At 43.3% G+C, this 115,343-nt stretch carries 96 protein-coding genes, 1 tRNA gene and 1 riboswitch (1 of these 98 cut by a window edge); of the genes, 31 read left to right on the forward strand and 66 right to left on the reverse strand.

The window, feature by feature from the left end; genetic code table 11:
* Positions 1-9 precede the first annotated feature (9 nt).
* Positions 10-168 carry a hypothetical protein gene (locus EXA13_RS05795; RefSeq protein ID WP_238132335.1) on the reverse strand — a complete coding sequence of 53 codons (159 nt, stop codon included), beginning with the start codon at positions 166-168 and terminating at the stop codon, positions 10-12.
* A 518-nt stretch (positions 169-686) separates the two neighbouring features.
* Positions 687-792, forward strand: a riboswitch (glycine riboswitch).
* Positions 793-889: 97 nt separating this feature from the next.
* Between EXA13_RS05795 and EXA13_RS05800 the strand changes: the two genes are divergently transcribed.
* The gene (locus EXA13_RS05800; RefSeq protein WP_238132336.1) at positions 890-2,263 is read left to right on the forward strand and encodes an alanine/glycine:cation symporter family protein; all 1,374 of its coding nucleotides are present in this window, start codon (positions 890-892) and stop codon (positions 2,261-2,263) included.
* A gap of 44 nt (positions 2,264-2,307) precedes the next feature.
* Here the strand turns inward: EXA13_RS05800 and EXA13_RS05805 are convergent, their stop codons facing one another.
* The 4 genes from EXA13_RS05805 to EXA13_RS05820 all read right to left on the reverse strand — a co-directional run bounded on the left by EXA13_RS05805 (position 2,308) and on the right by EXA13_RS05820 (position 6,113).
* On the reverse strand, positions 2,308-2,943 hold the full coding sequence (locus EXA13_RS05805; RefSeq protein WP_238132337.1) for a LysE family translocator: 636 nt from the start codon (positions 2,941-2,943) through the stop codon (positions 2,308-2,310).
* A gap of 178 nt (positions 2,944-3,121) precedes the next feature.
* Positions 3,122-4,132 carry an ArsA family ATPase gene (locus tag EXA13_RS05810; RefSeq protein ID WP_238132338.1) on the reverse strand — a complete coding sequence of 337 codons (1,011 nt, stop codon included), beginning with the start codon at positions 4,130-4,132 and terminating at the stop codon, positions 3,122-3,124.
* Between the two features lie 36 nt (positions 4,133-4,168).
* Positions 4,169-4,441 carry a cory-CC-star protein gene (locus EXA13_RS05815; protein WP_078925141.1) on the reverse strand — a complete coding sequence of 91 codons (273 nt, stop codon included), beginning with the start codon at positions 4,439-4,441 and terminating at the stop codon, positions 4,169-4,171.
* Entirely contained in the window at positions 4,428-6,113 is a 1,686-nt protein-coding gene (locus tag EXA13_RS05820) for a carbon starvation CstA family protein (protein WP_238132339.1), read from the reverse strand. The genes EXA13_RS05815 and EXA13_RS05820 overlap by 14 nt, the downstream gene beginning before the upstream one ends.
* Positions 6,114-6,439: 326 nt before the next feature.
* Between EXA13_RS05820 and EXA13_RS05825 the strand changes: the two genes are divergently transcribed.
* The gene (locus tag EXA13_RS05825; protein ID WP_238132340.1) at positions 6,440-7,654 is read left to right on the forward strand and encodes a GGDEF domain-containing response regulator; all 1,215 of its coding nucleotides are present in this window, start codon (positions 6,440-6,442) and stop codon (positions 7,652-7,654) included.
* Between the two features lie 129 nt (positions 7,655-7,783).
* On the opposite strand, the gene EXA13_RS16890 is transcribed toward EXA13_RS05825, so the two are convergent.
* Positions 7,784-9,100, reverse strand: coding sequence for a methyl-accepting chemotaxis protein (locus EXA13_RS16890; protein WP_275949660.1), 1,317 nt, complete (start codon positions 9,098-9,100; stop codon positions 7,784-7,786).
* Between the two features lie 141 nt (positions 9,101-9,241).
* Between EXA13_RS16890 and EXA13_RS05840 the strand changes: the two genes are divergently transcribed.
* Positions 9,242-9,631 carry a hypothetical protein gene (locus tag EXA13_RS05840; RefSeq protein ID WP_238132341.1) on the forward strand — a complete coding sequence of 130 codons (390 nt, stop codon included), beginning with the start codon at positions 9,242-9,244 and terminating at the stop codon, positions 9,629-9,631.
* Between the two features lie 55 nt (positions 9,632-9,686).
* The gene (locus tag EXA13_RS05845; RefSeq protein ID WP_238132342.1) at positions 9,687-10,370 is read left to right on the forward strand and encodes a DedA family protein; all 684 of its coding nucleotides are present in this window, start codon (positions 9,687-9,689) and stop codon (positions 10,368-10,370) included.
* Positions 10,371-10,445: 75 nt separating this feature from the next.
* Here EXA13_RS05845 and EXA13_RS05850 read toward each other — a convergent pair whose 3' ends face one another.
* The 6 genes from EXA13_RS05850 to EXA13_RS05875 all read right to left on the reverse strand — a co-directional run bounded on the left by EXA13_RS05850 (position 10,446) and on the right by EXA13_RS05875 (position 19,059).
* Positions 10,446-12,323 carry a propionyl-CoA synthetase gene (locus tag EXA13_RS05850; RefSeq protein WP_238132343.1) on the reverse strand — a complete coding sequence of 626 codons (1,878 nt, stop codon included), beginning with the start codon at positions 12,321-12,323 and terminating at the stop codon, positions 10,446-10,448.
* A gap of 11 nt (positions 12,324-12,334) precedes the next feature.
* The gene (gene prpF, locus EXA13_RS05855) at positions 12,335-13,531 is read right to left on the reverse strand and encodes a 2-methylaconitate cis-trans isomerase PrpF (RefSeq protein WP_238132344.1); all 1,197 of its coding nucleotides are present in this window, start codon (positions 13,529-13,531) and stop codon (positions 12,335-12,337) included.
* A gap of 11 nt (positions 13,532-13,542) precedes the next feature.
* Entirely contained in the window at positions 13,543-16,125 is a 2,583-nt protein-coding gene (acnD, locus tag EXA13_RS05860) for a Fe/S-dependent 2-methylisocitrate dehydratase AcnD (protein ID WP_238132448.1), read from the reverse strand.
* A gap of 59 nt (positions 16,126-16,184) precedes the next feature.
* Positions 16,185-17,315 (reverse strand): bifunctional 2-methylcitrate synthase/citrate synthase, encoded by a 1,131-nt coding sequence (gene prpC, locus EXA13_RS05865; RefSeq protein ID WP_238132345.1) that lies wholly within the window; start codon positions 17,313-17,315, stop codon positions 16,185-16,187.
* 138 nt (positions 17,316-17,453) lie between these two features.
* Complete coding sequence (gene prpB / locus EXA13_RS05870; protein WP_238132346.1) at positions 17,454-18,353, reverse strand: methylisocitrate lyase; 900 nt, start codon at positions 18,351-18,353, stop codon at positions 17,454-17,456.
* A gap of 16 nt (positions 18,354-18,369) precedes the next feature.
* Positions 18,370-19,059, reverse strand: a complete 690-nt coding sequence (locus tag EXA13_RS05875) for a GntR family transcriptional regulator (RefSeq protein ID WP_238132347.1) — start codon at positions 19,057-19,059, stop codon at positions 18,370-18,372.
* 392 nt (positions 19,060-19,451) lie between these two features.
* Here EXA13_RS05875 and EXA13_RS05880 point away from each other — a divergent pair, with 392 nt between their 5' ends.
* Entirely contained in the window at positions 19,452-19,919 is a 468-nt protein-coding gene (locus EXA13_RS05880; protein ID WP_238132348.1) for a NifB/NifX family molybdenum-iron cluster-binding protein, read from the forward strand.
* A 14-nt stretch (positions 19,920-19,933) separates the two neighbouring features.
* The gene (gene nqrM / locus EXA13_RS05885) at positions 19,934-20,146 is read left to right on the forward strand and encodes a (Na+)-NQR maturation NqrM (protein WP_238132349.1); all 213 of its coding nucleotides are present in this window, start codon (positions 19,934-19,936) and stop codon (positions 20,144-20,146) included.
* 50 nt (positions 20,147-20,196) lie between these two features.
* On the opposite strand, the gene EXA13_RS05890 is transcribed toward nqrM, so the two are convergent.
* Genes EXA13_RS05890 through EXA13_RS05900 form a run of 3 tightly spaced genes read right to left on the reverse strand, consistent with a single transcriptional unit; the run spans position 20,197 to position 23,434 of the window.
* Complete coding sequence (locus EXA13_RS05890; protein WP_238132350.1) at positions 20,197-20,670, reverse strand: response regulator; 474 nt, start codon at positions 20,668-20,670, stop codon at positions 20,197-20,199.
* Positions 20,657-21,991 (reverse strand): ATP-binding protein, encoded by a 1,335-nt coding sequence (locus EXA13_RS05895; protein ID WP_238132351.1) that lies wholly within the window; start codon positions 21,989-21,991, stop codon positions 20,657-20,659. The genes EXA13_RS05890 and EXA13_RS05895 overlap by 14 nt, the downstream gene beginning before the upstream one ends.
* Before the next feature lie 24 nt (positions 21,992-22,015).
* Positions 22,016-23,434 carry an SLC13 family permease gene (locus EXA13_RS05900; protein ID WP_238132449.1) on the reverse strand — a complete coding sequence of 473 codons (1,419 nt, stop codon included), beginning with the start codon at positions 23,432-23,434 and terminating at the stop codon, positions 22,016-22,018.
* A 548-nt stretch (positions 23,435-23,982) separates the two neighbouring features.
* On the opposite strand from EXA13_RS05900, the gene EXA13_RS05905 reads away from it, so the two are divergent.
* A complete protein-coding gene (locus tag EXA13_RS05905) occupies positions 23,983-24,855 on the forward strand; it encodes an EamA family transporter (RefSeq protein ID WP_238132352.1) in 873 nt (290 codons plus the stop codon).
* 61 nt (positions 24,856-24,916) lie between these two features.
* Here the strand turns inward: EXA13_RS05905 and EXA13_RS05910 are convergent, their stop codons facing one another.
* From EXA13_RS05910 to EXA13_RS05940, 7 genes are all read right to left on the reverse strand, one after another.
* Positions 24,917-25,390 carry a DUF2947 domain-containing protein gene (locus tag EXA13_RS05910; RefSeq protein ID WP_238132353.1) on the reverse strand — a complete coding sequence of 158 codons (474 nt, stop codon included), beginning with the start codon at positions 25,388-25,390 and terminating at the stop codon, positions 24,917-24,919.
* Positions 25,391-25,447: 57 nt separating this feature from the next.
* Positions 25,448-26,029 (reverse strand): ribosomal protein S5-alanine N-acetyltransferase, encoded by a 582-nt coding sequence (gene rimJ, locus EXA13_RS05915; protein ID WP_238132354.1) that lies wholly within the window; start codon positions 26,027-26,029, stop codon positions 25,448-25,450.
* Positions 26,029-27,573, reverse strand: coding sequence for a transcriptional regulator TyrR (gene tyrR, locus EXA13_RS05920; protein ID WP_238132355.1), 1,545 nt, complete (start codon positions 27,571-27,573; stop codon positions 26,029-26,031). Before tyrR ends, rimJ begins: the two co-directional genes overlap by 1 nt.
* Positions 27,574-27,695: 122 nt before the next feature.
* A complete protein-coding gene (locus tag EXA13_RS05925; RefSeq protein WP_238132356.1) occupies positions 27,696-28,721 on the reverse strand; it encodes a YcjF family protein in 1,026 nt (341 codons plus the stop codon).
* The gene (locus tag EXA13_RS05930; protein WP_238132357.1) at positions 28,718-30,097 is read right to left on the reverse strand and encodes a YcjX family protein; all 1,380 of its coding nucleotides are present in this window, start codon (positions 30,095-30,097) and stop codon (positions 28,718-28,720) included. The genes EXA13_RS05925 and EXA13_RS05930 overlap by 4 nt, the downstream gene beginning before the upstream one ends.
* A 262-nt stretch (positions 30,098-30,359) precedes the next feature.
* Positions 30,360-30,545: a hypothetical protein gene (locus tag EXA13_RS05935; protein ID WP_238132358.1), complete on the reverse strand. Its 186-nt coding sequence runs from the start codon at positions 30,543-30,545 to the stop codon at positions 30,360-30,362.
* 121 nt (positions 30,546-30,666) lie between these two features.
* Positions 30,667-32,184, reverse strand: a complete 1,518-nt coding sequence (locus tag EXA13_RS05940; RefSeq protein WP_238132359.1) for a fumarate hydratase — start codon at positions 32,182-32,184, stop codon at positions 30,667-30,669.
* Positions 32,185-32,441: 257 nt separating this feature from the next.
* On the opposite strand from EXA13_RS05940, the gene pabB reads away from it, so the two are divergent.
* From pabB to EXA13_RS05975, 7 genes are all read left to right on the forward strand, one after another.
* Positions 32,442-33,809 carry an aminodeoxychorismate synthase component 1 gene (gene pabB, locus EXA13_RS05945; protein WP_238132360.1) on the forward strand — a complete coding sequence of 456 codons (1,368 nt, stop codon included), beginning with the start codon at positions 32,442-32,444 and terminating at the stop codon, positions 33,807-33,809.
* Between the two features lie 28 nt (positions 33,810-33,837).
* Complete coding sequence (locus EXA13_RS05950) at positions 33,838-34,443, forward strand: CoA pyrophosphatase (protein ID WP_238132450.1); 606 nt, start codon at positions 33,838-33,840, stop codon at positions 34,441-34,443.
* Between the two features lie 294 nt (positions 34,444-34,737).
* Positions 34,738-35,991, forward strand: coding sequence for an aromatic amino acid transport family protein (locus EXA13_RS05955; protein WP_238132361.1), 1,254 nt, complete (start codon positions 34,738-34,740; stop codon positions 35,989-35,991).
* A gap of 93 nt (positions 35,992-36,084) precedes the next feature.
* A complete protein-coding gene (locus EXA13_RS05960; RefSeq protein ID WP_238132362.1) occupies positions 36,085-37,446 on the forward strand; it encodes an L-serine ammonia-lyase in 1,362 nt (453 codons plus the stop codon).
* A 170-nt stretch (positions 37,447-37,616) separates the two neighbouring features.
* Entirely contained in the window at positions 37,617-38,804 is a 1,188-nt protein-coding gene (locus EXA13_RS05965; RefSeq protein ID WP_238132363.1) for an efflux RND transporter periplasmic adaptor subunit, read from the forward strand.
* Entirely contained in the window at positions 38,804-40,771 is a 1,968-nt protein-coding gene (locus tag EXA13_RS05970) for a MacB family efflux pump subunit (RefSeq protein WP_238132364.1), read from the forward strand. Before EXA13_RS05965 ends, EXA13_RS05970 begins: the two co-directional genes overlap by 1 nt.
* Before the next feature lie 3 nt (positions 40,772-40,774).
* The gene (locus EXA13_RS05975; protein WP_238132365.1) at positions 40,775-42,157 is read left to right on the forward strand and encodes an efflux transporter outer membrane subunit; all 1,383 of its coding nucleotides are present in this window, start codon (positions 40,775-40,777) and stop codon (positions 42,155-42,157) included.
* Positions 42,158-42,197: 40 nt separating this feature from the next.
* Here the strand turns inward: EXA13_RS05975 and queD are convergent, their stop codons facing one another.
* Positions 42,198-42,557, reverse strand: coding sequence for a 6-carboxytetrahydropterin synthase QueD (queD, locus tag EXA13_RS05980; protein WP_238132366.1), 360 nt, complete (start codon positions 42,555-42,557; stop codon positions 42,198-42,200).
* A gap of 340 nt (positions 42,558-42,897) precedes the next feature.
* Between queD and asnS the strand changes: the two genes are divergently transcribed.
* The 4 genes from asnS to EXA13_RS06000 all read left to right on the forward strand — a co-directional run bounded on the left by asnS (position 42,898) and on the right by EXA13_RS06000 (position 48,483).
* A complete protein-coding gene (gene asnS, locus EXA13_RS05985; RefSeq protein WP_238132367.1) occupies positions 42,898-44,298 on the forward strand; it encodes an asparagine--tRNA ligase in 1,401 nt (466 codons plus the stop codon).
* Between the two features lie 138 nt (positions 44,299-44,436).
* The gene (locus EXA13_RS05990) at positions 44,437-45,627 is read left to right on the forward strand and encodes an amino acid aminotransferase (protein WP_238132368.1); all 1,191 of its coding nucleotides are present in this window, start codon (positions 44,437-44,439) and stop codon (positions 45,625-45,627) included.
* A 241-nt stretch (positions 45,628-45,868) separates the two neighbouring features.
* The gene (locus tag EXA13_RS05995; RefSeq protein ID WP_238132369.1) at positions 45,869-47,758 is read left to right on the forward strand and encodes a DUF294 nucleotidyltransferase-like domain-containing protein; all 1,890 of its coding nucleotides are present in this window, start codon (positions 45,869-45,871) and stop codon (positions 47,756-47,758) included.
* 8 nt (positions 47,759-47,766) lie between these two features.
* Entirely contained in the window at positions 47,767-48,483 is a 717-nt protein-coding gene (locus EXA13_RS06000) for a 3'-5' exonuclease (RefSeq protein WP_238132370.1), read from the forward strand.
* 42 nt (positions 48,484-48,525) lie between these two features.
* Here the strand turns inward: EXA13_RS06000 and EXA13_RS06005 are convergent, their stop codons facing one another.
* Positions 48,526-50,409 (reverse strand): methyl-accepting chemotaxis protein, encoded by a 1,884-nt coding sequence (locus EXA13_RS06005; protein WP_238132371.1) that lies wholly within the window; start codon positions 50,407-50,409, stop codon positions 48,526-48,528.
* 214 nt (positions 50,410-50,623) lie between these two features.
* Positions 50,624-52,204: a BCCT family transporter gene (locus EXA13_RS06010; protein ID WP_238132372.1), complete on the reverse strand. Its 1,581-nt coding sequence runs from the start codon at positions 52,202-52,204 to the stop codon at positions 50,624-50,626.
* A gap of 388 nt (positions 52,205-52,592) precedes the next feature.
* Between EXA13_RS06010 and EXA13_RS06015 the strand changes: the two genes are divergently transcribed.
* Complete coding sequence (locus EXA13_RS06015; protein ID WP_238132373.1) at positions 52,593-53,069, forward strand: MarR family winged helix-turn-helix transcriptional regulator; 477 nt, start codon at positions 52,593-52,595, stop codon at positions 53,067-53,069.
* Positions 53,070-53,149: 80 nt separating this feature from the next.
* Here the strand turns inward: EXA13_RS06015 and EXA13_RS06020 are convergent, their stop codons facing one another.
* Positions 53,150-53,539, reverse strand: coding sequence for a MarR family transcriptional regulator (locus EXA13_RS06020; RefSeq protein WP_238132374.1), 390 nt, complete (start codon positions 53,537-53,539; stop codon positions 53,150-53,152).
* Between the two features lie 214 nt (positions 53,540-53,753).
* On the opposite strand from EXA13_RS06020, the gene EXA13_RS06025 reads away from it, so the two are divergent.
* Positions 53,754-54,425, forward strand: a complete 672-nt coding sequence (locus tag EXA13_RS06025; protein ID WP_238132375.1) for a DUF2982 domain-containing protein — start codon at positions 53,754-53,756, stop codon at positions 54,423-54,425.
* Positions 54,426-54,432: 7 nt separating this feature from the next.
* Here the strand turns inward: EXA13_RS06025 and EXA13_RS06030 are convergent, their stop codons facing one another.
* From EXA13_RS06030 to gyrA, 6 genes are all read right to left on the reverse strand, one after another.
* Positions 54,433-55,089, reverse strand: a complete 657-nt coding sequence (locus EXA13_RS06030) for an MBL fold metallo-hydrolase (protein WP_238132376.1) — start codon at positions 55,087-55,089, stop codon at positions 54,433-54,435.
* A 67-nt stretch (positions 55,090-55,156) separates the two neighbouring features.
* Complete coding sequence (locus EXA13_RS06035) at positions 55,157-55,711, reverse strand: YcbK family protein (RefSeq protein WP_238132377.1); 555 nt, start codon at positions 55,709-55,711, stop codon at positions 55,157-55,159.
* A gap of 164 nt (positions 55,712-55,875) precedes the next feature.
* The gene (locus tag EXA13_RS06040) at positions 55,876-57,423 is read right to left on the reverse strand and encodes a L,D-transpeptidase family protein (RefSeq protein WP_238132378.1); all 1,548 of its coding nucleotides are present in this window, start codon (positions 57,421-57,423) and stop codon (positions 55,876-55,878) included.
* 122 nt (positions 57,424-57,545) lie between these two features.
* Positions 57,546-58,142, reverse strand: coding sequence for a GTP cyclohydrolase II (locus EXA13_RS06045; protein ID WP_238132379.1), 597 nt, complete (start codon positions 58,140-58,142; stop codon positions 57,546-57,548).
* Positions 58,143-58,373: 231 nt separating this feature from the next.
* The gene (locus tag EXA13_RS06050) at positions 58,374-58,553 is read right to left on the reverse strand and encodes a hypothetical protein (protein ID WP_238132380.1); all 180 of its coding nucleotides are present in this window, start codon (positions 58,551-58,553) and stop codon (positions 58,374-58,376) included.
* Positions 58,554-59,001: 448 nt separating this feature from the next.
* A complete protein-coding gene (gene gyrA / locus EXA13_RS06055; protein WP_238132381.1) occupies positions 59,002-61,698 on the reverse strand; it encodes a DNA topoisomerase (ATP-hydrolyzing) subunit A in 2,697 nt (898 codons plus the stop codon).
* A 354-nt stretch (positions 61,699-62,052) separates the two neighbouring features.
* On the opposite strand from gyrA, the gene ubiG reads away from it, so the two are divergent.
* From ubiG to yfaE, 4 genes are all read left to right on the forward strand, one after another.
* Entirely contained in the window at positions 62,053-62,763 is a 711-nt protein-coding gene (ubiG, locus tag EXA13_RS06060; protein ID WP_238132451.1) for a bifunctional 2-polyprenyl-6-hydroxyphenol methylase/3-demethylubiquinol 3-O-methyltransferase UbiG, read from the forward strand.
* A 407-nt stretch (positions 62,764-63,170) separates the two neighbouring features.
* Positions 63,171-65,453 (forward strand): class 1a ribonucleoside-diphosphate reductase subunit alpha, encoded by a 2,283-nt coding sequence (nrdA, locus tag EXA13_RS06065; protein ID WP_238132382.1) that lies wholly within the window; start codon positions 63,171-63,173, stop codon positions 65,451-65,453.
* Positions 65,454-65,570: 117 nt separating this feature from the next.
* Positions 65,571-66,704 carry a class Ia ribonucleoside-diphosphate reductase subunit beta gene (nrdB, locus tag EXA13_RS06070; RefSeq protein WP_238132383.1) on the forward strand — a complete coding sequence of 378 codons (1,134 nt, stop codon included), beginning with the start codon at positions 65,571-65,573 and terminating at the stop codon, positions 66,702-66,704.
* Positions 66,704-66,982, forward strand: a complete 279-nt coding sequence (gene yfaE / locus EXA13_RS06075; protein ID WP_238132384.1) for a class I ribonucleotide reductase maintenance protein YfaE — start codon at positions 66,704-66,706, stop codon at positions 66,980-66,982. Before nrdB ends, yfaE begins: the two co-directional genes overlap by 1 nt.
* A 22-nt stretch (positions 66,983-67,004) precedes the next feature.
* Here yfaE and EXA13_RS06080 read toward each other — a convergent pair whose 3' ends face one another.
* Together EXA13_RS06080 and EXA13_RS06085 are read right to left on the reverse strand one after the other, a co-directional pair.
* On the reverse strand, positions 67,005-67,259 hold the full coding sequence (locus EXA13_RS06080; RefSeq protein ID WP_238132385.1) for a hypothetical protein: 255 nt from the start codon (positions 67,257-67,259) through the stop codon (positions 67,005-67,007).
* A gap of 224 nt (positions 67,260-67,483) precedes the next feature.
* Positions 67,484-68,731, reverse strand: a complete 1,248-nt coding sequence (locus EXA13_RS06085; RefSeq protein WP_238132386.1) for a CinA family nicotinamide mononucleotide deamidase-related protein — start codon at positions 68,729-68,731, stop codon at positions 67,484-67,486.
* Between the two features lie 362 nt (positions 68,732-69,093).
* Here EXA13_RS06085 and EXA13_RS06090 point away from each other — a divergent pair, with 362 nt between their 5' ends.
* Positions 69,094-69,606: a glycine cleavage system protein R gene (locus EXA13_RS06090; protein ID WP_238132387.1), complete on the forward strand. Its 513-nt coding sequence runs from the start codon at positions 69,094-69,096 to the stop codon at positions 69,604-69,606.
* A 51-nt stretch (positions 69,607-69,657) separates the two neighbouring features.
* On the opposite strand, the gene nspC is transcribed toward EXA13_RS06090, so the two are convergent.
* The 15 genes from nspC to EXA13_RS06165 form a co-directional block, all read right to left on the reverse strand.
* Positions 69,658-70,794 carry a carboxynorspermidine decarboxylase gene (gene nspC / locus EXA13_RS06095; RefSeq protein ID WP_238132452.1) on the reverse strand — a complete coding sequence of 379 codons (1,137 nt, stop codon included), beginning with the start codon at positions 70,792-70,794 and terminating at the stop codon, positions 69,658-69,660.
* Between the two features lie 105 nt (positions 70,795-70,899).
* Positions 70,900-72,144, reverse strand: coding sequence for a carboxynorspermidine synthase (locus EXA13_RS06100; RefSeq protein WP_238132388.1), 1,245 nt, complete (start codon positions 72,142-72,144; stop codon positions 70,900-70,902).
* A gap of 15 nt (positions 72,145-72,159) precedes the next feature.
* Positions 72,160-75,045 (reverse strand): pyridoxal phosphate-dependent class III aminotransferase, encoded by a 2,886-nt coding sequence (locus EXA13_RS06105; protein ID WP_238132389.1) that lies wholly within the window; start codon positions 75,043-75,045, stop codon positions 72,160-72,162.
* A gap of 607 nt (positions 75,046-75,652) precedes the next feature.
* Entirely contained in the window at positions 75,653-76,054 is a 402-nt protein-coding gene (gene mnhG / locus EXA13_RS06110; protein WP_238132390.1) for a monovalent cation/H(+) antiporter subunit G, read from the reverse strand.
* Positions 76,044-76,319: a monovalent cation/H+ antiporter complex subunit F gene (locus tag EXA13_RS06115; RefSeq protein ID WP_238132391.1), complete on the reverse strand. Its 276-nt coding sequence runs from the start codon at positions 76,317-76,319 to the stop codon at positions 76,044-76,046. The genes mnhG and EXA13_RS06115 overlap by 11 nt, the downstream gene beginning before the upstream one ends.
* Positions 76,320-76,325: 6 nt before the next feature.
* On the reverse strand, positions 76,326-76,799 hold the full coding sequence (locus tag EXA13_RS06120; protein ID WP_238132392.1) for a Na+/H+ antiporter subunit E: 474 nt from the start codon (positions 76,797-76,799) through the stop codon (positions 76,326-76,328).
* Positions 76,796-78,292 carry a Na+/H+ antiporter subunit D gene (locus tag EXA13_RS06125; protein WP_430794469.1) on the reverse strand — a complete coding sequence of 499 codons (1,497 nt, stop codon included), beginning with the start codon at positions 78,290-78,292 and terminating at the stop codon, positions 76,796-76,798. Before EXA13_RS06125 ends, EXA13_RS06120 begins: the two co-directional genes overlap by 4 nt.
* A 2-nt stretch (positions 78,293-78,294) precedes the next feature.
* Positions 78,295-78,642 carry a Na+/H+ antiporter subunit C gene (locus EXA13_RS06130; RefSeq protein WP_238132394.1) on the reverse strand — a complete coding sequence of 116 codons (348 nt, stop codon included), beginning with the start codon at positions 78,640-78,642 and terminating at the stop codon, positions 78,295-78,297.
* A gap of 2 nt (positions 78,643-78,644) precedes the next feature.
* Complete coding sequence (locus tag EXA13_RS06135) at positions 78,645-79,076, reverse strand: Na+/H+ antiporter subunit B (protein ID WP_238132395.1); 432 nt, start codon at positions 79,074-79,076, stop codon at positions 78,645-78,647.
* Entirely contained in the window at positions 79,073-81,364 is a 2,292-nt protein-coding gene (locus EXA13_RS06140) for a putative monovalent cation/H+ antiporter subunit A (RefSeq protein ID WP_238132396.1), read from the reverse strand. The genes EXA13_RS06135 and EXA13_RS06140 overlap by 4 nt, the downstream gene beginning before the upstream one ends.
* Before the next feature lie 303 nt (positions 81,365-81,667).
* Positions 81,668-82,852 (reverse strand): Na+/H+ antiporter NhaA, encoded by a 1,185-nt coding sequence (gene nhaA / locus EXA13_RS06145; protein WP_238132397.1) that lies wholly within the window; start codon positions 82,850-82,852, stop codon positions 81,668-81,670.
* A gap of 393 nt (positions 82,853-83,245) precedes the next feature.
* Positions 83,246-84,373, reverse strand: a complete 1,128-nt coding sequence (locus tag EXA13_RS06150; RefSeq protein ID WP_238132398.1) for a lipocalin-like domain-containing protein — start codon at positions 84,371-84,373, stop codon at positions 83,246-83,248.
* Positions 84,370-86,826 carry an ABC transporter permease gene (locus EXA13_RS06155; protein ID WP_238132399.1) on the reverse strand — a complete coding sequence of 819 codons (2,457 nt, stop codon included), beginning with the start codon at positions 86,824-86,826 and terminating at the stop codon, positions 84,370-84,372. The genes EXA13_RS06150 and EXA13_RS06155 overlap by 4 nt, the downstream gene beginning before the upstream one ends.
* Complete coding sequence (locus tag EXA13_RS06160) at positions 86,807-87,478, reverse strand: ABC transporter ATP-binding protein (protein ID WP_238132400.1); 672 nt, start codon at positions 87,476-87,478, stop codon at positions 86,807-86,809. Before EXA13_RS06160 ends, EXA13_RS06155 begins: the two co-directional genes overlap by 20 nt.
* Positions 87,479-87,602: 124 nt before the next feature.
* Positions 87,603-88,979, reverse strand: a complete 1,377-nt coding sequence (locus EXA13_RS06165) for an MATE family efflux transporter (protein WP_238132401.1) — start codon at positions 88,977-88,979, stop codon at positions 87,603-87,605.
* A 175-nt stretch (positions 88,980-89,154) separates the two neighbouring features.
* On the opposite strand from EXA13_RS06165, the gene EXA13_RS06170 reads away from it, so the two are divergent.
* Positions 89,155-90,594: a DUF2867 domain-containing protein gene (locus tag EXA13_RS06170; protein WP_238132402.1), complete on the forward strand. Its 1,440-nt coding sequence runs from the start codon at positions 89,155-89,157 to the stop codon at positions 90,592-90,594.
* Between the two features lie 31 nt (positions 90,595-90,625).
* On the opposite strand, the gene EXA13_RS06175 is transcribed toward EXA13_RS06170, so the two are convergent.
* The 3 genes from EXA13_RS06175 to rsuA all read right to left on the reverse strand — a co-directional run bounded on the left by EXA13_RS06175 (position 90,626) and on the right by rsuA (position 93,295).
* Positions 90,626-91,288: a DUF2913 family protein gene (locus tag EXA13_RS06175; RefSeq protein WP_238132403.1), complete on the reverse strand. Its 663-nt coding sequence runs from the start codon at positions 91,286-91,288 to the stop codon at positions 90,626-90,628.
* Positions 91,288-92,496 carry a Bcr/CflA family multidrug efflux MFS transporter gene (locus EXA13_RS06180; RefSeq protein ID WP_238132404.1) on the reverse strand — a complete coding sequence of 403 codons (1,209 nt, stop codon included), beginning with the start codon at positions 92,494-92,496 and terminating at the stop codon, positions 91,288-91,290. The genes EXA13_RS06175 and EXA13_RS06180 overlap by 1 nt, the downstream gene beginning before the upstream one ends.
* Before the next feature lie 103 nt (positions 92,497-92,599).
* Positions 92,600-93,295, reverse strand: coding sequence for a 16S rRNA pseudouridine(516) synthase RsuA (rsuA, locus tag EXA13_RS06185; RefSeq protein WP_238132405.1), 696 nt, complete (start codon positions 93,293-93,295; stop codon positions 92,600-92,602).
* An 86-nt stretch (positions 93,296-93,381) separates the two neighbouring features.
* Between rsuA and EXA13_RS06190 the strand changes: the two genes are divergently transcribed.
* On the forward strand, positions 93,382-95,121 hold the full coding sequence (locus EXA13_RS06190) for a DEAD/DEAH box helicase (RefSeq protein WP_238132406.1): 1,740 nt from the start codon (positions 93,382-93,384) through the stop codon (positions 95,119-95,121).
* Between the two features lie 215 nt (positions 95,122-95,336).
* Positions 95,337-95,615, forward strand: a complete 279-nt coding sequence (rplY, locus tag EXA13_RS06195) for a 50S ribosomal protein L25 (RefSeq protein WP_078925213.1) — start codon at positions 95,337-95,339, stop codon at positions 95,613-95,615.
* A gap of 159 nt (positions 95,616-95,774) precedes the next feature.
* On the opposite strand, the gene EXA13_RS06200 is transcribed toward rplY, so the two are convergent.
* The 5 genes from EXA13_RS06200 to EXA13_RS06220 all read right to left on the reverse strand — a co-directional run bounded on the left by EXA13_RS06200 (position 95,775) and on the right by EXA13_RS06220 (position 101,514).
* The gene (locus EXA13_RS06200) at positions 95,775-97,157 is read right to left on the reverse strand and encodes a class II fumarate hydratase (RefSeq protein WP_238132407.1); all 1,383 of its coding nucleotides are present in this window, start codon (positions 97,155-97,157) and stop codon (positions 95,775-95,777) included.
* A gap of 275 nt (positions 97,158-97,432) precedes the next feature.
* Positions 97,433-99,373 (reverse strand): HAMP domain-containing methyl-accepting chemotaxis protein, encoded by a 1,941-nt coding sequence (locus tag EXA13_RS06205; protein WP_238132408.1) that lies wholly within the window; start codon positions 99,371-99,373, stop codon positions 97,433-97,435.
* Between the two features lie 533 nt (positions 99,374-99,906).
* Positions 99,907-100,413 (reverse strand): AAA family ATPase, encoded by a 507-nt coding sequence (locus tag EXA13_RS06210; protein WP_238132409.1) that lies wholly within the window; start codon positions 100,411-100,413, stop codon positions 99,907-99,909.
* Positions 100,414-100,708: 295 nt separating this feature from the next.
* Positions 100,709-100,783 (reverse strand) — tRNA-Gly (locus tag EXA13_RS06215).
* A gap of 188 nt (positions 100,784-100,971) precedes the next feature.
* Positions 100,972-101,514, reverse strand: coding sequence for a DUF3332 domain-containing protein (locus tag EXA13_RS06220; protein WP_238132410.1), 543 nt, complete (start codon positions 101,512-101,514; stop codon positions 100,972-100,974).
* A 319-nt stretch (positions 101,515-101,833) separates the two neighbouring features.
* Here EXA13_RS06220 and EXA13_RS06225 point away from each other — a divergent pair, with 319 nt between their 5' ends.
* Complete coding sequence (locus EXA13_RS06225) at positions 101,834-104,185, forward strand: fatty acid cis/trans isomerase (protein WP_238132411.1); 2,352 nt, start codon at positions 101,834-101,836, stop codon at positions 104,183-104,185.
* Positions 104,186-104,332: 147 nt separating this feature from the next.
* Entirely contained in the window at positions 104,333-104,521 is a 189-nt protein-coding gene (locus EXA13_RS06230) for a hypothetical protein (RefSeq protein ID WP_238132412.1), read from the forward strand.
* Between the two features lie 39 nt (positions 104,522-104,560).
* On the opposite strand, the gene EXA13_RS06235 is transcribed toward EXA13_RS06230, so the two are convergent.
* From EXA13_RS06235 to EXA13_RS06260, 6 genes are all read right to left on the reverse strand, one after another.
* Complete coding sequence (locus tag EXA13_RS06235) at positions 104,561-105,046, reverse strand: RNA-binding S4 domain-containing protein (RefSeq protein WP_238132413.1); 486 nt, start codon at positions 105,044-105,046, stop codon at positions 104,561-104,563.
* A 75-nt stretch (positions 105,047-105,121) separates the two neighbouring features.
* On the reverse strand, positions 105,122-106,714 hold the full coding sequence (locus EXA13_RS06240) for an ABC transporter ATP-binding protein (protein WP_238132414.1): 1,593 nt from the start codon (positions 106,712-106,714) through the stop codon (positions 105,122-105,124).
* Positions 106,714-107,754 (reverse strand): ABC transporter permease, encoded by a 1,041-nt coding sequence (locus EXA13_RS06245; RefSeq protein WP_238132415.1) that lies wholly within the window; start codon positions 107,752-107,754, stop codon positions 106,714-106,716. Before EXA13_RS06245 ends, EXA13_RS06240 begins: the two co-directional genes overlap by 1 nt.
* A gap of 2 nt (positions 107,755-107,756) precedes the next feature.
* Positions 107,757-108,839 carry a microcin C ABC transporter permease YejB gene (locus EXA13_RS06250; RefSeq protein ID WP_238132416.1) on the reverse strand — a complete coding sequence of 361 codons (1,083 nt, stop codon included), beginning with the start codon at positions 108,837-108,839 and terminating at the stop codon, positions 107,757-107,759.
* Between the two features lie 9 nt (positions 108,840-108,848).
* A complete protein-coding gene (locus tag EXA13_RS06255) occupies positions 108,849-110,666 on the reverse strand; it encodes an extracellular solute-binding protein (protein ID WP_238132417.1) in 1,818 nt (605 codons plus the stop codon).
* A 138-nt stretch (positions 110,667-110,804) separates the two neighbouring features.
* Positions 110,805-111,323: an NUDIX hydrolase gene (locus EXA13_RS06260; protein WP_238132418.1), complete on the reverse strand. Its 519-nt coding sequence runs from the start codon at positions 111,321-111,323 to the stop codon at positions 110,805-110,807.
* Between the two features lie 168 nt (positions 111,324-111,491).
* On the opposite strand from EXA13_RS06260, the gene EXA13_RS06265 reads away from it, so the two are divergent.
* The gene (locus EXA13_RS06265) at positions 111,492-112,280 is read left to right on the forward strand and encodes a siderophore-interacting protein (RefSeq protein ID WP_238132419.1); all 789 of its coding nucleotides are present in this window, start codon (positions 111,492-111,494) and stop codon (positions 112,278-112,280) included.
* Positions 112,281-112,366: 86 nt separating this feature from the next.
* Here EXA13_RS06265 and phnR read toward each other — a convergent pair whose 3' ends face one another.
* The 3 genes in view from phnR to EXA13_RS06280 are tightly spaced (at most 60 nt apart) and all read right to left on the reverse strand, a layout consistent with a single transcriptional unit that may run on beyond the window.
* The gene (gene phnR, locus EXA13_RS06270; RefSeq protein WP_238132420.1) at positions 112,367-113,104 is read right to left on the reverse strand and encodes a phosphonate utilization transcriptional regulator PhnR; all 738 of its coding nucleotides are present in this window, start codon (positions 113,102-113,104) and stop codon (positions 112,367-112,369) included.
* 60 nt (positions 113,105-113,164) lie between these two features.
* Positions 113,165-114,874, reverse strand: coding sequence for a putative 2-aminoethylphosphonate ABC transporter permease subunit (locus EXA13_RS06275; protein ID WP_238132453.1), 1,710 nt, complete (start codon positions 114,872-114,874; stop codon positions 113,165-113,167).
* Between the two features lie 15 nt (positions 114,875-114,889).
* Positions 114,890-115,343: the final stretch of a putative 2-aminoethylphosphonate ABC transporter ATP-binding protein gene (locus tag EXA13_RS06280; protein WP_238132421.1), read on the reverse strand. It continues 644 nt past the right edge of the window; 454 of the gene's 1,098 nt are visible here — the last part of the coding sequence; the start codon falls outside the window, past its right edge — the gene reads right to left on this strand; its stop codon occupies positions 114,890-114,892.

Genomic DNA, 115,343 nt, shown 5'->3' on the forward strand with positions numbered 1-115,343 from the left:
AGCTGCACATCAGCGGATTAATTCAGTTACAACAAGTGAAACAGTATAGAGAGCAAAAGCGCTTAACAAGACAATGACAATCCACTTTTGGAATTTGGCATTCGTGCCATAACGAATCAGTAAAAATGCTAAAACAATCAAAATTCCAATTGCGATCAGCCTACCCATAACTCACTCCCTTGTTTCTTTGTATACCAGTTATCTAAGCTTAGGTATAAAATACCCTTTTCACGTCAAGCGGTGTTAATGATATTCGCTCCCCATCACATCGTTAGCTATTTTTATGATGATTCACTTTTATACTACCTAACGACAGCTTCAAGTTGTTTGGTATAACCTTTGCTATTTTATACCATTTATTGTCCCTCAATAGTCAGAGAAAAGTTGATTATCTTTATTCAGGATCAAGAAGTTACCCTCTTCTAACCTGAAAATTGTTCAATAAATGAGTCCTACGCTCTGTGAATGGATAAATTATCTTTTCCTTTATATTTGTAGATGACATCACAATTTTTTTTCGTTAGTATCGCAAAGCAAATTATCACAACATTAGATAATTGTTCCGATGAAGACTGCAGGAGAGAGGTTGTTAACCTATTTACAACATATAGGTCAAATAAACCCGCCGAAGAAGTAAATCTTTCAGGTGCTTTATTCTTCTTAGAAGAATTGCGAGGACTGTAGTTGGAGGAACCTCTGGAGAGAACCGTTGAATCGGTCGCCGAAGGAGCAAGTTCTGCTGATCAAATTTAGCAGAGTGAAACTCTCAGGCAAAAGGACAGAGGAGTGAAAGGTCACTTTATGAACAAGCCACTTAGGTTTGTTTTTTGGAGCACTATGCTTTGCCCCTTTCCTCTTCTCCTTAGATATCATTTATTAAGGGGAATACATGATTAACCTACAATCACTGCTACAAACTATTGATCACTTTATCTGGGGGCCACCCCTTCTTATCTTACTCGTCGGTACGGGTATCTATTTCACTTTTCGTTTAGGCCTTCTCCAGTTTCGCCACTTACCTTCTGCAATAAAGATGGTTTTCAGCAAAGAACCAGGAGACAAGCAAGGCGATGTTTCCAGTTTCGCTGCTTTATGCACTGCACTTTCTGCCACCATCGGTACCGGAAACATTGTGGGCGTTGCGACTGCCATCAAACTCGGTGGCCCAGGGGCTTTATTTTGGATGTGGCTAGCCGCGTTATTTGGTATGGCAACCAAATATGCTGAATGTTTACTTGCAGTTAAGTATCGCAAGGTTGATGACAAAGGGCAAATGGTCGGTGGACCGATGTACTACTTACGCGATGGTGTAGGCTCAAAAACGCTGGCTGTTTTATTTGCCGTGTTTGCGCTTGGCGTTGCTTGCTTTGGTATCGGTACTTTTCCACAAGTGAATGCCATTCTCGATGCCAGTGAGATCTCTTTTGGTTTATCTCGAGAACTTTCTGCTGTCGTGCTCACGCTTTTAGTTGCTTTTGTCACCATAGGCGGTATTCAGTCTATCGCTAAAGTTGCTGGGAAAGTGGTTCCTGTGATGGCTGTTTTTTATATTGTAGCTTGTCTTAGCGTCATCATTAGCCATGCTGATCAACTAGTTAACGCCCTACAATTGGTGCTTGTGTCTGCCTTTACTCCGACAGCAGCCAGTGGCGGTTTCTTAGGCGCAAGTATTATGCTAGCCATTCAGTCAGGGATCGCTCGTGGTGTTTTCTCTAATGAATCAGGCCTTGGTAGCGCCCCGATGGCCGCCGCCGCTGCAAAAACAGACTCTTGTGTCAGACAAGGGCTCATTTCCATGACGGGAACCTTTTTCGATACCATCATTATTTGTACCATGACGGGGTTTGCCTTAATTTTAACGGGAGCATGGCAAAGTGATTTAGCCGGTGCGGCGATGACGACTCATGCTTTTGCCACAGGCCTTCAAGCGCAAACACTTGGACCCATGTTGGTATCGATTGGGTTGATCTTTTTTGCTTTTACTACAATTTTAGGTTGGAACTATTACGGTGAACGTTGTGTTGTCTTCTTGTGGGGAACCAAAGCTATCTTACCGTATAAGGTGATTTTTATTGGTTTGATCGCTTCAGGGGCTTTCTTGCATTTGGACTTAATCTGGATCATTGCTGATATAGTGAATGGACTTATGGCCATTCCCAACCTCATTGGTTTAATCGCTCTACGACAGATTGTCATCCAAGAAACCAAGCTTTATTTTGATGCACAGCTTCCATCGATGAAAAGAGTTAAAGCGAAAGCATAATACTTAAAACCGCAGATCATTCTGCGGTTTTTTTATCGCCTTTTTTATACGGAATCGTCCGTCATCAACTTAATACCAAGTCCGACTAATACCACCCCCGTTGCTCCTTCCATCCAACGCATAAAGGTATTATTTTTCAGTAAGTTTTTAGCTGAACTTAATGCCCCAGCTAACCCACACTGCCAAACCATAGCGATCATAAAATGAAGTCCAGCCATGAATAGAGATTGCAGTAAAGGAGAGTGCTCGGGATTAATGAACTGAGGAAGGAAAGCAAGATAAAACACCGCAGTTTTAGGATTTAATACATTAGACAAAAAACCTTCACGCAATGAACGCCTGATCTTTAATTGAGTATGTAACAAGCTGGTTACCTGCATCCCTTGGCCAGCTTTAGATAAAGAACGTAGGCTAGAAAAACCCAACCAAATTAAATACCCTGCTCCGACCATTTTAATGATGTGAAACAGCTCTGCCGACTGAGTTAAGATAGCCGAAATACCAATAGCGGAAAAGGTGGCATGAACAAACAAACCAACACAAATGCCTAAGCTGGTTACGCAACCATCTGCCATGCCTGCACGAGAGGTATTGCGGATCACTAAGGCGGTATCCAGTCCTGGGGTTAACGTTAAAATAGTAATAGCAATCAGAAAAGCTTCAAAATTTTGAATATACATAATGACTCACCCAATAGATCAAAATAGGACGAGCAAGTTTTCACTCTAAAACGAGCAATACGTTGACGTCCCTATCAACCCATATTTTTGTTACTTCACTTCGACACCAGCATTCACAACCAGTAAACCGAATTTTCTTTTGTTATACCTGAGTTGATGAATCTTGTCTGTATTATTTTTATAGCCCTGCTTGCTCAAGCCACTGAGTCATCAATGTTAATTGATCAATACCTTGAATATCGGTTGCCTGCAAAGGAATCGGATAACGCGCTAATTGTGCAAACTGTTTATTAATCTCTTGCAAATGCTGCTGCTCTTGCTGACGGCGTAACGCTAAAAACTTACCATCAGCATGGGCAGGCAAAACCCGATTAATGACAATACCCGCAACAGGAAGTTTTTCAGCCTGTAATGATTGTACCGCTCGCGCCGTTTCTAAGATGGGCAGCTTTTCTGGTGTGAGTACAAATAAAATAGCCGTTTTCGAAACATCGAGAAATGTTTCTCGAGTCCGTTGCAATAAACGTTGCCGATTAAGCAAAATATCAGCAATCGCTTTATGCCTTTCATCTAAACCACTTGTAACATGCTCTTGCGGGCTAATTAATGGGTTATCAATATCTTTACCCGCTTTTGGAGTTAGATGATCAAGAACCTTGCTGAATTTATCCGACTGTTCGTTACTTTTAAGTAGGCCTTGCGTCCACGCTGCCATCGCTTCGGGTAAAGCTAATAGTCGTAATGTATGCCCTGTAGGTGCAGTGTCGAAAATAACAAGATCATAGCGTTCTAGCCCCTCTTCTAATGTACGAGCGATACATTCCAGCAAAGCCGCTTCTTGAGCCCCCGGAGACTGTCCCGTTAGGCGGATCTGCCGCTCAACGGCACCATAAAGCTCAGGGCGAGTAAAGCGTTTTAACTGCGTAGTTACTTGAGAGAGATGACGAATCACTTCTTGATCGGGATCGATTTCTAACCCATCTAAATTCGGTGCTAAACACGTTATTTTATCACCGATGGGTCGATCAAAAGCATCCGCTAGGCTGTGTGCAGGATCGGTCGAGACAATTAAAACACGTTTATTTCTCGAAGCCGCTAATAATGCAAGCGTTGAAGAGGTGGTGGTTTTCCCCACCCCTCCCTTACCACCTACCAAAATTACTCGTTTATCTGTCAGTTGTGATGACACTCGTCTTCTCCTCTCCCCAACATAAGCAATGGGAAATCAACAGCACTTAAATTGATCGAGTGGTGAATGAGGCATCCCCATACGGAGATGCCAATCATGAAAACGTTCAATTAGGATCGGCTGTAACTCCAACGTGTAATAACTCGCAGGGTTGGGGACTCCCATCATTTCAGAAAATATCAATAACATGAACAAGTCATCTTGCTCACGCTTAGCGCGAGCAATAGCGGCACGATAAGGTGCGTTATAAATCTCTTCTGCATAATGATTAGCAAGTTTAAAACATGCTCGAATCTTACTCAGCTTCATCGACAGGTTGTACCCTCTTGGCTTTCAATAATGTATTTAAGCTTGAACTGCACTCTAAAGTAATTAGGATCGCAGCAATCAGCACAATAATGTCTAAGCTAAACAGGAACCAATCTTGCTTATCATAAAAACTTTTTAACTGAATCAATAAACCTAGCGTGGTCATGATCAGTAAGAAAACTAATGGGATCAAGGTGTAGTACATCGGACGACCTAGCCGAACTAACATAACGGTAATTACCAATAGTGTTAAGCCCGCCAGTAATTGGTTCGTCGTACCAAAAAGAGGCCAAATCAGCAAGCCACCGGAACCATCGCCACCAGCACCAAAAGCAAGCAGAACACAAGAACCTACGGCTAATAGCGTAGCCGGAAAGGCTTTTTGCATCCAACCAATATTATAAATAGAGCCCCATTCTTGGAAAATATAACGTTGTAATCGCAGCCCAGTATCCATCGTCGTTCCCGCAAATAGAACAACCATCACCGTCAGTAAAGTTTGTGATAGCGTCGTATCAAGCCCTAAGCCTTGTTGCAAGATATTGGCACCACCATTAATAAAAGCACCAACCCCACCTTGGCCAAAACCACTATAAATACTTTGCCAATCTGCAAAAGTTGCAAACCCTGCCGTTGCAGCGATAATCGCGGCTAACGCTAACGATCCCTCTCCGATCGCACCAAAATACCCGACAAATCGGACATCCGGTTCTTTATCGAGTTGCTTCGATGTCGTACCACTTGAAACTAGGCCATGAAAACCTGAAATAGCTCCACAGGCAATAGTCACGAATAGTAATGGTATTAATGATGGAGTTCCAGCGGGCAAATCGGTATTAAAAGCAGGTGCTACCACTTCTGGACCAGAAATCACTACCGCTAAGTATAATAAGAACAGGCCAATAAAGAGTTGAATACCATTGATATAATCTCGAGGTTGCAAAAGCATCCATACGGGTAGCAGTGAAGCAATCGCGGCATAAACAAAAAGAATGATAATCCAGCTTTTTGTTGGGTTTAATCCCATAATGGAATCAGGCAAAGAAAGCGGCAACATTGGACCAACATAGATCATTGCATATAAGGCAATCACCCCTAAGAGAGACACCATAGCTAAGCCAATATAACGGCGATAAATTAATTGCCCAATAACAAGAGCCACCAAAATAGCCCCCCATACAGGAATGGTTGCACTAGGAAAACTGATCAACTGACGAGCAATGACTACAGCAAAGACAGCATTTACCATCAAAAGCACTAAGAAAATAACAATCATGAAAAGGCTACGTGCTCTTGGCCCGATAATATCCCCCGTCAATGCACCAACTGATTTTGCTTTATTACGGTTACTAGCCCAAATAGCACCGGCATCGTGTACGCCCGCAAAGAAAATCGTACCAAATACAACCCATAAAAAAGCGGGGACCCATCCCCAGATCACGGCAATCGCAGGGCCAATAATCGGAGCGGCTCCAGCCACTGAGGTAAAATGGTGCCCCCATAATACATATTTATTCGTGGGCACATAATCGATCCCATCATTCAGTTCATGGGCGGGGGTCCGAAAATGAGGATCCACTTTAAAGATTTTTTCGCAAATAAATTTTGAATAAAAGATATAGCCCAGAGCCATGGCCCCTAGGCCCATCAGCATCAGGAATAAAGCGTTCATGCCTACCTCCACTGTATACATAGTTGCAACGCACAAGTAACATACTAATCTTATTAAAAAAATTATAACCTTATCCCACACATAAGTTTGACAATGATCGCTTATTCGTTACATTGTTAGTGACCCCATTCTCATAAAAATGAAACGAAAGCGTTAACAGCATTGCTTGAAGTCGACCAACATCAAATATCAATACAGAAATAACATCAGAAATTTTCTCATCACTGAGCATTAATGATGAAAAGGAGAAATCTCCTACACGCTTACCTCTTACAGACAAATGTATAATTATACACGGTAGCCATTTTTTAATTAAGGATTCCCATTTGAATCACAGGATATTAGTTGTTGATGATAGTATCGTTTTTCGCAATTATCTCGTTCACCGACTTTCAGCATTAAACTTTGAAATTATAGTTGCATCAACTTATGAAGAAACGCAGCGGATAATGGAAGATAATCCAAACTTCTTCTTTGCTATTATGGACTATTGCCTACCTGATGCTCAAGATGGAGAAGCCATTAAATTATTAATTAAAAATAAACAAAAAACGATTGTTCTAACCGGAAAGTTTGATGAAGAAACAAGAAAAAGTTTCTTAAAGATGGGCGTTCTTGACTATATTTTAAAAGAAAACCACGCATCAATATCTTATATATTAGAATTATCACAACGTTTAAAGAACAATACGAAACATCATGCACTTGTTGTAGATGATTCTCTTGTTGCTCGCAAACAAATTTCTCACCTTTTAGAGAATCACTATATAAAAACCACATTAGCAAAAGATGGATGTGAAGCGATAGAAATATTAAAGTCGAATAAAGATATTACTTTTCTTATTACGGATAATTATATGCCTAAAAAAGATGGTATTTCTATGGTGCGTGAGTTACGTAAGTCATACAGCAACACAGCTCTTCCTATTCTTGGTCTATCTTCTGAAAGCGAAAAAAATATCACTCCCATTTTTTTGAAATCAGGAGCGAATGACTTTCTCCACAAGCCATTTCACCAAGAAGAGTTTTACTGCCGTGTACATCAGCTATTAAATATTAAAGAATCCAATGACAACCTATTTAAACTCGCTAATGAAGATGCCTTAACTGGATTATGGAACAGACGATATCTTTTTGGTGAAATATGTAAAGGTATGGGGCATAGAAATGTCGCCATGATCGATATCGATTTTTTCAAGAAAGTCAATGACCGTTATGGGCATGATGGTGGTGACGAAGTAATAAAAATGGTTGCTCGGTTATTTAAAAAGCATTTCTCAACTGACATTATTTCAAGATTAGGTGGAGAGGAATTTTTTATATATTCTAAACTGTCAATTGAAGAGTTCTTATCTAAATTAGAAACATTACGGCTGCATATTGCAACCACCCCTGTCATTCATCAAGATCAAGTCATTGAAATAACCATTAGCATTGGTGTTTCAAGTTTAAATGGTACACTAGATGAACAAATAAAACAGGCAGATATACGATTATATTTATCAAAAGAAAATGGAAGAAATAGAATTACTTATCAATAAATAGATCCCTATTGATGATCATGCATCTTCCAAAGATTATACTGGTTAACGATACCCATTCCTCTCAGTATTCCCGTATACTTACAACTTACGGGAATACTGGTGATACGGAACACTATTCACTATTTATTACAGTTTTTGGCTAAATTGGCTAATAGCATCAACGACTTTCTGAGCCCCTCTCTGTACATCTTCCATCAATTGGCCTGCTTGAGTGGATAACTCTAACGTCTCTCCCGCTTGTGACTGACATACCGCAATCAGTTCCACCGCTTTAGCTGTTCTTTGTAAATTTTCGGCAACAACTGTCACAATTTCTTCCGTTGTATTGTTTGTGCGCGAAGCCAGTTGCCGGACTTCATCTGCAACCACGGCAAAACCACGCCCTTGTTCACCCGCTCTTGCCGCTTCAATGGCGGCATTAAGGGCCAACAAATTTGTTTGATCCGCGATACCACTGATACTTTCAACCAACTTACTGATTTCTTGAGAATGTTTGTTAAGCGATTCAATATCTATCGTAGCCTGTTTCATTTGCTTAACCAAATTATCCATCCGATCAATAATGGCAGTCACCACTTGCTGCCCTTCCAGTGTTTGCTGTCCAGTTTTTTCTGAAACAGCATAAGCAATATTTGCCGCTTCTGAGACAGCCTGTTCTTGATTCACTTGATCGGTGATCACCGTAGCAAACTTCACCACTTTATAAAGCTCACCTAAATCGTTATGAATGGGGTTATAAGAGGCTTCTAACCACACAATCTGACCAGCGCTATCAACTCGTTTAAAACGCTCAGAAACATATTGCCCGCTGGCTAACTTTTTCCAAAATGCCGCGTAAGCGGGTGAGTTTGCTTCTTCCTCTTCACAAAAAATACGGTGATGTTTTCCCGCAATCTGCTCATTACTGCGGTATCCCATAGTACGAAGAAAATTATCATTGGCGCGTATAATTTTTCCATCTAAGGTGAATTCAATCACAGCCGTAGAACGGTTTAGTGCTTTGAGCATATCTTCATGTTCGCGTGATGCTGTAATGGTACGAGTCAGCTCCGTCGCAAAAACAAAAAAGCGTAATAGCTGTCCTTGACTATTAATAATGGGTTGTAAAATGATGCGTAGCCAAGCTTCCTTTCCATTGGTTTTTGCTATTTGAAATGCACCATTCCAATGTTTTTTCTGCTCTAAGGCGGTTTTCATCCGATTAAAGTGTGCCGTTTTTCTAGCTTTAGCTGGCACTAAGTCGGTTAAATGGACACCTTCAATTCGATTAAACACAATACCGAGCTCTTGCTCAAAATTTTCGTTAATGGATACAATTTTACCTTTGGGATCCAACGTTATTCTTAACATATCGCCATCAAGGCTTTCTCGTACCTGTTCCAATGAATACAAGTACTCTTTTAATTGCTGATTTTCTTTTTGAAGTGATTGATTGAAAAACATATGAACCTGCTGTTTTTATTCATTGCTCTTATGGATATTAGCATAAAAGAATAGAATCCCTGCTGGGTATCATTCATATTGATTAATCACTTTACAGATTAAAAAGGACACCGCATACTCACGCCATTACGACTTCGATTAATGATGAGCATGATTCAGCCACTGCTTTTTACCTTATTCATGGCAATTTTGGGTTCGGCATCTTTACTGAATGGATCGCCGACGTTGCTCATCACTTCTGTCAACACTGAATCAGAAAGTCGTGCAACACTATTGTCTCAACAGCGTATCCATCATCCAAGTACAGCTGCGTTAGTGAGCTCTCGTCTTGAATCACCTCGTTTACCCCAAACTCAATCAATGTTAGATGAAAATGAACAAACATTGACTGAAACAGGCGCTTACCTCGAACTTATTCACCACAGCCTAATTTTATTGCTCTATGCAGGGATAGTCGTGTTGGCTGCCCCACATTTTCTCCGCAAAGCACTTCAATTCTTAAATCTTTACTCGCGTTTTGCTCATGCATAATGACGCAATCAATACACTGAAGTTATTTTGATATTGACTGATTGAGGAAAGCAATGTGAGTGCTTTACTGTCCATTTTTTCAGCCTTATGGCATCAAGATCTGCTGGCTTTGCAACAGGTTGATCTTTCTTTACTCTACCTTTGTGTCGGGTTACTTATTTTTGTTGAGAGTGCGTTCATTCCCGCTGCGCCATTACCATGCGATAGTGTGATTGTGCTTTGTGGCAGCCTTGCGGCGTTAGGAATATTAAATCTGTACATTATGATTGGCGTTCTTGTGCTCGCTGGTTGGTTAGGAAGTGCTGCCGCCTTTTCTCAGGGACACCAGCTTAAAGAGTGGCGAGTTGTGTCTGTTTGGCTCGATAAAGTATCTGATAAGCAGTGGCAAACGACCGATCGTCTTATCCAGAAATATGGCTTACTGGCGATGTTTTTTGCGCGCTTTATTCCGGTTGTTCGTTCTTTATTACCGATGGTAATGGGGCTAAGAAATGCGGTTCTTCCTTTTCGCTTCTTACTGATCTCACCATGGAGTGCTCTGACATGGATTTTATTTCTAATTTTTTCGGGATATGGTATTTCACTGTTACCAGATAACCTGTCTAAAATCGCCAATCAACTGTTAATGCTAGCCCCCATGGTAACTCTGTTTATTGCTCTGTCTAGCCTTGCTATCGGTGCTTGGATGCGGCGGCGTGCCAATCATAAAGCGCCGAGAATAAAACAGGTTAAAGAGTAAATATGATAAAAAGTCAGCCATTAAGAATAAGCCTTAATGGCTGACTTTTTATTGAAAACACTCCACAGATAGCGGTTAATGCTGAAGTATTTTTTCTAATTCACTCAAGCTTGTGGGATCATCAATGGTAGATGGCACCGTATAACTTTCCCCATCGGCAATTTGCCGGATAATACGCCGTAAAATTTTACCGGAACGGGTTTTCGGTAAACGTTCAACGACTAAGGCGTGTTTAAAGCAAGCCACTGCACCAATTTGACTACGAACCTGACTGATTAACTCTTCCTCTAGGGTCTGCGCATCAATTTTGACACCATCTTTTAATACAACGAAACCAAGTGGAAGCTGGCCTTTTAATTCATCATGCACACCCACGACAGCACATTCCGCAATGGCGGGATGTGCGCCGAGAATTTCTTCCATCTCCCCCGTGGAAAGACGGTGCCCCGCCACATTAATCACGTCATCAATGCGTCCCATAATAAATAGGTAGCCTTCATCATCCAGATACCCCCCATCCCCTGAAACATAGTAGCCAGGAAATTGAGCTAAATAGCCAGATTCAAACCTGTCATGATTTCGCCAAACCGTCGTTAAACAACTCGGGGGCAATGGACGTTTAAGGGCAACAAAGCCTTGTTGATTAGCTGGTAAAGGTTCTCCCAATTCATTTAGTATTTCCACTTGATAACCGGGAATCGCTTTCGTCGCAGATCCCGCTTTTACTGGTATGAATTCAAGCCCTAAGGTATTCCCCGCAATGGCCCACCCCGTTTCCGTTTGCCACCAATGATCAATCACAGGTTTATGGGTATGGTTTTCAACCCATTCAAGAGTCGGAGGATCTAAGCGCTCTCCAGCCATAAAAATCGTACTTAGGTGTGATAAATCATATTGCTTGAGAAGCGCTCCATTTGGATCTTCTTTTTTGATCGCCCGAAAGGCGGTTGGCGCTGAGAATAAGGTGTCGACTTTATATTCTTGGCACACACGCCAGAATGCTCCTGGGTCTGGTGTTCGTACGGGTTTCCCTTCATACAAAATCGTCGTACAACCGTGAATAAGTGGTGCATAAATAATGTAAGAATGTCCAACCACCCATCCCACATCAGAGGCAGCCCAAAACACGCCCTCTTGAGGTTGACGATAAATCGTATGCATCGAATATTTCAATGCAACGGCATGTCCCCCATTATCCCGAACCACACCTTTCGGTTTTCCCGTCGTTCCAGAAGTATAAAGAATGTAAAGCGGGTCGGTAGCCAACACTGGCACACACGCCCTAGGAATGGCATGTTGTAGCAAACTGCTCCAATCAACATCCCGCTCATGGCTAAGATCAGCAAGGCACTCTGGCCGTTGATAAACCACGACTTTTTCAGGTTTCCAACGACTATCCATGATGGCTTTATCCACCATAGGCTTATAGGGAATCACTTTATTGACTTCGATGCCACAAGAAGCGGTCATGATCACTTTCGGTTCGGCATCTTCAATTCGAACGGCAAGCTCATTCGGCGCAAAACCGCCAAAAACGACAGAGTGGATAGCCCCTAGCCGAGCACAAGCCAACATAGCCATGGCGGCTTGAGGAATCATCGGCATATAGATGATGACTCGGTCTCCTTTAGTTACCCCTTGATCTGCCAACATGCCAGCCACACGTGCGACACTGTCACGTAGTGCATTATAGCTATAACGTTGCTTTTTCCCGGTAACGGGAGAGTCATAAATTAATGCCGTATGATCACCGCGTCCTTGCTCACAATGATAATCTAATGCAAGCCAACACGTGTTCATCACCCCATCAGAAAACCAACGTTCAATCCCGTTGTCATCGGTTGAGAGAATGGTGTTAGGGAACTCGAACCAATCAATCTGCTGAGCTTGAGCTTTCCAGAACGCTTCCGGCTGCGCCTTTGCCCATGAATATTCCTTTAAATATGCCGACATCGTGCCTCTCCTTATTCGTTCTTTAGGCTTTCAGCTGGAACTCGAACCCAACCTTCCATCAAAATACGTGCACTGCGGCTCATGACCGCTTTTTCAACTCGCCATCCTTGCTCTGAATGGTAAGCTTTCGCCCCTACTTTTAATGTGCCCGATGGGTGACCAAAAACCACTTGCGTTTTTTCTCCGCCGCCTGCGGCTTCATTCACGATGGTTCCAGGTACACAAGCAGCGGCAGCAATCGCAACCGCCGCCGTTCCCATCATGGCATGATGTAATTTTCCCATCGACAAGGCACGTACAAGCAAGTCAACCTGCTGCTGAGTGACTTTTTTACCACTGGAGGTGAGATAGTTTTTCGGTGGAGAAACAAAGGCAATTTTGGGAGTATGTTGTCGAACCTTTGCTTCCTCTAAGTCGGTGATTAATCCCATTTTCAGCGCGCCGTAAGCTCGTAGCGTTTCAAATCGAGCCAATGCGTGCGGATCGTTATTAATTTCATCTTGTAACTCACAACCACCATAGCCGATAGCGTGCGCATCAATAAAGATGGTTGGAATACCCGCATTAATTAGCGTCACTTGTAAAGGCTCAAATCCCGGAATCTCTAACGTATCGCGCAAGTTCCCCGTTGGAAACATCGACCCTTCACCTTCTGCGGGGTCGAGAAAATCGACTTGGATTTCTGCCGCAGGAAATGTTACACCATCGAGTTCAAACAGACCCACTTCCTGCACTTCGCCATTGATGATGGGAACGTGAACAACGATGCTCTTTTGAATATTGACTTGCCAGACTTTGACGTCAACAACCCCATGCTCGGGAATACGTTGTGGATCTATCAATCCGGCGTGAATGGCAAAGGGGCCAACCGCAGCAGAAAGGTTGCCACAGTTACCACTCCAATCAACAAAAGGTTTGTCTATCGATACCTGACCAAAGAGGTAATCAACATCATGCCCTTCTTTTTCACTTTTGGAGACAATCACCGTTTTACTGGTACTGGATGTCGCCCCTCCCATTCCATCAATCTGTTTACCATAGGCATCTGGGCTGCCGATGATTCTTAATAACAACTTGTCGCGTGCCTCTCCGGGTACTTGTGCCGCAAGTGGGAGATCAGACAACTTAAAAAACACCCCTTTACTGGTTCCCCCCCGTAAGTAAGTGGCGGGAATTTTTAGCTGTGGCGCGATATTGACATGACTCATAACTGCACTCCTTACTGGGCCAGAAAATCTTGCGCAAAACGCTGTAAAACCCCACCGGCGTTATACACATGCACTTCATCAGCCGTGTCAAGGCGGCAGATGACCGGAACCAAGAACTGCTCACCATTTTTACGAGTCACACGCAGCGTGAGATCTACGCCGGGTTGAATATCCCCTTCAACATCAAAAAGTTCACTACCCTCAATGCCCAAGGTTAAACGGTTGGTTCCCTGCTTGAATTGCAAAGGTAACACACCCATACCCACCAAATTGGTTCGATGAATTCGCTCAAAACCTTCGGCAACAATGGCTTCAACCCCCGCCAGACGTACCCCTTTTGCCGCCCAATCACGAGAAGAACCTTGCCCATAATCCGCTCCGGCAATGATGATCAAAGGCTGTTTACGCTGCATATAAGTTTCAATGGCTTCCCACATTCGCATCACTTGACCTTCTGGCTCAAGCCGAGTGAGCGAACCTTGTACCACTTGTTCATTTTCCTTCACCATTTCATTCAATAGTTTTGGGTTGGCAAACGTCGCTCGCTGAGCGGTTAAGTGGTCGCCACGATGGGTCGCATAAGAGTTAAAATCTTCTTCAGGGACTCCCATTTGAGTGAGATATTCCCCCGCAGCACTGGTGGCGAGAATGGCATTAGAAGGGGAAAGATGATCAGTAGTAATGTTGTCACCTAAAACCGCCAGTGGCCGCATGGTTTTGAGAGATCGTTCTCCCGCGAGAGCGCCTTCCCAATAAGGAGGTCGGCGAATGTACGTACTCATTGGCCGCCAGTCATACAGTGGGCTTATGTGATGTTCCGTGTCATCCAATTTAAACATCTGGATATACACTTGGTTAAATTGCTCAGGCTTAACACAACTTTCCACAACCGTATCGATTTCTTCATCACTTGGCCAAATATCTTGCAAATAGATGGGATTGCCCTTGTTATCGAAACCCAATGCATCACGCTCAATATCAAACCGAATGGATCCTGCCAGCGCATAAGCAACCACCAGCGGAGGTGAAGCAAGAAACGCCTGTTTCGCATAAGGATGAATACGACCATCAAAATTGCGATTGCCTGACAACACCGCAGTAGCATAAAGATCGCGCTCTATAATTTCTTGTTGAATGTTGGGATCAAGCGCGCCACTCATGCCATTACAAGTGGTACACGCATAAGCAACGATGCCAAACCCCAGCTTTTCCAGCTCCGGCAATAAATTAGCTTCTTCTAAATAAAGCTTGGCCACTTTTGAACCGGGGGCAAACGAACTTTTTACCCAAGGCTTACGCACCAGCCCCAGTTGGTTGGCTTTTTTTGCCAGAAGACCAGCGGCAACCACATTGCGAGGGTTACTGGTATTCGTACAAGAGGTGATCGCAGCAATAATGACGGCACCGTCTGGCAGCTTCCCCTCCTCTTGCGGTAAGCCATGCTCAGCGATACCACGTTCGACCAACTGTGAGGTCGGTAAACGACGATGTGGGTTAGAAGGGCCAGCCATATTACGCTCAACATGAGAAAGGTTAAATTCTAGAACTCGCTCATACTTCGCACTAGCCAGATCGTCCGCCCATAATCCGGTCTGCTTCGCGTATTGTTCTACCAATGCAACCTGTTCAGTCTCACGCCCCGTTAATTGCAAATAGCGGATTGTTTGCTCATCAATATAGAACATGCCCGCACTGGCACCATATTCCGGCGTCATATTGGAAATTGTGGCGCGATCACCGACAGTTAACTCTCTGGCCCCTTCCCCAAAAAACTCGAGGTAACTCGAAACGACTTGCTCATGGCGCAAAAATTCAGTGAGTGCCAACACAATATCCGTCGCCGTGATTCCCGCAGGGCGTTTACCGGTTAACTTCACACCAATAATCTCGGGCAAGCGCATCATAGAAGGGCGACCGAGCATGACGGTTTCAGCCTCTAGCCCACCGACACCAATAGCAATCACTCCTAAGGCATCCACATGCGGTGTATGGCTATCGGTACCCACACAAGTATCTGGATAAGCAACGCCCTTTTTGAGTTGAATCACTGGCGACATTTTTTCTAGATTAATCTGGTGCATAATGCCATTACCAGCGGGAATGACGTTGACATTCTTAAAGGCCGTTTTACACCATTCTATAAAGTGGAAACGGTCTTCATTACGACGCTCTTCAATGGCTCGGTTTTTCTCAAAAGCGTCGACCTCAAATCCAGCATGTTCGACCGCAAGCGAATGATCTACGATCAGTTGCGTTTCCACTACAGGATTCACTTTGGCAGGATCGCCGCCTTGCTCTGCAATCGCGTCCCGTAGTCCGGCTAAATCCACCAGAGCGGTTTGTCCCAAAATATCATGGCACACCACCCTAGCCGGATACCATGGAAAATCAAGGTCACGCTTACGCTCGATCAATTGCTTGAGTGAATCAATCAAGGTTTGTGGGTTACAACAACGCACCAAGTTTTCAGCAAGAACACGAGATGTATAAGGGAGCGTTTCATAAGCACCGGGAGTAATGGCATTAACGGCTTCACGGGCATCAAAATATTCAATTTGAGTGTCGGGCAGTGTTTTTCTATATTGATTGTTCATCATCGTTCTTCCCCAAAATTATCAAAGACGGGTTAGCAATAACCCGTCACTCCCGTAAACTAACCACGTTGTTCAATGGGCACCCATTGCTGGTGTTCGGGCCCGATATAATCGGCGCTCGGGCGAATAATGCGGTTGTTATTACGTTGTTCATAGAGGTGTGCCGCCCATCCGGTTAAACGGCTCATAACAAAAATAGGCGTAAATAATTTGGTTGGGATCCCCATAAAATGGTAAGCCGAAGCATGGAAAAAATCGGCATTACAGAACAGACCCTTCTCCCGCTGCATCACCGCTTCCACCCGTTCCGACACCGCATAAAGATGCGTATCGCCAACGTGTTCAGATAATGCTTTCGACCAGCGTTTAATCAACGCATTACGCGGGTCACTTTCTCGGTAAATCGCATGGCCAAAGCCCATGATCTTCTCTTTGTTTTCCAACATTTGTAGGATCTCTTGCTCCGCTTCATCTGGCGTTGACCACGGCTCAATCATCGCCATAGCAGCTTCATTCGCCCCACCGTGGAGTGGGCCTCGTAAGGTCCCAATCGCTCCAGTAATACAAGAGTGCAAATCCGATAACGTTGAGGCGCAAACACGAGCTGAAAAAGTCGAAGCATTAAACTCATGCTCAGCGTATAAGATCAGTGAGCAGTGCATGACTTGTTTGAATAAGTCACAGGGGGCCTCATCGGTCAGCATCTTTAAGAAATAACCACCGAGGGAATCTTCGCTCGTATCTTCAGTATCAATACGCACCCCATCATGACTGAATCGATACCAATAGCAGATAATGGCAGGGAACAGCGCCAGTAGTCGCTCTGTTGCTGACAATTGCTGAGAGAAATCTTGCTCAGTCTCTAAATTGCCTAACATAGAGCATCCAGTGCGCATCACATCCATGGGATGTGCTTGAGGCGGAATTTTTTCCAAAACGTCTTTTAACGCTTGGGGTAAACCTCGTAGACTGATCAGTCGTGTTTTATATTGATCCAGCTCTGTTTGCGTGGGTAAGTGTCCCACCAGCAGCAAATGGGCAACTTCTTCGAATTGAGCATAATTGGCTAGATCTGTGATGTCATAACCACGATAAGTTAAGCCTGTTCCAGTCTTTCCAACCGTACATAGTGCGGTGCTTCCAGCGCTTTGGCCACGCAGGCCCGCGCCACCTAATGAAGTAGAAGGCATGTTGAACTCCTTTTCTTGCTGCACTTCGGATTCTTTGATGAATCAGCTTCTTCGGGCTTAGCGTTTTGCTCGATAGTGCAGCGGTTTCACGTTATTGGATTAAGTAATTGAATAGTGAATTTTTTTAGATATTCCCACTTAGCGATTATTTTCTGAAAACAGTTGATCGAGTTTGTCTTCATAACAGTGATAATTGAGGTACTCATACAACTCACTACGAGTTTGCATCATCTCAAGTAAGGCTTCTTGATTGCCATGTTCTAACACATGACGATAGACCATCTCGGCCGCTTTGTTCATGGCTCGAAACGCACTAAGTGGGTACAACACCATGTCCACATTCACCTTGGCAAGTTGCTCAGTGCTGTAAAGCGGTGTCTGACCAAACTCGGTAATATTGGCTAAAATGGGGACACGCTTCCCAGTTGCAGCGTGAAGTGTAATGGAGAACTGTTCGTACTGTTTTAATTCCGTCATCGCTTCAGGGAAAATCATATCTGCTCCAGCTTGTACATACGCTATCGCCCGCTCAATGGCACTGTCCATCCCTTCCACTGCCAGAGCATCCGTACGTGCCATAATGACAAACTCTGGGTTATCACGCGCATCAACGGCAGCTTTGATTCGATCCACCATTTCTTGGATACTCACAATGGCTTTATTAGGACGATGACCACAGCGTTTTTGAGCCACCTGATCTTCCATATGAACGGCAGCAGCCCCAGCTTTTTCTATCGTTTTAATGGTTCGAGCAATGTTGAAAGCTCCGCCAAAGCCAGTATCAATGTCTACCAGCAACGGTAAATCGCAGGCATTGGTAATTCTCTCAACATCAATCAGCACATCATTAAGAGTGGTAATACCAAGATCGGGTAAACCATAAGATGCATTAGCAATTCCCCCACCCGAGAGATAAATCGCTTGGTGACCCAATTTTTTTGCCATCATGGCGCAGTATGGATTGACCGTGCCAACAATTTGCAAAGGGTGATGGGACTGAATAGCGAGCCTGAATTTAGCTCCTGGACTTAAACTCATAGGATTCTCCTTAATTTTAGGCTTCATGATCTATCTGTTGTTCAATCAAACGACGACTGTAGGCAATGTGTCTACGCATCAGCATTTCGGCTAACTCTTCATCACGATTACGAATCGCCTGCAAGATAAATTTGTGTTCTTCTAATGCTTCCACCGGGCGAGAATGTGAGCGAGGCGATTGATATCGATACATTCGTAACAAATGGTAAAGCTCATCACATAGCAGCGCGATCAACTGATTATTGCGACTGGCTTTAATAATCCGATAATGAAAATCAAAATCGCCTTGTTGATGAAAATAAGAAGCACCATCCACCTGATTAATATGTTCAGAATGTGTCGACAATAGAGTGTCTAAACTCGCTAACTCAATTTCAGTAATATGCCGAGCCGCTAAACGAGCCGCCATGCCCTCCAATGCTTCGCGAACCGCATAAAGGTCAAGCAGCTTCTCTCGAGAAAGTTGAATAACTCGAGCGCCAACATGAGGAATCCGTTCAATAAGCCCCAACCCTTCTAGCCGCATCAGAGCTTCACGTAATGGGCCTCGGCTAACCTGAAAATGCTTTGCTAACTCGGGCTCAGAGATTTTACTGCCCGGCACCATCTCGCCCGCCACAATCGCTTCAATCAGAAATTCAGTAAGGCTTTCTGACTTGGTGTACTCTTTGTCACAAGTTTGACGTTTCGTTAATTCACGATTCATTTTTACTTATCTTCTTTTGGATGGGTAATCGTTCCAACAATATTCATTACCGACTACCAACATAGCACTAACATAATCGATCAAATTGTCGACAATCAAGCTAATTGTCGACAATTTAGACTAAGGTCGTATGAGTGCCTTTTCATTTCATGAAATGAGATAATATGCATCATAAGAAAAACTTTATATTTCAATTACAGTGACTCATTCTCTTTCGTTATCAATATCTCTACAGACGAACCACATCAACATATTGTCAACAATCTTATTTATTTCAGCATTTTCATGGCGCAATTCTCCTTCTATGTATGACAAACCCTCAAAAAATTATTGGCATATGCCAATAATTAGCGCACAATGCTGACTATATTATTGGATGAAGGAAGTGAACCATGATTTATGCAATTCCCTGTCGAGATAATCAACTGAGTAATCATTTTTCTAAAGCACCCGCATTTTTACTGATCGATTCAGACAATCAGCAGCGTCAACTCATTCATATTCCAGAAACTTTAGATGAGGGGGAAAAACATTGCGGGAAAAAGTCAGTGCGCCTTAACCTGTTGCAGCAACACCAAGTTCACGCCATTGTGGTCAAAAATATTGGTCAAGCTATGTTGTCAACGCTCTTTAAAAAAGGGATTAAGGTATTTTCTTATCCGCCACGCTGCCCATTGGATGCCTTAGATCTGAGCCAGCTTCAAGAAGTCACCGATATGAGTTATGCGCGCCCATCCCCGAATAAAGCATCGCATTCTTGCTGCTATGAAAAACCCGCCTGTACCTCGCCCGTTTCAACAACTAAACTGAATCCAAGAACGTTAGATAAATTACAGCGTATTTTTAATATTCATCGATAGATGAGAGCGAAGTTATGATTTACTTAATCACTGTGGGATTTTTTTTATTAATGATAGTTTTGATGAGCCTTGGCGTCATGGCTCGTCGTAAACCGATTCAAGGAAGTTGTGGTGGGCTGTCTAACGTTGGGGTTGATAAAGTGTGTAACTGCAAAACAACGTGTGCGGGACACCAAACCACCCTATACCAGATTCAAGAACCACAAGAAAAATCGAAAGAGGAATAACCAGCGACTCAGCGTGAAGAATCAGACCTCACGCTGAAGTCTCAGGGGAATTAGCGTAATCGATTTAAGACAACGTTTTGATCCAACTCATGATGCCATTCGGTATAGTCAAGCCCTTTATCAAAAATAAACTCAGTCACCAGTTGTTTAACGCAAGCGGTCAGCTCTTCGGCTCGCCAAGGCTTATCAAAATAACGATTAATACCCGCCGTATTAATGGCATTGATGGTATCGCTATGCGTAGCTTGCCCTGTTAGCAATACTTTCTTAGTACCAATAAAACGAGGATCTTGGTTAATTTCACTGAGCAACTCTACTCCCGTTTTCCCGGGCATCACATGGTCAGAAACCACTAAAGCAATATATTCTCCTTGTGCATCTAGCTCATCCATCAATTCCAGCACTTCATCGGCTGATTCACAATCTTCAATTTGTAACCAATGGGCCAATGGCTGTAAATCTTGCAATACTGCACTTAGCACTTCCCTTTGGTCATCAACACAAATGATATTAAGCTTCTCCATATCCATCCTCGACTGGTAATTTGATCCTAAAAATCGTTTTCTCATCATTGCTCTTAACGGCAATGCTTCCCCCATAACTGGTCGCTATCCGTTTAACAATGGCTAACCCTAAGCCAAGGCCAAACGACAACCCATCTTTTTTGGTGGTAAAACTCGGTTGGAAAATTTTCCGCCTAGTGGCTTCATTGATCTCCGGACCGTTGTTGGCAATCGTGATAAGAATCCGTTGTTTGTTGTAACGTGTATGAATATCAATTTCAGGGTGTTGGGTCTGAGCCATTGCATCACACGCATTTTTAATGATGTTGACCCAAACCTGTACCCATTCTGTCTGTGAACCTTTCAAAATAGGTAGAGCACCAGGGCGCATCCGAACCGACACTCGACGTAGATCACTTTGCAGTAAAGCCAATGCCCGATTTAACGTTTCATTAAGATCCAATTCTTCATCTAAATGAATGTCACTGCGTCCTAGTTGTTTTACGGATTTGACAATGCCAACCACATGCTTGGATGCAAGACGCAAATCATGGAGATCTCGTCCCATTTGCCAGTAGCGAATCGCCAAATGAGGGTTATTAAGCCAGTGCTTAGAGAGTGTTTCTTCTGGTACCGCTCGAGCAAGTTCTCTTGCAACATTAGAAGCCAGCTGATAACGACGAGCAAATTGAGCCCCTCTTGTTCGGGCCTCACTCGATGATACTTTTTGACCGTACAGTAAGCCAAAATCAAAAAACTGGCTGGCCTCTGGATGAACTTCTTGTAGTAAATCAATAAACAAAGACTCTAAACGCTCCGTCTTACTGCTCACTACCCCAATGGCATTATTCAGTTCATGAGAAATACCTGCAGCTAATTGGCCTAATGTGGACATTTGTTCAGCCATATGTAACCGTTCTAATGCTTTTTCTTTGGCAACGGCTTCTTGCATCGCTCGCCGCTGACGACGAGAAAGCTCTGCAACAATGACCGGCATAAACTGAGAGCTCAACGATCCAAATAGGGCTTCATCAACCGCAGGAGTCTGCCTATCGATCCACCCCAATTCAACATCAGTCTGAGCAACCACCGTTGAAGAGGCGATCCAGTGTCCCGAAAAGAAACTGTGTACACCAATAAAAGCCCCCGCTGAGGCTGAAAAAACCGTGATAGGTTTGCCATCCTTCTCACAAAATTGTCCAAGTAGCTCTCCCGCCTTTACATAATAAAGGCGGTCATTATAGCCATTTTGTTGAAGTACAATCGAACCACTTGGCAACGTCACTCTACGCTGTTCGCTGTCAAAATATCGTTCAACTAAAGCTTGCACTTGTGGATTCATACACCCTACCTATTGCGCCTACATTTAGCCAATATGGCCGACCACATGCAGTAACCAAATCATGACAAAGCTCATCAGCACACCAATGACACCTAGGATAACGCCGACACGTGCCATTTGATTACTTTGCACATTGCCCGTGGCATGAGCCAACGCGTTCGGTGGCGTACTGATCGGCAGTGACATCCCAAGTGAAGCAGCAAAAGTGACCACAAGGATCAACGTGACTTCGCCCCCTAATGGAGCTAATGACGTCATTGATGCCCCCAACGCAGCCATAATTGGCATCAATAAGTTGGCAGTTGCTGTGTGCGACATAAAGTTCGCCATAAGCAAGCATAAGAATGCCGCCCCCAAAAGAACAATATAAGGAGAATATTGATCAAATGGGATGCTGTGTACCATTAGGTGAGCAAGCCCGGTTTTATCCAATGCAAGACCTAATGCGATACCACCAGAGACCAACCACAGCACATCCCATGAAATTTTCTTCAAATCTTCTTTATTGATAATGCCCGTAACGGAAAAAACAGCAACGGGAATTAAAGCAACCGTGTAAGAGTTCATACCATGGACGGACCCCATTAACCACAACAGTATGGTCGCCGCAAAGGTAATATAAACCACAATGGCTTTTGGCGTTTTCAGAAACTTCCCTTTAATGCTGAGTTCAATCGTTTTTTGCTCAGCACGATATAAAAAGCCAATTAATAGCCAAGCTAACGCCATCAAGATAATGACGAATGGAACCCCAAAAGCCATCCACTCACCAAAGGTGATCAAGTTATCACCGACCAGATACTTCAATGCAATCGCATTGGGAGGTGTTCCGATGGGCGTTCCAATACCACCAATATTGGCAGCAACAGGGATACACAGTGCAAATGCGACTCGGCCGGGATCTTTTGGACCAAAAACAGCAATCACCGGGGTCAGTATTGAAAGCATCATTGCCGTTGTAGCGGTATTGGACATGAACATTGAAAACACGCCTGTTATCAACATGAGGCCCAACATTACAAATTTAGGATCTTGCCCAAAAGGCTTTAGTAACACACGCGCTAAGTTAACATCTAAGCGATACTTCGTTGCAGCCATGGCAAGGAAGAAGCCCCCTAAAAAGAGCATAATAATCGGGCTGGCAAAGGTTGCCATAATGTCACTATGACGGAGTAAACCTCCAAATTCTGGGAGTTCTTGCTGTGTTCTAAATAGCCATAGCCCTTTATCCGACAACATGAGTATCTCTAACACAATAATCACGACTGATGTAGCGTAAATAGGAATAGGTTCAAACACCCATAACAGTGCAGCTAATAAGAAAATAGCGATCACCCGTTGCTGAATAATGGTTAATCCTTCAAAGGGAAAAGCAGACAAAGGTAACCATAATATAAGTAACGGAATGGCTATAGGGATAATAAATTTGAGATAAGGACGTATCATATTCACTCTTCCTGAGAACATTTATGCAAAGATCCGCTCATGATGGCCTGAATTATTTTCCAACTGCCTCATCATTCTTGGATATGCCCTAGACCTAAAAATCATTTATGTTTTTAGGGCATACGTCTGATTATGCCGAAGGAAAAAAGAAATACTTAGGCTTAGATCAACGAATATCTATAACTTTCAATAAGTAGTAAAAACCTGAGCAAAAAACACGGTGATCTCTCATATTACTTCGAAAGGTATTGACTCCCCTCTAGTGAGAAAATCAATTCATGATTTCTATTGATACGACGAAACCCTTGCCCCCCAATCTTGTTGCCATTTTTTCAGCGAATCATCAACAAATTGTGATCACCATTGCCATTTATTTAAATTCAGGCAGAATGAATTTTTAGCTATGTTTGACTCAGCTTTTAGACTCAACTCTATGGAGAAAGCATAAAAAGCAGAGAGTCAGTTCGAATTCCAGCAGAAAACAGAGATAACCTGATTCTGTTTCCCCTCGCTGATAACCTAATGACTTCAAATCAAAGAGTACTATGACCCAAAAATCGCCGATACTCATTGCGGTCGGTTGCCTTCTGGTCGCCATGATGGCTATCCAGTCTGGCTCTTCGCTCGCTAAACAGCTTTTTCCCATTGTTGGCCCGGGAGGAACGGTCGCACTTCGAATTAGCCTCGCAGCACTGATTCTACTGATCGTATTTCGTCCTTGGCGAATCTCGCTCAGTCTCTCACAGTGGCGTTCCATGATTATCTATGGCACAAGCTTAGGTGGAATGCAGATCCTGTTTTATTTTGCGATTGAACGTATCCCATTAGGGATCGGGGTTGCGCTTGAATTCTCAGGCCCATTACTTCTTGCGCTCTTTTCTTCAAAACGGAAACTCGATATCGTTTGGGTTGCTTTTGCGATTTGCGGCATGTTGCTACTGTTACCAGATATGACGGGTGTGGATGCTCTAGATCCTGTCGGTGTATTACTGGCACTCAGTGCTGGCTGTTGCTGGGCTGGATATATATGGTTTGGTCAACGGGCTGGCAGTGTTGGTTCAGGTGGAATGACGGTCGCCATTGGAATGTCGGTGGCGGCAATCATTATTTTTCCTATTGGTGCAATGACTGCAGAATCAAGTATTTTTACATGGTCCGTTTTGCCCATGGCATTGACGATTGCACTGCTCTCCAGTGCACTTCCATACAGCCTAGAAATGTTGGCCTTAAACCGCCTTTCCACTCAACATTTTAGTGTCATGATGAGTTTAGAGCCCGCCATCGCGGCGATCGCAGGTTTTTTGATTCTAGAAGAACAGCTGGCTTTTTCACAATGGCTAGCCATTTGTATGATCATCAGCGCTTCAATGGGCAGCACCTTAAGTGCGCAGCGGAAAAAAGACGTCACGGTAGAGTAAAGGGTTACACATGTCTATTCACACAAAGCCGGATTTTATTTCCGGCTTTGTGCAAGCAACCCTATACTCTTACCCCCAGTTTCACAGATCCCTCTGTTTGAAACCAAAGCGCTTCGCTCCGACGGCGCCCCAATAAAATCGGCCCATCATCGTAAAACAAAAAGTTTTTCCAGTGCCGTTTAAACACAGCCCATTTTGTTTCAATAACATTGTATTTTTCATAGCAAAAATAGACTGTGACATCATCTTGCCAATCAATATGCGTTAAAATCGCTTGTGGTAGTTCAGCTTCATCACTTTCCCATTCTGCCATCCAATCCACCAGTTCTGTCCAACTGCCTGCTTTACTTGGCCAATCTTGAGAACTAAATCGATCCGCATCTGGGCTTTGAGCACTGATATTTTCTTTCCAAAACTGCGCAGAACGCATGGGCGTCATAGGCTTAATCTGTGCCAGTTCTAGCTCTGGTATCGGCATTGACTGATGAGTAAAAATCCATTTTCTTGGGTATTGTTCCAAAGGCAAATACGACATGAAATGTCCTTCGACGTTAATCCACCCTACATTGGGTTGGAGAGAGTAAATAAAGCGTTATTTTGGTAAATTGGCTTGCCAATTTGGGTTTATTAATGAGGTGAGTATATGGTCTTGCCACTGCCCATCAATCAGTAAGTAATCTTTTGCCAGTCCTTCGAGCACAAAGCCTAACCGCTCTAATACCGCAGCACTACGGGTATTATGAGGCATGTAAGCCGCCATAATGCGGTGCATATTTTGCTGTTCAAATAAGTACTGACATGCCAAGCTCAACGCTCTTGTCATAATATAACGACCTTGTGCATTTTCGGCTAATGAGTAACCAACATGACACGCATGAAAAGGAAATCTCGTCAAGTTACTAAATGAAATTGTCCCCAACATAGCTTGGCTTTTTGCATCAATAATGAGCAGGTAGTAGCCTAGAGCCAGCTTATGCAGCTCATCAAGCTTAAGCAATTTTTGCTGCCATCCCGTCACTTGAAAAAAGCCCGCTTCTCGTTTGGGCTCCCAAGGCTTAAGATAGTCACGATTAGCGGTAAAGTATTGGACAATCATCAACGCATCCTCTCGCTTTGCCGTTCGGACAATGATTTCGCCATCGGTTTGGTAAACAGAGTACAATGATGTGTCCATCAACGTTTCCTTATCCCATAATCACGCAATTTATTGGCAATTGACGTATGTGACACATTCAGTCTTTTAGCCAACTTACGGCTGGAAGGAAAAGATTGGTATAATTTGTCAAGAATTTGCGATTCATACTCTTTCATAATTTCATCTAGAGAACCATCAAGGTTTACACTTGTCAGGCTGGATGCTCCCGCTTCCAGTGGCGGCAGATGGAAATACTCGACACGTAAAAGTTTATCTGGCATTTCAGTTAAAGCACGTAAAACCATATTATCCAACTGGCGCATATTACCCGGCCAAGGATAATGCATGAGTTGTTCAAGCAAATCTTCCGCTAATTGGGGCTTAGCCATGGCTAATTTGTGTGTGTGTTTCGCAATAAACAGTTCCAACAATGGCTGAATATCACTTGGACGTTCTCGCAAGGGAGGAATACGAACGGTAAGTACATTCAAACGATAAAATAAGTCTTCACGAAAGCGGCCCGATTCTGCGAGATCTGCGAGATGATGCCGTGTTGATGCGATGACTCGAACATCCACATGCATTTCATGCTCTTCACCCACTCGGCGGAAAGTACCATCTTGTAAAAAACGCAGCAGTTTGATTTGCAGATGAGGACTCATTTCACCGATTTCATCAAGAAAAACGGTTCCCCCATTTGCCTGCTCAAAAATGCCTTTGTGTCCTTGCTGATGATTAAACGAACCGGGTGCATGACCAAATAACTCGGTTTCAGCGACATCATCCGGCATAGAAGCACAACTCAGCACTAAAAAAGGCGAATTAGAACGATGGGAACGATGATGACAAGCCCGCGCTAACATCTCTTTTCCTGTCCCCGTTTCTCCCTCTAACAAGAGCGGTTGATCTAACATGGCCAGTTTTTTAGCATGATTCATTAATGATTTATGACGGTTAGATACCCCAACAAAGTGCTCAAAACCTAAGTTGTTATGAACGGGAATGTAAGTCTCTTGCTGAAAAGATGCCAATTGTGCACGTAAAATCATCATGCAACTGGCAAGCGTAGATTGCAGAGATTCGTCACGAATGTAAACGGGCATTAGTTCCATTCGATAGTCCAGACCTTCAATCACAACCTCTTCTCGAATCCGAGCTTTACTGCCTTCTACCCAACGTGAAAAATTAAACGACGGTAATAACTGAGTGATTTGCCGACCAATGACTTCATCACTATTTTTGTTAAATAGGGCCAGTGCACTGTGATTCGCCATATCAACCGCCCCTTTTAAATCAATAGCCAGTACAGCATCCGGAAGGTTGTTAAGCAGTGAGATAAGCTCCGTATTATGCCTTTCCATTGGCATAAACTGGATTTTACGGACATCTTTTACCCCAGAAATACGGCGAATTTCTGCCATAAGTTCACTGAAAGTATCAAAATCAATATCGGGGCAGTTGAGGTAAATAATCCCTACGACATCAATTTCGATGCCTCGAAGATCGATGTTTTTCGAGGCGAGAATATCAAGCAGCTCTCGGGTTAACCCAAGTCTGTCTTCACAAAAGACTTCAAGGCGCACTGAATTGTATCCTAGTCAGAAAGTGTCACGAAAAGTTGACACTAGTGTCTATCATGGCATAAAACGCGTCAAGCGATTCTCCGCAAAATTCCCCAAGAATCATACGCAAAACCCATTCCCGGTTACTTCGACACCAAAGCTGTTATTTTGGCGACGATCTGCTTACGTATTTCACGTAACTTCACGGCGCGTTCCGGCTGCCAAGGTAAAGGTCGAAGTAAAGCCATCGCCTTTAATCCTAGCCGTGCAGTAAGTAACCCCACCCCCAGCCCTTGCCCAGCCCGAGCGGAAATTTTTTTAGTTAAATCCATTGAAAGTAGGTCCATACTTGCATCAATAGCGACTTCGGTGGCTCCGGCTAAAGCCATATTGACCAATACCGCTTTAAACAGCTGTAAACGTGACCAATACCCCAATTCAACCCCATACATTTTTGCTAATTGATCAATCATTTTAAAGTTACGCCACGCAACAAACAGCATATCGACCAATGCCAATGGGCTGACGGCAACCAAAACCGCGGCTTCTGTCGCATGACGCGAGACAATTTGAGTTGCCTTTTTATCTTGCTCGCTGACCACCATCGCATCATACAATTCTATGATATCAGCATCACTATGGCTGTCATTGACACTATTTAGCCAGCGCTGATAAACCTCACTCTGCTGATTAATAAGTGCGCGTTGAGCTAAACTTTCACAAAATGTGATGCCTTGGCCCACCGCATCCTGCACAATCAAGTTTTCAGCCTGCTCTTGTACTGAGAAATGCTGGCGAAGCTTACGTAATTTCCACAATTCTCGACTCATACTGCCAATTCCCAGCCCCGCTACCCCAGCAAGAAAACTACTCCAAGCCAGAGCAAGCCAGTCGCCAGCTTGAACCGCCGACAGAATAGAATCAATGGCTTGCCAGCCAATCAACCCTGAAAACAGAACTAACAGCGCAACCATTCCCCTTTTTTTTCTTTTAGTAGGACGGATAATTTGCTCAAGTTTAGCTTCAGCCTCTCCTTCGTCTTCTACTGCGGTGGCTTCTGGTACAAACCGTGCTTGCTCCGTAAAGGCAATTTTTCTCGTCAGGGTTTCCGTCACTTCAGCCTGTTTTAACGGCTGGTCAAAGATTTGCTTACTTTTTAGATCACTCATTTCAGCTTATCTCCTAATAACGTTTCTAACGCTTTATCCATTCGAATATGCTGGCAAGGCTGATCAACACTGCTAGGCATAGGGCGAAATGCCACAAAATCAAATGGATGTTGTGACCAATAATCTGGATTGGGCAATTTTTTAGGAACGTCTCCTGGAAAAAGGGTAATACTTTCTCCCGTCAAACTGGTTCCCTGAATCGCTGATATAGGGTTCTGTGCCGTGTCAATGTATCCAGACTGAGTCGCTCTGACCGAAGCTAAGCTCATGCAACTCATTGCAATATTTTCATAAGCTGCGTGCTGCCATGCTGGATGAATCATCTGCTGTAATAACGAAACCATATTGGGATGTTGATCTGGCGTGACGTGATCCGCCTTGGTTGCAGCAAACACAATTTTATCTATTTTGGGGGCAAACAAACGGTTGAGTAAGCCATTTCGTCCATAACGAAAACTGTGCATAATTTGTTCAATCGCGCCTCTCATATCCATAAAAGCATCATAGCCCAAATTCAAAGGCGATAAGCAGTCTACCAAGACAATTTGCCGATCAAAGGTAGAGAAATGATGCTTATAAAATGCCTTCACCACTTTATGTTGATACTCTTGATAGCGAGTATTGAGCAACTCTAACATCGAACGTTTCGCCATTTTTCCATCTTTCTCTATCCCTAAGCATGGAAAAAATTGTAACACCGGAGCCCCCGCTAACTCTCCCGGTAAAACAAAACGCCCAGGCTGTACCCAATGTAACCCTTGTTGCTTACATTGATGAAGATAATCGGTATATAACGAAGCAATATGCGCTAAGGTTTTTTCATCCGCTTCTTGATTCAGATCTAAGGTGCTGAGTTCACGTAACCAGGGTTTCGCTAACTCAGCCCGAATGCCGTGTAAGGCGTTCATCTGCAACTGAGACCAAGTAGCAAAATCCATATTTAAGAGAGGCAAATCTAATAACCATTCACCGGGATAGTCAACAATATCAAGGTATAGCGTGGCTGTACTTCCGAGCAGCCGTTTGCTACGTTTTTCAGGGCGGTACTTAATGGCTAAGCGTATTTCACTGACATCTCTCGTTGGTATTGGCCACATGGGGGGAGATTGATGCAATTGCTCCATTGCTTCATCGTAACTAAAGCGAGGAACCATTAGATTGCTTTGTGGAACACGTTTCGCACCAATAATACGTTTATCTCTCGCAGCAGAAAATAGAGGCAGTTGATCATGAGTGGAGGTATGTAACAGTTGGTTAACTAAAGAGCTAATAAATGCGGTTTTACCCGCTCGAGATAACCCCGTCACTGCCAGACGCACATGAGAGTCTAATCCTCGATGGATGAGATCACTGACTTCTTGACCAATGCGTTTCATGAATAACGCCACCTTTTAATGATGTTTGAATGAGAGAGAATAAAGACAAGTTAACTTAGAACAATGATCAAGCCCTCTAAGCCAACCATTGAGATGACGTAAAAGATAATACGTCAATGATGCTAAATCAAAGTAGATGAAGCCTCTGAATACAGTCAAAAGCTTCATCATTATACTCTTTGACTATCATGCTCAGAGTATACGCAGATCTATGCTTCAACCGCTCGAAGATGGAATCACACAGAACATAAGTCAGACTGCCTCAATCATCTTCAATTAATTTATAAATAACAAACAAACTAATCTGTAACAGAACGAATAATACACTCGAAATGATCACGTATTTGTTATCAAACAGACTGACTCCGTGAAGGATTAGGTCATACATTAGAAAGATGCCAATGATAATGGCAATCGCCATTTGCAAAATTCGTATAAAGCGTGGCATTTTCTTCTCCTGAGAATTCAATTAGTTGTTCTAGTATATACGCAATGCTGTTCAATACAAAAGGTGCAGCAAGCGCTGCACCTTTTACTTTTTTCAACCTGTAGACTAAATTGCTGAGGAATTACTCCGCCGCTTCAGCAATTTTTACTCGCCAAGTATCTGGACCAGTTTGATGTGCATTTGCACCCGTTGAGTCAACGGCCACGGTCACGGGCATATCTTCAACTTCAAATTCGTAAATCGCTTCCATTCCTAAATCTTCAAAAGCCACTACACGTGCTTTCTTAATCGCTTTCGCCACTAAGTAAGCCGCTCCACCGACAGCCATCAGATAAACGGCTTTATTTTTCTTGATTGACTCTACAGTTGCAGGGCCACGCTCAGCTTTCCCGATCATGCCCATCACCCCAACTTCTTCCAGCATCATATCGGTAAATTTATCCATGCGGGTAGAGGTTGTTGGACCAGCAGGCCCCACCACTTCATCACCCACCGCGTCAACAGGGCCAACGTAGTAGATAAATTTCCCTTTCAAATCGACCCCTTCTGGCAAGCTTTCACCATTTTGTAGCATCGTTTGAATACGTTTATGTGCCGCATCTCGACCCGTCAAAATTTTACCAGAAAGCAGTACTGTTTCTCCGGTTCGCCATGTTTCTATCTCTTGTTGCGTAACGGTATCAAGGTTTACTCGACGGGTATTCTCCCCCGCTTCCCATGTAATTTGTGGCCAATCTTCCAACTTCGGTGGCGTTAACTCTGCTGGGCCAGAGCCATCTAGCGTAAAATGCACATGACGAGTCGCCGCGCAGTTAGGGATCAAACACACCGGCTTCGATGCTGCATGCGTCGGCGCAGTTTTGATTTTCACATCAACAACCGTTGTTAGGCCGCCCAACCCTTGTGCACCAATGCCAAGCTTATTCACTCGGTTAAAGATGTCTAACCGAAGCTCTTCTTCAGCATTTTGTGGGCCACGCTCAATTAGCTCTTGAATATCGATATGCTCCATCAAAGATTCTTTGGCTAAAACGGCCGCTTTTTCTGCCGTCCCACCTATCCCAATACCGAGCATTCCCGGTGGACACCAACCCGCGCCCATGGCTGGTAATGTTTTTTCTACCCATTCAGCAATATCATCTGATGGGTTGAGCATTGCCATTTTCGTTTTATTTTCACTACCGCCGCCTTTCGCTGCGATTTGAATATCAACCTTGTTACCCGGCACCATATTAATGTGCACAACGGCTGGTGTATTATCTTTGGTATTGATTCGCTTGCCCGCAGGATCCATCAATACAGATGCGCGCAATGGGTTATCTGGATTCGTATAAGCCTGACGAACCCCTTCATCGACCATTTGTTGTACAGTCATATCGGTCGCGTCCCATTGAACGTCCATACCAATATTAACAAAACAAGTCACAATCCCAGTATCTTGACAAATTGGACGGTGTCCTTCTGCGGACATGCGTGAGTTAATCAAAATTTGCGCAATCGCATCTTTTGCCGCTTGGCTTTCTTCACGGTGGTAGGCTTGTTCCAGTGCTTGAATAAAATCAAGGGGGTGGTAATAAGAAATGTACTGAAGAGCATCAGCAACACTGCTGATCACATCTTGCTTGCGTATAACCGTCATTGCATGCCTCGTTATCATTATGCTTCCATGGGCTGACGCTTAAATGATGGGTTCGAGCGCCAGTAATGCCTGAAGGCGAAAAACGACTGAATTGAACACATTCATCAAGTAGCAGCTTTATTTTGGAGTTTTATACTCTCACAACCTCAAGAGATGAGCTTACTCTGCCAACTGCTTGAGGTTACTCCTTTATATGATACTCTTGCTTTCCTCAACACGCTATGCAGTGAAGCGTCCCTTTGTCACAAATTACACAAATGAATAGCAACGAAAAAAAAACCGTACAAATTCAGTCACTCAGCTATCAAAAGGACCTTGCTCATCAAATCTTTTCTAAGATAGAGCATCTCCCTTGGGCCATGTTATTACGCTCTCCATCAGAACAACACCCCGATAGCCGATTTGATATCTTGGTCGCCAACCCGATTGTGACCTTAACCACCCTCGCCGATAAAACAGAAATTTGCACCCCACAATCAGTGACAGTGTCACAAAAAGATCCTTTTGAGTTACTGGCACAATTACAAGCGACCTACCTGCCCAATTTGACAACTCAAGACGATCTCCCTTTCATTGGTGGAGCGGTGGGTTATTTTAGTTACGATCTTGGACGACGTGTTGAACAATTGCCCACTATCGCAGAACATGACTTACCCATGCCTGAGATGGCTATCGGCCTTTATGAATGGGCGATTGTGCTTGATCATCACCAACAAATGGCTTACTGGGTGGGAGACAACCTACCCCAAGCTCAAGCTTGGTTACATGCCCAAACCCAGCCAGAAATCCACCCCTTTAAGCTTACGGCGCCTTGGCAATCCAATATGTCTGCCCAGCAATACCAACAAAAGTTTAGTCAAGTACAAACCTATTTACTGTCCGGTGATTGCTACCAAATCAATCTTGCACAGCGTTTTCAAGCCAGTTACCAAGGCAGTGAGTGGCTGGCTTACCAAAAATTAGAGCAAGTCAATCAGGCTCCATTTTCTGCGTTTATACGCCTTAAGCAAGGCACGATTCTCAGCGTTTCACCTGAACGATTTTTATTGGTCGACCAAGGCGAGATTGAAACAAAACCCATTAAGGGAACACGACCTCGTAGTGATGACCCACAACAAGATACGAGTAATGCGAGAGAACTAGCTAGTGCAGAGAAAGATCAAGCAGAAAATTTAATGATTGTCGATCTACTGCGAAATGATATTGGTCGGGTCGCACAACCAGGCAGTGTTCATGTACCCACGTTATTCGCTATTGAGAGCTTTCCTGCCGTCCATCACTTGGTAAGTACGATTCGAGCCAAATTGGATACACACTATCAAAATACCGATTTACTGCGAGCAAGCTTTCCCGGTGGCTCCATTACAGGGGCCCCTAAAGTACGAGCAATGGAAATCATTGAAGAATTAGAGCCGCACCGTCGAAGCGCTTATTGTGGCTCGATTGGCTATATCAGCCGCCATGGACGTATGGATACCAGTATTACTATCCGCACCTTGATAGCCCACCAGCAGCAGTTGTATGCTTGGGCGGGAGGTGGCATCGTTGCAGACAGTCAATGTGAGGCTGAATATCAGGAAACATTAGATAAACTCAGCCGCATCCTCCCGATCCTTGAGCAATAAGACCGGAATAATAGAGAACCCCATGGAAATCATTACGCTTAATAAAAACCAACTAATGCAAAGTTTTCTTTTGACAATGCCGCCGGAGTATCATGCTCAGTCACTCCATCGAGTCTCTCATTTATCACCAGATGCATTGCGAAAAGCTTCTGTCTTAGTTGGATTTGTTGAGCGTGAAAATGGACTTAATATTATCTTAACGAAACGAGCCGCTCACCTAAAACATCACCCAGGGCAGATCAGCTTTCCCGGAGGAAAATATGAAGAAAGTGATGGCTCGCTTTATCAAACAGCAAAACGTGAAGCACAAGAAGAAATTGGTGTTTCAGATAGTGAGATAGAGATTTTAGGCCAATTACCAGAGCTGCTCACTGTCAGTCATTTTGCGGTAACCCCTGTTGTTGCATTTATTGATGCCAATTATAAAACCTGCATCGATCGCAATGAAGTAGAGGAAGTTTTTGAGATCCCAGCAAATTATTTACTGGATCAGCGCAAACTCTACAGCAGCACTTTTCAGATACAAAATCGCCCACATAGAGTGTTTGCAATACCATATAAACATCATTTTATATGGGGTATGACCGCTCAAATTCTCCAAGCCCTTCAAAAACACATAAATCTGTCTCTCTAGCCAAGTTTATCGCTCATCACTCACCGACTTTGAGATGATCACGATGTCATTTCAACCAAAAAGCAAACGTTTGCCATGAGAAATTCTCACCCAAACCGCCATTCAAATAACTTTATCTAATCCGTACGTTAACATTTTTTACATGTGGCACAGTTTTTCCGTGATCAGGGGTCGGTTTTTGACATATCATCCAAGCACACAGGTAATACATGACTTAGATCTATTTTTTATTGTAAGAAAAACTGCAAAATTGCACTCGATTTATTTCCTGTTCCCAAAATGAGTAAATTAAACATGAATACAACCACAAAGGTTTTATCGACCACACAATCTGCTGGTAAATGGACCTATAAAGATTTCGTATGGTCACTGTCACTCTTTGGTACAGCCGTCGGTGCGGGTGTCCTATTTTTACCGATTAAGGCAGGGGCAGGTGGTTTTTGGCCATTAGTTATTTTAGCCCTATTGGCAGCACCAATGACTTGGTTTGCCCATAAAGGACTGGCTCGTTTCGTTCTGTCAGCGAGCAAACCAGATTCGGATATTACCGATACAGTTGAAGAACACTTTGGTAAGACTGGCGCGAACCTTATCACTTTTGCTTACTTTTTTGCCATTTACCCTATTGTTCTCATCTATGGTGTCGGTATTACAAATACCGTTGATTCTTTCTTAGTTCACCAAATAGGTATGGCGTCGATTCCTCGCTGGTTGCTCTCTGGCGCACTCATTGCAACGATGACTGCGGGCGTTGTTTTTGGTAAAGAATTGATGTTAAAAGCCACTTCGGCCATGGTTTACCCTTTGGTGTTTATTCTACTGGCACTCTCCGTTTTTCTTATTCCAGAATGGAATACTTCAATGATGGAAACCTCACCGGATTGGTCGGCGATGCCCGTGGTAGTATGGCTTGCAATTCCTATCATTGTTTTCTCTTTTAACCATAGCCCAATTATCAGCCAATTCACAAAAGTACAGCGTCTTGAGCACGGTGACAAAGCGGTAGCAAAAACCGACATGATCACAGCAGGTTCAGCGATGATGCTGATGGGTTTCGTGATGTTTTTTGTCTTCTCTGTTGTGCTTTCGCTCACTCCAGAGCAGCTACATATGGCACAAGAACAAAACATTAGTGTTTTGTCTTACCTCGCTAACGTACATGAGTCGCCACTGATTTCCTATTTAGGTCCTATTGTGGCTTTCGCCGCTATTACTTCTAGCTACTTTGGCCACTTCTTAGGAGCACATGAAGGTTTGGTCGGGTTAGTCAAATCTCGTAGTCAATTATCCATCACAAAAATTGAAAAGATCTCGTTAGTCTTTATCGTTCTCACCACTTGGTTAATTGCAATTATTAACCCAAGTATTCTAGGAATGATTGAAACCATGGGTGCGCCAATGATTGCGGCCATCTTATTCATACTGCCTGTTTTTGCCATGCAAAATGTGCCAGCAATGGCAAAATATAAGACCTCTGTACCAGTACAAATTTTTACAGTTATTTGTGGTTTTGCCGCCATTAGTTCTGTAATCTACGGCGCTCTTTAATCTCTGCGTCAATGTATGAGCTTAAAACATATAAAATATAATGATAAATGGGCCTCCCTTTATTAAGGGGGGCCTGATTTTGAGGTAATCAATATGATTAGTGTATTTGATATCTATAAAATTGGTGTCGGTCCGTCCAGCTCACACACGGTCGGCCCAATGAAAGCGGGAAAACAATTTATTGATGACCTGCGCGCAATGGGAAAATTGCGTGACATCACTAAAATTACCGTGGATGTTTATGGATCATTATCACTGACAGGGAAAGGTCACCACACAGATATTGCTATTATTATGGGCTTAGCAGGAAATACCCCTGAAAAAGTCGATATTGATGCAATTCCAAGTTTCATGGCTCGTGTTGAAGAAACCGAGCGACTTCCAGTCGGCATGCACTGTCATACTGTTGCCTTCCCTCGTGAAGGTGGCATGAATTTTCACAAAACCAATTTATCGCTTCATGAAAATGGTATGCAAATTCATGCTTGGATCGATGATGAGGTCGCTTATGCTAAAACTTACTACTCTATCGGTGGTGGTTTTATCGTGGATGAAGAAAGTTTTGGTCAAACGATTGAATCTCCTATTCAAGTCCCCTACCCATTCAGTAGTGCTGAACAATTAGTGAATCAATGTAAAGATCATGGTTTATCAATCAGTACCTTAGTCATGGCCAATGAGAAGGCTCTTCATTCAGACGAAGAAGTTCGAAGCTATTTTGCCAATATTTGGCGTACGATGCGTGAATGTATGGAACGAGGAATGAGCACAGAGGGAATTCTGCCCGGACCTTTACGTGTACCTCGCCGTGCTGCCGCGTTACGCCAACAATTATTAACCTCAGAAAAAATTACCAACGATCCTATGGCAGTGGTGGACTGGGTAAATATGTACGCCTTTGCTGTCAATGAAGAAAATGCGGCGGGAGGCCGTGTTGTTACCGCTCCAACCAATGGAGCATGTGGCATTATTCCCGCGGTACTGGCCTATTACGACAAATTTATCCAGACCGTAACAGAAAAAGATTATATTCGTTATTTCACCGCCTCTGGTGCCATTGGTGGCCTTTATAAACAAAATGCGTCAATTTCTGGTGCAGAAGTGGGTTGCCAAGGTGAAGTGGGTGTGGCCTGCTCAATGGCTGCAGCAGGTTTAGCCGAACTATTAGGCGGTAGCCCTGAACAAGTGTGTATGGCCGCAGAAATTGCCATGGAACATAACTTAGGGTTAACGTGCGATCCCGTTGCCGGTCAAGTCCAAGTTCCTTGTATTGAACGTAACGGAATTGCTGCAGTGAAAGCCATAAACTCCACTCGCATGGCAATGCGCCGCTCTTCTGAACCACGTGTCTCCTTGGATAAAGTCATTGAAACCATGCTTGAGACAGGGAAAGACATGAATGCAAAATACCGAGAAACCTCTCAAGGAGGATTAGCGGTTAAAGTAATCTGCTAATTTCAGTATAGCCCATTGTGCTTATAAAGCCTGATACTCTACCATCAGGCTTTTTTGTTTCTTTACGCATCTTTACTTAGCTTTACCTAACAACCGCTTGTTTTCTCTTAAGATAACGTTATAAATGGTGATAATCATTCTCTTTTATGTGCTGGTTCACTTTTATTACCATGTCATTACTTATTACAAAGAAAACCACTCTCACGCTATTCATCGTGATTTTTATCCTAATCGTACTGGGTTATACTTTGTATCCCAAGCAGAAAGCGCTGACCTACGTCACCGATACCGTTCAACGCGGTAATATCGAAGAAACCGTGCTTGCTACCGGTATGCTTCAAGCTTCAAAATTGGTTGCAATTGGAGCCCAGGTTTCCGGTCAAATTGAGGCTCTTGCGGTTAATTTAGGGGATAATATTCAGCAAGGCGATTTAGTGGCTCAAATCGACAACCTAACTCAGCAAAATAAACTCAAAGAAGCCCAAGCCTCATTAAACAGCTTAAATGCCCAATACCAAGCCAAACAGGCATTAATTCGTCAAGCTCAAGCTGAATTCAATCGCCAAAAAGCCATGTTGGCAGATAACGCCAGTTCACTGGCAGATTATGAAGCCGCTCAAGCTTCTCTTGCCGTGTATATTGCCGAACTTGAACAGTTAAAGGCACAACAGGAACAAGCCAAAATTAGCGTTGATAGCGCAAAGCTCGATCTCAATTATACGACCATTCGAGCCCCCATGAATGGAACGGTCGTTTACAATGCGGTAGAGGAAGGCCAAACCGTCAATGCTAATCAAACCACCCCTACCATTATTGAGCTAGCGGTACTCGACACCATGACCGTAAAAGCTCAAATATCAGAAGCCGACATCATTAAAGTCACTCCGGGGTTACCTATCTATTTCACCATTCTAGGCCAACCCAATAAACGCTATTCCAGTACATTACGTGCTATTGAGCCCGGCCCAACGTTAATGACAGGCAATGACAGCAACCTTTCAATCAGTAATGACGAGGCGATTTACTATCATGGTCTGTTTGATATTGATAACCCTGATGGTCTATTGCGTATCGGGATGACCGCTCAAGTCACCATTGTTTTACGACGCTCAGAAAACGCGCTATTGATCCCCGCTCAAGTGCTCATCAGACAACCGGGACCAAAACCTCGCTACCAAGTTCCTGTACTAGAAAATGGTCAACAGGTATTTCGTGACGTTAAAATTGGTATTAACAATAAAGTGAATGTAGAAATTGTTGAGGGGCTCAATGAAGGTGATACGCTTATTTTAGGTATGCCAAACACGCTTAATGACAGTACGAGCCGTCGTATGGGACCACCGGGGATGCGTTTCTGATGTCGGATGCTTTATTAAAAATTGTCAATGTTTCTCGCCATTTTACTTCTGGTGATGAAACACTCACCGTCTTAAAAGAGGTCGATCTTACTATTGCTCGAGGTGAAATGGTTGCCATCGTTGGCGCTTCAGGCTCGGGCAAATCCACCTTAATGAATATCTTAGGTTGCTTAGATACTCCAAGTTGTGGTGAGTATTGGATCAACGGACAAAACACCTCACAACTGAATGCTGATCAACTGGCTCAGCTCCGCCGTGAATATTTTGGTTTTATTTTTCAACGCTACCACCTGTTAGGGGATTTAGATGCATTAGGGAATGTCGAAGTCCCTGCTATTTATGCAGGTTACGATAAGCATTCTCGCCATGAAAGAGCACGCAAACTGCTTGATCGATTAGGGCTAGCTGACAGGCTTGATCACAAGCCGAATCAATTAAGTGGCGGACAGCAGCAACGTGTCTCGGTTGCCAGAGCCCTCGTTAATGGTGGAGATGTTATTCTTGCCGATGAACCAACAGGTGCACTTGACAGTAAAAGTGGTTCAGAAATGATGCAACTGCTACAAGAGCTACATAGCCTCGGGCATACCATCATTATTGTTACTCACGATATGCACGTGGCTCAATATGCCGATCGCATCATTGAGATCAAAGATGGTGAGATTCTCAGTGATCGTATCAAACCATCAGCCAATGATGCACCACTCTCGCCTGTTCTTCCCGATAGCCCCCCTCCATTCAAGACGTCAACTCTTGGTCGTAGCCAAAAGTGGATCGACAATTTTTGGGAAGCATTAAAAATGGCGCTGTTAGCCATGTCAAACCATCGGTTAAGAACCTTCTTAACCATGCTCGGGATCATTATTGGTATCGCCTCGGTAGTTTCTGTCGTAGCACTCGGAAATGGTTCACAAAAATCAATTTTAGACAGCATCGCCTCCATGGGCACCAACACGATTGATATTATGCCCGGAAGCGGCTTTGGCGATCGGCGCTCAGGACGCATTCGAACCTTAACCGCAGAAGATGCACAAGCGCTGCAATCTCTGCCGTTTATTGACAGTGTCACCCCTACCGTCAATAGTTCAGCCACCATCAAATTTAGTAATCAATCCGTCACTGCTTCCATACAAGGGGTTGGGCCAGATTTTTTCCGGGTCCGTGGCTATGAACTCGCCAAAGGACAATATTGGGACCAATCCAGTGTTGATAACTTAGCCCAAGAAGCCGTTATAGATAACAATACATTAACGGCCCTTTTTGCTAATGAGAACCCGATTGGTAAAGTCATTTTTGCAGGTAAACTCCCTATCCGAATTATTGGCGTGACCTCGGCCAAAGAGAGTGCATTTGGAAATAATGATGCCCTCAATATATGGGTTCCTTACAGTACGATTAACGCGCGGATGATGCGGCAAAATCACCTTAATCGAATTTCTGTGCGTGTCGATGACAATATTCCAAGTGATGCGGCTGAGCAGGCCATTATCTCTTTATTAACCATGCGCCACGGTATTCAAGATTTTTTCACCATTAACACGGATACTATTCAGCAAAATATACAAAAAACAACGGCCACCATGACCTTACTCATTTCCGCCATCGCCGTCATTTCATTAATTGTTGGTGGAATTGGCGTAATGAATATTATGCTAGTTTCGGTTACTGAACGAACCCGAGAAATAGGGGTTCGTATGGCTGTCGGCGCAAGACAGCACGACATTTTACGTCAATTCCTCATCGAAGCTGTGCTTGTTTGTCTTTGCGGTGGCATTATCGGAATTGCCCTCGCCTATTTAATCGGAATCGGTTTTTCCTCTTTCGGCAGTAGTTTTACCATGATCTATTCTAGCTCCTCGATCATCTCCGCATTTTTGTGCTCAACATTAATTGGCGTTTTATTTGGCTATCTTCCTGCAAAAAATGCCGCTCAGTTAAACCCTATTGATGCACTTGCACGGGAGTAAAATATGTTACCTTCGAGTCAATATTCCAGCTTAGCTTTGTCCATGTTGTTACTGTTTGGCTGTTCAACTCAATATGAAGCAGTAGAGCCTTCTGTTTTTATTGCTGCAGACTGGCATACGCCTCAACAAGAGACGAGTAAGCTGTGGGAAAGCCAATGGTGGAAGAGCTTTCAAGATCCTAAGCTTAACCAGTTAGTTGAACGTGTTTTGTCCAGCAACCATGACCTTGCACAGGCCACACTCACCTTAAAACAAGCTCGCTTAAACGCTGATTTAGACATGGATCAGCGGATTCCCGATCTCTCCGCGGGCGCATCAGGCAGTCGTTCAAAAGATCTCAACCATGGAGAAACATCTAAAAACTATCAGGCTAAAATCAGCATCAGTTATGAACTTGACTTATGGGGTAAGCTTTCAGCTACGATCGATGAAAGTCAGTGGAGTGCCCTAGCTACGCAACAAGAACGAGAAGCCACAGCACAAAGTTTAGTGGCGACTACCGCTCAACTCTATTGGCAGATTGGCTATTTAAAACAACGAATAAGCCTAAGTCAGCAAGATATTGACAACGCAGTGCAAACTCTCAGTCTTGCTCAAAGCCAATATGCCCATGGTGCAACCTCACGCTTGACCGTATTAGAAGCCAAACGCTCACTGGCTGGATTGGAAGCGGCACACCGTGATTACCAACAACAATATCGACAAGCCAGTAATGCCTTAGCTATTTTGTTTGAGCAGACCCCAGACCAAACCGATATTGAGATCGATCAACTGCCAGACCAAGACTTACCCTCGATTTCAGCAGGGATACCCGCTGAGGTTTTGGGTCGAAGACCTGATGTCAAACAAGCGTTGTATCAACTCCAAGCTTCTCTTGCAGCCAAGGAAAGTACTCGCCGCAGTTATTTCCCCGCACTCACACTGACAGGAGCTTTGGGTGGATCATCCACTGAGCTAAAAAAACTTCTGAGCGATCCCATAGGAACTTTAGGGGCCGATCTAACTCTGCCGTTTTTAAATTGGAATGAAATGCAGCTAAAGCGTGATATTGCACAAGTACAGTATGAATCGGCCGTTATCACTTATAGAAAAACCTTGTATGCCGCCTTTCAGGATGTGGATAACGCCTTATCTGCCCGAGAGAATTACCAATATCAAGCAGAAAAATTAGCACAGCAGTGGCAAAGTGCCGCTGAAGCGACTCGAATATATCAAAGCCAATATCAACATGGGGCAATAGAAATTAAAACGCTACTGGATGCCCAAGAAAACGAACGTAATGCTCGCGCGGCTTTATTGGAAAATCATTATCAACAACTGGTGACCCTAAGTACCCTTTATCGGAGCCTAGGAGGTGAGGTGATCCTCAGCGAAGCAGGAAGTTAACCATCTTTGCCCAAGCCAATATCATGGCTTGGGCGCAGTATTACCCAGTATAGACACACCCTGCTGTACAGGTCTCTTTAATTTCTACTTTACTTAATAAAGGCAGGTTGGGTTTCAATTGTTGCCAAATCCACTTTGCTAGCACTTCACTGGTTGGGTTTTCTAACCCTTCAATATCATTTAAATAATAGTGATCCAGACGTTCATAAATCGGCTTAAATGTCGCTTTAATTTCTGCAAAATCGACTAACCACCCAGTATGAGGATCCACCTCACCTTCGACATAGAGTCGAACTAAGAAAGAGTGCCCATGCAAACGACCACATTTATGCCCTTCTGGTACATGTGGTAGACGGTGGGCGGCCTCAAACATAAACTCTTTATAAATTTCGGTTTTCATCTCACTACTCGGGCTTTGAAAAGAGAGGCAATACTACGGAATCTACTCAACGGAGACAAGAGCCATAATCCAGCCCAATCTGTACGCTAAACTCAGATATTCGCGCCAATTTCACCCAATGGTTCCAACAATTGGCGTCATTACTCAACCAATTTACGCTTTCGGACAAGAATTGAGCGGTGAAATGATATTAAAGGTTGATGCGGAAAAATTGACAGGTAATATGTGCCATTGAATCTGTAAAATTTAATCCAACCCAATGTTTAGCCTATTTTTAAACAAAAAATACCGTGAATGAACATTGGGTTGAATTTTTACCTCAATGGAGACTATAACAAACATGACTTACGCGCCTGTAAAAGACGTATTAAGCGGTAAGCTTGCAGTAGACAGTGAAGTCACTGTTCGCGGCTGGATCCGTACACGTCGTGATTCCAAAGCTGGAATCTCTTTCCTTGCCATATATGACGGCTCTTGTTTCGACCCGATTCAGGCCGTGGTCCCGAATAATCTCAATAATTATCAAGATGAAGTCTTAAAACTGACCACTGGATGCTCTGTTGAAATTACCGGTACTGTGGTGGAATCCCCAGCTAGCGGGCAAGATTTCGAGCTCGCGGCTACCCATGTAAAAGTGGTAGGTTGGGTTGAAGATGCTGAAACTTATCCAATGGCAAAGACTCGTCATTCCATTGAATATTTACGAGAAGTCGCCCACCTCCGTCCACGCACCAACGTAATTGGTGCTGTAGCTCGCGTGCGTAACTGCCTTGCTCAAGCCATTCATCGTTTCTACCACGAACAAGGTTATTACTGGGTTTCTGCTCCCTTGATCACTGCATCTGATGCGGAAGGGGCTGGGGAAATGTTCCGAGTTTCTACACTAGACATGGCCAACTTGCCACGTAAAGACAATGGCGACATCGACTTTAGCGAAGACTTCTTCGGCAAAGAGACCTTTTTAACGGTATCAGGCCAGCTCAACGCGGAAGCTTACGCTTGTGCCTTAAGCAAAGTGTATACCTTTGGCCCGACATTCCGCGCAGAAAATTCAAACACCAGCCGCCACTTAGCAGAGTTTTGGATGGTTGAACCGGAAGTGGCGTTTGCGGATCTCAATGATGTGGCTCAACTGGCAGAAGATATGCTCAAATATGTCTTTAATGCCGTATTAACCGAACGTCGTGACGACCTTGAGTTTTTTGCTTCTCGTATCGATAAAGAAGCCATCACACGTTTAGAACAATTTGTTCAATCAGATTTTGCCCAAGTTGACTATACCGATGCGATTACTATTCTGCTCGATTCTGGTCGTAAGTTTGAATTTGATGTGGAATGGGGTATCGACCTTTCTTCTGAACATGAGCGTTACTTGGCTGAAGAACACTTTAAAGCGCCCGTTATTGTGAAAAATTATCCAAAAGACATTAAAGCCTTCTATATGCGCCTTAATGAAGATGGTAAAACTGTCGCGGCAATGGATGTTTTGGCCCCAGGTATTGGTGAAATCATTGGTGGTTCACAACGTGAAGAGCGTTTAGACGTACTTGATGCACGCATGATTGAGATGGGTATCGACCCTGAACATATGAGCTGGTATCGTGATTTACGTCGCTATGGTACCGTACCTCATGCAGGGTTTGGTCTTGGTTTCGAACGTCTCGTTTCTTATGTTACTGGCATGGGTAACGTGAGAGATGTCATCCCATTCCCTCGCACACCACGTAGTGCTAACTTCTAAACCATCTGTGTAAAAAAACCTTCGCTAAGCGAAGGTTTTTTTTCATTTTCCACCGGACTATGGTTGTCACTGCGCAACCAGAAAGGTATAAATAGCTGAAATCAATCTTCTCACCTTAACTTTACATGGATGAATATTATGTTTGAAAAAGTTGTCGCAGCCCCTGCTGACCCTATTCTTGGTTTGACGGAAGAGTTTAAAAATGATCCTCGAAAAGAGAAAATCAATTTGGGTGTGGGCATCTACAAGAATGAAGCGGGTGAAACCCCTGTTCTTGCGACAGTAAAAAAAGCCGAAGCCGCACTGCTTGAATCAGAAAAGACAAAGTCTTATCTGACTATTGAAGGAACCGCCGAGTACGGGCTTGCTGTACAAAAACTTTTATTTGGTGATCAATCAACAATCGTCAATGAAAAATTAGCGAAAACGGCTCAAGCTCCTGGTGGTACAGGTGCACTACGTGTCGCCGGTGAATTCATTAAACGTCAGTTAGGTGATGTTAAAGTTTGGATCAGCAACCCAACATGGGCGAACCACCATGGCGTATTTAATGCTGCTGGGTTAGAAACCGTTCAATACACTTACTACAACGCAGCAGCCAAAGATAAAGACTTTGCAGCGATGGTTTCTGACCTTCAGCAAGCAAACACAGGTGATGTTGTCCTATTTCACGGTTGCTGTCACAACCCAACGGGCATCGATCCAACATTAGAAGAATGGGAAGTGTTGGCAAAATTAGTAGCAGACAAAGGCCTATTACCACTGTTTGACTTTGCTTATCAAGGTTTTGCAAAAGGGGTGGAAGAAGATGCAGCTGGGCTGCGAATTTTTGCGCAACATAATCAAGAAATTTTAGTGGCCAGCTCTTTCTCAAAAAACTTTGGCCTGTATAACGAACGAGTGGGTGCTTTCACCTTAGTTGCGGGTTCAACGGCAGTTGCAGAAACGGCATTTTCCCAAGTAAAAGCCATCATCCGCTCTATCTACTCCAACCCTCCTGCACACGGTGCGGCAGTGGTAACTTATATCCTCAACAACGCAGAACTTCGTGCGGAGTGGGAAGCGGAAGTGGCAGAAATGCGTGAACGTATTCAAGAAATGCGCGAACTCTTTGTTACTACCCTTAAAGAAATAGGGGTAGCGGCTGACTTTAGCTTTATTGAACGTCAAAATGGTATGTTCTCATTCTCAGGCCTAAGCAAAGAACAAGTACAGCGCTTAAAAGAAGAACTGGCTATCTATATTGTAGGCTCTGGCCGTATCAGTGTTGCTGGTATGACAAAATCAAATATGTCACCACTGTGTAATGGAATTAAAGCGGTATTATAACGGCTTCTCTCCTTCCTTGATGAAAGAGTTGGCTTCGCCAGCTCTTTTTTTCTTTCTCATTTTATCTATCACCATTGAATAGATAAAAGCATAAGTAAAATTGGGGATGCTCAGCGTAATAAACTAAAATCGTGTAGTATGTAGGGCTTAGACTACTCAATACGTCACCTTCTGACCAATTCAACCTTGGCTAAGGTTGGTTTATTCTACTCCCTTTCTCAGAAAACACAGGAGCCACTTAATGGAAGCCGAATTACTAGAAATAAAAAACTTCCTCTCTCAATATCCTCCTTTTAATGAGCTTCCTGAAAATATATTGGAAGATATTGCCCATCACGTAGAAATTGCCTACTTCCGACAAGATACTCCAATCATCCATGCGGGCGACCACATTCAAGATCTGTACATGATAAGGAGTGGGGTTGTTGAAATTTATCGACGCAAGGGCGAACTGTATAACCGAATCACCGAAGGTGGCCTGTTTGGACAAATGGGGCTACTAACCAATAACAAGGTCAGCTTCCCCGTTACAGCAATTGAAGATACGTTAATCTATTGCATTCCTGAAGCTGTCTTTCAACAACTCTATGATGAATATGATACGTTTGCCGATTATGTTGAAGTTCAAGATAATGCACGTTTGCGCCAAGCCATTTCGAATACGGCTGAACAAAATGATTTAACCACTGCCAAGGTCAAACGATTATTGAGCCGTGAGGCACCTTTTGTTTATAACGATGCATCCATTCAAGATGCTGCCATTAAAATGTCTGAAGAAAATGTCTCATCATTGCTGATCATTGACCCGAGTATTATGCAAGATAATGATGATGACAGCAGCCCTGTAGTTGGAATCATTACTGACCGCGATTTATGCCGACGAGTGATTGCTACCGATCTCGATCATAGCCAACCCGTCACCGAAGTGATGACCAGTGAGGTGATCTCCCTAGATCACAATGCCTATGTTTATGAAGCCATGCTCACCATGCTGCGCTATAACGTGCACCATCTTCCAGTGCTAAAAGAAAATAATCCCATCGGTATCATAGAAATTACCGATATTGTTCGTTATGAATCGCAAAACTCACTATTGCTCGTCAGTAGCATTTTCCAACAAAACAGTGCTGATGATTTAGCCCAACTCTCTAAACAAGTGAAAGATGCTTTCGTCCGTTTAGTGAACGAAGATGCAAACTCCCATATGGTTGGCACCGCGATGTCAACCATTGGGCGTAGTTTCAAACAACGCATTATTGAATTAGCAGAAGAAGAATTTGGCCCCGCCCCCATCCCTTATTGCTTTTTAGCATTAGGGTCAATGGGGCGAGATGAGCAGCTGATCGTCACAGATCAAGACAATGCGATTATTTTAGATGACAGCTATGATGAAGCCTCTCACGGTGACTATTTCGCCAAACTGGCAACATTTGTCTGTGATGCATTGGATAAGTGCGGTTATAGCTACTGCACTGGCGATATCATGGCGACCAACCCCATGTGGCGAATGACTCGCCAGCAGTGGGAAGCCTGTTTTGCGGATTGGATTGATAACCCGAACCCGAAAGCCCTGCTTAATGCTTCCATCTTTTTTGATTTAGATGGCGTCTATGGGCGCTTAAAATGGGCAGAACAGCTCAATGGCTTTATTGTTCGTCGAGCGAGACGCAACAACCGTTTTCTTGCTTGTTTAGCACGTAATGCTCTGAATCGTACACCACCACTAGGGTTCTTCAAAAATTTTGTAATGGAAAAAGATGGTCGTCATAACAATTCGATTAACTTAAAACGTCGGGGTACCGCCCCCTTGGCTGATTTAATCCGCGTTCATGCCCTCGCCGTAGGCTCTCGTTCAAAGAACTCTTTTGAACGGTTAGATGATGTCATTGATGCCGGGATCCTCCCCAAAGGTCGAGGGCAAGATCTGCGTGATGCATTAGAATTTATTTCGATGGTTCGTATTCGCCACCAAGCCTTCGATGTGGAGAATGATATTCAACCAGATAACAATATTGAGCCAGAGCATCTTTCTGAATTTGAGCGTCGAAATTTAAAAGATGCGTTTCAAATATTGAGTAATGCCCAGAATTTTCTCAAATATCGTTACCAAGCCAGCAGTAATTTTAAATAAGGGTGATCATGAAACGAATTTTTCAAGCGCCCAGTATAGACTGGCCTTATAAGTATCGAGCCAAACAGACGGTCGTTCAAACACCTGTGCTACAACATTTTTATCACGCTGAGATTGCCAATGGGAACACCGAACTTGGTGAGATGGAGTTTGTGGCTATGGACTTTGAAACGACGGGTCTAAATGCAGATAAAGATGAAATCATCACCATTGGTTTAGTCCCCTTTACTTTGCAGCGTATTTATCTCAACAGAGCAAAGCATTGGACCGTTCGACCTCGCCAAAAATTGGATGAAGAGTCGGTCATTATTCATGGCATTACTCATAGTGATATCATGGGAGCCCCAGATTTAAGTGACATTATTGATGACCTACTTGAGCAGTTAAGGGGCAAGGTCGTGGTCGTACATTTTCATAAGATCGAGCGTGAATTTTTGGATCACGCCTTTCGACGCCGAATTAATGAAGGAATCGAATTTCCCATCATTGATACCATGGAAATTGAAGCGCAAATACAGAAAAAAATGACCGCAGGCCTTTGGAATAAGTTAAAAGGTAAAAAAGCCCAGTCTCTACGCTTAGGCCAAGCCCGACAGCGTTATGGCTTGCCTGCTTATCATCCTCATCACGCTTTAACCGATGCTATTGCCACCGCTGAATTGATGCAGGCACAAATTGCGCATCATTATACACACCAGCATCCAGTGCGTTTGTTCTGGTTATAAAAAGAGGAGCCTTGGCTCCTCACTATTACCTTTCGCTACGGTCTACAATTTAAATCGGCGGATTTCTTGATCAAGCTGATAAGAAAGCTGAGAGAGTTCCGCTGCTTGTGAGGCAGCTTCATGAGCCTCTTGGGCTAAGTCATTAGAAGCATCGCGGATCCCCACCGTATTACGCGTTATCTCCGATGTAACAGAAGCTTGCTCTTCTGCCGCTGATGCAATTTGAGTCGCCATATCACTAATGCTCTCAACTGCTTGGTGGATCTGCATCAGGCTCGCGGCTGCAGAGTTCGCATCGTCAACACTGGTATCAGCTAAGCGACGGCTATCATTCATAATTCCTACCGCTTTGCTCGTTGTGCCTTGTAGCATTTCAATCATGCTTTGAATTTCTTGAGTTGAAGCATGCGTACGTTGACTTAACACTCGGACTTCATCTGCCACAACCGCAAAACCCCGACCTTGTTCACCCGCTCGCGCCGCTTCAATCGCCGCATTCAGTGCCAATAGGTTGGTTTGCTCCGCAATACCTTGAATCGTCGAAAGAATGGTACTGATCTGATTGCCATGCTCCTCCAGTTCTTGAATAACATCCGTTGCAACCTGAACTTCTTGTGCTAACGAGTGAATGGAGTTCTGTGTTTGTGATACTTGTTTGGATCCATGAGAGCAAGCATCAACGGCTTCTGATGAATGTTGTGCCGTGTTTTCAGAGTTATTAGCAATCTCTTGAGTTGCAGCCGCCATTTCATTAATGGCGGTTGCCACCATATTGACTTCATCTTGCTGCATACGAATACGGGCACTTCGCTCTTCCGCATGAGCTGCCGTCATTTGAGACTGAGCAGACAGTGACTGAGAAATCTGGCTTAACTGGCTGACCATATTGTGCATATTGCCAACAAAAATATTAAAGTTTTTCGCTAATAGCCCAACTTCATCATCACTGCGAGGTTCTAAGCGTTGAGTCAAATCCCCTTCTCCAGTCGCTATCTCTTCCAATGCTTTTGACACTCGTTGTAAATCACGAAATAGAAAGCTAACTAACCAAGAAACGATCAGAACAACAATAATCGTAATAATCAACGCCGTCACCAATAAGCCAGTCAGTAATTGGCTATGGGCTGCATACTCCGTTTCTTTATCCATTTGTACGGCAAACACCCATGGAGTATTTGGTACTTTCGTAAAATAGAAGAAAGTTTCTTGTCCGTTGAGATTCAGCTCAAGTAACTGCTGACGATTTGCCGCCTGCTCAAGAACGGTCATGTTGAGGGCTTTATTAAGTGAAGCAATAGGCTTGAGCAATAACGTCTTATCGGGGTGAGCTAGAAAGTTACCTTCTTGCGTATCGATCAGCATGGTATAAGCTTTATCTCCAGCATCCATACTCAACACGTCATTAATTAGCTGATCAATTAAAACATCCGCCCCAACAATACCCGCAAATTGTCCATTATGACGAACCGGTTCCGCTATTGTGACTAATAGCGCGTTAGTTATTGCATCTTGGTATGCGGTAGTGATGATTTGTTTGCCCGCTGAAGCGGCATCTTTATACCATGGGCGAGTTCGGGGATCATAATCAGCGCGATTTCTCTCTGGATGAGAGCGGTACATCTCGCCATTGGGTGTGCCAAAGAAAATATCATCAAACCCGCCCGCTTTACGTGCTTGCTGCAGGAATGGCACGACATCAGGCTCAGCACTGTAATCATTAAATGCACTAGAGATCTCTTTACGAATTGAGATCCAATCGGAGATCCCTTTTGTTGCAGTCGAAGATATGGCTTCTGCACGAGCCACAATACCACGGCTGGTTTGTTGTTTAAGTTGATCGGCCGATAACCAAGTCAGAGCGGCAGCCATCACAAGAACGGCTGAAAGGCTTGAACCTATAAGCTTTTGTTTTAGAGTTAGTTTCATTGTAATTAATCGTCGAAAAAAGGAACATTGCGGGCAAGATAGTAACGGCATTTAATGTGCTTTGCACGAATTATGTAAAAATGAATTCACACAAGCTAAGTTTTTGCTTTCAATCATATTTACGTCAAATTAATGACAACAAATTGCCCAACGACCGTTCGAATTTTGACAATAAAAAAACGGGTAAAAACCCGTTTTTTTATTGTTTCGCCTGCTATGACGATTTTTTCTGTTCCGTCCGCATCCCCATAATCAGGCTGACGCACATCAATAAGAGAATCAAAGTAAACGGTAATGCAGTAGAAATAGCACCTGCCTGTAGTGCCTGTACCGCTTCAGTCCCTCCTATCCATAATAAAGCAATTGCAATCGCCCCTTCCATAACGGCCCAGAATATACGCTGTAAAACAGGAGCATCCATTTTTCCACCAGCAGTAATACTATCAATCACAAGCGAGCCTGAATCTGATGAGGTAATAAAAAAGACCAAAACCAGTACAACTGCAATGATAGAAAGCCATGTCCCCATTGGCAGCCCATCAAACATTTGGAACATAGCCAGTGAGACATCAGTTAAACCTTTATGACCTAACTCACCCACACCATTAATGACTTCCTCAATCGCCAACCCACCAAATACCGACATCCAAATCACCGTCACTGCGGTTGGTACCAGTAATACCGCCGTAATAAATTCACGAACAGTGCGGCCTTTAGAGACTCGAGCAATAAACATCCCAACAAATGGTGACCAAGAAATCCACCAAGCCCAATAGAATACCGTCCAACCTTGGAACCACGCCTCATCGGTGCGGCCATGAGGGTTACTGAGTGGAATGATATTTTCAATATAAGCCATCAAAGTCGTTGGAATGGAAGCAAAGGTGACGGCATAACCAATGATGGCGACTAAAATCAGTAATAAAAAAGCCACAATCATATTGATGTTGGAAATCACCTTAACGCCGCCATCAATACCTCTAACAACCGATATCGTTGCCAGCAGCGTTACCCCAACAATTACCGCTATTTGTAAATGTATTCCCGCATCCAGGCCAAAAACATGATGAATCCCACTGGCTGCCTGTTGAGCCCCTAACCCTAATGAAGTCGCCAATCCAAATAATGTGGCTAATACTGCAAGAATATCAACGACATGGCCAGCCCAGCCCCAAGCTCTGTCCCCAAGAATTGGGTAAAAAATAGAACGGACAGACAATGGTAAGCCTTTGTTATAGCAGAAAAAAGCTAAAGAAAGCCCAACAACGGCATAAATAGCCCAAGGATGAAGCCCCCAGTGGTACATGGTTGCGCCCAGAGCTAACTTTGCCGCTTCAGGTGTATTCGCTTCAACGCCGAGTGGCGTTTCATACCAGCCGGTAAAATAGGCGACAGGTTCAGCAACGCTCCAAAACATGAGGCCAATCCCCATTCCAGCGGCAAACAGCATCGATAACCAAGAAATGAAGGAGTGATCGGCAACCGCCCCTTCACCACCTAAACGAATTTTACCAAATGGGGAAATGATCAAGCCTAAACAAAAAAGGACAAACAGATTGCCAGACCAGATAAATAGCCAGTCAAATGTTCCTATAATCTTCCATTTCACCCCATCAAGGACATTTTTAGCCGTATCCGCATCACTAAACAGAGTTACGACTAAAAACAGTACAATCAGACCAGCACTAATACCAAACACCGGATTATGGACATCAAAGCCCCACTTCTGCACATTGTCTTGCCCGACGGTGTAATCGGTACTATCAATGCTGTATTTATCAATTCCTCGTGTCATTTTCTCTCTCTTTTATTGATTCTAAATAGAACTCAATAACCACGACAACGAAATAAATTCTCCGACAAGTTGCGGATAATCCCACCAAATATATTTCGTACTCATAACTATAGAGTGTAATAACCGTGAAGCATGGTACACAAAAAGAGATAAAGATCTAGAAAAACAGCCACAAAATATCGTAAAAACGCTTAAACACTGAAATTTCGTTCAAATAATAACCAGAACAAGAGTTAAATTACTTTGACAACAAAACATTAATACTCTTTGTATTTTTGGAAAGATTTTTATACATGGAGAGCCAAAAAGAAGGAGTTCAATACTTTCAAATTTATTACAACTAAGGTATGGTCCGAGCTAATTTCTCCAGATGTTGTAGGTAGGTATTGTGGAAAAGCATGAAGAAGTGTTGGTGGCGATCCGCCAAATCATTCGAGCCATTGATTTACACTCCAAAAAGTTGAGTAAACATGCTGGGTTGACGGGGCCACAATTGATTTTAATGCGTTCGATTGAAGCATTAGGAGAAGTGACCATTCGTCAACTTTCAAAGCATACCAATATGAGCCAAGCGACAGCGACCACTATATTGGATCGTTTAGAACGGAACCATTATGTACAACGAGTTCGAAGTAGTACTGATAAACGCAAAGTTCACGCTTATTTGACTGAGGAAGGAAGAGCCCTGCTCGCAAAAGCACCTCAGCCACTGCAAGACAGTTTTGTAGAACAATTTCGACAATTAGATGATTGGGAGCAAAGCCTGTTACTGTCATCTGTTCAACGCTTATCTTCGATGATGAATGCGGAAAATATGGATGTCGCGCCTATGTTGGAAATTGGCAGTATCACCAAAACAGAATAAGGCTTTTCTAAGTATCCTATCTGGTTTATAAAGAATAAAGCCCCGAAAATTTCGGGGCTTTATTCTTTATTGGAAACAAATTACAGGGCTTTATAAATAACTTTATTACCAGCTAGTTGCTCTTTTGCAACTAAATTTTCTTCCAGTAGTTTTTTTAAAGCTCCAGTAGCCCAAGAAGCCGCTTTTGAATCTTCTTGCCCTGCAGCCAAGCCGATCGCTTTAGGATTAATACCGTCAGCATTGGCAGCAACAATTTCTAATACTTGCTGTTGCTTTGGTGTTAATGCTATTTCTGCACGAGACTGAGCAGAAACCTTGGCTACATTTGATTGAAGTGGTGCTTTCTTTTCAACAGCAGGTTTCGCCGCTACAGGCTTAGCCGTTTTCGGTGCACTGGCAAGATTTGCAACAATCGCTTTAATCCGTTTTTGCAGTTTAGCCTGTACTTTACGCTTATGAGCAAGTCTCATCGGGGATCTCTCTCCATTTCACTGCACCGAGTGCAGTGGTGAAAATTTGAAGCGCGTTTTATAACAAAATTTACAGACTATTTGTAGGGGATAGGTCAACTTCATCCAGAAAAGCCGACATTTTACTGACAAACGACTAAAATTTCATCACACATGAAGAAGGTGATGCACAAGAAATTCTCCCTTTTTCCCAACTGTCAGCCACGAGGTTTGTATGCCAACGCTACACCTATCCAATTATCCTTTTTATTCTTCAACTGAGATAAAACGTCTGTTTGGGGTACCTTTCATCATAATTATTGCACTAATCACTACCTTCATTGATTGGCCATACAATGCTTTATTATCCTCAACCCTGTTATTGATCGTGGGGATTAGCTACGGAGCACTATGTAAAAGTTGGGTCGGATTTACCCTCACCGCCACTCATTTCCAACAACATTTTTATCATGGTGGCTGGGTGGTTAAATGGAATAATATCCGACAGATCGGAGTATGCAGTTATCAACAAGAAGGATGGCACCAGCCTTTACCTTGGATTGGTATCCAATTAAAAAACTATTCTCCTTTTTTAGACGCTATTTGCCCTCGAGTCGCCAGAGATATGCTGATGAACCAAAGAGCCCTCCTCTACTTAGGGGCTAAGCAGAAGGGGAAAACGATCCTTTTTGAAGAGATTGTTCTAGATTCAACCCCCTATAAAGATGAAGATGGTCGTCTTTATACCGGATTAATGGCTATGCTTGCCAATAGAATGCACTATCAACGGGAATATTACGACTTTGATGTCTATATCGCCGAAGCTGATCTTGATCGTAATGCTGACGAATTTGTTGGTTTGGCTCGGCGCTATCTCGCAGCCGCCGAACCTGAAATAAAGCAATAGAAGGGTATCAATAGAGCGGCATTTCATCTGCCACAAATGGGTTATTGGCTCGCTCATGACCAAACGTCGAGGTAGGGCCATGGCCTGGAATGAAAGTCACATCATTGCCCAGTGGCCATAATTTGTTTTTGATTGAGTCAATTAAAGTATTGAAATCCCCTTTAGGAAAATCTGTACGTCCCACACTGCCATTAAAAAGTACGTCTCCAACAAACGCCAATCGAGCTTGTTCGCTAAAGAGAACAATATGACCAGGTGTGTGCCCAGGGGTATGTAATACAGCCAAAGTTTGTTGGCCAAAAGTAATGGTATCCCCGTCTTCTAACCATTGGGTCGGTTCAAAGGCTTCTGTCAATGGAAAACCAAACATTTGGCTTTGCCCTTCTAGCCCTTGCAACCAAAAATTATCAGCCTTGTGTGGACCAATAACCTCTATTCCACCTAATAATTCAGCCAATGATTGAGTTCCTCCAACGTGGTCTAGATGACCATGTGTCAACACAAGCTTAACTACACTCACACCAAGCTCATCTATCAGCCTATTAAGTTGTTTAACATCACCGCCGGGATCGATAACAATGCCTTGCATCGTTTTATCACACCAAACAATGGAGCAATTTTGTGCAAAAGCTGTTACAGGAACAATTTGATATTTAAGAGACATGGGAAAACCTGTTCAATAACCATAAAATATGGCAGGAACTATGACATTCTCCCCGGAATTTGACAAGTCAGGCTCCTCGCCATTGACGAACCGCACCAGTATCAATGTGGATAAAGTTACTCTTGGGATAATAACCCACACCGCCTGCTTTTAATTTCAGTGCAGCAGTATGTACGGAACCTAACTCTACACCTTCCAATCGAAAGTCGATGGCTTGGCCAAGCATATGTAAACTCTTTTTTGCCACCCCTCCACCACGACTATTGCTGCGAAGTAGCTCATTCGTAGCGGGTGAACGATAGCCAGAAATAACCTCAACTTTTGCTTCTGTTCCAAGTAAGGCCTGAATACGAGAGAGTTGATCGAAGAGCTGTTTATCCATTGGGTGAACTTCATTACGACGAAAGTCTCGACAAAGGTGATTTAGCCGCTGCAGTTCAGATCGCACATATCGATGGCCATTAAAATAACAAGATTCAAGGCTCTCCCCAGTATGCAGATTATTCAAAGTTAATACTCTAGGCTCTTGAGCTAAAGAGGCATGAACAAATGAAGGAAATGCCGCAGCAGAAGCTACACCCAAACCGGTTAATTGCAGGAAACGACGACGAGATAAATGCAAAACAACACCTTCATGATTCACTTTTTACAGAATGAAGGCGAAAAGTAGCGAAGTCCGAGCCTAAGATCAAACCTTTCATTGTTACAATTCGAGCAACTTATCCAATTAAAAAGCTTAGTTATTGACAATAAAGACATTATCTTTGTGTCATTTTTTAGTCAACATTATTGAGAAATAACGCGATCAAGGTGGTAAATATCATCACGAAAATGTAACTGACCACCATCAAACCACGTGGTTTGATAAATGATCTGAACCGGAATGCGCTGTTTCAGGGCAATGGCATGATTCGTGTCACTACTTTGAGGTGAAAATTCTTGATCATCTAGCCCCTGCTTCTTAAGCAACATCGTGGCAAATAAATCGGCATTTTCAACACGAATACATCCGGAACTAAACGCTCTAGAATGATAATCAAATAGATGCTTACTTGGCGTGTCATGCAAGAAAATAGCCCGCCGATTGGGGGTATTAAATTTATAGCGTCCCAGTGCATTTTTATATCCAGCTTGTTGACGAAGACGATAAGGAAAAGATTTGGGTTGCAAATTTTCCCAATCAATTAAGGTAGGATCCATTGTTTGCTGTGAGCCCCAATTGGGTAATATCTCAATATGATGCTGCGTTAAATATTGCTTATCCCTTTTGGCTATTGGCAAAATATCTTCCACCATAATTTTATAAGGCACATTCCAAGTTGGATTAACAATTAGTGAGTCTAACCGAGTCGTCATGACAGGCGTTGGACGAGTAACACGCCCCACCACAACTTTAGATCGAAAGACCGCTTCTCCTGCATGCCAATAGTTAAGCTCAAAATTCGGTACATTGACCACTATAGAGGTAGTTGAACTTGGCCATAAGCGCATACGCTCCGCATTTAAAGCAATTAATCCTAGGCGGGCATCTACCGATAAGTTCAACCACTTTAATGTATTGGGTCCAATAATCCCATCTTGTGGTAATCCATGCCGTTTCTGAAACTGCTTAACAGGTTCAACCAGAGAATTATCATACCAAGAGACATCATTGCGTATCGCAGTGATATCGATATTCACTAAAGCCAAACGTTGAATCAGTGTTTGCCGATCATCCAATTTATCCCCAACTCTTTTTAACCCACTTTGCTGATAAAGGGCCAGTGAGGTCTGGCTTAGTGGACGTAAAAAGCGATAAGCATAAATTAACTGCTGATAGGCAGGATCTTGTGGGGTATATCGATAGATTAAGTGATCCAGAGTCTTTGAACCAATAGCAACATGCAAACCAAAGAGCGCACCTTCCGTCGGAAGTGGTAAAATATGCTCTAACTTATTGCCATTAAAAAACCACCCCATCCCCTCTTTAGGCGACAGCTCTGCATAACTTAGATACATGAGCAACGTATCTGTTGCGAGCAAATCATATTTAAACCAAGCCTCCTGTTGCCGCATCTCGCTCAGTTGCTTTAATCGCTGAGTAAAAAGAGGGCTGATTTTAGCCCGATGAATCAGATCCAATTGCTCTTCAAACTGCATACGGCTAAGCATATCCGTCCATATCAGTTGATCATTATTACGGCGGTAGATCTGTTCTAGCTGCTCGGGATAATAAAAAGAAAGCGAATGTGCTTCATCACGGGTTAACCACTCCAACGTTGTAAAGTAGGGCGTCGCAGCAAGGGGGAAGCTGAATAAAATGAAAAGCCCAGCAATTAAGAAACGATGTTTCATCACAGCACTGCCTCACAAAGTTAGCATTGAACTAAGTATGGCAAAAGAACAGCATTTAACCAACTGTTCAGAGGAGTCGTCAAACATAAAAAAACCTCATCGTAATGAGGTTTTTATCACATCTAAAGTTTTAAGTTATGCTTACCATGGGCGACTTTGGCTTGCAGGTATTTTTCATTACCATGTTTAATATGTGCGGCAGTATTCACAACTTCAACAATCTCGATACCCTGTTCTTTTAACTCTCGCACCTTTTTAGGGTTATTCGTCACCAGACGAATTTTCATCACGCCCAGCGCTTTAAGCATTTGTGCAGCTTCAGTAAAGTCACGGAGATCATCACTAAATCCGAGATGGTTATTTGCTTGATATGTATCCATCCCTTGGCTTTGTAACCGATACGCATCAATTTTGTTATACAACCCAATCCCACGCCCTTCCTGACGCAAATAGAGAATAATACCGCCATGCTCTCCCATTTTATTAATGGTTTCTTCTAACTGTTCGCCACAGTCGCATCGAGATGAATGAAACACATCGCCGGTTAGGCATTCAGAGTGCATTCTCACTAAAGGAATAGGCTGGGTTTTATCTGCGGATTGGAAGATCACCGCCACATGCTCTTTCTCTGTTTTTAGCCCTTGGAATGAAAGTATTTCCGCATCAATGTTACTTTTCAAACCCACTTTTAAATCAACTCTGGCTCTTACTTCCGCCATATCTGCACTCACTTGAATTTTTCTGGCTGCATGCTGGAATGGTATGCATCTTTCTACGCTATTGTGACTTTACTATGGGGATTACTTTCCTCGTTTTCAACGAAAAGTTCACAATTTCAATATTTGTTATATTATAACAATTTCAAAAAACGGCAACAAAAAACCCAGCTTTCTTTACACATAAGCTGGGTTTCTTTACTAGCGACTATCGCGGAAAAGTTCACACTTGTGCTAATGACTCTGTGATTTTTTCCATACCGTCAATTCCACCCAAATCTGCTCTAATTGTTTCAGCTCTTCTGCCGTTAATAGTGATAAGGTTGTTTTTCCTTGAGATAAGGGATAAGACTGAAAGGCACATATCTGCGCATAAAAATCTTTTTTTAATTGCGTAATGACTGCGTAGTCCACTGGATGCCCCGATCAAAATAGTTTAGTGATAATTCATAAAAAATAAATACTACCATTTCCTTCTATTAACTGACAATTATATTTTTATTTCTGAATAATTATCACAATCACATTATAAAAAGTGATGAGTAGAAATAAATAATAAGAATGATCATTTTGTCTCATTATTAGATCAAACATAAATTATCAGCCGATATTCATGATTTTTATTCATAGATATCATAAATAATAAAAATAAAGATCTTATACATTACCAGTAATACACCATTCTATTTTACTATAAATAAGCATCTATTTAATATTTTCGTTCAGAGAGCCACTGGTTTAATTGAGCTAAACTCTAGCGTAGTGTCCTTACTCACCTCTCTCATTAACGCTCTATCTATGGCATATAAAAAAACCGAGCTTATTATCGCTCGGTTTTTATGATTCATAATATAAAGACTATTTATTCTTCTGAATCAATCTCGCTATCATGGATCACTGGGTTTTCTGCGTCAGCAACCGAATCTGCTGCCTCTTCCGCTGAAGGTAAATCTGCCTCATCCACTTCTTCAATACGCTGTAAGCCAACGACTTTTTCGTCTTCAGAAGTTCGAATCAAGGTGACGCCTTGTGTGTTACGGCCCACTTGGCTAACCTCAGCGACTCGGGTACGCACCAAGGTACCGGCGTTGGTGATCATCATAAATTCATCGCCTTCTTCAGCTTGAACTGCACCAACAACACTACCATTACGCTCAGAAACTTTGATAGAAACCACGCCTTGAGTACCACGACCTTTGGTCGGATATTCAGATAAGCTGGTGCGCTTACCGTAACCATTTTCTGTCACGGTGAGAACGTCACCTTCCGTCTTCGGCACAATCAATGAAACTACTTGATCGCCATCTGCCAATTTCATACCACGGACACCCGAAGCGGTACGCCCCATAGGACGGACACCTTTGAATTTAATTTCTGGTTGACCGTTTTCATCGAGCACAGGTTGACCATTCTCATCGAATAGCGCGATTTCTTCGGCTTCTTTAAAGCGAACCACTTTACCAAATTTTGAGAACAGCATGATTTCATTATTACCATCAGTGATATCAACCCCAATTAATGAGTCATCATCACGCAGATTGACGGCAATCAAACCATTAGCACGAACATTAGCAAATTGGTCTAATGACGTTTTCTTCACTGTACCATCGCCCGTTGCCATAAAGATAAATTTATCATCACTAAACTCGGTAACCGGAAGAATAGCAGTAATGCGTTCTTCTGCTTCCAATGGCAATAAGTTAACGATAGGTTTACCGCGTGCGGTACGGCTTGCTAGTGGTAATTGATACACTTTCAAGCGATACGTTTTACCACGGGTCGAGAAGCACAGGATATTATCATGCGTGTTCGCAACCAAAAGACGCTCAATGTAGTCTTCGTCTTTCATGCGTGTTGCACTCTTACCTTTGCCGCCTCGACGCTGCGCTTCGTAATCACTGAGTAATTGATACTTCACATAACCTTCATGGGAAAGTGTCACCACCACATCTTCACGTGCGATCAGCTCTTCCATATCAATGTCATGCGTTGCCGCAGTGATTTCGGTACGACGGGCATCACCAAAGTTTGCTTTCGCCATTTCCAGTTCTTCACGAATCACTTCCATTAAGCGTTCGGTATCAGAAAGAATACGAATTAGCTCTGCGATTTCATCCAACAATGCTTTATATTCATCGAGGATTTTCTCATGCTCTAATCCGGTTAAGCGGTGTAGACGTAGATCAAGAATCGCTTGAGCTTGCTGTTCTGTGAGGAAATATTGACCATCACGGATACCGTATTGCGCTTCAAGCCATTCAGGACGCGCGGCATCTGTTCCTGCACGTTCTAACATTGCAGCAACATGACCTAATTCCCAACCTCTTGAAATTAAACCCGCTTTTGCTTCAGCTGGAGTTGGTGCTTTACGAATTAAATCAATAATGTCATCGATATTGGCAAGCGCAAGAGCTAGACCTTCAAGAATATGTGCACGTTCACGCGCTTTACGTAATTCAAAAATAGTCCGGCGAGTCACCACTTCACGGCGGTGGTTCACAAAACATTTCAACATCTCTTTCAGGTTAAAAAGTTTTGGTTGACCATTATCCAGCGCCACCATGTTAATACCAAAGGTGGTTTGCAGTTGAGTGTTCGCGTACAGGTTATTAAGAACCACTTCGCCAACCGCGTCGCGGCGACATTCAATGACAATGCGCATTCCGTCTTTATCGGACTCATCACGCAGCGCACTAATGCCTTCAACTTTTTTCTCTTTGACTAAATCGGCAATCTTTTCAATCAAACGAGCTTTATTCACTTGATACGGAATTTCAGTGACAATAATGGTTTCTTTACCATGTTTATCGGCTTCAATTTCCGCTTTTGAACGCATGTAAACTTTACCGCGCCCAGTTTTGTAAGCATCAACGATTCCTTTACGACCGCTGATTAATGCTGCCGTTGGGAAATCAGGCCCTGGAATATACTCCATAAGCTCATCAATCGTGATGTCTTCATTGTTGATATAGGCCAAGCACCCATCAATAACTTCCGTCAAGTTATGTGGAGGGATATTGGTAGCCATACCAACCGCAATCCCTGACGAACCATTGACTAACAGGTTAGGAATCTTGGTGGGTAAAACCGCAGGAATTTGTTCAGTGCCATCATAGTTAGGCACAAAATCCACGGTTTCTTTATCTAAATCGGCAAGAAGTTCATGGGCCATTTTTGCCATACGAACTTCGGTATAACGCATCGCCGCCGCTGAGTCTCCGTCAATTGAACCAAAGTTACCTTGGCCATCAACTAACATATAGCGGAGTGAGAATGGCTGTGCCATCCGAACAATTGTATCGTAAACCGCACTATCACCATGTGGGTGATATTTACCGATTACGTCCCCTACCACACGGGCAGATTTTTTATATGGTTTATTCCAATCATTACCCAGTACATTCATCGCAAATAAAACGCGACGGTGAACTGGCTTTAGGCCATCACGCACATCGGGAAGAGCACGACCCACGATAACTGACATCGCGTAGTCTAAGTATGAACCTCGAAGCTCATCTTCGATGTTTACGGGCGTGATCTCTTTAGCTAGATCGCTCATAGAGCCATTATCCCTCTACAGTTTGATCGGTATATCCAGACCACATTGAATGTGACTCTAACAACAGAGCCAAACATTACCGATGTATCGCCCGGATAATATTGATACTTATAAGGTTGGAAAATATAACACAAGTTCACCGAGTTCGGCATCACTTTCCCTGTCCTTTTATCAGGTTGTGAGCTTTGTGGGGTATCAAATGCTGAGAAATCACACACTCATCCCATATCCAACTGATAAATGGTTGGTTTTTGCTCAACATTTAACGAATCATCGATAACGGGTGGTATGAATAACGAACCCGGTTATAATGCCACCTTAATTTCTGGATGCATAACACAGGCAATGATAAGCATGACTCAAGCACAAAATGTCGATCCAAACGAAATCAAAAAATTTGAAGAGATGGCTTCACGTTGGTGGGATTTACACGGCGAGTTTAAACCGTTACACCAAATCAACCCATTACGACTTCATTATGTTTTGGAAAACGCCAATGGCCTATTTGGTAAAACTGTGCTTGATGTAGGATGTGGCGGGGGGATTTTAGCGGAAAGCATGGCCAAAGAAGGCGCGCTCGTTACTGGGTTAGATATGGGTAAAGAACCGCTTGAAGTGGCTCGCTTACATGCTTTAGAGACAGGAACCTCTCTCACTTATATCCAGAGTACTGTTGAAGAGCATGCCCAGGAATTTCCCCAACATTATGATGTCGTAACCTGTATGGAAATGCTGGAGCACGTGCCCGACCCACTTTCTGTCGTACGTTCCTGTGCTCAGCTCGTCAAACCGGGGGGACACGTCTTCTTTTCAACACTTAATCGTAATCTTCAGTCTTACTTATTTGCCATTGTGGGCGCTGAACAGTTATTAAAAATTGTCCCACCGGGTACTCATGATCATGCAAAATTCATTCGTCCCTCTGAACTGCTAAAAATGGTAGATAAAACCCCATTACAAGAGCAAGGGATCACTGGCCTACTTTATAATCCACTCACCGATACTTATCGTCTGGGTAAACACGTCGGGGTCAATTATATCCTTCATACTCAATGCCTAAGATAGCATCGTAGAAACTAGCCACGATAAGAGGCTCAGATAGCCAAAATCCAAGCCTCTTGCAAGAAGTCAATTTATCCCAAAAGATCAAGTGATTTTTTTTCTGATCTGGTGAGTAAAAAACCAATATCCAAACCACTATTTTTTACCTTTAACTCTGCCCTTTGATTGTCGGTAAGTAGCTACTAACTGAAAATTTTTCTTTCCCAACTTATCCACAAACTGTGCAAGAACTGTAACTTGCATTCCCCTCTCGATAGCACTATCTTGTAACCCGAACACTGATGCACCCCTACATGTAGTGTTTACTCATACAAGATGTAGGGCGACTTCGAACACAAAGCCAACGTTAAATTTACAAAAACCACACCAAAACACGGCTTTTATCAGTTTTGTTAGGGAAATAAAGCAGAATGAACCAACAACTTACTGTCACCAAACGTGATGGCCGCAAAGAAACTATCGATCTCGATAAAATCCACCGCGTAATCGCATGGGCCGCTGAAGGTCTAGACAACGTCTCTGTATCACAAGTTGAACTGCGTGCTCATATCCAATTTTATGATGGGATCACGACCTCAGATATTCATGAGACGATCATTAAATCGGCAGCCGATCTTATTTCAGAAGAGACCCCAGATTATCAATACCTCGCTGCACGCCTCGCTGTTTTTCACTTGCGTAAAAAAGCTTATGGTCAATACGAGCCGCCAACACTCTTTGATCATGTCTCAGCAATGATAGAAAAAGGCAAATACGACAAACACTTATTGGAAGATTATAGCCAAGAAGAGTTTGCACTGATGAACGAGTTCATCGACCATCGCCGTGATTTGAATTTCTCGTATGCTGCAGTCAAACAGCTCGAAGGAAAATACTTCGTACAAAACCGTGTAACTGGTCAAATCTATGAAAGCGCTCAGTTTTTATACATTTTGGTTGCCGCTTGTTTATTTGCGAAATACCCGAAAGCCACGCGTTTGGATTATATCCAACGTTTTTACGATGCGACTTCAACGTTTAAAATTTCACTACCAACGCCAATTATGGCGGGGGTTCGAACACCAACACGCCAGTTCAGCTCATGTGTATTGATTGAGTGTGGGGATAGCTTAGATTCTATCAATGCAACCGCAAGTTCAATTGTTCGTTACGTCTCTCAGCGCGCAGGTATTGGTATTAATGCTGGACGTATTCGCGCCTTAGGTTCTGAAATTCGTGGGGGAGAAGCCTTCCATACTGGCTGTATTCCTTTTTATAAATATTTCCAAACAGCCGTAAAATGCTGCTCACAAGGTGGCGTACGTGGTGGTGCTGCCACGGTCTTTTACCCACTTTGGCATGGTGAAGCTGAATCACTGCTGGTACTGAAAAATAACCGTGGTGTGGAAGAAAACCGTGTTCGTCATATGGATTACGGCGTTCAGCTAAATAAATTGATGTACACACGTTTAGTTGAAGGCGGCAATATTACGCTGTTCTCTCCTTCCGACGTTCCTGGCCTATACGATGCTTTCTTTGAAGATCAAAATGAATTTGAACGTTTATATGTCCAGTATGAAAATGATCCTTCTATAAAAAAACGCAGTGTAAAAGCAATCGAGATTTTCTCTCTCTTAATGCAAGAACGCGCCTCTACTGGTCGTATTTATATTCAAAACGTCGATCACTGTAATACTCACAGCCCCTTTGATGCGAGTATTGCCCCAGTTCGTCAGTCAAACCTATGCTTAGAAATTGCGTTGCCAACTAAACCATTGACAAATGTAGAGGACGATAGTGGCGAAATCGCGCTCTGTACTCTTTCTGCATTTAATTTGGGAGCAATTAACGAGTTGGATGATTTCCAAGAGCTGGCAGAATTAGTGGTGCGTGCGCTGGATGCACTGCTTGATTATCAAGATTACCCACTCCCTGCAGCACGTAAATCAACCATGAATCGCCGAACTTTAGGGGTTGGTGTCATTAATTACGCTTATTACCTAGCAAAAAATGGCGTAAAATATTCAGATGGTAGCGCCAATGCCCTTACTCACCGCACATTTGAAGCGATGCAATATTATCTCCTCAAAGCATCGGTAAACCTTGCCAAAGAGCAAGGAAGATGTCCGGCATTTGATGAAACAAACTACGCGAAAGGCTTACTCCCTATCGATACCTATAAGAAAGATATTGATCTTATTTGTAATGAAGCTCTGCATTATGATTGGGATGCTCTGCGTAGTGAAATTATGGAATTTGGTTTACGTAACTCGACATTGACTGCTCTGATGCCTTCAGAAACCTCTTCTCAAATTTCGAATGCGACCAACGGTATAGAGCCACCTCGTGGCTATGTGTCTGTCAAAGCCTCTAAAGATGGCATCCTTAAACAGGTGGTTCCTGAATTTACCAAACTCAAAGAGAACTACGAGTTATTGTGGAATATTGGCTCTAATGATGGCTATCTACACTTAGTCGGCATCATGCAAAAATTTGTTGACCAAGCAATTTCTGCTAACACCAACTACGATCCTAGCCAATATGACTCAGGCAAAGTGCCCATGAAGAAGTTATTACAAGACTTACTCACCGCGTACAAGTTTGGAGTTAAAACGCTTTACTACCACAACACTCGTGATGGCGCAAAAGACGATCAAAAAGATGCCGTCCAGCCACAAGATGATGATTGTGCTGGCGGTGGATGTAAGATCTAATTTTGCCGCTCTCCTCATAAATAGGGCATGATATGCCCTATTTATGAGAATAAAACGTTACTCACTGATGATTTGTATGCTGCTTGATTAAACAAGTGGCGAAACGGATGAAACACTATGGCTTACAGTACTTTTACCCAGAAAAAAAATAACCAACTTAAAGAACCCATGTTTCTTGGCCAGTCAGTTAATGTGGCTCGCTACGATCAACAAAAATATGAAATTTTCGAGAAACTCATTGAGAAACAACTCTCTTTCTTCTGGCGTCCGGAAGAAGTAGATGTCTCTAGCGATCGTATTGATTATGGTAAGCTACCAGAGCACGAAAAGCATATTTTCATTTCCAATCTTAAATACCAAACACTACTGGATTCGATTCAAGGTCGTAGCCCAAACGTTGCTCTATTACCTTTAGTTTCACTACCTGAACTGGAAACGTGGATCGAGACTTGGTCATTTTCTGAAACGATCCACTCTCGTTCTTACACTCATATTATTCGAAATATCGTCAACGATCCGGCTGTTGTCTTTGATGATATTGTTGAAAATGAACATATTCTTAAACGAGCAAAAGACATAGCCCACTATTACGATGACTTAATCCAATATACGAACGATTACCATCGTTTGGGTGAAGGTTCTCATCAGATCAATGGTAAAACTATTGACGTGAACCTTATGGAGTTGAAGAAGAAACTGTATTTATGCCTCATGTCAGTCAATGCTCTTGAAGCCATTCGTTTTTACGTCAGCTTTGCGTGTTCCTTTGCTTTTGCTGAGCGTGAACTGATGGAAGGGAATGCCAAAATTATCAAGCTGATCGCTCGTGATGAAGCTCTCCATCTTACGGGGACCCAGCACATGATCAATTTACTGCGTAATGGTATTGATGATTTTTCATTCTTACAAATTGCAGAAGAGTGTAAGCAGCAGTGCTTTGATCTCTTTAAAGAAGCCGCGGAACAGGAAAAAGAATGGGCCGCTTATCTCTTTAAAGATGGCTCAATGATAGGGTTGAACCGCGATATTCTCTGCCAATATGTCGAATACATTACCAATATTCGCATGCAGGCGGTTGGCTTAGAGGCTGCCTATCCTAATGCAACCACCAATCCAATTCCTTGGATCAACGCTTGGTTGTCATCGGATAATGTACAAGTGGCTCCACAGGAAGCCGAGATTAGCTCCTATTTAGTGGGTCAAATTGATAATGAAGTAAAAGCCGATGATTTTGAGGGCTTCGAACTGTAATGGCCAGCCTTAAGATCAACAAAATATTGACCATTGAATCCAACACATCCAATACTTTACTTGAAAGTATGGAGCATGCAGGGTTACAACCAGAATACAATTGTCGAGATGGCCACTGTGGTGCTTGTCGTTGTACTTTGATTTCGGGTGAAGTGGAATATGTTGGTTTTGCGATGGCTTATACACAAGGTAATGAGATTTTACCTTGTGTCTGTAAAGCAAAAAGCGCGCTTGAATTGGAGAATGTTAAATACTTTCCCAAAGCCAAACGCGCTTAATCGCTTTATTCTCAAGCCAGAGCTAGACTCTGGCTTGTTTTTTACCAAACAGCAAACTATCCGCCGTGTTCACTGATACCGATTTATTTGCCACTTCTCGCCCATCATCATCAAACAACGATAATTGATAGCCATAACCAACCTTTAAGGGTTCTTCTGATGGAGCATGACGCCAAAGTGAAGTCATATCTTGAGGATGGTTGACTAACGCCTCACCTAATATCACTTTCTGACTGGCAATTTTATACCATACGATAATTTTTGATTGATGGAACATCACAGCCTCCTGCCGAAATGATTCAAACCGACATTGATTGATAAACAAGATTAAGTTTACAAACAAATCGCTATCTCGTATGAATCAATTCAGGCTGTTCAATAACACTCTCAACGAATCAGACAGTTACCTTTTAGACGAATTATGCATAGATATAACACAATACAATAAAGTCCAGTAATAAGATTATTTTTCAATATCTTAGGAAGATGAATCCCTATTTTTTATGACGGTATTTTCAATGCATGGGCAGGTAAATGCATTTCTTTCACGACCGTCACAGAACCGTAATGTGTGAAGACGGGTTTCCCCGAAAGATAGCGACGCAACATATCACCCGCAATGGTGCTAATCAGCTCTTTTTGCTCAGGCAGTGAATAAGCACGATTGAAAGTCAGTTGTTGTCCCCACTCACCATGTGGCGTTGATAAGGCGACACAAAACGTATCCTGATACAAAGGCCCTGTGACAAGAGCGAGATCCGTTGAACATTTATCTTTAGTCGCTCCCGCTAGCGCAAAAATAGCCGCAAGAGGATCTTTTTCACCTAACCCCGACTCAACCTGATGGCTTAATATCCAGCTGTGCCCACTGAGCTGCTCAATCTGTCTATTGCTGAGTAGCCACTGCGACAGCCAACCTTTGGTTGCTTGCTCAGCTATCGATAGAGAGAATCCTTTGTCGGCCATCAAATGCCCGAGATGATCCAACATAGGTTCATCAATACTCACCACATAAGGTTCAATCAGAGAATGGATGATCTGCATGAGCTTAACGCGTTTTGCCAAATCTTGACGGAGACCAAATAGCTTAATCTCAATAAAGGGCAAATATGAACGGTAACCCAACCAATACCCTTCAGGTAGCTGAAGTTTCACCAAACGATCGGATAAACCAGATTCTGAACTACCAAATGTATACAACTTGCTGCATTCAAGACCAACCTGCTGAGGAAAATTCTGCTTTAAATCAGGAAGAATTTGCTCACTGACCATGCGCTTAAACTCTTTTGGCACACCAGGAGTAAAGTAAAACCAGCAATCGTTGATCTGCATTTTAAAGCCACATGCAGTGCCGATGGGGTTATCCAAAATCGTTGATTTTTCCGGCAACATCGCCTGCTTCAAATTACTTTCTGGCATCACTTTTTGTCGACGGGCAAAGAAAGCTTCTAACTTAGTCAACCATTCCGAAAAGAGAACCAGAGATTGTTCCGCCGCTTGTGCCGCTGCAACAGCACTCAGATCATCACTCGTGGGCCCTAAGCCACCGTTTACAATAACGACATCATTATTGAAACTGAGCATCAATAATTCTTCCGTTAATACAGTCTGACTATCGCCAACAGTTGAACGCTTAAGGAGACTAAACCCATTTTCGAAAAATAGACGGGAAAGCCAAGCCGCATTGGTATCAAGGATGTCGCCGTGTAAGACCTCTTCTCCCGTACTTAGCATCGCTATTTTGAGCATAATTAACCCTTATTCTATTAGTGGAGAGTTAAGAGGCCTTAACTCTCTCCTCTTTTTTCGCCGTTCAGTATACCTAAATATCTCCTGAACCTGCGACAATTACTCAACAAAACCACCACAACCTTAAGTCATCGTTAGGGTTACACGGTAAAGTTTGGAAAATATATATTGTTTAACCTTGGCTTAAATCAACGGGTTGTCACTTTATCGGCAAAAGCCAGCATCTCTTTTGTGCGTGAGGTAAAATTATCGCATCTTTATCTTAACGCCTATTACAAAAATTGACTCACATCAATCTTTATTAGCAATAAACCCCTACACTCAAAAGTAATAACCCATTCGGTAATGTTCTGGAGGCCGTTATGAATTGTACCTTTATTGTAAACTTTGTTGGCACAGCCACAGCTGCCACGATTAAACAGCTTGCCGCCATTACCCATGAAAATGATGGTAAGTGGCTAATAAGTAAAGTGAATTTTATTGAAAACCAAGTAGCAGCCGTCATTAAAGTCGAGATACCACTGGATAAAGCTTCTGTCGTAAAAGAAGCTTTTCAATCACACCCTGACCTTCTCGTTCAAATTGTTGATTGCGAAATCAGTACCAATAAAGAAGAGTCCATTTATCAAGTTCGCTTAGATGCGAATGACCGCTTTGGTATCGTCAATGAAATCACTCATTTGTTGGATGGGCAAGGTATTGGCATTTTGGATATGGACTGTCAACGCGTGTTCTTAGCTGGTGGCGGTGGTGTTAGTTCAAGCCTATTTAGTGCGACTATGGCAATTCGTTTGCCCGCTGAGATCAACATTGAAGATGTGGCGAAGGAGCTGGAGGCTCTCAGTGAAGATACTCGAGTCGTCATTGAGTCGTAAGTATCATTGAGAAAATTGAAAAATAGGGAGATTTATCTCCCTATTTTAATATTACCGATGCACCGACCACTGTGATAATGAGCGTTTAAAATCTTGATAACCAAATTCGTTCAGCTTCTCAATTTTTCCATCTCTGCGCTCACAATATACCGATGGCATTTTCAAGCCATTGAACCAGTTGAGTTTCACCATGGTGTAACCCGCGCTATCAAGAATATGCAGTTTCTGCCCCACTTTCAGTGGTTCATCAAACTTCGCCACACAAAACTGGTCTCCCGCTAAACAAGAGCATGAGCCAATCACATATTCGTACTGGCCATTCTCGCTTGCTTCCAGTACCGATGCTGGCTCTTTGTAGATCAACGTATCCAAACGGTGCGCTTCAGTTGCCGAGTCAACAATAGCGGTTTTCATCCCATTCTCAACGATATCAACAACTGTCACCACAAGATCGGTCGTTTTCGTGATCACTGCTTCACCGGGTTCAAGATAAAGCTGCACACCGTGCTTTTCAGCGAAAGCTTTGAGCGCTAAACCCAGTTTCTCAACATCGTAACCAGGCCAAGTAAAGAACACGCCTCCGCCTAGGCTCACCCAATCTAGCCTATTCAGGTAGTCACCAAAACGTTCTGAAATGGAATTCAGCAGGCTGATAAACGCATCCACATCTTTATTCTCACAGTTCATGTGGAACATGACGCCATTGATGGTCTCAAAGACGGCTGGATCAATGTGATCCGCTTGTACTCCTAAGCGAGAAAACTGACGAGCTGGGTTGGCCAGATCTTGTCCGGCATAACTTACACCGGGATTAAGGCGCAAACCTAACGAGGCTTTCCCTTCCACCAGATGACGATAAGCTGAGAGCTGAGATTGAGAGTTAAAAATCATTTTGTCACAGATATCAGCAACCTCTCTCACATCCTCTTCACTATATCCCACACTGTAAGCATGAGTTTCGCCGCCAAAAGTTTCATAACCCAATTTGACTTCAAAGGGACCAGAGCTGGTGGTTCCATCCAAATAGGGTTTTATCAGGTCAAAGACCCCCCATGTAGAAAAACACTTTAACGCTAACACCAACTTCACCCCTGAAATCTCTTTGAGTTGCTTGGCAATTTCTAAGTTAGCGATCAATTTACTTTCATCGATCATGAAGTAAGGCGTTTTTAATTCGCTCTTTTGCATTTTATCTGCTCCGATGCCGTCTAGAACGACACCTTGTGAATCTTTATATGGAAAAACAGTCATCACACTCAGTGATGACTGTTTTTGATTTTACTCAAGATACGTTTACTTAAGAATATTAATGACGGGTTCACCCGGTTCTAGCTCAAGAATTTCCCAATCCAAACCGATTGACGGCATGGTTTCTAGGAATGGATCTGGGTTAAGTTGCTCGATGTTAAACACACCAGCGTCAGCCCAATCACCTCGGAAAAATTGCAACGCAGCAGTAATAGCAGGAACACCTGTGGTATAAGCAATCGCCTGATGCTCAACATCTTGATAAGCCACTTCGTGATCCGCATTGTTGTATATAAAAACACTGCGGGGTTCACCATTTTTCTGACCTTGAACCCAAGTGCCGATACAGGTTAACCCTGTATAGCCGGGTGCTAATGAGGTTGGATCTGGCAACAATGCTTTTAATACCTGTAATGGTTGAACGACAGTACCATCTTGCAATGTCAGCGGATCAGGGCTTAGCAGACCGATGTCACGCATACAGTTAAAGTAGTTCAAGTAACGGTCACCAAAGCCCATCCAAAACTCAATGCGTTTGGCTGGAATGAACTCTTTTAATGAACGCACTTCATCGTGCGCCATTGAGTACACTTTAAATGGACCACATTTTGGGAAATCAAATTCCATCATACGGGTATGACAAGGTACCTGTTTCCACTCGCCTTCTTCCCAATAAAAGGAATCGCCCTGAATTTCCAGCATATTCGTTTCTGGATCAAAGTTCGTAGCAAATTTCTTACCGTGATCACCCGCATTAATGTCCATCACATCAATGGAATCGATCTCATCGAAGAGGTGTTTAGCCGCATAAGCGGCAAACACACTCACCACGCCCGGATCAAACCCAGCACCAAGGATACCTGTGCTCCCCGCTTGTTTAAATTTCTCACGAAAAGCCCATTGCGGGTCATACGCTTCTGGGACTTGCTGCCCTTCAGAGCACAAATCAACCGCAACCGACGTATCTAGGTAGGATACACTTGCCCGGTAACAGGCTTCCATAATGGGTACGTTAACCCAAGGAGGACCAGCATTGATGACTAGATCAGGCTGAACCGCTTTGATTAACGCGACCAATGCGTCTACATCGTCAGCATCTACTGAACGAGCTTCTAGTTTCTTAGTTGAATCTTTTAAATTCTGTTTACCTTTAATCGATTCAATGATTTTCTCACACTTCTCAATAGAACGAGAAGCAATGGTAATATCACCCAGCACGTCGTTGTTCTGCGCTGCTTTATGTGCAACGACCCAACCAACACCGCCCGCACCAATCTGTAGAATTGACATAGTCTCCGTTTACCTTTATTTCGCTAGCTCAACCGCTAGAGTTTCAATTTTAGCCAGTAAAGATTCGAAGTCCGAAATCTTCAAGCATGGGTTCAAGATTGTGAATTTCAAGGCAGTTTTGCCATCCACAATGGTCTCGCCAAGAACAGCGACACCACGTATCAAGGCCTGTAGACGAACTTGCTTATTCAGTTCATCACAATCAGACGCTTGACTGTTTACCGCGCGGAATAACACGGTAGACAAAGATGGTTCAGCCAAAAGCTCAAAAGCTTTATGCTGACGAACCAAATTAGCCACTTGTTGAGTTTGCTCAAGTAAGTGGTCATACATTGCGCCCATTTTTTTAGGACCTATGTTTTGCATGGTCATAAACACTTTTAGCGCATCAAAGCGTTTTGTGGTTGCGATGGATTTATCAACCAAGTTTGGCAAGGTATCGTGCTCACGGTTCAAGTAGTCCGCATGATGCAGTAAGAACTTGAAATGGTGTTTATCTTTCAGCAATAGAGCACCACAACTGATGGTTTGGAAAAAGAGTTTATGAAAATCTACGCTCACGGACTGAGCACGCTCGATACCATTTAGACGATTTTTATGACTGCTCAAAATCAGAGCGCCGCCATAAGCACTATCCACATGCATCCACATTTCGTGTTTGTCAGCGACATCCGCGATAGTCATCAGATCATCAATTGCACCATGATCCGTTGTCCCCGCAGTGCCTACCACAGCAAATGGAATCAGGCCTTCCGCCTTCGCTTGTGCAACGACAGCGTCTAGCTTAGTCACATCCATCGTACCGTTTGGTAGCGCGTCAACCGTGAGGATAGCTTTCTCACCTAGGCCCATCCAAGAAGCAGACTTCTGAACAGTGAAGTGAGATTTCTTCGAGCACACAATCCGCAGTTTGTCCGCGTACTCTGGCAGACCCAGTTTCTGAATCGAGTGACCGCTCAGTTTATCGGCAATCCAGTCGCGAGCCAACATCAGGCCCATTTGGTTGCTCTGTGTACCGCCGCTGGTGAAGATACCGTCCGCTTGTGTACCCAGTTCAAACTTATCACACATCCAGTCAATCACTTTCTGCTCAACAAACGTTGCTGCAGAAGACTGATCCCATGAATCCATTGATTGGTTCAGCGATGCGATGATCGCTTCCGCAACAACGGAAGGCATCAGTGGTGGCGTGTGCAGGTGCGCAATGCAGTCTGGGTGCTGAACGATGATTGAGTTCTTCGCAACCAGTTCCGCAGTGTCAGAGATCACATCTTTCAGCGATGCAGTTTTGTTATCCAGATCAACCGCGTAAATCGCTTCTTCCAGCGCTTTCGGATCGATGCCTGAATACGGCGCGTTCACTTCTTCAAACACAGCTTTCATTGCAGCGGTCGTGTGGTTCATCACTTGTGAGAACTCTTGGCTGCCCATGTGACCGGTGTGAATGAAGTGCTTTTTCCACTCTTGGTTTGCTTGTTCTGGATCTTTCTTACCGCCACCCGCAGCAAGAATGGCCACTTCCAACGTGCGCAGAGCAAAGTCGATCTGTTCAAAGGAAATAATCATAGGAGGAAGAAAACGAATAACCGAACCTTCACGTCCTCCTTTTTCGACCATCAAACCACGCTCCAGCGCCGCTCGTTGAATCGCTAAAGTCAGATCTGGTGCCGCTTTGGGCTCACCAAATTTATTCAATTCTCCGCTTGGATCTTGAATTTCTAGCCCCAACATCAGGCCTTTACCTCGGACTTCTGCAACACAGTTAACGCGGCTTTGAATTTTTTCCAGCCCCATACGTAGGTATTGACCTGCAATATTCGCGTGCTCAACCAGATTATCTCGTTCAATGATTTCCAGCGCTTTCGCCCCAGAGACCATTGCCAATTGATTACCGCGGAAAGTTCCAGTGTGCTCACCCGGTCGCCAAGTGTCATGCTGTTTCTTAATCACTAACAATGACATGGGTAAGCCACCGCCGATCGCTTTTGACAAGCACAGAATATCTGGCACAATCCCCGCTTCTTCAAAAGCAAAGTGATAGCCTGTTTTACCTACACCACACTGAATTTCATCGAAAATCAATAAGATACCATATTCATCACAAATTCGACGCAGCTCGCGTAGCCAAAAAGCCGGGGCTGGAATCACACCGCCTTCTCCTTGTACTGGCTCAACAATGATTGCCGCTGGCTTCATAATGCCCGCTTCATCGTCATTCAACAGGCGTTCAATATAACGAATACTCGCTTTCGCCCCTTCATCGCCCCCCAAACCAAATGGACAACGCAGGGTATAGGGAAAAGGCATGAAGTGCACATCAGACATCAGCCCAGTCCGACGAGATTTAGTATTAAGGTTGCCCATCATTCCCATGGTGCCATTGGTCATACCATGGTAAGCCCCACGAAAAGCAAACATGGTGTTACGACCCGTGGTTTGCTTTGCTAGCTTAATTGCCGCTTCTACAGCATCGGCACCGGATGGCCCACAAAATTGAATAACGCAGTTGTTGCCCAACTCTTCAGGCAAAAATCGCTTCACCGTTTTGATGAAATGGGTTTTCGCTTTTGTTGCAATATCCAGAGTTTGGTAAGGAAGCCCTGAATCCAACTGCTCTTTCAAAGCTTGGTTAATTTCAGGGTGGTTATACCCTAATGCCAATGTTCCCGCCCCGGCCAAACAATCTAAATACAGTTGGCCACGCGTGTCTTCCACTAGGCAACCATATGCTTGTTTGATCGCAATCGGTAAACGTCGAGGATAAGATCGAACTTCAGATTCATGCTCGACTTGATCAAGCAGAACATCATCTAATGTCAGATCATAAGTACCTTCAACAATTGGTACTTGGTTGGAAAAATAGGTTGCGATAGTATTATCGACTTCAAAGGCTGTACTCATCTTTGTCCCCTTGAAATGGTTAATATTCTGTGCATTTCCCATCACAAAATTAAAAAGGGAAATGACAAATAGCAAAAGTTCCGAACGTGTCAGAAGACAAAGTCGGAATACGGGCCATCACAACGATGGCAAGTCACTAAAACAGAGAATCAAGGCTCGGTTATGCTGCTGTCCTGATGGACTGGGCATAAAGGATGAACAAAGCTGAATAATGTGTGTTGTAAGTAATTAAGTGAGTTCAATGTTGGGTTTCCCATTCACATGCTGTTCCAACAGCAAGAGTATCCCGTCTATCAGTAAAAGGACTTACTGATACCTACCCTACGTAGTGTCACAATCAGCCTGAATGGTCACTACGCGTATCCCCCAGAATCATCGTCCGAGATTGCTGCGGAAGTTAACATAGAATTGGCGATATTCGCAACGATTTTCATCAATGATTTACCACAATAAACACAACATTCATAAACACCAGTGATGAATATGCTTATTTTTCACTCTTATCACACGAAATTTCATGTATCACCTCTGCTGACAGCTTGTAGCCGAAAGAGGGGAAGATAAAAAAACCTGCTAGCAAAGCAGGTTTCTTTACAAAAGAAGGTCGTTAATCTTTTTTCTGGTTATCAAGCACTTCTTTTGATGGCATATGACGGCTCGCTAACTCATGGGTTTTTAGGTTATAGCGTTCTTTAATCACATCTTTCACCACGCCATCCCATTGAGGAACACCGACGAAATAGCTCGCGCGCGCTAAGACGTGAGCTGCAATCGGAGCCGTTAAAATGACAAAGAAGACCACCGCTAATGCTCGGACGACAAAGGCAATATCCCCCCAGTTCACCACAGAGAATGCTAATACCATCAACCCAACCCCTAATGCTCCCGCTTTAGTGGTGGCATGCATTCGTGTCAAAAGATCTGGCATACGGTTAAGGCCTATTCCCGCTAATAGCATTAAAAATGAGCCAGAGAGCACCAGAATGGCAATAATAAAATCAATCATCATCTCTATTCCCTCTCTTTTCCAAGTATCGAGAAAACCCTACCGCAGCCATAAAAGAGGTTAAAGCCAGCACAATTGCAACATCAATAAAGTAAGGTTGCTGATACCGGATACTGTACAGCACAACAATCCCCACGGTGAGTGAAGCCATCAGCTCCAATGCCACAACTCTATCTGGCAATGACGGCCCTTTTAGTAAACGAACCGTTGCTAGAACTAAGCTCAGTGCCAGCATTGCAAAACAGAGGGTATAGACAATATCCAACATGATACTTTACCCCAATAAATCAATGACGCGTGCTTCAAGACGCTTGAATTCTTCAATTTGACGAGTTTCATCTTCAAAATACATAAGATGAACATACAAAACACTTTTATCTGTTGCGACATCTAAAGCCAAAGAACCCGGTGTTACGGTAATTAAAGTTGCAAAGATTGTTATTGCACCGTCATCTCTCAGATCTAAAGGAATTGCAATCACAGCAGGCTTCATTAAGTGTGTTGGTGTTAAGACATCATAAGCTACACGCCCATTGGCTTTGATTAGATCCCAAATAAAAAATAAGCCAAAGCTAATGACTTTCGGTAATTTTTTAAAGTAAGCCTCAAAGGTCGAACTATCTCGCAACAAATAAGCAAGGATCACATAGCTCATGATCATCCCAGCAAATAAATTGGAAATAGTATAGCTCCCAGAAAGCACTAACCACACCAAAGCAAGCAACATGTTCCATCCAAAGGCTTTCATGGTTGGCCTCCTAATACGGCGTCAATATACCCTTGTGGATTCATGATCTGCTCAGCAGCTAAACTGGCTAACTGTACAAACCACTCAGCACATAAACCGATCGTAACGGTGACTCCAGCCATTAATATGATTGGAAGATAGAGACAAAAGCGCTCACTATCTGACAATGGCGGTTTGGTTTCAGCAGATTCGGGCAACGGTTTCCAGAAGGCTTCAGCCCAAATTTTAACCATAGAATAGAGTGTTAATAATCCCACAGCTAAAGCTGCGGCAACCATCAACCACGCTTGAACCTCTATCCCGGATTTAATCACCACAAATTTAGCAAAAAAACCGGACAGTGGTGGTATCCCAGCTAAAGACATAGCAGGGATTGCGAATAAAAAGGCTAAAAAAGGAGCAGATTTATAAAGACCACCTAACTTTTCAAGATGATAGCTGCCATGCAAACGATGCATTACCCCGCTGACTAAAAAAAGGTTCGTCTTCACCACAATATGGTGGAAAAGATAAAAAATTCCTCCCATGATTGCTAAAGGCGTAAACAAAGCCAGCCCCACGATCATATAACCAATTTGACTCACAATATGAAAAGAAAGTATTCGTCTCACTTCATACTGTGCTGCGGCTCCTAATACTCCCGTCACCATCGTTAGAATTCCCATCCACAATAAAAGCGTATGGTGAGTAAAAGCGATATCCCCAATAAATATAACGCTGAAGACTCGATATAAGGCATACACTCCCACTTTGGTCAGTAAGCCAGCAAATACCGCAGAGATAGCGACAGGCGGCGTATGATAAGAAGCGGGTAACCAAAAAAAGAGAGGGAAAGCCGCTGCTTTTATTCCAAAAGCCACTAAAAATAGCAGGGAGATAACAGTAATCACCCCCGAGTTATCAGACTGAGCTAATTTGCTTCCAAGATCTGCCATATTTAAAGTGCCAGCGTAAGCGTACAATAAACCCACCGCACTCAAAAACAAGGCTGATGACAACAGATTAAGGGTAACGTATTTCAATGCACCTTCCATTTGGGCGCGCTCTCCTCCGAGGATCAACAGCCCAAAGGAAGCAACCAGCATGACTTCAAACCACACATAAAGGTTAAAAATATCACCCGTCAAAAAAGCGCCTATAACCCCAGCGAGCATCAAATGCAACAAAGGATAAAACCCAAAAGCCTCTCGCTCGGCATCCATCGTAGCCAACGCATAAATGGCAATACAAAAAGCAACAAACGCGGAGACGGTGACCATTATTACAGTGAGGAGATCCGCGACCAGTGAAATCCCAAAAGGTGCATGCCAATCACCTAAATAAGCCACTTGGATACCGTTGTTATACACCTCATGGAATAGCATCAACGCCGAAATCAACAAAATAGAATTGGCGAAGACACTAACCCAACGCTGAAGAGTACGATGCCGCCAAATAATCATGGATAGGGCAGCGGCAAACATAGGTACGAGAATAGGCATTAGTAGCATCATAATTAAGAATCTGTACTCTTCATTTTGTTCATATCATCAGCCCCGATCACTTTATAAGCTCGGTGGATCAAGACAACGGCAAAAGCCAACACACCGAAACTGATCACAATCGCGGTTAAGATCAAAGCTTGAGGTAAGGGGTCTGCTATCTCGGTCGGCGGTATGTTCATTCCTTCAGGAATCAACGGCGGCGCGCCCCGAACTAAACCGCCTCCCGTAAAAATCAGAAGGTTTGCAGCATTAGATAAAATCATCAACCCAATCACTAATTTAACAATACTACGCCTTAGCATCATAAATAGTGCAGCGGCGTACAAGCCGCCAATCACAAAAGCAAATAAAGTGGTCATAATTAATCCTCCACTTCAGCTAAAGTAAGGAGTAAAGTCGTGACCATACCGATCACCACCAGATAAACCCCAATATCAAACACAAGCGGGGTGCTAAGCTTTAACTCTCCAATCCCAGGAAGGTAAACTCTCCACCAAACACTGGTCAAAAATTGGCTTCCAGATTTAATTACCCCCACGGCCCCACTTAACATCGCGATTAATAATCCAGCCCCCATAAGTTGAGCACTATCGACGCCTATCAAATGGCGAGTCTGCATCGGATTAAATGCAAATAGGTGTAAAGCAAAAGCACTCGAAGCGACTAAACCAGCAATAAACCCCCCACCCGGTTCATTGTGCCCACGCAGCAGTAAAAAAATAGAGAACAGCAGCAGCATCGGTAATAAAAAACGGGCGGCAACTTGTAAAATTAATGCTGAATTCGTCTTCATGGTTTATCCTTGTCCAATTTAATCATCGCGGTGACTCCTATCGCGGCAAGCGCGAGAACAAAGATTTCCCCTAAGGTATCCAGAGCTCGATAATCCACTAAGATCACATTGACAATGTTGCGCCCTTTCGCGATCACATAGCTATTTTCAATCAAGTAATCACTAATACGTTCAGGCTCTGCAAAGTGCGTAACTGTCATCACAAGTAGTGTCATCATGCCGCCAAAAATGATGGCAACCAAGGCATCACGCCACCGAACATCCGAACTGGATAAACGTTGAAATCTTGGTAGCTTAAATAAAACAAACACCAATAAGATTACCGTTAATGTCTCAATCAATACCTGAGTAATGGCCAAATCAGGAGCGCTGAAAAATACATAAATCAATGCCATACAAAAGCCTAATGCGCCAATCGCCGCTACCGCGCCCAATCTCTGCTCAGTGATACAGGCATAACCCACCACCGCGATAATGATCCCTGAAATCAACAGTTCATACACTTCAACGCCAGAAAAATCTAATGAGCCATACCAACCAACCTTGCTACCGATTGCATAGCTCACTAAAACAATAGTGGTAATAAAGATCGTTAGGATGTAATTGGACAAATAACCATTTTGCAGCTTCGCCGTGATCCATTTCGAAAAAGAAACTAAACCCTCCATAAACTGCTCATATCCCTTTTCTGGGCCGTAATTAAGTAGGGCTTTTGCCCACGAGAACTTAACGGCTAACTTATCCCAATATTTAAAGAGCAAATAGCCAAGCGTAAAAGCAAGGAAGCTCATTAGCAGAGGAAGGTTAAACCCATGCCACAGAGATAAAGAGATCGGATCGATCGAATACCCGATCACCGCAGAAGCGGAAGCGTCAATCAAAGGAGAAACCAACGAAGGGATTAAACCAAACATGAGCCCTAGAGTGGCAAGCAATGAGAAACCCAATCGCATTGCAAAAGGAGCTTCATGTGGTGATTTTGGCGTTGCCACTTCAATTCCCCAAAATGGTTTAATCGCCACCAACCCAGCACAAGCAACAAAACAGATCGAAGAAATAACACCAACCAATAAAAGAAGATTCTGCCATGGGCTCATTAATAACCCAGTAAGCATTGACTCTTTAGCAATAAAACCCAATACAGGTGGGATGCCTGCTAAGGCTAATGCGGCAAGAGACATAAAGATTGCTGTTTGTGGCATAGCACGCCTTAAACCACCTAACTGACGAATATCCTTGGTTCCTGTTTCATGGTCAACGGTTCCCGCAGCCATAAAGAGTGCTCCCTTGTACAGAGCATGAGCCAATAGAAAAACCATCGCAGCGACTAGGGCCGCTTCTCCACCAATCCCAATCAACAGTATCAAAGTCCCTAGAGAGGCGATCGTGGTATAAGCCAAAATACGTTTCAGATCAGTACTGGTCACCGCCATTACCGACCCCACCAACATAGTCAAAGCTCCCGCGACAACCAAAAGTAAGGTCCAAGTAGTATCCCCTGCCATCGCTGGCTGCAAACGTGCTAATAAATACACGCCCGCTTTTACCATTGTGGCCGAGTGAAGAAATGAACTGACCGGTGTGGGAGCCGCCATAGCATTGGGCAACCAAAAATGAAAAGGAATTTGCGCAGATTTTGTAAACGCCCCAAGCAAAATTAGCAACATCATAGGAAGAAAGTACGGGTGTTGCTGAATTTGGCTCCCTTGGCTTATGATCTGATCGAATTGATAGCTACCCGCTATCTGCCCAAGCAATACAATCCCCGCCATCAGCGCTAAACCACCACCAACGGTAACAAATAAGCCTTGCAATGCCGATTTACGGGACTTTTCTTGCTCATGATAAAAACCAATCAGCATATACGAGGTAATACTGGTTAACTCCCAGAATACAAACATCGCCATTAGGTTATTGGTTAAAACCACCCCGAGCATCGAGCCCATAAAGGCGCATAAATACATCACCAGCTTATGCTGATCAGGGTGCCCGGCAAGGTAACTGCCCGTATACACAATCACCAGCGTACCAATACCGCTAACGAGTAGTGCAAACAATAAACTTAATCCATCGAGTCTTAAATCAAGAGAAATATCGAGAGAAGGAATCCAGTCATAGTGAAAAAAAAGAGGATCCCCTTGTGAAATGGGGGCAATAAACCCTAAAAAATACACAAATAAAGCAGCAGGAAGAAGCGCAACCCACCATACGGCTCGTTCTCCTTGCTGATGGTACAGCCATGGAACCAAAAAAGCCGCGATAAACCCTGACATTAATGCTAATAGCATTCAATGACCTCCAATCCTTAAAGCCGTATTGAACACTCAACTCAACAACGCTTTTTATCCTAGTCTGAGTGGCTAAATTTCAACCTCAATGGTATTTACCTTTTGAGCCTACCATGGTTAATACTGATATATAAACAACTTAGCTAAAGAATAGTGCACTCTGCATAAAAGAAGAAAGTATAAAACCTAGTTTCATACTTTCTTCTTCATAGAACGTTAGCTTAATCTATCTATGCCATCACACACCAGAGCACCGCAATGACTTGAAACACTCTGCTTTCGTTATGTGGCACATTAGACCTGCTATTTTTCAGCTTTAGCAAATACAGACGGAACCTCTAATGTGACTTTCTTCGGTAATGTCGCCCGTAGCATCATGTAACCAGCCAATGCTGCCGTCGTAGACCCCATAAGAATACCTAAACGTGCGTAGTTATCTAATGAAACATAGGCACTACCAAAGGCGAGCGAAGAGATAAAGATCGACATAGTAAAACCAATGCCACACAAAACAGAAACGGAAAAAATATGTCTGATATCAATCCCTTCTGGTAGCTTAGTCATTCCCAGTTTTACGGAAATCCAACTAAAGGTGAAAATACCCAATGGTTTACCCACAAAAAGACCCAGTGCAACTCCCAATGGTAAAGTAGACGTCAGTCCAGACATTGAAATACCGGTGAGTGAAATCCCCGCATTCGCCAGTGCAAATAATGGCAGAATTAAAAAGGTTGACCAAGGATGAAGCACATGTTCCAAATGCTTCAGAGGTGAGTGGTTAGCTTTTTTCCCTTTTAATGGAATCGCAAAACCCACAATAACCCCAGCTAATGTTGCATGAATACCTGATTGTAGGACAGCAAACCACAAGATAGCTCCCACAACTAAATAAGGGGTCAGTTTTGTCACTTGATAGCGATTAAGCAGATAAAGCCCACCAGCGGCTACCACACTAATCGCTAATGCGACCATGGATAAATCACTGGTATAAAAGAGCGCAATGATCACTATGACACCAAGATCATCAATAATAGCCAACGCTAATAAGAAAGCTTTTAAACTGACAGGGACACGGTTACCCAGCAACGCCATAATCCCTAAAGCAAAAGCGATATCCGTGGCAGCTGGAATCGCCCAGCCTTGGCTCGCTGTGGGATCCGATGAGTTAAACAACGTATAAACCAGTGCAGGCGCCAGCATTCCACCCAGTGCAGCAATCGCGGGGAATAATGCTTGTTCTTTCGTTTTTAACGAACCATCAATCAACTCACGTTTAACTTCTAAGCCAATCAGTAAGAAAAAGATAGCCATCATGCCATCATTGACCCAATGAGAAACCGACATACCCAAAACATTGGCATGTAATGCATGTTGGTAGAAATCATTCAGTGGAGAGTTAGCAATCAACATGGCCATAATGGCCGCAATAACAAGCAGAATTCCGCCAGCCGCTTCCGACTTTAAAAAACTACGAAACAGATGAATCATGGTGATATCGTCCTTAATTATTATGCTAATAAACGATGAAGTAACCTAAGTGACGTCAAAATGAGGGATTAATACCGTCACTATGGGAAAAAGAAGATAGGGGGAGTTTACTCAGACAACGTTCGCTTTAAAAATCGCTTGTAATGAACTAATAACTCGGAATAACCGAACATTGAAAGCATAATGTACGTAAATTCCGTCATTTAGAATAGTTTAAATGCACCTAGATGCATATGAGTTGTATTTTAGAGGAAAAAACCATCAGCTATAAAAGAAGTGGTGAGAGCGATGCAAGATCGCTCCACACTCACAATCAAGTGTTAAGGGAAAAGCGTCGAACTCACTTTCATTATTGAGACTATTGAGCGAGTCAACATTACTCACACAAAAAGTCTAATAGCCCGTGAGCTGCATAAACCCACGCGCTTGATGAGAACCTGTTGCATGAATAGGCCCCTCCCAATAAGGCAGCGCAAAAGAGAGCCATAGATTGGGGTTTAAAGCCTGTGTAGTGAGATGAATATTTTGGCTTGCCACTGAAAGACGCCACTGTAGCGGTAACGTTTTATCCCCCACAATATGGCGAGTTGTTAGCGGCGAAATATCGATGTCAGCATCCGATAAGACGAGCGTTTTTCCGTCTCGTGTTGCCAAGGTTCCATAGGAATAAGGGGCTTGGTTCCTATACCGATGGCGAATCACCGTCAAAGTGCTGTGATTATCGAGGTGAAGAACAAGCCAATCCCACCCTTGCTGATCTTCCTCAAGCAATCCACTGCCCCACTCTTTACTCACCCATGCCTCCCCTTCTACAGGAACGGCATCAGCCTCAGGATCTAATTGAAGTATCCCTTTTACTGAAATAAACGGAGCATAAATAGAATAAGAAGCAACTGAGGCCTTCTCATCCCGACGTTGATATCCATTATGTCCCGGCAAAACATAAGGGCCTTTGGCCATCATCTGCAATGACACCGCAAAAGTATCCGTGTCTATTCTTAACTGGCTGGGAAGAGGGCCTGAGCTAAGAGAGCGCCAACGCCAGTTATCAATCCATAAGCGAAACGGTTTCTGTGTCATATCCGCTTGCCCTATCCCACCACGGGCAATCCGCTGCTCTTTCCATACTTGATGGGCACTAGAGATAACAACATGAGAGAGAAATAGTTGTGAATTTTGCCATCCACTCTCTTGCCGATCATCGTTAGCCACGCGGAAATAATTCCACTGCACACCATACTCTTGTCCTTGTGCATCCCGAACATTAGCAAAAACATGCCACCACTCATGTTGATATTCCGGATGAATGGCAAAATCATGCGGTAAACGCACAGGGTTATCTGGAGAAACCAGCGCAAAACGTTGATCTTCATTCGACAAAAGCAAACGACTTGATTCACGTTCTAATGATGAGTCCGTAACATTAACAAATTGATGATAAACACTGTAAATAACCGCCCCAAACAGAGTAGTGACAAGCAAAAATAAAGGTAATGCTCTACGCATGATGACTTTTTTCATACGGCATCCCTCAATGATTTCATTGCCGTTTGACGCACCAAACGAATAACCGGAAGCGCACCTGAAACAATCAAAGCCAGCATAGACAGGCCTCCCGTTTTAGCATAAGCAGAAGGCACCATTTGTAATTCAATCGTCCAGCCAAAAGCTTCACGTATCACCACATCCACCACTAATTTCGCTAATGCTAGGCCTAATGGTAATGCAATCAATAATGATATGATGCCAAAAACAAACAGCTGCAAAGCCCCTATAATGACCAGTTCTTTGCCTGATACTCCAAGACACCGCAATAAGGAAACATGCCGTTGACGAGAAACCTCTCCCGCTAACGTGGCGAAGAAAATACCGCATATTGCAATAAACAGCGTGATATTGCCTAAACTATCGGCAATCGCAAAAGTTCGGTCGAAAACGCGCATTGCTTGTTTATGCAAGCTGCTATTATCAAACATTCGCTCTGAATCCAGTCTAAAAATGCTATCTAATCGATTGATTAACACTTCCGCATTGCCCTGTTTATTTTTGAGTATTACACCTAAAGAAACATTGCCACTATTAGATAAACCTTCGAGCCAGTTTTTATGCGACATTAACACCTGATGATAAGGGTTACCATAATCATAATACACCCCAACGACGAGCCAACTTTGCCCCAATGGCATCGACAGATCTAAGTAATCACCGGGACGAATATCCAGCCTTAAAGCCATCGATTCACTGATCATCACACTACGAGAATGATGTAATTGATACCAATAATTAGGGACACCTAATTTAACCGTGAGTGATTGCAATTCACCCTCAGACGATCCGGTACTAACGACTTGGATCGTCCCTTTATCACTCATTAGATCTTTTTCCCACCGATGCCATACTGTTTGTACTTCTGGCTGCAGGTTTAACCAGTGCGTCATTCTTGCTGCGGAACTGTTGGTTGGATAAAGGTAGAGATCAGCGGCTAAACGTTGAGTCAGCCAAGTATCCGTCGTGTGCCTAAAGCTGCCAATCATCGTTTCCACACCTATATTAGCGGTCATGGCTAACATAAAGGCCATGGTTGCAACACCTCGATAACTCATACTGGCGGCGGCATCAGCAAAAAACCAACGGACTTTAACCCAACGTAATGTATAAGAGAAGCTGATAAACAATTTCCAGACTAGGTAAGGGGTCAGCAAAGCGACCCCTAATAACATAAGCCCAATAATGACGAAGCCCGATGCTTGGCTTTTAGGTGCTTGATAAACAGCAATGGCAGCGACCACCAAAGCACAAGCGACCAAAGCTTGTAAGGTAAATTCTGCGCCGGCAAAGCGTACGAGTGATAAACGCGTGGTGAGTCGAATAGGTTGAGACTTAAGTAAACGAATCAAAGGCCAAGTACACGAAATCAACGCAGCAACAATGGCCATCAGCAGGCTATAACTGCTCCATTTCCAACTCCAGCTAATAGAGAGGCCAACATGTGCATCATACAAGTTACTTAAGCTGGCAGAAACCGACGGCAGCAGTTGATTAGCAAGTAGCAATCCCAACCCATTACCGCATAGCCAGCTAAAAAGGATCAAGCCGATTAATTCAATCGCTAACGCTTGAGCTAATTGCCAACCAGAAACGCCCGTTTGTCGTAACACTCCGACCAAAGGCTGCCGCTGAATGAACGAAAGAGACATCGCTTGATAAAAAATGAACATTCCGACTAAAAAAGACAACATACCTAAAGCCGTTAAATTCATATGAAAAGCATGAGTCAGAGCTTCAAGATCGGAATGAGAAGTGCGAGCTAATACCATTCCATTGGGTAAGCTCTGTTTGAGTTTTTCTAACTTACTATCTGGCATATCAGCACAAGCGATAACGGAAAGGCCTGCACTTTTACGCAATGTTCTGACTAAAGAAAGGTCAGCGATGACCCGAGTACCATTGATTAAATCGTGCCGATCAACCGATATTGGACCCAAGGTGGTGTCATCCTCTAACTGAATAAAGTCTCCATCCTGCCATTTCTGTATTGCCGCAAAGTCTTGACTGACAAGCACCGGATAGGGAGCTCGCATCAAAGAAAGCGTCACCATTTCAGGCAATGAGCGATCGCTGTTAACAGGCAACATTGCCACTGTATCAATGCCCAGTAAGGTAATATCGACCCCATTTTTTGTCGTTAGCCGGTAGTTATCAAAGGGAACACATTGCTGAAAGCCTTCTCGACGAAGCTGCACATAAAAACCTTGGGGGATTTTATTAGCAATGTGTTTGGGCCGAATACGGTAAGGCAGAGGGTTTAAGAAAAGTTTCTCACCATGTTGATAACTTTGCTGTGCATGTTGGTTAATCGCGGTGACGCCCACCAACAAAGAAACGCTCAGTGTTAAACCAAGCCAGACTAAAAAAATTTGCAGCGGATAACGCCGATAGTGCCCGAGTAGCGCTTTAACTACGGGCCATAACATGAAGTAGCCCTCCTTGTAGGCGAATACAGCCTTCCATATGCTGTGCCACTTTTTCACTGTGGGTGACCAGTAATAAAGTGCAATCTAATTGGCGAGTTAAGCTGGTCAATAAACGCATCACCGCTTCAGCATTACGCTCATCTAAGCTTCCTGTCGGTTCATCAGCCAATAACAGGGTCGGTTCCATATATAAAGCGCGAGCAATAGCAGCACGTTGCTGCTGACCACCGGAGACTTCTTCTGGGTAACGCCCCAACAGAGGCATTAAGTCTAGTGATGAGAGAATTTGTCGCAGTAAGCGTTGATCTTCAGGTAGCCCTTTTAACTGGCGACAAAAACGGATGTTATCAGCAACATTAAGTGTTGGAAGCAAGTTAAACTGTTGAAAAATATGACCGATATTATTACGACGGAACGCCGTTCGCTTGTGTTCAGACGAGCTATGCATCGCAAAGCCTGGAAACCAAATTTCGCCAGAATCAGCACTATCTAGCCCAGCAATCAGATTTAATAGGGTACTTTTTCCAGAGCCACTTTCCCCCATCAACGCGAGTTGATCACCTCGATTTAACGTCAACTCTGCACCTTGTAACACAGGGTGGAACTCATCACCATCCACGTAACCTTTGCACAGGTCTGTCAGTTGTAACATTAAATCACTCACCGTTGCTTAAAAACAGGACTGAGAATCTACACTAAATCCCTTCCAGTAGGAAGTTTTTTGGATTCCAGATCACAGAGTATGAATTCAATTGCATTTTACCCGCGGCATGGGTCTAATTTTCAATCAAATTACGCATCCACTTCCTGCTAAACATCCGCCACATTGAACCTCCCCATTTAATGAACTCTTCCAGTAAAAACAGTAAATAAATCCATTCAGGTTTGATGTTGAAATAGATTGCTGCCAATGCCGTGAGGGGAATTCCTATCACCCATTGAGCCAACACATCTTGAGCCAGACAAAATTTAACATCCCCACCCGCTCGGAGTACTCCAACAATCACCGTCATCGGCACAGATCGAAGAACAATACCAAGACTCAAAATCATGATGAATTTTTCGGCTAACTGCCGAGTCTCTTCGGTTAATGCACTAAACGCATTCAAAATAGGAATTTGGATAATAAAAAGAGCAATAGCAACCACAATACCCGCGATAAAACTTAAAATCGTCACCCCTATTGCTTGGTAATAAACAGCATCATACTGCTTTGCTCCCAACTGGTTACCCACCAAAACGGCAGCCGCATTCGACATACCAATCAGCAAGCTCAACGAGATCGATTCTACTGGCGTCATCACCGACAAAGCAGCTAATCCTTGTACTCCACTTTGTCCCATAATCGCATGGTAAACAAACAAGCCGCCAGCCCAAGTTAAAAAGTTGAATGTCGTGGGTAAAGAGAGTTTCAAAAAACGGACAATGGGCTTCCACACCATCACAGCTTTAATATCATCCCATCCAAAAGCCAGAAGGTGCTTTTTACTATAAAGATAGCCATACAAGCAGCCCACTTCGATCGCTCCACTCAATACAGTAGCGATGGCCGCCCCTTCAATACCCAAAGCGGGAAAACCCAGTTTGCCAAAAATGAGTACCCAGTTAAAAATCACATTGGTCACAATACCAATGCCACTGAAAAAGGTGCTAACTCCTGGCTTATGCATCGCACGCAGTCCGACTGCCATACTGCTTACACAGGCAACCGCTAACATACTCAATGAGGTAATTATCAGATATTGGCTACCCAACTCATTGACTTGCAACGAGTCTGTCGTTAATCCCATGATCTGGCTAGGAAGCAATAAAAATAGAGCGACAGTAAATAGTGCAAAGAACATGGAAATCAACCAAGTCAGAGCGGTACTTTCCCGAACGCCTTGCTTATTGGCTGCTCCCCAATATTGGGCGGTTAATAACGCGCCTCCGGTGGTAACGCCCACCAACATAATGGTAGTCACAAAGGTAGCTCTAGCAGCGACACCCACGGCGGCAATTTCAGCTTCACCCAGCTGACCGAGCATCAGCACATCCACTAAGCCTCGACTCGAAAACATGATACTTTGCAAACTGATCGGTAAAGCAATGGCGATCAAGCGGCGCAAAAAATCCCCTTTGGTGTAATATATTACTTGAGAAATGGCAGACAACGGATCACCTCTGTAGTAAGAGTTTGATAAAAAGCATCATAGGTATTCTCGCCACGCTTTATCAGCAAAGCGGTCACTGGTTTCGTAGCGTAAATAGCGCTGGATATGTCATCAAATAGCGGGAGAATTATACGCACCCATACAAATTCACACTAGCCTATATAAAGGAATAACCATGAAAAATGTCTTAGTGTTAGGAGCATCAGGCTATGTTGGATCACAATTAGTACCACTTTTGCTGAGCAAAGGTTACATCGTCACTGCAACGGCGCGGCAAGTCGAGGAACTATCCGCTCGCATTCCCGCTCATCCTCAGCTCACCATTACGTACCTCGATCTCGCGGACCGAGCTAAAACAGGCCAATTAATTAACGATTTTGACTTAGTCTATTTTCTTGTTCATGGTATGGCTCAAGGTGGTGATTTTGTTGATTATGAACTTTCGCTTGCGGAGAATGTTTGCCTAGCATTAGACCAAAGCCAAGTTCAACATGTGATTTATCTCAGTGCGTTACAACCCATTGTCGGGCATTCCGAACATTTATTAGCAAGGCAGAAAACCGGGGAAATTCTACGCCAAAGTCGAGTCCCTATCACGGAATTGCGTGCTGGCGTTATCATCGGTCCGGGATCCGCCGCTTTTGAGATCATGCGGGATTTTGTCTATAACTTACCCATTTTAATTACCCCAAAATGGGTAGACTCCAAAGCCAACCCAATTGCACTCCATAACCTCAACTATTATTTGTTAAAACTGGCTAAAGAAATGCCTCTAACTCACCAACAGTTCGAAGCGGGTGGCCCAGATATTCTCAGTTACCGAGAGCAATTTCGCATTATTTGCCAATTAGCGAATAAACCTTTTCGACTCTGGTCAACTCGTTTACTCACCCCTCGTATGGCATCCTACTGGCTTGGACTTATCACCTCCGTACCCGCTAATATTGGACGCGCACTACTCGATGGATTAGCGCATGACTATGTCGCCAAAGCTGGTGAGCTACATCAGCGCTACCCTCAGCCGATGATCACCTATAAGCAAGCAGTAAAAAGTACCATCGAGCAAGAAGGAAAATTTATCCGCAGTAATGTGTGGGGGTTTGATCCCGGAGCAATGCAACGTTGGCAGCCCGGTTTTGGGTTCTATCCGAAAAAGACGGGAGCCACGATAACGACAGAGGCAACCAGAGAGCAACTTTGGCATGTCATAAAAATGATCGGAAGTCGTCAACAAGGGTATTTTTTTGCGAATGCTTTATGGCGCACCCGAGAATGGTTAGATGTATTATTCGGGGCCAGCCGCCCAATTCGCCGTCGTCCACAAGGGCCTGAGTTACAAGTTGGCGATTTTATTGATTCTTGGAAAGTCATTCGCTGTGAATCAAGTCAGTTTTTATCTTTACTGTTTGGTATGAAAGGGCCGGGGCTAGGCCGACTTGAATTTATGATTAAAGAACAAGAAGATAAACGAATATTGACCGTCACCGCTTGGTGGCACCCGCAAGGGTTTCTTGGATTGCTTTATTGGTTTGTTATGATGCCCGCCCATTTATTTATTTTCAAAGGCATGGTGCGGGCAATCGTGCGAAAAGCAAAAAAGAAAGCGAATGCTTAAGGTAATGTCAGTAGATCTTCATTTAAGATAATCAAGGCTTCGCTTGGAAAGATAATGGGATTTCGGCCAACTGAGTGCCTTGATTGTCAGGGAAAATAAGATATTCACCATGGTATTTCACATTTGATTTATAGTCAGTGCGTTTATGTAGCATAAACCCTGCTGCAAACGCTTTTTCAATAAATCCGGCATGATGCCCACGAACAAACCAACTCATAGGTTTCACCAACCGTTCCCCATCAAAACAAGATTCACACTGTGTCGCACACAACGCTAAGGAATTTTGTCCATCAGTAAAGAGCTGTACCTTCCCACAATCAACCAAAGGTTCAGACGTTGACACTTCCCATCCCGCTTGCTCCATCTCATCCAAAAAGGATTCAATTTTTTTATCCGTCAACGTGTTATCCGCTTGATCATGAAAAAAGTGTTGATAATAAGCCGCAATACGCTGAAACAGCGGTAATAGCCCTGCTTGATTGCCCTTTGAACGTCCTGCTTTTTGCCAAGCGGTTAAGTCATTCCCCACACAACGATGAAAACGTTGATTTTTTAATGATTTAGATACCCAATGTACCAAGAAATGGTTATTCGCTACCGGAGCATCCACCAATTTTCCAGAGGCATGTTCTTGTGCCAATTCTTGCAGCGCACTATTCACTACATGTTGAATTTCTAAATGATAACTCGACATTATGCTTTTCTTCCGAATATCCAATAAAAACCGGCAGACAACACAGAGCACGCCGCCATCATAAAAATCATCGGCCACGCGACACCGCTCGGCATCGCCGCCACAATGGCCCCAATCACCGAGCCGGTACCAAAACGTAATGTTCCTGCTAATGAAGAAGCGGTTCCAGCCATTCGTGGATAACCACTCAACAATAAGCCCATGGCATTACTACCGATGGTAGAAATAGTACCAACAAACAGTACAACAAAAGGTACCGTGCCCCATAGCCCCCAATCCAACCCCCAGCCGATCAACAAGCCACAGCCAGCCATCAGTTGGATAAATAATCCAAAACGTAACATGGCATGAGAACCGACCTTTTTCACGATTCGACCATTCAAGCTGGTCATGGCGATCATCGCAACAATATTGAGTCCAAATAGATAACCAAATTCATTGGGTGTCACACCATATAAATCAATGTAAACGAAAGAACCCGCCGTTAAAAAGGCAAACATACCAGCAAAAGAGAATGCCCCAGCAAAGATAAGCCCCATCGCCTGACCACTGCGACAAAGTTGAAAGTAGTTGCGTAAGGTATTTCCGAACCGTAATGGCTGACGATTCTCAATGGCTAACGTTTCAGGGATCATCCACGTCACCATCGCCATCACGATCATCGCAAAAATTGCCAATACCCAAAAAATTGAGCGCCAGCCAAACCAAATGGCAAGATGCCCCCCAATCATTGGAGCGACCAATGGTGCTAATGTCACAACCAAAGTAACAAACGACATCGCTCGAGCAAAATCTTCACGGTCAAACATATCTCGCACCACCGCTTGGATAACCACCGCCGCCGCTGCACCTGCAAACCCTTGCGCCGCTCGAATATAAGTTAAGGCTTCAATGCCATGAGTGGTCGCGCTCACGACCGAAGCGACCGCAAATAAAAAGACGCCCACCAGCATCACGGGGCGTCGCCCATAACTATCAGCCAGCGGTCCATGCAGTAATTGCCCGATCGCAAACCCCGCGGTATAAGCTGTTAAGGTTATTTGGACTGCACCCGCGCTGGTTCCAAGATCCTTAGCGATCGACGGCATAGCAGGCAAATACATATCAATAGCTAACGGTGTTAATGCCCCTATTGCACCAAGCACCACAAATAATAAAAAGCCAATATTTGCCGCATTAGGCGTGGGGGACGCATGTTTGGAAGTCATAACTCTCCAGAGTGGTCATAATAATTAAGCGGTAAAAATGCCTGCCATTCCATCAAGAATGACCATACATAACAGAAAGTGAGTCGGGTGTGGTTAACTAAAACTATTTCCACACGGAGGCAATTTCTTGTTCTGTTAACTGGCGGTACTCACCCAGTTTTAACGTTTCATCAAGCACAATTTTACCAACGCGTTCACGATGCAAACCAATCACTTTATTACCCAACGCGGCAAACATTCTTTTCACTTGGTGATATTTGCCTTCATGAATCGTGAGTAATACTTGTGTTTCATCGATAATCTCTAACTGAGCGGGACGTGTTAATTCACGTTCACTACGCAGCTCAATACCAAGAGCAAACTGCTCTGCATAATGTGGCTCAACCGGATCAGCAAGCCACACTCGGTAAGTTTTTTCGCAATGATGTTTAGGTGAAGTAATGCGATGTGACCATTGTCCGTCATCGGTGATTAACACCAACCCTGTTGTATCGGCATCTAATCGTCCAGCAAAATGTAAATCACGCAGGTTTGCTTCATCAAGCAGAACAAAAGCGGTTTGATTAAAGCTGTCTTCATGCGAACAAACATACCCTTTCGGTTTATGTAACATGATATAACGAGGCCCGGTTAAACCAATAGGACGGCCTTGCCATTCAACGCAAGTATCGCTCTTGACCTTAAAGGATCCACTTTTTTGTACGATGTCATCAACGGTTACTTCACCACTTTTCAATAGGCTGGTCGATTCTTTGCGTGTGGTGCCGAGCGCATCACACAGGAATTTATCTAAACGCATGAATACCTCATCTGTTCTAAGTCAGGTATTATACAAGCCTTGCTTAAAATAGTTGAACTATTTCACACAATTAATCTTTCGTTGTTATGTATACACTACGTCCTTACCAAGCGGATTCCGTCAAAGCCGTGATTCACTATTTTCGTCACCATTCCACACCAGCGGTGATCGTATTACCAACAGGTGCAGGAAAAAGCCTGGTCATCGCCGAACTCGCTCGCTTAGCAAAAGGGCGCGTGTTAGTTCTGGCGCATGTCAAAGAATTGGTTGAGCAAAATTACGCCAAATATGAAGGTTATGGGCTTACTGGAGGAATTTACTCCGCAGGATTAGGACGAAAGGACACCGAGCATTCCGTTGTTTTCGCCTCAGTTCAGTCTGTCGCACGTAATTTAACAGATTTCACTGATCAATTTTCGCTCCTCGTCATTGATGAGTGCCACCGAGTCCCGGATGATAAAAATAGCAGTTACCAAAAAGTTATTGCACACCTCTTATCCTTAAACCCAGGAATGAAAGTGCTTGGCTTAACGGCTACCCCTTATCGATTAGGCATGGGGTGGATATATCAATACCACACCCGAGGGTTAGTTCGCAGTGAAGAGCCCCGTTTTTTTCAAGATTGTATCTTTGAGCTGCCCATTCACTACTTGCTCGATGAAGGCTTTTTAACTCCCGCAAGGCTGATTGATGCCCCTGTACTCAGTTATGATTTTTCACAAATCAAGCCCACCAGTACAGGACGTTATAAGGAATCTGAACTCGATCTCGTCATTGAGCAGTCCAAGCGGGCCACCCCACAGATTATTGAACAAGTTATTAGGCTCGCAAAAGGAAAACGGGGAGTAATGATCTTTGCCGCCACCGTGCGCCACGCTCAAGAAATCCTCAGCTTATTGCCTTCTGAACAGGCAGCAATCGTGATCGGTGATACGACTTCACATGAGCGTGATTTGATTATTCAACGTTTCAAACAACAAGAAATCCTTTTTTTAGTCAATGTATCTGTACTCACTACAGGGTTTGATGCTCCTCATGTGGATCTTATCGCCATCTTACGTCCCACGGAATCGGTCAGTTTATATCAACAAATTATTGGTCGAGGCCTAAGGTTATCACCCGGAAAGACAGAGTGCCTGATTTTGGATTACGCAGGAAATCGCTATGACTTATACCAACCTGAAGTCGGTGATCCCAAACCGGACTCTAACAGTGAAATTATTACTATCCCCTGCCCAGCTTGTGGCTTTAATAACAACTTTTGGGGGAAATTAGATGAAAATGACTTTCTAATTGAACATTATGGACGCCGTTGCCAAGGTTATTTCGAGGATAAGGAAACCGGAGAACGAGAACATTGTGGCTATCGTTTTCGAGCTAAATATTGTTCAGAGTGTGGCGCAGATAATGATATTGCCGCACGAATTTGTCATGAATGTGGAGCCACACTGGTCGATCCGGATAAAAAATTAAAAGAAGCGCTCAATTTAAAAGATGCGTTAGTGTTTGAATGCTTGTCGATGGAACTCTCAGTTCATAAAGATAATCAAGGGAAAAACCACCTGAAAGTGACTTATCAGGGAGAAAATAATGCGTTAGTACATGAATTTTGGTCATTAACCACCATCAAACAGAAAACCACATTCAAACAACGTTTTGTTCGCCCCCATCTAGCTGATAAACATCGCCCGTTTACCGCAGCCACTCCCAGTAAAGTAGTTGAAAATCAACACCGGTTTCGCCCCCCGCAATTTGTTATCGCACGAAAAGAGGGTCGCTTTTGGCGTTTACGAGATAAAATTTTTGACGATGAGCTCACCCGTTAACATTAAAAGCTGCCGAACCCATACCAAGCACAGAGATTATCCCCTTACTTTCCCCCGATTTCAGATGATTTTTATTGCTCATCATCTCTATGAATGCTAGTATCCGCGCTCGTTTTGATGACAACGATTTTTTGTTTTTCAAAACAATACAACAGCACAAGGTCGCATTGTTGCTGTTATCCTTTTGTTTTTTACTAATTTTGAGAGTAAATACTATGAAATTCAATGCAGTAGTACGTACTGAGCTAGGTAAAGGTGCGAGCCGCCGCCTACGTCACGCTGGTCAATTCCCTGCTATCGTTTACGGTGGTGAAGCTGCGCCAGTTTCTATCGCTCTGAAACACGATGACGTTATCAACCAAATGGACAAGCCTGAGTTCTACGAAGGCATCATCCTAGTTATCGATGGCCAAGAAGTGAAAGTTAAGCCTCAAGACGTTCAACGTCACGTGTTCAAGCCAAAAGTTGAGCACATGGACTTCATCCGCATCTAATTCCCTACCAAGGAATTCGTTGGATAAAATCCAGCCTTTTGCATACATAAGATGACCCGGCCTTACCAACCGATCAATCTAAAAATTAGAACCCCCGATGCTACCAACATCGGGGGTTTGCCGTTTTATTTCACTGAATAACATCGTCCAAAAATTGATTTATGCCATTCCTCCAATCGTTAGCGCTTTCGGATCAAGGTATTTTTCTAATTCACTTCTGCTCAAGTTAGTTTCGATTTCGGCTACATCGATAATAGCTTTGCCCTCTTGGTAAGCTTTTTTCACGATTTCGGCAGCTTTCAGATAGCCAATCACAGGGCTTAATGCTGTCATCAAGACTGGGTTTTGGGCAAGAACCTTATCAATGTTGTCTTGCCGCACTTTAAACGGCTTAATTGCTTTATCTGCCAATGAAATGCATGAATTCGTCAGAAGATGAATCGATTCCAGTAAGTTATGAGCCATTACTGGTAACATGACATTAAGCTGAAAGTTACCCGACTGGCCCGCAATCGTAATGGTGGTATCATTACCTATGACCTGTACCGATGCCATTGCTACAGCTTCAGGAATCACGGGGTTTACTTTGCCAGGCATGATTGACGAGCCTGGTTGTAGAGCCTCTAACTCAATTTCCCCCAGTCCGGCAAGTGGGCCTGAATTCATCCAGCGCAAATCATTGGATATTTTAATCAAGGCAACCGCCAGTGTTTTTAATTGACCGGAAAGTGCAACAATTGCATCCTGACAGCTCAGGTTAAAATAGAAGTTATCACTAGGTTCAAATGATAAGCCACTTAACTGGCTTAAATTATGACAGAAATTTTCAGCAAAATTTAAGTGTGAATTGATCCCAGTTCCGACAGCGGTTCCCCCCTGCCCCAAGGCTCTTACCGATTCCAAAGCTGCGGTTATTGACAGGGAGGCATGATGTATTTGCGCTTCCCAGCCACTTAATTCTTGGTTGAAAGTGATGGGCATAGCATCCATTAAATGAGTTCTGCCAGTTTTGACAATCCCGTTAAGTTCCCGCTGTTTGTTTCTGAGTGTTTCTATTAAATGGGTTAATGCCGGAATTAAGCATTTTTCGATGGTCATAACCGCACTCACCTGAATGGAAGTGGGTATTACATCATTACTGCTTTGCCCCATATTGACATGATCGTTAGGGCTGACTTGTTCGTTTGATATTTGGCTTGCCAGTGTCGAAAGGACTTCATTGATATTCATATTGGTACTGGTACCTGAACCAGTTTGAAACACATCAATGGGGAATTGATCATGATATTGCCCATCAATAATAGATTGTGCGGCGCTAATGATTGCCTTTGCGATGTGATGATTTAATGTCCCTAATTGAGCGTTTGTCTCTGCCGCAGCCTGTTTGATATACGCTAATGCAACAATCAGATCTTTAGGCATCTTGTATTCACTAATTTTGAAGTTATCGACTGCTCTTTGTGTTTGAGCCTGATAGAGAACATCTAAAGGAACGTTGATTTCACCCATACTATCTTTTTCAATACGAAATGCCTGACTCATAAAAAATCCTTAGCTCTGTTTACTCAGTTTCTTCGCATGTGTAATAGTATAGCGCGCCCTCCTTTAAGTGACGCTTTTCTGGCAACCAGGCTCGGGTGATAAAACGATGGCGTTTATATATCAAAAACTACCGACATCAAACGTCACTATTTTAATCATGGCTATGCGCCTCTTTTAGAACAAGAGATTAAAAGATCATTCTCCCTTTTAAATAGCGAATATTTGCCATCAACAACCCATATGGCACGAGTTGTTGATAAGGCTGTCTAGAATGGCTAATAAGCTAACGTAAACTCTTCCACTAGCGTTTTTAACTCGCTGGCAAGGCGAGCAATATCAGTACTAGAAGCGCGTGTTTGATCAGCCGCGGCAGCATTCTCTTCAGCAACCTGCTTAACATTAATGATGTTTTGATTGATGCTTTCAGAAACAGAGCGTTGCTCTTCAGAAGCACTGGCAATCTGAATATTCATCTCAGTAATCACATCTACCGCTTCAGTAATAGAATTAAGAGCAGCACTGGTTCTACGTGCGAGGTCGACACATTCATCAACTTGTACTGAACCCTGCTTCATCGAATCGACAGCAACTTGTGTCCCCTGTTGGAGCTGAACAATGATTTGTTCAATTTCAGACGTTGAATTTTGAGTACGAGATGCCAGTGAGCGAACCTCATCCGCAACAACAGCAAAACCTCGCCCAGCCTCTCCGGCTCTAGCGGCCTCAATAGCCGCATTCAAAGCAAGTAGGTTGGTTTGATCTGCGATTTCTTTAATAACATTGAGAATAGAACTGATATTGAGCACTTCCTGCTCAACATGGTGAACATTATCGGATGAGTCATTAACTATCTGGGCTAATGTATCAATCGAATTGACGGTATTATTGACAATTTTAGCACCACTTTCTGCTTCATCCGCAGCCACATGAGCAGAGTCAGAAGCTTGCGCCGCATTGTTGGCTACCTCAGCAACCGTTGCAGTCATTTGATTAATAGCGGTCGCAACTTGTTCGGTTTCTTCTTCTTGCGACATGATTCCACTGGTTGTTTGCTCTGTCACAACCGCCAGTTCTTGAGAAGAAGAAGCGAGTTCTTCACTAGCACGAGTGATAGTTATCATCATTCGATTTAAACGAGAAGCGGCCATTTGAACAGCATTCAGCAACATTCCCATTTCATCTTCACTGGTTTTCCCTACCTGAATAGACAAATCGCCATCTGCTAATTTTTTTGCAAAATCAACAGCAAGATAAATCGGCTTAGTAATATTAATAGTAATAATATAGGTACTAATAATACCAGCAATGACAGCAATAGAATAAAAGGTCAAACTAAAACGGATGCTACTTGCTATAGACTCAATAACACTAGCACCAAGATCATCTAATTGTGCCTTAAAGGATTGTTCCATTCCTTTAATGGCTGTAAATAGCTCACCACTGGTAACATCAATATTGCTGTTAGCAAGGTCAATATCATCTACAATCCCTTTACTGATATTACCTTGTTGAGATAAGTAGCGGATCTTGTCATTCAATAAAACATAATGTTCATTATCCGATAATTTTTTGCCAACAGCATCCAACTCTTGTTTAACAATATGCATTTGATCGTTGAATTTATTAAATTCAAGTTCTCGTGAAGTAGCAATAAAGATATCTAATTTACTAAATGTAATTTCCATATCCGTTGCTATCTTAGATAGTGATAGCGTTAATGAATCATCATTAATATCAAGAGTATAATCTTGTAAAACCTCAATATAATGACTAATTTCCTTCATTGTAGGAGCAATTTCAGATTCATAAAGCGTTGACTCTTTACGATATAAATTAACAATATCCTTACTTCGATCTTCATAGATTACGATTGATTTTTTAACAATATCGACTTTTTCTCTATTCTCTACTTTACGAAGGAGGCTTTTTAAATAATCGAGCTGATCACGAACATCTGTTAAATCGCTTGAAAAGTTTTTAAGAAATGATTCATCTTTAGATAGGATGTATTTATCAACAGAACCATTAATTGAACCAATCGTTGAGGAAATGTCAGAAACTAAATTGTTTTGCTTAACCAATAACTGATAGTTATCGATACTGTTGTCTGCATCATTCAAACTGGATAATGTAATCATAACTGCCACGGATAGAAGTACAATCACACAACCAAATCCGAGCGCAATCTTAGTTGCAACTTTTAAATTTTTAAACATGAGAAATTTCGACACCTTACGATAAAAAATCAAATGTTTATTGTTTGGCCTGCTTTCATTTCGTAAAAGCTATCATTTAAATTAACTGCTTAAATTTATAGTAATAACATGAATTATTCACACCAAAACTCATTAGCTTGATTGATAATCATCACATTAAACCATTATTTATATTGTCAATTATTAACCAAACAACAGTGACATCGAACTTATTAAGCTACTTATGAATTATGTGAGATCGTTAACCATACTCTCATAAAGAATGAGCAAGAATCGTTCACTTTGTTTTTGTCAATAAGAATACTCCATTTTCAGGATATTCCTTCAAAATTATATCGTAGTTTGACTTTTTTTTATCTAAAAGCTTATAAGAAAACACAAAGATTAATAATGGAAATATAACTATTGGCGGTATTTTAGACAGAGACATGAGAAGAAAAGTTTGATTGATTACACAAACCTTATATCTGGCAATCGTTTACCATAGAGGTTACAGCCATTATTTTTAATGATAACTGTACTCATAGACGCATTTAAATACTGAGCTTTTCGGACAATTCACTCAATGAGAAAGCAATCGCTTTACCTGCAGTATCAAGGTGAATAACATCAGAATTCCAAGGCTCATAATATCGGGCTTGAACCTGTTGCCAAGTCGGCTGCTGTAGGGTCGAGATAGAACAACGCCGAGTGTTAATCCTATATTCATGTTCAGCTAAATCAGAACATCTTATTTCAATATTAATAAACCGAGCACCTGTACTTTCTGCTACCTCCTGCCATTCATGACGAGTGAGTGCTATTGGGTTACATGAATCAGCAATAACACAATTTCCCACGATAAGGTTGTCTTGCGCAATTCGATAACTCAGCCGATACCCCTCACTTTCAACCTTAAAATGGCATAAATCTCGCAGACCTTGCTCGACGGTGTCAATCCGCAAGTACACTGCACCGATTCGCTTAGCGAGCAATTGAGCTAATGTGGACTTCCCTGAGCCCGGAAGGCCAGAAAATATATATAATGTCGGAATACTCACTCTTACCTCCACTTCAGATCTAAGCGGCATTAAAGGATCAAGAATAGCACATGATGAATTTTCATCATGGATTTCTACTAGCACTGAGTTGCTTGTTCTAGAAATAGGGTGAGTGGTCATTGAAGCTCACGAACGAAACGCCCAAAGGCTAAAGCAAGAAAAAAACTGGAGTAAAAAGAAATGACGCACGGCACGAGACGCTTTACCGCAGAAAAAAGAAGCGTGGGGAAGATAAAAACAAAAAAAACGCCATAAGGCGCTTAATATTAAAAAAATGATAATTTATATAAGCCATTGGAGCGTGCGGCGGGAATCGAACCCGCATCATCAGCTTGGAAGGCTGAGGTAATAGCCATTATACGACGCACGCTTTGTTTGCTCTGGCTTGCTTACGGGATGTATATTGCCATATTTATGAGAAAAGAAAAGTCTTTTTTTTAGATTTTGTTTTGTTTGCTTGTAAAATAAACAAAATGATATCAATAGGTTACTTTTAAAGCACTCAGATAAAAAATAACCCCCCGTGAACGGGAGGTTAGGAGTCCGTCGTGACAGTGATTAAATCTGAGAAGCTTGGATATAGGCATCCAACTCTTGATTACTCACAACCGTGATCAGTTCATCATCTAAATAGAACGCCACCGTTTCTTCGCCTTTTGTACCACGAAGTATTTTATGAGTACCATCAACGTAAGTTACTTCCATTTGTAGAGTCTGCTCATCTATTTGTTGCATGGTCGCTTTTTCAATCGGCAACACTTGAGTCTGCAATGGTGCATCCGTCAAGCCACTGTTTAGCTGATCGTTCACTTTAATAATGGCATCAGCAGGCATATCCACAACCGCAGGTGATTTTCCTGTAATAATGTTAGTTCCTGTCCAAAATTCAATAGAGTTGAAAATCAGTAAGTCTGCCACACTGGCTAAACCATAAACAGGAGCAAGTAGTAAGAACAAACCTTCACGCGCATATCGGTTATCAACGATCTTTAAATTTGCTTTTGTCACCAGCCCAGTCGTGGCCATCTGCCCCATACAACCCGTTAGCATGCTAACACCTAGAGCAGCGGCGACTGCTATTTTTACTGCTTTCTTATTCATAATAATGTTTACCACTCAGTTTACGTGCTTTACCACAGATACGCCGCGATAATAGAGATTTGTACGCCCTGAAAAAATCTCTCATGCAAAATTTTACATGCTTCTGACTGACCACTGTAATTGACACCGCACACATCAACGGAACAAATAAATGCCACACCATCAATAACAGCCATTTTTCATCTCTGACAACTTCTTTTGCCAAAACAAGAAACTCACTTTGCTCTTAGATAATTTCCATACCATCAAAGCAAAATATTCGCATGCTCCCCTTATGCTTGCGTATACTTAGCACACATTCCATTATTTCTATGGCGAAATGAACTTACGCAAACTCTTCATTATTAGCTTAGTTACCCTTTTCTCTGGCTGTGCTGTTTTAGCAAGCCTCAACTATGATCAACTGTTTGGGAAACCTCAAGTAAGAGAGCGCCAAGCTCCTCTAGATTCCGCTGCTGCTCATTTTTTTCTTGATCAAGTCAAACCGATTATTGATAAACGCTGTGTGGTCTGCCATGCCTGCTACGATGCGCCATGTCAACTAAAGATGTCTTCCGTTGAAGGCATTGATCGAGGTGCCAGTAAAGAAAAAGTTTACCAAGGTACACGCTTAACGGCGGCATCCCCCACTCGGTTATTTGAAGATGCTCAACTCACTAAAGAATGGCGGGAGTTTAATTTCCACCCTATCCTCAATGAACGGGAACAGTCACCCAATGCCAATTTGCAAGCTGGTTTGATGGCCCGTTTATTGATGCAGAAAGAGGCCCACCCCCTCCCGAAACAAACTCAGTTGGAAGGGTTTGACTTCTCAATTGATCGTGAAGAACAATGCGTTGCGATAGAAGAATATGAACAATACCAAACCCTGTACCCTGACTGGGGAATGCCATTTGGGATGCCCAACTTAGCTCAATCCGATTACCAAACATTAATGACCTGGTTAGAAAATGGCGCAATCATGAATGCCCACCTTCCACTCACCAAGCAGCAGCAAAGTTTAGTCACGCAATATGAAGCTTTTCTGAATGCGGACGCGCTAAAGAATCAATTAGCAGCTCGCTATATTTATGAGCATTTATTTCTCTCTCACCTCTATTTTTCAGATCTAGCAGAACCTCGATTTTTTACACTCGTTCGTTCGGCAACCCCTCCAGGTCAACCCGTAAAACGGATTGCTACTCGCCGACCTTATGATGATCCAAACGTTGAGCGCGTCTACTACCGTTTGATTCCAGAGCAAAGTACGATCGTTGATAAAACCCATATGCCTTATGCCCTCTATCCACAACGGATCACAGATTGGACAGCATGGTTTATTGACGCTGATTATTCCGTCACTCAACTGCCGAGCTATCAACCTTCCATTGCTGCCAACCCCATGACGGCATTTATTGATTTACCCGTACAATCACGCTTCAAGTTTATGCTTGATAATGCGCAAAATACCGTGATGGCCTTTATTAAAGGACCAGTATGCCGAGGACAGTTAGCACTCAATGTCATTAACGACCGTTTCTGGGTCTTTTTCTTAGATCCTGATAAAGCCGATATACCTGAAGTTAATGAATTCTATCGATCTCAAGCAGAAAATTTAAAACTGCCCGCAGAGTTAGAAAGTAACACACTGCCATTAACGCATTGGGTTCGCTATGCCAAGCAACAAGCGCGGTATCTAGAGGCGAAGTCCGAATTCATCAATCATTGGTTTAAAGATGGCACCTACTTAACCACCAATCTCATTTGGGATGGTAATGGAACCAATCCGAATGCAGCATTAACGATTTTCCGTCACTTTGACAGCGCTTCCGTCGTGCAAGGTTTGGTTGGGGAAAAACCCAAAACCGCATGGGTGATTGACTACGCACTACTTGAGCGCATTCATTACTTGTTGGTCGCAGGTTTTGATGTATATGGTAATTTTGGCCACCAATTAATTACCCGCATGTTTATGGATTTTTTACGTATGGAAGGAGAAAGCAACTTTGTCTCTTTCTTACCTCGTGAGGTTCGTCACATAGAAATGTCCAGTTGGTACCAAGATCAAAGCCCACAACTGTCTGATTTTTTATTGAAAAATGTCACGCCATTTGATCAACCAAGCCAGGTGAATTACACCACGACTCAGTACAAATCCGAGCTATTCGATAAGCTAAAAGCGCATGTGCATCCGATTTTAAGCACGCGTTATGAGATTGTGGATACCGGATTACTCCCTGAGCATGAAAAAGCACTAGCCAGTATCAATAAAATTAAAGGTTCTGGATTAAAAGCAATCCCGCAAATCATGATGTTGATGATCGACAACCTCGATGGGCAATCGCAATTGTTTACGCTGCTGCATAAAAACGCGCATACCAATATTTCTAGCCTGTTTGATGAAGAAAAAAACCGTGATTACGCCAATGATGACCTAACCCTAGTGCGTGGCGTTGTTGGTAGTTATCCTGCGGCTTACTTGAAGCTCAATGAACAACAAGTACCAGAATTAGTTTCACGGTTACAACGTTTAAGTAATGAACAAGATTATATCGCATTGCTGGACCGGTTCGCTGTCCGTCGTAGCGCTGATGATTTTTGGTCTTTTAGTGATAAAGTCCACGCTTGGTATCAGCAAGATCAGCCGATTGAATTTGGTCTACTCGACTATAACCGCTTCGAAAACCGTTAATATTCATAGAAAGGCCCCAATGTGAATTAGCGCGAATAGGCTGCTTGTTCAAATTGAAGGGCCTCAGCAAAATTGGAAAACTGGGTATATACTAACCAAGAATGACCAGTGACACTCCCAACTCAAGTGAATAACAGGAGGTGTGAGATGAGCATTAGAGACAGCATTGATGTACTCGAACAACAAATCTATGTGGCTTGTTCAGAAGGCGATTATCAAACCGTCAATCAACTTGAGAAGCAATTAGAGCAATTACGTGGGGAAATTGAACATGCTTTTGATGATGACCCATATGCACTCGAAGGGCGTACATTTATTGATGATGATTGGCGATAGAAACGTAAAGGGAGCGCTTAAGCTCCCTTTCTATCTTTGCTAGAAAAATCGAATAGCGCTACGGCCACCGTTGGTGCTAGGTGGCGTCTCTTCAATCGTCTCTTTCGCCTTTGCTTGTGTTTTATTCGGCTGCTTTTTTTTATTTGTGGATTTTTTTTCTTGTTTTTTACTGAGCTTGCGCTCTTTAGGTTTACTCATCCTAGATGAAGGTGTTTTTTCCTTAGTTGAACCTTTAGCTGGCTTTTGGGGTTCAGCTGGCTCACTGATTGGAGCTTCACAAATCACTAAATAATATTCTTGGTTAAACTCAACCAAATCTCCATCATAAAGCTTTCTACGCTTACGAGTCTCTAACTCACCATTTACGGCAACGTAGCCTTCTGCGATGGCATACTTCGCTTCGCCACCTCCACTAACCGCATTCGCAAGTTTTAAAACTTTATATAGTTCAATTGGTTGAGTATCAACCTCAATACCTATTGCTTCGATTTCAATTTCTTGCTGATCGTCGTTCATCTGACTCATGGTCGTTCTCACTCAATATTTACCGCTAGTGTATACCGAATAGCAGATTTACTGAATCTCACCTTAAAAACAAAATCAACATGAAGACAGCCGTACTAAAGTTTGAGTATAAGGGTGACTTGGGGCAGAAAAGAGTTGGTCCGTTGGCCCTTGCTCTACAATTTCCCCTTGCTTCATCACAATGGTGTAATGGCATAATGATTTCACCACATTTAAATCGTGACTGATAAATAAGTAAGTTAACCCATATTTTTCCTGTAGTGACTTTAACAGATCCAGCACTTGAGCTTGGACAGTGCGATCCAACGACGAAGTCGGCTCATCGAGTAAGATAAATTCCGGTTTTAATACCAACGCTCGGGCTATTGCAATGCGCTGCCGCTGCCCTCCTGAAAATTCATTGGGATAACGGTGACGGGTATTTGGATCCAGTCCAACCTCTTCCATCGCTAAACAGATAGCTTCATCGATTTCTGTGAGAGAGAGTTGGCTATGCACTGTCAGCCCTTCGCCAATCACTTGAGCCACCGACATGCGAGGGTTTAACGCGGAAAAGGGATCTTGAAAAACCACCTGCATTTTACGCCGAAATGGCAACATCGCCTGCCTATCAAGTGATTGGATAGTCTGATCGGCATAACGAATCTCACCACTCGAATTGACCAACCTTAATACCGCCATGCCTGTGGTCGATTTTCCTGAGCCACTTTCCCCAACTAATCCAATCGCATGCCCTTGACGCAACTTAAATGTCATCCCTGTCACCGCTTTGACGTGATCCATGGTGCGTTTAAAAATCCCGCCTTTAATTGGAAACCACACATTCATTTGCTGAGTTTCTAATAAAACTGGGTTATTTTTATTGACGGCAACCGGTGTGCCACGCGGATCTGATTCAATCAGTAATCGGGTATAAGGATGCTGTGGCGCAGAAAATAATTCCGCACAGCGATTTTGTTCAATCACTCGTCCCTCTTGCATCACCGCAACACGATCCGCAATACGTCGAACAATGCTTAAGTCATGAGTAATGAACAGCATCGCCATACCCAGCTCTTGCTGCAAAGATTTGAGCAAATCTAAAATCTGCGCCTGAACCGAAACATCCAACGCCGTGGTTGGCTCGTCGGCAATCAAGAGTTCGGGTTCATTGATCAACGCCATCGCAATCATCACCCGCTGCCGCTCTCCTCCAGATAATTCATGAGGATAAGCATTAATTTTCACCTGTGGTTGTCGAATCCCGACTTTTTCTAACCAAGTCATGGCTAAGGATTCTGCGTTGCGTTGACGCATCCCACGGTGAATCGCTAAAGTTTCTACGAGCTGTTTACCAATTTTATGCAGCGGATTCAGTGACACCATAGGTTCTTGGAAAATCATGCCTATCCGTCCCCCGCGAATACCCCGCAGTTGACGCTCTGAACAGGCTAATAGATTCAATCCCGCAAACGTGATCTTACCCTGCTGATAATGTGCTGAACCTTTCGGTAAGAGTTTTAAAATAGCGTTGGCTGTGACTGATTTGCCAGAACCACTCTCCCCCACTAATGCTAGCGTTTCCCCTTTATGAATAGAGAGGGAAACTTGATGAGTCACCGTTTCTATCGCTTGTGCTCGACCAAATCCAATCGAGAGATCGGTAATGGTTAATAATGGTTCGCTCATTAGCCTCTTCCTTGCACATGTGGATCAAACGCATCACGAACCGCTTCACCAATAAAAACCAGCAGTGTGAGCATCAGAGATAAAACTGCGAACGCCGAAATACCCAACCACGGGGCTTGTAAATTCGCTTTGCCTTGCGCTAATAATTCGCCTAGTGAGGGTGAACCCACTGGCAAGCCAAAACCGAGAAAGTCCAGTGAGGTTAAAGTGGTGACTGAACCCGATAAAATAAAAGGCATCATAGTGAGTGAGGCAACCATGGCATTGGGTAACATATGTCGGAAGATGATTCGGGTATCTTTTACTCCCATCGCTTGCGCTGCACGAATATAATCAAAGTTACGGCAACGCAAAAACTCCGCGCGTACCACCCCCACCAAGCTCATCCAACTAAATAACACCATGATCCCAAGTAACCACCAAAAGTTGGGTTCGACAAAACTGGAGAGGATAATTAACAAGAATAAAGTTGGCATGCCTGACCAGACTTCAATAAAGCGTTGTCCGAACAGATCCAACCAGCCGCCGTAGTAGCCTTGGGTTGCTCCCACCAAAACACCAATCACCGATGAAATAATCGTTAATGCAAAGCCGAATAATACTGAAACCCGAAAACCGTAGATAATTCTGGCTAATACATCACGCCCTTTATCATCCGTACCTAACCAGTTAACAGAATCCGGTGCAGAAGGCACCGAGCCGACCACATTGAGATTGATGGTATCGTAGCTAAACCGAATCGGCGCCCAGATGAGATAGCCTTTTTGCTCAATTAATTCCACGACGTAAGGGTCGGTATAATCCGCTTCTGTTTCGAATTCGCCCCCAAAGCGGGTTTCTGCATATTGAGTAACGACAGGGAAAAACCACTGATGGTCATAAGAGACCAGCAGCGGTTTATCATTGGCAATAATTTCAGCAAACAGACTCACGATAAAGAGCAGCGAAAAAATCCACAGCGAATAGAAACCTCGCCGATGAGATTTAAACCTTTGCCAGCGCGCCTGAGTTAATGGATTAATCATTGATTTCTTTACCATGCTTAGCGCGCCTCAAAATCAATACGTGGATCCACCCAAGTGTAGGTAAGATCGGAAATAATACTGAGCAGTAACCCAAGTAATGTCATGATATAGAGTGAGCTGAATACGACGGGATAGTCGCGTTGAATGGTTGACTCAAACCCGAGCAAACCGATGCCTTCTAAAGAGAACATCACTTCAATCAACATCGATCCAGTAAAGAAAATACCGATAAAGGCGCTAGGAAAACCCGCAATGATGATCAACATGGCATTGCGAAAGACGTGTTTATATAAAATAGTCCGTTCATCCAACCCTTTGGCTCGTGCAGTGACCACATATTGCTTATTGATCTCATCAAGAAAGGAGTTTTTCGTCAGCATACTTAAGGTTGCAAACCCACCGATCACCATTGCAAAAATGGGCAGCGCCAAATGCCAAAAATAATCGAGTATTTTTTGATACCAGAGTAATTGTTCAAAATGATCAGACACTAATCCTCGTAGTGGGAACCAGCTAAAGTAGTTTCCGCTCGCAAAGAGAATAATCAAGATGATCGCAAATAAAAAACCGGGAATTGCATAACCGACAATCACCATGGCACTTGACCAGACATCAAAGCGAGAGCCGTGATGAATCGCTTTCATAATGCCAAGGGGAATGGAAATAAAGTAGATGATGAGCGTACTCCATAACCCCAGAGAAATAGAAACAGGCAGACGTTCTACGATCAAGTCAATCACATCCCCACCACGAAACAGACTCTCACCAAAATTAAAGGTCAGATAGTTTTTCAACATTTCAAAATAGCGTTGATGTATGGGCTTATCAAAACCAAACTGGCGTTTGATCTCCTCAACCACTTCGGGATCTAAGCCCCGTGAACCTTTATAACCTGAGCTATCATCCAGTTTGCTGGCGATAACTTCTTGCCCACCGCCTGTAAATCGTTCCATGATGCCAGAGGTGTGCCCTTCTAGCTGGGCAATCGCTTGTTCAACGGGGCCACCCGGCGCAATTTGAATAATAAAAAAATTGATGGTGATGATCGCCCACAAGGTGGGGATCACCAGCAATAAACGGCGAAAAATATACGCAGCCATGTCTACCTCTTAACGGCGTTTGGCAGGAAGTTTCTGCGCTTTCTGCTCAGAGATCCACCAAGTGTCTAGCCCTAAATCATAATCTGGCATCACATCTGGACGTTCAAATTTATCCCAACTGGCTACTCGATACATTCCGGTATACCACTGAGGAATTAGGTAAAAATTCCATTGTAAAACACGATCCAATGCTTTCCCTAATGCAGCTAACTGCGGTGGATTTTGTTGATTTTGGGCGATTTGCTCAGTGAGAGCATCAATTACCGGATCCTGAACCCCCGCGGTGTTATAGGTGGAATCCATATAACTTGAGTGCCAAACGATCAGTAAATTAGGGCTCGGATAAGGGTTGGCGAAAAAGCTGGATGAGACCATGTCAAAATCTCGATCACGCAGCCGTTTGGTATATTGCGTGGTATCAATAGTGCGAATCTTCATATCAATACCCATCAACTTTAAATTGCGCTGGATAGGAATGGCAATTCGCTCGGTCGTTGGGCTGTAAATGAGCAGCTCAAAGCTCATCGGCTCACCCGTTGCCACATTCTTCATCACTTTATCGCTCAGTTCCCATCCCGCTTCTTTTAGCAAGCGGAAAGCTTCTCGCATCTGTGGACGAATCCGACCGCTGCCATCGGTCACTGGTGGCTGATATTCTTGGGTAAAGACCCGAGCGGGGAGCTGATCTTTAAACGGTTCAAGTACCGCTAACTCTTGCTCACTCGGCAAGCCTTGTGCTTCATAAGGGGTGTTTTGGAAATAGCTACGGGTGCGGGAGTATTGATCGTAAAACATATTACGATTCATCCATTCAAAATCCATTGCGTAGTTTAATGCTTCACGTACTCGAACATCTTGGAAAATCGGCCGCTGAGTATTAAAAACAAATCCTTGAGTCGCGACAGGCGCATGGTGTGGGAGCTCTTCTTTCTTAATAAATCCCTTATCAAAATTGGCCCCCGTATAAGAAGTCGCCCAAAACTTAGCCTGACTCTCTTGGCGTAGATCAAACTCTCCCGCTTTAAACGCTTCGAGCATCACCGTATCATCACGATAATAGTCATATTGCACTTGCTTAAAGTTATTACGCCCAACGTTCACCGGTAGATCTTTCGCCCAATAGTCATCCACTAGCTGATAAGTGACACTTTGACCGGGTTTAAAATCCACCACACGATAAGGTCCACTGCCTACAGGAGGTTGATTTAAAGGTTCAGACAAGTTTTTATCTTGCCAAAAATGAGCCGGTAATACCCGCGTGGACTGAGCAAAACTAAAGAGCTTCTCACGATTCCCCTCTTTCATTTCAACTCGCACGGTACGCTTATTTAAGGCTTTCACCGATTTTATTTCTTGATAATACACTCGATACTGAGCGACACCTTCGGTCATAAATTTATCAAAGGTAAACTCCACATCATAAGCGGTGATCGGTGTACCGTCGTGAAAACGTGCCGCAGGGTTAATATCCAACTCAAGCCAGAGGTAATCGTCAGAATAACGGACTTTTTCGGCGATAAGTGGATAGTAGGTATCGATTTCATCGCTGGGGGAAAACATTAATGTGTCATATAATTCACCCGATCCCGCAGCCGCCACTCCACGTGAGGCATAACGGTTAAAATTATCAAAGGTGCCAATCTGCCCATAAGTGATTTTCCCATACTTGGGCGCTTGAGGATTCACATAATCAAAATGAGTAAAGTTGATCGGATATTTAGCCTTACCATAACCGACTAACTGGGTTGTCTCTATAACATCCGCCCAAACTATCTGACTGGATACGAGTAATAATGCCCCCAATACCCATCGTGAATATTTCCCCATTTAAACGTCCTTCTGGTTAACTGGTTGTCTTTCGTCTTATCCTATTGTTTTTACTATACTCAACTACAGGCAAGATACCAAAACATAACTAACAGGATTGGCTTTAATAACGGTATTTAAAGTGAATCTAGCTTGGCTTTAAAGCAATTCTTTGGCAATCAAGCGCAGTAAGAAAGTCTCTCTCTCAATGCTCATGCCTTTTTGTTGACTGTGTGCCATCGTCTGTTCGTTATGAGCAATGGCTTGATGAATATTCATCCAAATAGGTTTCATACCATTTTTAATTTCATAATCTTCAAAACGTGTTTGTCCAAGCTGGCGATCGACTTTACAGGTATAGCAGTAAGAAATCATATGCATCACATCGGCATCCTCTCGATACCAAGGACGAAATTCTTCATAGAGGCCATAGGGCTGGATCATCTGAATATTGTTTGCTCCTGTTTCTTCCTGTAATTCACGCACCATGGCTTGAATGACGTCTTCCTGCTCGTCAATTCCCCCGCCTGGTAAGGTGTAGTCATGATACCGCTCAGTATAAAGAAGTAAAATTTCTTCACCTTCTATGGCTATAGCTCGCGCTGCTTTGCGTTGCACTATTGAATGGTTGCTGAGGTTTTCGATCTCTGGATGAGTGGAAGTGTGTAAATGTCGCATGAATATCTCACTTTGCTCTTTGTGGTGAATGTTATCATGTAGACTAATCAGCGCACGGATCCGTTCATTATTTTTATCGGTAAATTATTGTAAACGACAACGATTATCATTGCCGAGGTGTGAAATTATCGTTATGGTAAGCCACATAAAGTCAGCGAGATAAATACTATGAGTAATCAAAATAATCAACGCCCTTCTTACCCTGTCACCGTGACAAAAACCGAACGAATATCTCCACATATTCAGCGTATTACCCTGCAAGGTTCAAGCATTGCTCACTTTGGACAAGAGAGCGAAGGTGGTTACATTAAACTGCTGTTTACACCACAAGGTTCCAGTGATCTCAGCCATCTTGGTAGTGAAGAACGCCCGATCATGCGCACCTATACGATTCGTCAGTTCGATCCTCAGAGTCATAGCCTTGTGGTCGACTTTGTTCGCCATATCAGCGACGATGTAACTTGTAGTTTTGCCTCTCGCTGGGCAGAAACCGTACAAGTGGGTGAAAGTATTTCCATTGCCGGCCCGGGTAAAAGCCAAGGTCCAAGCTGGCAAGCAGATTGGGTATGCTTAGTCGCAGATATGACGGCACTTCCCGCCTTGTCAGTGACGCTGGCTAGCCTTGATACGGAAGCAAAAGGCTATGCCGTGATAGAGATCAGCGATCCCGCCGATCAACAACCTCTAGCCGCTCCAACTGGTGTCAAAATTATATGGGTGAATAAAGCACAAGGGGAATCCTTAACTGAGGTTGTTAAAGCTCAGCCTTGGCTGCCGGGTCAGTGCGCCGTGTGGTGTGCCTGTGAATTTGATTCAATGCGAACGCTACGCCAATATTTTCGAAATGAACGAACGGTTGAACGGGAGTTTATTTATATCAGCAGTTATTGGAAAAATGGGGTAACAGAAGATGGTCACAAAGTGATCAAGCGCCAAGATGCTGAAGAAAACCGTTAACCGTTAATGATTTGCTTCCATATCAAAAACTACCTAGAACATGGCCTACGGGCCATGTTCTTATAACTCCAAGCTGCGAAGCCGATTCAAATTAAACGCGATGATAGATCCGGCTCTACTGAGTGTGATAACTCGGCCACTGATTCGATACTAATCGCATCATGTCGCCAATACTCAATATCACAATCGATTAACTCGCCATGTTGATTATAATTCACTCGCTCAACCACCGTTGCTGGTGTTCCCGTTGTCGCTCTCAATGCCTGCGCGGTTTCACCTAATAGTGAACTGGTTGTGATCCGATAACGAATTTTTTGATACTGCACCGAAAAATGAGTTCGATAAATGTCAGTCAGTGATTGTGATAAATCAAAATCTAACAAGTTAGGAAAATATTCTGGGCGAACGTAGTGAGTCACAAATACTACCGGACGGTTATCTAAATAACGAACACGATCAATACGATACACATCAGAAAATGGAGCTAACTGTAAAAGTTTGGATGCCTGCTTATTGGCCATCACCGCCTTCGCACTGAGCAGATCAGTTTTGGGTTGACGATGTTGCGCTAAAGCCATATTGGTAAAATTGAGCGTTTGAGTCGGGTCATAACGCAATGGTGGAGGGGAAATAAACCAGCCTCGGCGGTCTTCCCGATAAATTTTCCCTTCTGCTTCCAATAAAGAAAGTGCTTCACGCAACGTTACCCGAGTGGTATCAAAAGATTCAGCCAATTTGCGTTCAGCAGGCAACTTTTGTTTAGGCGCCAGCATGCCTGCTTCAATTTGCTCAACGATCGCATCTTTAATTTTAACGTACTGCACATCAGTCCTTAATTATGGGTTGCTTGCTTTTTGTCACGACACTTAGATGGTAAAAGCGCCCTAGCGTTTTCGCCAAGCTTGTGTTTTCACTATTAAACCATGTTCTATGATTAAATGAATCAGTTTCGCTAAGGTGGCAGAAAATAGGATCATAACCGCCATTGCCGCCGCGGATCCAGTTTGTCCGGCATCATCCATGTTTAATACAGAAACAGATGCCGGCATCGTTTCTGTCGAATAGAGAAAGACAACCGCAGACGTTGTAGTTAATGCATTAATAAACAAATAACAAGCAATATCTAAGATAGCAGGTAAGCAAACGGGTAGCGTCACTTTACACAATAAACGGTACTGTGGCAGTTTAATTGATGCTGCCGTCGCTTCCAACTCCTGTGGAATCTGTTTCAACGCTGTCAATGCCGTAATATGTCCAACGGTGTAGTAATGAACAATTGTATTCGCCACCAGCAAAAACATAGTGCCATACAAAGTGTTGAGCGGATTATTCCCATCATTAAAATAAAAAATATACCCAAGCCCTAATACCATCCCCGGTACAGCCATTGGAACAATACTCAACATTTGCATGACTTGGCGAAGCCCAGGAAAAGCACGACCCCGTTCTATCGCATAAGCATTAACAAAAATAACCACTGTTCCAAAGAATGCCGTAAAAAACGCAAGTGTTAGTGAATTAAAATAAGGGGCCCAACCATAAGTACTGACTCGGCTAAACTGATAATGGCTAAAGGTTAATGCTGTATTCCAAGGCCAAAATGTAACCAAAGAACCATAAATAGCCATCCCCAAAACAAGCACAATAGCGCTACAAATAATAAGACAATAGGAAAAACACAAAGTGTCACGTACTGGGTTTGGCTTAGGTTGATACGCAATAGAACGAGTATCAAATAAACTTTTCTGCTTTCTTTGTACCCATCGGTCAACAGTAAATGCAAGCGCAGCAGGTAGTAGCAGTAATAGGCTAGTCACCGCTCCCATCGAAAAATTTTGTTGTCCCACCACTTGTTTAAAAATGTCGGTCGCTAAAACATTAAAGCTCCCTCCAATGACTTTCGCTACCCCAAAATCACAAACCACAAGCGTAAAAACAATAATTAATGTGCTGATCAACCCATATTTCGCCGCAGGTAGTGTGACGGTAAAAAACACTTTCCAACCTGGGGTTTTCAATGACCTCGCCGCTTCATACAGACGCGCATCAGAGGTGCGCAGTGACGTCGACATAATCATCAAAGCGTGAGGAAACGTCCAAAATATCAGCCCTAAGCTGATGCCTAACATGCCATAAATAGACTGTTCCCCTAACCATGACTTAAAAAGCCCTTGGTTACCAAATAAAAAAATAAGGCTAATCGCAGGCAATAAAGAGGGCGCAAGAATGGGGGCACTTCCCAATATACGAAATACCCCTTTCATAGGCATACAAGAACGACTCAATGCATAGGCATAGCCAAACGCCAATAAGGTCACCCCTACCGTGATCATAACCCCAAGCGTAAAAGTATTCGTCACCGAGCCGAAAAGTGCGGAAGAAGAAAAATATTCGGCAAAATTTGCCAAACCAACAAATTCTCCCTGTTTACTCTGTAGCGACTTAACGAACATTGCCCATAATGGCATCAGTATAAACACGCTCATGAATGACAACACAAGCAGTAACGTCACCGCGAGAATGGCATTATCGCGGCTCACCCGCTGCCATAATATCTGAGATAAATGCGGTTTTCGGGTCGATAACGTCATCATTTTCACTGTATCCCCTTAGGCGGCAACGCGATTGAATTGTTCAGGGAAGTAAACTTGTACCGCCCCCTCTTTCAACATGAGATGGCGCATTTCCCCTTCTTTTAAACACCGTTGATGGGCTTCAGCGACAGGAATATCTACATAAACAGCTGGTAAGGATCGATCACCTTGGAACAGGCATTCCACTCGGTAAAAGGCTCCAAGAAACTCCAAACCACAAATTTTTACGGGGATGGTTTCGGGTCCATGTTCACCAAACATCAGTTGCTCTGGCCTTATCGCAAAATCAAAACGATCACCACGGCTAAGGGTGGCATTGGAGATAAGGGGAAGCGAGATAAGAGATTCTGCTACGCGAGCAATGGAAGAGGTGATCATCGAGCCAGGAATAAAGTTCATGTTTCCGATAAATTGAGCCACAAAGCGACTGGCTGGATGTTGGTAAATATCTTGGGGAGTGCCAATTTGC

The sequence above is a fragment of the Vibrio cincinnatiensis genome (assembly GCF_022113815.1).
GTDB classification, from domain to species: domain Bacteria; phylum Pseudomonadota; class Gammaproteobacteria; order Enterobacterales; family Vibrionaceae; genus Vibrio; species Vibrio cincinnatiensis_A.

What these genes read in the sequence shown, in the direction of transcription:
- EXA13_RS05795 (WP_238132335.1), bottom strand. Translation starts at nt 168, where the DNA reads ATGGGTAGGCTGATCGCAATTGGAATTTTGATTGTTTTAGCATTTTTA.
- EXA13_RS05800 (WP_238132336.1), top strand. Translation starts at nt 890, where the DNA reads ATGATTAACCTACAATCACTGCTACAAACTATTGATCACTTTATCTGG.
- EXA13_RS05805 (WP_238132337.1), bottom strand. Translation starts at nt 2,943, where the DNA reads ATGTATATTCAAAATTTTGAAGCTTTTCTGATTGCTATTACTATTTTA.
- EXA13_RS05815 (WP_078925141.1), bottom strand. Translation starts at nt 4,441, where the DNA reads ATGAAGCTGAGTAAGATTCGAGCATGTTTTAAACTTGCTAATCATTAT.
- EXA13_RS05820 (WP_238132339.1), bottom strand. Translation starts at nt 6,113, where the DNA reads ATGAACGCTTTATTCCTGATGCTGATGGGCCTAGGGGCCATGGCTCTG.
- EXA13_RS16890 (WP_275949660.1), bottom strand. Translation starts at nt 9,100, where the DNA reads ATGTTTTTCAATCAATCACTTCAAAAAGAAAATCAGCAATTAAAAGAG.
- EXA13_RS05840 (WP_238132341.1), top strand. Translation starts at nt 9,242, where the DNA reads ATGATGAGCATGATTCAGCCACTGCTTTTTACCTTATTCATGGCAATT.
- EXA13_RS05850 (WP_238132343.1), bottom strand. Translation starts at nt 12,323, where the DNA reads ATGTCGGCATATTTAAAGGAATATTCATGGGCAAAGGCGCAGCCGGAA.
- prpF (WP_238132344.1), bottom strand. Translation starts at nt 13,531, where the DNA reads ATGAGTCATGTCAATATCGCGCCACAGCTAAAAATTCCCGCCACTTAC.
- acnD (WP_238132448.1), bottom strand. Translation starts at nt 16,125, where the DNA reads ATGAACAATCAATATAGAAAAACACTGCCCGACACTCAAATTGAATAT.
- prpC (WP_238132345.1), bottom strand. Translation starts at nt 17,315, where the DNA reads ATGCCTTCTACTTCATTAGGTGGCGCGGGCCTGCGTGGCCAAAGCGCT.
- prpB (WP_238132346.1), bottom strand. Translation starts at nt 18,353, where the DNA reads ATGAGTTTAAGTCCAGGAGCTAAATTCAGGCTCGCTATTCAGTCCCAT.
- EXA13_RS05875 (WP_238132347.1), bottom strand. Translation starts at nt 19,059, where the DNA reads ATGAATCGTGAATTAACGAAACGTCAAACTTGTGACAAAGAGTACACC.
- EXA13_RS05880 (WP_238132348.1), top strand. Translation starts at nt 19,452, where the DNA reads ATGATTTATGCAATTCCCTGTCGAGATAATCAACTGAGTAATCATTTT.
- nqrM (WP_238132349.1), top strand. Translation starts at nt 19,934, where the DNA reads ATGATTTACTTAATCACTGTGGGATTTTTTTTATTAATGATAGTTTTG.
- EXA13_RS05890 (WP_238132350.1), bottom strand. Translation starts at nt 20,670, where the DNA reads ATGGAGAAGCTTAATATCATTTGTGTTGATGACCAAAGGGAAGTGCTA.
- EXA13_RS05895 (WP_238132351.1), bottom strand. Translation starts at nt 21,991, where the DNA reads ATGAATCCACAAGTGCAAGCTTTAGTTGAACGATATTTTGACAGCGAA.
- EXA13_RS05905 (WP_238132352.1), top strand. Translation starts at nt 23,983, where the DNA reads ATGACCCAAAAATCGCCGATACTCATTGCGGTCGGTTGCCTTCTGGTC.
- EXA13_RS05910 (WP_238132353.1), bottom strand. Translation starts at nt 25,390, where the DNA reads ATGTCGTATTTGCCTTTGGAACAATACCCAAGAAAATGGATTTTTACT.
- rimJ (WP_238132354.1), bottom strand. Translation starts at nt 26,029, where the DNA reads ATGGACACATCATTGTACTCTGTTTACCAAACCGATGGCGAAATCATT.
- EXA13_RS05925 (WP_238132356.1), bottom strand. Translation starts at nt 28,721, where the DNA reads ATGAGTGATCTAAAAAGTAAGCAAATCTTTGACCAGCCGTTAAAACAG.
- EXA13_RS05930 (WP_238132357.1), bottom strand. Translation starts at nt 30,097, where the DNA reads ATGAAACGCATTGGTCAAGAAGTCAGTGATCTCATCCATCGAGGATTA.
- EXA13_RS05935 (WP_238132358.1), bottom strand. Translation starts at nt 30,545, where the DNA reads ATGCCACGCTTTATACGAATTTTGCAAATGGCGATTGCCATTATCATT.
- EXA13_RS05940 (WP_238132359.1), bottom strand. Translation starts at nt 32,184, where the DNA reads ATGACGGTTATACGCAAGCAAGATGTGATCAGCAGTGTTGCTGATGCT.
- pabB (WP_238132360.1), top strand. Translation starts at nt 32,442, where the DNA reads ATGAATAGCAACGAAAAAAAAACCGTACAAATTCAGTCACTCAGCTAT.
- EXA13_RS05955 (WP_238132361.1), top strand. Translation starts at nt 34,738, where the DNA reads ATGAATACAACCACAAAGGTTTTATCGACCACACAATCTGCTGGTAAA.
- EXA13_RS05960 (WP_238132362.1), top strand. Translation starts at nt 36,085, where the DNA reads ATGATTAGTGTATTTGATATCTATAAAATTGGTGTCGGTCCGTCCAGC.
- EXA13_RS05965 (WP_238132363.1), top strand. Translation starts at nt 37,617, where the DNA reads ATGTCATTACTTATTACAAAGAAAACCACTCTCACGCTATTCATCGTG.
- EXA13_RS05970 (WP_238132364.1), top strand. Translation starts at nt 38,804, where the DNA reads ATGTCGGATGCTTTATTAAAAATTGTCAATGTTTCTCGCCATTTTACT.
- EXA13_RS05975 (WP_238132365.1), top strand. Translation starts at nt 40,775, where the DNA reads ATGTTACCTTCGAGTCAATATTCCAGCTTAGCTTTGTCCATGTTGTTA.
- queD (WP_238132366.1), bottom strand. Translation starts at nt 42,557, where the DNA reads ATGAAAACCGAAATTTATAAAGAGTTTATGTTTGAGGCCGCCCACCGT.
- asnS (WP_238132367.1), top strand. Translation starts at nt 42,898, where the DNA reads ATGACTTACGCGCCTGTAAAAGACGTATTAAGCGGTAAGCTTGCAGTA.
- EXA13_RS05990 (WP_238132368.1), top strand. Translation starts at nt 44,437, where the DNA reads ATGTTTGAAAAAGTTGTCGCAGCCCCTGCTGACCCTATTCTTGGTTTG.
- EXA13_RS05995 (WP_238132369.1), top strand. Translation starts at nt 45,869, where the DNA reads ATGGAAGCCGAATTACTAGAAATAAAAAACTTCCTCTCTCAATATCCT.
- EXA13_RS06000 (WP_238132370.1), top strand. Translation starts at nt 47,767, where the DNA reads ATGAAACGAATTTTTCAAGCGCCCAGTATAGACTGGCCTTATAAGTAT.
- EXA13_RS06005 (WP_238132371.1), bottom strand. Translation starts at nt 50,409, where the DNA reads ATGAAACTAACTCTAAAACAAAAGCTTATAGGTTCAAGCCTTTCAGCC.
- EXA13_RS06010 (WP_238132372.1), bottom strand. Translation starts at nt 52,204, where the DNA reads ATGACACGAGGAATTGATAAATACAGCATTGATAGTACCGATTACACC.
- EXA13_RS06020 (WP_238132374.1), bottom strand. Translation starts at nt 53,539, where the DNA reads ATGAGACTTGCTCATAAGCGTAAAGTACAGGCTAAACTGCAAAAACGG.
- EXA13_RS06025 (WP_238132375.1), top strand. Translation starts at nt 53,754, where the DNA reads ATGCCAACGCTACACCTATCCAATTATCCTTTTTATTCTTCAACTGAG.
- EXA13_RS06030 (WP_238132376.1), bottom strand. Translation starts at nt 55,089, where the DNA reads ATGTCTCTTAAATATCAAATTGTTCCTGTAACAGCTTTTGCACAAAAT.
- EXA13_RS06040 (WP_238132378.1), bottom strand. Translation starts at nt 57,423, where the DNA reads ATGAAACATCGTTTCTTAATTGCTGGGCTTTTCATTTTATTCAGCTTC.
- EXA13_RS06045 (WP_238132379.1), bottom strand. Translation starts at nt 58,142, where the DNA reads ATGGCGGAAGTAAGAGCCAGAGTTGATTTAAAAGTGGGTTTGAAAAGT.
- gyrA (WP_238132381.1), bottom strand. Translation starts at nt 61,698, where the DNA reads ATGAGCGATCTAGCTAAAGAGATCACGCCCGTAAACATCGAAGATGAG.
- ubiG (WP_238132451.1), top strand. Translation starts at nt 62,053, where the DNA reads ATGACTCAAGCACAAAATGTCGATCCAAACGAAATCAAAAAATTTGAA.
- nrdA (WP_238132382.1), top strand. Translation starts at nt 63,171, where the DNA reads ATGAACCAACAACTTACTGTCACCAAACGTGATGGCCGCAAAGAAACT.
- nrdB (WP_238132383.1), top strand. Translation starts at nt 65,571, where the DNA reads ATGGCTTACAGTACTTTTACCCAGAAAAAAAATAACCAACTTAAAGAA.
- yfaE (WP_238132384.1), top strand. Translation starts at nt 66,704, where the DNA reads ATGGCCAGCCTTAAGATCAACAAAATATTGACCATTGAATCCAACACA.
- EXA13_RS06080 (WP_238132385.1), bottom strand. Translation starts at nt 67,259, where the DNA reads ATGTTCCATCAATCAAAAATTATCGTATGGTATAAAATTGCCAGTCAG.
- EXA13_RS06085 (WP_238132386.1), bottom strand. Translation starts at nt 68,731, where the DNA reads ATGCTCAAAATAGCGATGCTAAGTACGGGAGAAGAGGTCTTACACGGC.
- EXA13_RS06090 (WP_238132387.1), top strand. Translation starts at nt 69,094, where the DNA reads ATGAATTGTACCTTTATTGTAAACTTTGTTGGCACAGCCACAGCTGCC.
- nspC (WP_238132452.1), bottom strand. Translation starts at nt 70,794, where the DNA reads ATGCAAAAGAGCGAATTAAAAACGCCTTACTTCATGATCGATGAAAGT.
- EXA13_RS06100 (WP_238132388.1), bottom strand. Translation starts at nt 72,144, where the DNA reads ATGTCAATTCTACAGATTGGTGCGGGCGGTGTTGGTTGGGTCGTTGCA.
- EXA13_RS06105 (WP_238132389.1), bottom strand. Translation starts at nt 75,045, where the DNA reads ATGAGTACAGCCTTTGAAGTCGATAATACTATCGCAACCTATTTTTCC.
- mnhG (WP_238132390.1), bottom strand. Translation starts at nt 76,054, where the DNA reads ATGATGATTGATTTTATTATTGCCATTCTGGTGCTCTCTGGCTCATTT.
- EXA13_RS06115 (WP_238132391.1), bottom strand. Translation starts at nt 76,319, where the DNA reads ATGTTGGATATTGTCTATACCCTCTGTTTTGCAATGCTGGCACTGAGC.
- EXA13_RS06120 (WP_238132392.1), bottom strand. Translation starts at nt 76,799, where the DNA reads ATGAAAGCCTTTGGATGGAACATGTTGCTTGCTTTGGTGTGGTTAGTG.
- EXA13_RS06125 (WP_430794469.1), bottom strand. Translation starts at nt 78,292, where the DNA reads ATGATGCTACTAATGCCTATTCTCGTACCTATGTTTGCCGCTGCCCTA.
- EXA13_RS06130 (WP_238132394.1), bottom strand. Translation starts at nt 78,642, where the DNA reads ATGACCACTTTATTTGCTTTTGTGATTGGCGGCTTGTACGCCGCTGCA.
- EXA13_RS06135 (WP_238132395.1), bottom strand. Translation starts at nt 79,076, where the DNA reads ATGAAGACGAATTCAGCATTAATTTTACAAGTTGCCGCCCGTTTTTTA.
- EXA13_RS06140 (WP_238132396.1), bottom strand. Translation starts at nt 81,364, where the DNA reads ATGCTATTAGCATTAATGTCAGGGTTTATCGCGGCTTTTTTGGTTCCA.
- nhaA (WP_238132397.1), bottom strand. Translation starts at nt 82,852, where the DNA reads ATGATTCATCTGTTTCGTAGTTTTTTAAAGTCGGAAGCGGCTGGCGGA.
- EXA13_RS06150 (WP_238132398.1), bottom strand. Translation starts at nt 84,373, where the DNA reads ATGAAAAAAGTCATCATGCGTAGAGCATTACCTTTATTTTTGCTTGTC.
- EXA13_RS06155 (WP_238132399.1), bottom strand. Translation starts at nt 86,826, where the DNA reads ATGTTATGGCCCGTAGTTAAAGCGCTACTCGGGCACTATCGGCGTTAT.
- EXA13_RS06160 (WP_238132400.1), bottom strand. Translation starts at nt 87,478, where the DNA reads ATGTTACAACTGACAGACCTGTGCAAAGGTTACGTGGATGGTGATGAG.
- EXA13_RS06170 (WP_238132402.1), top strand. Translation starts at nt 89,155, where the DNA reads ATGAAAAATGTCTTAGTGTTAGGAGCATCAGGCTATGTTGGATCACAA.
- EXA13_RS06175 (WP_238132403.1), bottom strand. Translation starts at nt 91,288, where the DNA reads ATGTCGAGTTATCATTTAGAAATTCAACATGTAGTGAATAGTGCGCTG.
- EXA13_RS06180 (WP_238132404.1), bottom strand. Translation starts at nt 92,496, where the DNA reads ATGACTTCCAAACATGCGTCCCCCACGCCTAATGCGGCAAATATTGGC.
- rsuA (WP_238132405.1), bottom strand. Translation starts at nt 93,295, where the DNA reads ATGCGTTTAGATAAATTCCTGTGTGATGCGCTCGGCACCACACGCAAA.
- EXA13_RS06190 (WP_238132406.1), top strand. Translation starts at nt 93,382, where the DNA reads ATGTATACACTACGTCCTTACCAAGCGGATTCCGTCAAAGCCGTGATT.
- rplY (WP_078925213.1), top strand. Translation starts at nt 95,337, where the DNA reads ATGAAATTCAATGCAGTAGTACGTACTGAGCTAGGTAAAGGTGCGAGC.
- EXA13_RS06200 (WP_238132407.1), bottom strand. Translation starts at nt 97,157, where the DNA reads ATGAGTCAGGCATTTCGTATTGAAAAAGATAGTATGGGTGAAATCAAC.
- EXA13_RS06205 (WP_238132408.1), bottom strand. Translation starts at nt 99,373, where the DNA reads ATGTTTAAAAATTTAAAAGTTGCAACTAAGATTGCGCTCGGATTTGGT.
- EXA13_RS06220 (WP_238132410.1), bottom strand. Translation starts at nt 101,514, where the DNA reads ATGAATAAGAAAGCAGTAAAAATAGCAGTCGCCGCTGCTCTAGGTGTT.
- EXA13_RS06225 (WP_238132411.1), top strand. Translation starts at nt 101,834, where the DNA reads ATGAACTTACGCAAACTCTTCATTATTAGCTTAGTTACCCTTTTCTCT.
- EXA13_RS06230 (WP_238132412.1), top strand. Translation starts at nt 104,333, where the DNA reads ATGAGCATTAGAGACAGCATTGATGTACTCGAACAACAAATCTATGTG.
- EXA13_RS06235 (WP_238132413.1), bottom strand. Translation starts at nt 105,046, where the DNA reads ATGAGTCAGATGAACGACGATCAGCAAGAAATTGAAATCGAAGCAATA.
- EXA13_RS06240 (WP_238132414.1), bottom strand. Translation starts at nt 106,714, where the DNA reads ATGAGCGAACCATTATTAACCATTACCGATCTCTCGATTGGATTTGGT.
- EXA13_RS06245 (WP_238132415.1), bottom strand. Translation starts at nt 107,754, where the DNA reads ATGGTAAAGAAATCAATGATTAATCCATTAACTCAGGCGCGCTGGCAA.
- EXA13_RS06250 (WP_238132416.1), bottom strand. Translation starts at nt 108,839, where the DNA reads ATGGCTGCGTATATTTTTCGCCGTTTATTGCTGGTGATCCCCACCTTG.
- EXA13_RS06255 (WP_238132417.1), bottom strand. Translation starts at nt 110,666, where the DNA reads ATGGGGAAATATTCACGATGGGTATTGGGGGCATTATTACTCGTATCC.
- EXA13_RS06260 (WP_238132418.1), bottom strand. Translation starts at nt 111,323, where the DNA reads ATGCGACATTTACACACTTCCACTCATCCAGAGATCGAAAACCTCAGC.
- EXA13_RS06265 (WP_238132419.1), top strand. Translation starts at nt 111,492, where the DNA reads ATGAGTAATCAAAATAATCAACGCCCTTCTTACCCTGTCACCGTGACA.
- EXA13_RS06275 (WP_238132453.1), bottom strand. Translation starts at nt 114,874, where the DNA reads ATGATGACGTTATCGACCCGAAAACCGCATTTATCTCAGATATTATGG.